Source organism: Streptomyces sp. NPDC091279, from assembly GCF_044757465.1.
GTDB lineage: Bacteria > Actinomycetota > Actinomycetes > Streptomycetales > Streptomycetaceae > Streptomyces.
Window position 1 is genome coordinate 259,994 of record NZ_JBIVVA010000010.1, and the last position, 85,666, is coordinate 345,659.

Sequence of the window (85,666 nt, forward strand, 5' to 3'; positions counted from 1 at the left end):
CTACCGGACGACGAGACGACCTACGAAGGACCCGAAGTGAATATCCGCTCCCTCACTAGAGGCGACGGCGTGGTGATCGGAGCAGCGGTATTGCTGTTCATCGCGTCGTTCCTCGACATTTACGCGATCGACGGGGCTCCCAGCAGCACCGCGCTCCCCAACGCCTGGGAGAGCGGGCCGGTCCTGATGGGTGTCGTCCTCGCGGGCATCATCGGCGCCGCACTCGTCGTCGCGTCCCACGGCCTGCCGCGGGTTCCCAAGGTGGCCGGCCTCGACCTCGGTCAGTTCGGCGTCGCGTTCACGGTCTTCGCGGCCTGGAGCGCGCTCGGGAACGTCTTCGACCCGATGGGCGGCACGGACAACGTCGGTTCCGCCTCGGACAACGGCGTCAGCCCCGGGATCGGTCTGATCCTCGCCCTCGTCGCCACCCTGGTCATGGCCGTCGCCGCCATCGCCACCCCGCTGGTCCCGGCGCTGCAAGCCGCCCTCGTCCCGGCGCCGAAGCCCCCGCAGCCGCAGCCCTACGGCGCCCAGCCGCCGAACGGCTACGGCTACCCCGGTGCCCAGCAGCAGCCCTACGGCGGCCAGCCGCAGCCGGGTCAGCCCTACGGCGCCCAGCCGCAGCCCGGCCCGCAGCCGCAGGGCCAACAGCCGCAGCCGGCCGGGGAGTTCTCGCCGTTCTGGTTCGCGGTGCCGGTGCCTCGACCGCTGTTCGGCGAGGACGGTTCGCCCGCGCCGATCGCCGAACTGGCGCCGGGTACCTGGTACTTGGCCGTCGAGCAGCGCGGCGCGAACCTGGTGGCGCAGACCCAGGACGGCCGCCGGGGCGTCCTCCAGGACACCTCGGGCATCCAACGCGGCTGACCCCACCACGGAACACGACAGCGGCCCCTCGCCTTTCCGGGCGGGGGGTCGCTGTCGTGCGGCGGCTGGAGCCGAACTCCTAGGAGCCGCTGAGTTGTCAGGAGCCGCTGAGTTGTGAGGCTGAGGGGACCTTGTCCTTGACGTCGGCGCCCGCGCTCTTCCCGGCGTCCTTCACCTTGTTGATGACGTCGTTGTAGTTGCCGACGACGTCATCGGTGGAGTCGCCCTTGCGGAGCTTGGAGGGGAGGTCCTTGAGCTTGTCGATCCCGGCGGTGAGCGGGGCCAGCGCCTTCGAGAGGGCGGGGTCGCCCTCGGCGTTGCGGTGCGCCGCCTTCAGCCGGTTGTAGGCGAACCCTCCGGCGAGGGCGGCCTTGACGAGGGCGAGCTTCCTGCCGTGCGCGCCCTTCTTGAACTTGCCGGCCTTCCAGGGCTTCACGATCCACTGGTAGGTCGCCCCGGCCGCGAGGCCCGCGTTGGCCACGAAGCGGGTCTTCGCCAGTTTCTGGCGCTCGACGGAGGCCGATGCGGTGGGGGTTGCCTTGGGGGCGGTGGTCATCGACTCGTTGCTGTTGCCGCCGCAGGCGGTGGCGCCCGCGATCAGGGCGCAACTGAGGGTGAGCGCCACGAGCAGGCGCCGTATCGGTATGGGCACGGGGTCCTCCGAAGACGGTCGGGGCAGATCTCTCCGTCACGGTCGCGCGGGTACGGCGGCTCCGCCACTCGGGGGACGCGGCGCGGGGTCTGTTCGGGTGACCGGCCCGATGCCACGCGGGTGCGGGGGCTGGTTTCAATCGGCCGCGCCGGGCCATTCGAACACCATGTCGTATCGAAGCCGAAGTGGTTCCCACTCCGCGGGGGCGGTCGTCGCGGTCGTCGCCGACGTCATGGCCGTCATCCTCGGACTGTGGATTCTGATGTACCTGCTGGACGCGAACCGGGGCAACGACCTGGTGCAGATCGTCCACAACGCGGCGGCGTGGCTGGCCGGTTGGTCCCGCGACCTGTTCACCTTCGACGAGGCATGGGCGCGGGTCGTCGCCGGCTACGGCTTGGCGGCGGTCGTCTACCTCTTCATAGGCCACGCCATCGCCAACCGCATGGGCCGACGGTAGCCATTCACTGGGCAGTGGGCGGGTGCGGCACCCGCCCCCCGGCTAGCAGCAGTCCGGGGCCAGTCCCCCAGGGAGGTGGGTGCCTGCGAAGACCGCGCAGGTCGGCTCGTGGCCGCCCAGCGCCGCCACCGCGAGCAGGACCGAACCCGCCGTCCACGTGGTGAGTTCGCGGGGCCAGATCGCGTCGTCCTCGAAGACATAGCCCGTCCAGTACAGGCCGCTCTCCGCGTCCCGCAGGTGCTGGATCGACTGGAGGATCTCCAGGGCCCGGTCGGACTCCCCCAACACCCACAGGGTCAGGGCGAGTTCGGCGGACTCGCCGCCGGTGACCCACGGGTTGGGGATGACGCACCGCACCCCGAGCCCGGGCACGACGAAGCGGTTCCAGCCCTCCTCCAGGCGGGACTTGGCCTCCGTGCCGCTCAACGCCCCGCCCAGGACCGGGTAGTACCAGTCCATCGAGTAGCGGTCCTTGTCGAGGAACCGTTCCGGATGCCGACGGATCGCGTGCCGCAGCGCCCCGACCGCCAACTCCCAGTCCGGCTGGGGCTCTTCACGCTGCTCGGCGATGGCGAGCGCGCAGCGCAACGCGTGATGGACGGACGACGAACCGGTCAGCAGCGCGTCGGCGGTGACCGCCCCGTCGTCCTCGCCCTTCCAGCCGATCTGGCCGCCCGGCTGCTGGAGCCGCAGCACGTACTCGATCGCCGCGTAGACGACCGGCCACATCCGGTCCAGGAACGTGTCGTCGCCGGTGGAGAGGTAGTGGTGCCAGACGCCGACGGCTATGTACGCGACGAAGTTGGTCTCCCGGGCCCGGTCGGTGACGTCCGCGAAGTCGCCGTCGGCGTAGGCCGCGTACCAGGAACCGTCGGTGTTCTGGTGCCGGGCGAGCCACTCGTAGGCACGCTCGGCGGCCTCGTGCTCGCCCGCCGCGTCCAGCGCCATCGCGGCCTCGGTGTGGTCCCACGGGTCGAGGTGGTGCCCCCGGAACCACGGGATCGCGCCGTCCTCGCGCTGCCCGGCGAGGATGGCGTGCACGGTCTGGGCGGCCTGCTCGGAGGTCAGGACCCCGGGCAGGACGAGGTGTTCTGTCCGGGGAGTGGTCACTTGGCGTCCACTCGGGGCAGGTGCGGCTTGGTCGCGTACGCCACGAAGCTCTTGCCGATCAGCGGGTTGAGCGCCTGCTCGGCGACCCGGGTGGCCAGCGGCTTCTTCATGATGTCCCAGACCAGCAGCTTGTGGTACGCGCGTACCGGCAGCGCCTGGTCGTTGTCGACGCCGAACGCGCACTTGAGCCACCAGTACGGGGAGTGCAGCCCGTGCGCGTGGTGCGTGCCGTACGGCTTGAGGCCGGCCTCGCGGATCTTCCCGAGGAGTTCGTCGGCCTTGTAGATGCGGATGTGGCCGCCCTCGACCTCGTGATAGGCGTCGGACAGCGTCCAGCAGACCTTCTCGGGGCCGTAGCGCGGCACGGTGATCGCGATGCGCCCGCCGGGCTTCAACACCCGGACCATCTCGGCGAGTACGCCCTTATCGTCGGGGATGTGCTCCATCACCTCGGAGATGATGACGACGTCGAACGACTCGTCGGGGAACGGCAGCGCCAGCGCGTCGCCCTCCATCGCGGTGGCGCTCGCGCCCTCCGGCGCCTCCCCGGCCTCCTTCATCGCCGCGAACCACTTGGCGACCTCGGCGATCTCCTCGGCGTTCTGGTCGAGCGCCACGACCTGGGCGCCCCGCCGGTAGCACTCGAACGCGTGCCGCCCGGCCCCACAGCCGAGGTCCAGCACGCGGTCGCCCGGCGCGAGCGGAAACCGGGAGAAGTCGACGGTCAGCACGAGGCCCTGCTTTCGGGATTGGCGTCAACGTCAACGTCAACGGAGGGTGCGGCGGGGGTGGAGACAGCGGCGGGGGCGGGGGTCGGCCGGGGGGCCGCCGCCGGTGACGCGGGGGCGGCGGAGCGGGCCAGGGCTTCCCGGTAGTGGTCGACCGTGCCCTCCGCCGCCTTGGTCCAGGTGAAGTGGGTCAGGACGCGCGCGCGGCCCGCGTGGCCGAGGCGCGCGCGCAGGTCCGGGTCGGACAGCAGGCGGTTGAGGCCCGCGGCCAGGGCGCCGGGGTCGGCGGGGGGCACCGCGAGGCAGGTCTCGCCGTCGCGTCCGGCGACCTCCGGGATGGCCCCGCCGGTGGTGGCGAGCAGCGGCGTCCCCGTCGCCATGGCCTCGGCGGCCGGCAGCGAGAAGCCCTCGTAGAGCGACGGCACGCAGGCGACCTCCGCCGAGCGCACCAGGTCGACGAGTTCGGCGTCGGTGATGCCCTTGACGAAGTCGACGGCGCCGTCGAGCCCGTACCGGTCCAGAGCCTGCGCGACCGGCCCGTCGGTGGGCCGCTTGCCGACGACGACGAGGTGCGCGTGCGGATGCTCGGCGCGGACCTTGGCGAGCGCCTCGACGAGGAAGACGAGGCCCTTGAGCGGGACGTCGGCGCTGGACGTCGTCACGATCCGGCCGGGTATGACGGGCACCGACGGGTCGGGGCGGAACAGGTCGGTGTCGGCGCCGATGTGGACGACGTGGACGCGGCCCGCGTCGACGCCGAGCTGGTCGACGATCTCCTGCCGGGAGGTGCCGGAGACGGTGAGCACGGACGGCAGCCGCCGGGCGACCCGTCGCTGCATGCGGGTGAAGGCGTACCAACGGCGTTTGGACAGCCGTTGCCGCCACCCCTCGGCGGCGTCCAGCTCCAACTGCCGGTCGACGGTGATGGGGTGGTGGATGGTGGTGACGAGCGGGGCGCCGAGGTCGCCCAACAGCCCGTATCCGAGCGTCTGGTTGTCGTGCACGACGTCGAACTCACCGAGGCGGGCGCGCAGTTGGCGCCGGGCGCGCAGGGAGAAGGTGAGCGGCTCGGGGAAGCCGCCGGTCCACATGGTCGCGACCTCGACGGCGTCGATCCAGTCCCGGTACTCGTCGCGCTTGGGGGTGCGGAACGGGTCGGGGGAACGGTAGAGGTCGAGGCTCGGCAGCTCGGTGAGGGTGAGTCCGGGCAGGCCCTCGTCGAGGACGGGGTAGGGCTGGGAGCCGATCACCTCGACGTGGTGGCCGAGGCGGGCCAACTCCCGGGAGAGGTGGCGCACATAGACGCCCTGGCCGCCGCAGAACGGGTTGCCCTTGTAGGTGAGGAGCGCGATGCGGAGCGGTCGTTCGCCTCGTGCGAGGTCTCGGCTCCGCCCGACCGGAGAGGTGCCCTCATCGGCGAGGTCCCCCTGGGGCCCCACCTGACTGGCCTCAGCGGTCACTCTGGGCCCCCTTCTGGCTGCACTGTCCCGCGAGATTACGCCGGACGCTGATCTAGAACAAGTTTCAGACTTGATCGTCCGGGCGCTCTGAATCTACCGGCAGGTAGAAGCGGAGTGAGCAGTGGATCAGGTGATTCGCGCCACGACCGCACCCGTGCCCACACCCGGGTATCCCTGCCATGATCGGCACGAACACCCGCCCTCACCGACGGTCACGGAACAACGGAACGGTGCCCATGCCTGCGCAAGCCAAGTCGGCCAAGGTGGCAGCCGGAACCGCACGGCCCGCCTCGTCGCCGCTCACCGAACGGCAGGCGGCGCGGCGGCGTCGCATCCTGCACGCGAGCGCGCAGTTGGCGAGCCGGGGCGGTTTCGACGCGGTGCAGATGCGGGAGGTGGCGGAGTCGTCGCAGGTCGCGCTCGGCACCCTGTACCGCTACTTCCCGTCGAAGGTGCATCTCCTGGTCGCCACGATGCAGGACCAGTTGGAGCACATGCACACCACGCTGCGCAAGAAGCCGCCGGTCGGGGAGACGGCGGCGGAGCGGGTCACGGAGACCTTGATGCGGGCGTTCCGCGCGTTGCAGCGGGAACCGCAGCTGGCCGATGCCATGGTCCGCGCCCTGACCTTCGCGGACCGGAGTGTCTGCGCCGAGGTGGACCAGGTCTCCCGCCGGACGACGGGGATCATCCTGGACGCGATGGAGATCGCGGAGCCGACGCCGGAGCAGGTGTCGGCGGTGCGGGTCATCGAGCACACCTGGCACTCGGCCCTGGTGACCTGGCTGTCGGGCCGCGCGTCGATCGCCCAGGTGAAGATCGACATCCAGATGGCCTGCCGCCTGATCGACCTGACGGCACCCGACGGCACGTGACGCGTCAACGGGACGCGGGTGCCCTGTGACCGGGGCCACGAATGCGGGCCCCAGGCGTGTGACCGGGGTCGCCCGCAGAGCCGTTGACCGGTGAACCACCCCACATGACCCACATCACCCACTAGGCGGCCTAGTAGGGCATTCCGCGTGTCATGTTCCTGCGGTAACCGGCCCTGACCTGCACTTTGAGAGCCACGTCACACGAGGCGCGTAACCCCCAGATGCGATCACAACTAGTAAAAGGGGTCATTGCGGACACTCTTCCGGGCTGCTTCATTGGAGTCGTCGCAAGGCGCCGATGTGGCCTCCGGGCCCCGGCGCCGACGTACGCCCCAGGTGTACGGGAGCGACTGTCCCGTCCCCGAAGAAAAGGTTCCTCGTGTTCGTCTCCCGCATCGCCAGCCGCATCTCCCCGAAGAAGGCCCTCACCTCCGCCGCCGTGGCCGCCGCCACCGCCGGACTGGTGCTGACCGCGGCTCCCGCCCACGCCGCGACCGCCGACTCCGCCACGAGTGCCCAGGCCGTCGCGCAGAAGATGATCTCGAACAAGGCCCAGTACCAGGCGTTCAGCAACATCGTCTCCCACGAGAGCGGCTGGAACGTCAAGGCGACCAACTCCTCGTCCGGCGCCTACGGCCTGGTCCAGGCCCTGCCCGGCTCGAAGATGGCCAGCGCCGGAGCGGACTGGAAGACCAACCCGAAGACCCAGATCAAGTGGGGCCTCGACTACATGAACTCCCGCTACGGCAGCCCGGCCGCCGCCTGGTCCTTCTGGCAGACCCACCACTGGTACTGAGCCGGCCCGCCGCACGAAACGTTCACCGCCCGCACCCCCGCCACCTCCGGCGGGGGTGCGGGCGTCTGTGGTGGACTTGCTCCTCATGAACGAGCGGAACAGCGGGTCGAACGACGGTCAGGGCGCCGCCGCCGGGACGGCACCGGCGCCCGACCGCGAGGAGCGTGGCCTGCGGCTGGTGGTCGTGCTGCTGGCGCTGACCGTCGTGAGCGGCCTCATCGACGCCGTCAGCTATCTGGGGCTCGGCCATGTCTTCACGGCGAACATGACCGGCAACGTGGTCGTGCTGGGGTTCGCCGCCGCCGGGGCACCCGGCTTCTCCGTGCCGCACACCGCGACCTCCCTCGGCTGTTTCCTGGTCGGCGCGCTGGTCGGCGGCCGGGTCGCGGTCACCCTCGGCTCCGGCTCCCGGCGCCGCTGGGCCCGCCGCACCCTGGGCGCCGAGGCCGTCCTCGTCGGCGTCTCGGCGCTGATCGCCCTGGTCCGGCCGGGGGCCGGCGGCACCGTCTACGCGCTGATCGGCGTGACCGCGTTCGCGATGGGCCTGCGCAACGCGACCGTCCGCAAGCTGGGCATCCCGGACCTGACGACGACGGTCCTGACCATGACGTTGACCGGTCTGGCCTCCGACTCCCGGGTCGGCGGCGGCTCGGGGCGCCGTTCCCCGCGCCGGGCGGCGTCCGTGGTCGCGATGGCCGTCGGGGCGTTCCTCGGTGCCTGGCTGGTGATCCACCACGACCTGGGCATCCCGCTGCTGATCGCGGCCGTCGCCTCGGGCGTGCTGGCACTGGTGGCATCGGGGCGGGAGTAGGCGGGCGGCGGGGTGCTCCCGGTGGGGGATCGAGCGGCTCCGACTGATTTCTGACGGTGCGTCAATTTCGTTGGCTGCCTGGGGTGTTGTGACGGGTTCGCCGCGCCGCAAGGGGCCCTGTGGCCGCAATTGCGCGCGTGTGCACCGCAGTTGACCGTGCGCGGGCCCTTGCGGGGATCGGGTGCTGTCAGCAGACTGCACCCGGGAACTAGAACGCGTACTAGTTCAGTGCGGCGGTGGCCGGGACGCCCGCGCCGTGCGGGTACCCCAGGAGAGGATGCGCCTTCCATGGCCGCCGAGCCCGTGATCGTCGAAGCCGTACGGACCCCCATCGGCCAGCGCGGCGGCGCGCTCGCCCAGCTGCATCCCGCCCGTCTCCTGGGCGAGACCTACCGCGAACTCCTCGGCCGCACCGGCATCCCCGCCGACGCGGTCGAGCAGATCGTCGGCGGCACGGTCACGCACGCCGGTGAGCAGTCCCTGAACCCGGCCCGCACCGCCTGGCTGGCCATGGGCCTGCCCTACGAGACGGCGGCGACCACCGTCGACTGCCAGTGCGGTTCCTCGCAGCAGGCGGCGCATCTGACCGCCAACATGATCGCGGCGGGCGTCATCGACATCGGCATCAGCTGCGGCGTCGAGGCGATGTCCCGGGTGCCGCTGGGGTCGGGCTGGAAACACGGGCCGGGCAAGCCGTTCCCGGACGAGTGGAACGTCGATCTGCCGAACCAGTTCGAGGCGGCCGAGCGCATCGCCCGGCACCGGGGCCTCACCCGGGAGGACGTCGATGCCCTCGGCCTGCGTTCGCAGGAGCGGGCGGCGGCGGCCTGGGCGGAGGAGCGGTTCAAGCGGGAGACGTTCGCCGTGCAGGTGCCGACCACGGAGGAGGAGCAGCACGCCGGGCAGGGCATGGGGCGCCTGGTCGACCGGGACGAGGGGCCCCGGGACACGTCGATGAAGGAGCTGGCGGGCCTGAAGCCGGTGATGCCGACGGCCGTGCACACCGCCGGGAACTCCGCGCCGGTCGGCGACGGGGCGGCGGCCCTGATGTGGGCGTCGAAGCGGATGGCGCGGGCCCTGAAGCTGCGGCCCCGGGCCCGGATCGTCGCCCAGGCCCTGGTCGGCGCCGACCCGCACTTCCACCTCGACGGCCCGATCGACGCGACGCACGCGGTGCTCGGCAGGGCGGGGATGACGCTCGCGGACATCGACCTGGTGGAGATCGACGAGGCGTTCGCGTCGGTGGTGTTGAGCTGGGCGCGGGTCTTCGGGCAGGACCTCGACAAGGTCAACGTCAACGGCGGCGGGATCGCGCTCGGCCATCCGGTGGGGGCGACCGGCGCCCGGCTGCTGACCACGGCCCTGCATGAACTGGAGCGTACGGACAAGGAGTTCGCGCTGATCACGATGTGCGCGGGCGGCGGCCTCGCCACCGGCACGATCATCCAACGCCTTTGATTCCAGGGCGACTTGCGGGACTCACGGCGCGGGAGGGGCGTACCGGTCGGCCAGCACCCGGCGCATCAGCGCGGCCGATTCCCTGAGCGGCAGGGCGGAGGCCTGGAGGTGGTCGAAGCGGAGTTCGCAGTCCCGGACGGTGTCCGGGTCGGCGGTGGGGTAGCCGGTGCCGTACCCCTCCGTGTAGACGATGTTGGGGTCGCTGTGGAAGCGGAAGATGTTGAACGCGCCGGTCATGCCCGCGTGCACGCCGCTGCTGAACGGCAGGATCTGGACGTTGACGCGCGGGTCGGTCTCCAGGGCCAGCAGTCGGCCGAGTTGGCCGCGCATGACCTCCCGGCCGCCGATCTCCTGGCACAGCGCGGCCTCGCCGAGGATCACCCAGACGACGGGCGGCGCCTCCCGCGCGAAGAGCCGCTGCCGGGCCAGCCGGGCGGCGGTGCGGTCCTCCAGGTTCTGCCGGTCCAGCGCGCCGAGCACGGCGCGGGCGTACTCCGGGGTCTGCAACAGGCCGTGGATCATATGGGTCTGGAAGATCGAGATCTCGTTGGCCCGCGCCTCCAGTTCCGCCGCTTCCCTGAACCAGGCCGGGAGTTGGCTGCGCATGACCAGCTCCAGGAGGCGGGAGAGGAGTCCGCCGGTGTCCAGGGCGGCGTCGACACGTTCGCTGAAGGCGACGGTCGGGAGTTTGCGGGCGGTCTCGATCTGACCGATCAAGGAGGCCGTGTAATTGACGAGTTCGCCTAACTGACGCTGTGTCAGACCGGCCTCTTCGCGGCATCGGCGCAGCTCGTAGCCGTAGTAGTCGAGCGGCGACGCACCCGGGTCGAGTGCGTGGACGTACGTCACAGGACGGTCCCCTTCTGATGCGACCTGGCACGCGAGACGGACGCGTCGTGTCCGTGCGATGGCCCAGAGTAGTCGCCGCCCCTCGCGCGCGTACCGCGAACGAACGCCTTTCCGGCGCCGCCGACCGCCCTGCCGCGTCAGGTGCTCGGGGCGGGCTCGCGGGCCGGTGCGCGCTCGTCGCCGGTCCGTGCCGTCGGCCGGACGAGCCGCGCCCGGGGTCCCTGGAAGAGGTACGCGAGGCCGAAGCCACCGGCGACGACGGCCGCGCCGCCGACCGCGTCGAGGACCCAGTGGTTGCCGGTCGCGACGATCGCGGAGACCGTGAACAGCGGGTGCAGCAGCCCCAGAACCCGCATCCACACCTTGGGCGCGAGGAGCGCGATGACCACCCCGCACCACAGCGACCAGCCGAAGTGCAGCGACGGCATCGCCGCGTACTGGTTGGTGAGCGCGGTCAGGGCGCCGTAGTCCGGCTTGGAGAAGTCCTGGACGCCGTGCACGGTGTCGATGATCCCGAGGCCGGGCAGCAGGCGCGGCGGGGCGAGCGGGAAGAACCAGAAGCCGATCAGCGCGAGCAGGGTGGTGAAGCCGAGGGTCGAGCGGGCCCAGCGGTAGTCGACCGGGCGGCGCCAGTACAGGACGGCCAGCACGGTCATCGGGACGACGAAGTGGAACGACTCGTAGTAGAAGTCGAAGAAGTTCCGCAGCCAGCCGACCTGGACGACCGCGTGGTTGACCCAGCGCTCGATGTCGAGGTGCAGGAACCGTTCGATGTCGAGGATCTCGTGGCCGTGCCGCTCGGCGCGGGCCCGCGCGGCCTCGTTGCTGCCGCCGGTCGCGGCGAGCCTGACCTGCTGATAGGCCGCGTAGGTCACCCGGATGAGGAGCAGTTCGAGCAGCAGGTTCGGCCGGGTGAGGACCCGGCGCAGGAACGGCAGCAGCGGAACGAACCCGACGCGGGCCGGGACCGGGTCGGCGTACTCCGTGGGCACCGGCGAGCGGTAGGACGGCGAGGTGCGCGGCAGGAACGGGATCACGGTCGCCGCGAGGAGGGCGGCGAGGAGGACGACGTCGTCCCGGAGTCCGTGCAGGGCGGCCACGTTGGGCAGCAGCATCGTCGCGGGCAGCGTCATGAGCAGGACGACGGCGACCGGCCAGACATAGCGGTCGGAGGCCCGCCTGCCGACCCGGCCGACCATCGCGAGCAGCACCCACAGCAGCTGGTGCTGCCAGGTCGTCGGGGAGACGGCGATCGCGGCGCAGCCGGTGACGGCGACCGCGAGCAGCAGTTGGCCGTCGCGCGCGTACCGCACGGCCCGGCGCACCCCGAGGACGGCGACGGCGGTGCCGAGCGCGAGGAACAGGCCGATCTCCAGCGGCCCGGTCAGGCCGAGGCGGAGCAGGGCGCCGTGCAGGGACTGGTTGGCGAGGTCGTCGGCGGGGCCGCCGAGGCCGGTGCCCGCCATGTGGTGCACCCAGTAGGTGTACGAGTCGTGCGGCAGCGCCGCCCAGGCCAGCAGCGTGCAGGCGAGGAAGGTGGCGCCGGAGGTGACGGCGGCCCGGCGTCGGCCGGTGAACCACAGCAGCGGCGCGAAGAGCAGCACCGTCGGCTGGAGGGCGGCGGCGAAGCCGATCAGCAGGCCGCCGGCGTACCGGCCGCGCACGACGAAGCAGGCGAGCAGGACGAGCAGCACCGGGATGACGCTGGTCTGGCCGAGCCAGAGCGTGTTGCGCACCGGCAGCGACAGCATGAGGAGGCTGATCGTGACGGGGGCGGCGAGCAGCGAGGTGCGGCGGCTGACGGGCTGCGGCAGGGCCCGGGCGACGACGAGGCCGAGGGCGACGACCAGCAGCAGGGTGCCGAAGGTCCAGCCCCAGCCGAGGGCCTGCTCGGCCGTGCGGGTGAACGGCTTGAGGACGAGCCCGGCGACCGGGGTGCCGGTGAACTGCGTGGACGCGTACAGCGACCCCTTCACGTGCAGGACGCCGTGCGGGCCGACCCAGGTCTCCAGGTCCGTCAGCCGGTCGCCCCTGGGGGTGCCGAGAACGGCGGCCAGCTGCCGTATCGCGAGGACGGCGGCGATCAGCCACAGCCCGAGCCGCGCCGCGCCGAGGCGTCCGCCGACCGCCCCGAAGACGTCCCCGGGCCGTCGCCCGCTGTGCTCCACGTTCGCCACGCCTCGTAGGCCTCCCGCCCCGTCGTCCCGCCGCTGCGCCAGCGCGGGAGATACCGCGAACCCCCCAAAGGCTCGCATCACCCCCCTGGAGGGACGCAGGCAACCCCCGCTTCACCTGACGTCCGCTCTTCTTTCGTCCGGATGACGATAGTGCTCCCGGGGTTCCATCGCCCCCACGGAAGGCGAGATGGATCACAGTGCACCGGGGCGGGCGCCGCGATCACCGCTCCCCAGGTCCCCGAGCAGCACTCCCCCGACGTCACCGTCACCGGCCCCGTGGCCGTCAGGCGGGCCGTCAAGGCCGCCGCGCTCGGCAACGCCATGGAGTGGTTCGACTTCGGTGTCGACAGCCACATCCCGTGACGCTGGGCAAGGTCTTCCTCCCGGCTCGGCACCCTCGGTGTCCCATCGGTAGCTGTCCGGAAACGCATCCGGAACCCCTGCCTCCCCCGTACCGTCAGAATCCTGTTCGACTGCGACCTGTCATGCCGACGCCGCCATGGCCGGTCGGCAGGTCGTGCCGACGGGTCATGCGACAGGGCATGACGACTCATGGTGGAGGCCTCCGGGATGAGTGGTTGGTTCCTGCGCGAACGGTCACGCACGCGTGCGTCAGCGGCGGCGACACGTGCACAAAAACGTCCCCGCGCGCATACGAACACGCCGCTGGCTCCGTCATGGGCGTCCGCCGGAAAAGCGCGCCTCCGCGCGCGCGTGGCGAGCATGCGCGGACAACGTCCCCCACGCGCGCGTACGACGGCAACAGCAGCGGCCGCAACGGCGGTGACGTCACCGGCGCCGCACCCGACCGCCCCCTTACGCGCGCGTCCAGTGGGCGCCCGCCGAAAACGTCACCTCCGCGCGCGTGCCGTCGCCGTCGCGCTCGCGCTGCTTCTCGTCCAGGTCGGCTCGCTGGTCGTACCGGCGTACGCGTGCGGGTGCGGGGCGTTGATCCCCGGGGGCGACCGGGTGGTCACCGTCGGGCGGGAGGAATCCGTCGTCCGCTGGGACGGGCGCGAGGAGCAGATCGTCATGAGCCTGACCGTCTCCGGGGACGCCGAGCGGGCCGCCTGGGTCTTGCCGGTGCCGCACCGCGCGACGGTCCGCCTCGGCGACCGGGACCTGTTCACGCAGCTCGCCGACCTCACCGCGCCCGTGCACCGGACCCGCTCGCACTTCTGGCCGCAGGACGACGACTGGCCGTTGCACACCGGCGACGGCTACGGCCAGGGCCCGCCTCCCTCGCGCGCGGCCCCCGGCGTCGGCGTGGTCGGACGTCAGCGCCTCGGCCCCTTCGACGTCGCCCGCCTCACCGCGACCGACCCGGCCGCCCTGGGCAGCTGGCTCGACACCCACGGCTTCGCCCTCCCGCCCCGTCTCCCCGAGGCCCTCCAGCCCTACGTGGACCGGCACTGGGAGTACGTGGCGGTCAAGCTGGCCCCGCGAGGCTCCGGTGCCGCGACCGCCCCCGGCGGCACCCCCACCCCCGACACCCTGGCCACCCCCCGCATCACCCCCACCCCCAGCGCCAGCAGCCCGTACGCCACCCCCACCCCCAGCGCCCCGTACGCCATGCCCACCCCCGACTCCCCGTACCTCACGCCCACCCCCGGTTTCACCTCCGTCCTGGACACCACCCCCGTCTCCGACACCGGCGCCGCCGCCGCGCCCGCCCTGAACGGCACCCTCGACCCCCTGCACGTCAGCTTCGCGTCCGACAGTCCCGTCTATCCGATGCGGCTGTCCCGGCTCTCGCGCACCCCGCAGTCGCTGGGGCTGTACGTCCTCGCCCCGCACCGCATGGAGACGACGTCGGCGATCGGCGGCGAACGGCCCCGCACCACGTTCGCGGGCCGGGTCACGGCGCGTTCGGGCCCGCTGGCCGAGTTGACGGCGGGCGGCACGCCGTACCTCACGGCGATCCGCCAGGAGTTCCCGTTCCCGTCGACGATCGACGACGACCACGTGCTGCGCCGGGCGCCCGCCGACATCCCGTTCCAGCAGGTGATCTACGAGGACCGGTTGCGCACGCTGGTGGGCGTCCCGGCGTGGCTGCTGACGCTGACGACCGGGCTGTTCCTGACCGTCGCGGCGGCGACGGCGACGCCCCTGTACCGCAGGTACCGGCGGACCACAGACGCCTCCATTAGCATCCCTAGTTAGAGCGCCTAACTAGAACAGTGGAGCACAGACAGATGAGCGACCCGCAGACCTGGACCGCAGTCGACGCCTACTTCACCACCCACCTCGCACCGGACGACGACGCCCTGGTGGCGGCCCTGCGGGACAGCGACGCCGGTGGCCTCCCCCCGATCGCGGTCACCGCGCCGCAGGCCAAGCTGCTGCATCTGCTCGCCCAGATCCAGGGCGCCCGGACGATCCTGGAGATCGGCACCCTGGGCGGCTACAGCACGATCTGGCTGGCCCGCGCGCTGCCCGCCGACGGCCGCCTGGTCTCCCTGGAGTACAGCCAGCGGCACGCCGAGGTCGCCACCCGCAACCTCGCCCGCGCGGGACTGGACAAGGTGGTCGAGGTGCGGGTGGGCCCGGCCCTGGAGTCGTTGCCCGTGCTCGCCGAGGAGAACCCGGCGCCGTTCGACCTGGTCTTCATCGACGCGGACAAGAGCAACAACCCGCACTACCTGGACTGGGCCCTGAAGTTGACGCGTCCGGGCAGCCTGGTGATCGTCGACAACGTGGTGCGCGGCGGCCGGGTCGCCGACGCCGACAGCACGGCGCCGGACGTCGTCGGCACCCGTACCGCGATCGAACTGATCGGCGCCCACCCGAGGCTGGACGGCACCGCGATCCAGACGGTGGGCGCCAAGGGGTACGACGGCTTCGCGCTGGCCCGCGTGGTGAACTGAACTCCGGCCGGAATTCAGCCCTCGTGATAGAAGCCGACGTTGACGCTGCGCGGGGCGGTGCGGTCCTGGACGACGATCTCGCCGGTGCCGCCCCGGGGCAGCGTGACGCAGCCGCCGTAGGCGAGCATCTGCGCGTACTCCCCCACGATCAACCGCACCTCGGACGAGGGATCGTCCTGCGAACCGCGCAGCCAGCTGACCTGCCAGACACCCTCGGGTCCGCAGAGAAACTCCAGGTGGACGCGGGAGACGAACAGCCAGTCCTCCGGCGTGAGCAGCCGGCACACGGACTGGTCGCGCCCCACCCGCAGCACGGCGCCGGGCTCACTGGGCGCGTCGGCCATGAGCATGCCGGCCGTGGCCCCCTCTTCCGCCCCGGACACGGTCGCCATGGTGAGTTCGAGCACGTGCGCTCCTCCTGAAGTGTGCCTACACAGCCGCCGCATGATAAATCGCCCGGGCAGGTCACGTCCGGCACAATGAAGTCATGACCGAGCGAAAGCCACCGGGCGTGCCGTTCGAATCGTGGGTCGACAAGCAGATCCGGGACGCGGAATCACGGGGTGATTTCGCGCATCTGGCGGGCGCGGGCAAACCGCTGCCGGCGGGCACGGACACCTCGTACGACGAACTGTGGTGGATCAGGCAGAAGATGGCCCGCGAGGGGCTCTCGGTCCTCCCGCCGACGCTGGCGCTGCGCAAGGAGGCCGAGGACACGCTCACGGCCGTCTGGGCGGCCCCGTCGGAGCGGATCGTGCGCAAGCTCGTCACCGACGTCAACGTCAAGATCAGCGACATGATGTTCAAACCGCCGCCCGGGCCCCCGCTGGGCATGAAGCCGTACGACGTCGAAGAGGTCGTACGCCAGTGGCGGGAGCGCCGGACGGCGGTGGAGGGGAACGGCGGCCGGTCAGCCGTGTAGCAGCCGGTCGGCCAGTTCCCGGTAGTCACGCAGGGCGAGCCGGAGTTGTTCGGTGTCGGCGGCGCCCGTGTCGTCGCCGCCGTCGTGCCAGGAGGTGCGCAGGGTGCGGCGGCGTTCGGTCACGGCCTCGGTGAAGCGCCCGGCGATCTCGGCGAGCAGCTGATCGGCCTCGGCGACGGAGGCGCGCGGTTCGTCGACGAACCCGGCGACCGCGTCCTGGAGTTGGCGCCCGAACGTGTCGCTCTCGGCCTGCGGAAAAAGCCCGGCCGCCCCGTTCAGATGCGCCGAACTCCCGGCGCCGGTCTTCAACTGCCCGTCGCTGTAGGGCCGTTCACCCCGCTCGCTCTTCTCGTCCCGCTCAACTCCCCCTTGCTTCGCGACCGTTCCCGCATGCTCGGCCTTCTCTGCTTTCTCGGCCTTCTCTGCCTTCTCGGCCAACGGCTTGGGGGTCGGCGTTGCCGAGGGGGTGGTGCTGGTGGGGGCCGGGGGCGGCGGCTGGGGCGGGTGAACGGGGGTGCGCGCGTCGTCGGTCGGGGTGGTGCGCGCCCGTGTGGTCAGGTCGTCGGCGCTCGGACGGCCCCGGTCGGCCCGGTCCGTCCGGTCGGTACGCCGATCCGCTGCCGGACCGGTGGTGTTCTTGTCGTCGTCGGTCATGGGTCCCTCAACCTCCCTTGGCTGTCGTGTGGTTGGCGTCGTGCCGGTCGATGTGCGGTCGGCGGCGCGGGGCGGCGCCCGCTCCCACCAGTTCCTCGAACAGGCCGCGGGCCTCGATCAGGGCCGCGCGCAGATCCTCGGTACCGGCGTCCGCGTGGCCGCCGTTGGAGGCGTGGTGGACCTGCCGGTAGCCGTGCAGATGGTCCGGGTGGTGGACGGAGAGCGCGGCGAGCTGCTCGTCGTGGCCCGCGTCCGGGAACCCGAGATCCGCGGCGACCTCGGCCAGCAGCCGGTCCGCCTCCGCGACGGCCTCCTGCGGCGCGTCGACGAAATGCTCCTGAACGGCCGTCCAGCGCGCGGTGAGTTCCTCGCGCCGCCGGGGGTCCAACTCCCGTTCGCGCAGGGCCCCGTGGCGCTCGACGCGCTCGGCCAGTTCCCGTTCGGCCGCCTGGGTGTCCCCGTCGTGCCCCTTCAGGACCCGGTCGTACTCGGGCCCGAAGCGGCGCTTCAGATCCCGGCCGCCGAGCCCGCCCCGGGCCCGAAGGGTGACGGCGACCGCGCCGACTGCCACGGCCGCCACAATCACGATCAGAACGATGATCACGCCTGTGGACATGGATGCCTTCCGCTGTGAACGTTCCTGTCGGCCCGACGGGCCTGTGCACGCTCCGAGTTGCCCCAACGGCGCCATCCAAACGGTCACCGCACCCCCGCACCCCGCACACGCGGCCTGCCGACCCCGGCTGCCCAACTCGCGCCCCACGAAAGGCTGCTGTTCAACTCGCCTTCAGGGTGGCCCCGTTGTGGGGTTGTTCGCCGTCGGAGCCGCACAACTCCTCGTTGAGGAGCTTCACCAGGTGGGTGAGGTCGGTGGGGCGGTCGGGGCCCCACCAGTCGCCGAGGAGTTCGGACAGGGACGCCTCCCGGGCGTCCGCGAGCCGTCCGGCGGCCTCCCTGCCCCGGTCGTTGAGGACCATGTCCAGGCCCTCCCGGACGGCGAGGCCCCGCTCCTCGACCTGCCGGGCGGCGGCGATGACGACGGCGAGCGGCACGGTGGTGCGTTCGGCGAGGACCGCCGGTTCGGCCCAGCCGTACTTCTTGATGCGCAGCAGCAGCCAACTCGCCGACGGCGTCAGGTCGTAGCCCGCCCGCGCGGTGATCTTCCGGTAGATCTCGTGCCGCCCCTCCCGGGTGCCGAGCGTGGACAGGGCGCGGCACACCTCGTCGTAGGAGGACCGTTCCACCGGGTTGCTGGCGAGCGTCTCGCTGACGTCCGGCGCGGTGACCGAGCCGCGCAACGGGTCCTCCTTCAGGAACCACGCCAGCACGAAGCCGACGAGGGCGACCGGCGCCGCGTAGAGGAACACGTCGGTGATGGAGGAGGCGTAGGCGTGCAGGGCGGGCGGGCGCAGCGCGGGCGGCAGCGCGGAGATGCCGCGCGGGTCGGCCTTGAGGGTGGCGGGCGAGACACCGGCGGGGAGCCGGAAGCCCAGGAACGCGTCCGTGAGCTTGGCGCCGAGGCGGCTCGCGAAGATCGTTCCGAAGATGGCGACGCCGAACGAGGCGCCGATCGAACGGAAGAACGTGGCGCCCGAGGTGGCGACGCCGAGGTCCTCGTAGGAGACGGCGTTCTGCACGATGAGCACCAACACCTGCATGACCAGGCCGAGTCCGAGGCCGAAGACGAAGAAGTACAGGCTCATCACGGCGGTCGAGGTGAACTCGGTCATCCGGTGCAGAAGCAGCAGGCCGAGGGTGGTGACGCCGGTTCCGGCGATCGGGAACACCTTCCAGCGGCCGGTGCGGCTGACGATCTGCCCGGACCCGGTCGACGACAGCAGCAGCCCCGCCACCATCGGCAGCATGTGCACACCGGACATGGTCGGCGTGACGCCCTGCACGACCTGGAGGAAGGTCGGCAGATAGGTCATCGCGCCGAACATCGCGAACCCGACGACGAAGCTGATCACGGCGGCCAGCGTGAAGGTGCGCACCCGGAACAGTTTCAGCGGCAACACCGGTTCGGCGGCCCGGCGTTCGACGACGACGAAGACTCCGGCCAGCAGCACGCCCAGCACCGCGAGCCCGATGATCTGCGGCGAGCCCCAGCCCCAGGTGGTGCCCCCGAGGGAGGCGACCAGCACGAGGCAGGTGGCGACCGCGGCGATCAGGAAGGTGCCGAGATAGTCGATGACATGCCGGGCCGTGCGGCGCGGGATGTGCAGCGCGGTGGCGATCACGGCCAACGCGACTATTCCCACCGGCACGTTGACGTAGAACACCCAACGCCAGCTCAGATGCTGGGTGAACACCCCGCCCAGCAACGGGCCGAGCACACTCGTCGCCCCGAACACCGCGCCGAACAGCCCCTGGTACCGGCCACGTTCACGGGGCGGGACGATGTCCCCGACGATCGCCATCGACAGCACGATCAGGCCACCGCCGCCGAGGCCCTGAAGCGCCCGGAAGCCGATCAGTTCGGGCATGTTCCGCGCCATGCCGCACAGCGCGGAGCCGATCAGGAAGATCACGATCGCCGTCTGGAACAGCCTCTTGCGCCCGTACTGGTCGCCGAGTTTGCCCCACAACGGGGTCGCGGCGGTCGACGCCAGCAGATACGCGGTGACGACCCAGGAGAGGTGGTCGAGGCCGCCGAGGTCGCTGACGATCGTCGGCAGCGCGGTCGACACGATCGTCTGGTCGAGGGCCGCGAGCAGCAGACCGAGCAGCAGGGCACCGATCGAGACGAGCACGTTGCCCGGCACATGGTCCGGCGCCGCACTGCCGCGTTCGGGCGGCTTGTCCGGCGGTTCCCCGTGCCACACCTCGCCCGTCGTGTCGCGCGCATCCCCGGCCATCCGTGCCTCCCGAGGCTCTTGTCACACATCCATGGTGATCGGTGTGCGCGGTTATGGCCTGTCGAGTCCGGTTCACCACCGGCCGGAACCAGTCGCTCCGGGGCTTCCGCGGGGCGGCGTGAAGGAGATCCGCATAACCTCTGGAGTTCGCGTGGGGGCACGAGGGGAGGGAACGACACGTGAGTGAACCGAGAGACCGCCGATGCCCGGAGTGCGCCGCACCCAAGGCCACCGACGGCTCCCCGTCCTGCGCCTGCAACCAACGCGCCTCCGACGCCTTACGCGACACCCGCGAGGCGGAAGCGGCAGCGGCGGAAGACTTCGACCCCTTACGCATCAGGCCATACGTGGAACTACTGGGCACCCCAGAAGCTCCGGAAGCTACAACGCCGGGCACAGCGGGGACGCCGGGGGCGGGGACGGCGGGGGCAGCGGGGACGCCGGGAGCGGATAGGCCGGGGGCGGGGACGGCGGAGACGCCGGGGGCAGCGGGGACGCCGGGGGCGGGAACCGCAGGAGCGGGGATGCCGGGGGCGGGAACGGCGGGAGCTGGGACACCGGGGACAGCGGAGACGCCGGGGACGGGAACGGCGGGAGCTGGGACACCGGGCACAGCGGAGATGCCTGGGGCGAAGGGGGCCGACAGGCCGGGGGCGGGAACAGCAGAGACGTCGAGGGCAGGGACGGCGGGAGCTGGGACGCCGGGCACAGCGGGGACGCCGGGAGCGGATAGGCCGGGGGCGGGGACAGCGGAGACCCCGGGGGCGGATAGGGCAGGGGCGGGAACAGGCGTAGGAGCAGGAGCAGGGGCAGGGGCACGAGCAGCAGGCTCGGGGTCGGCGACGGGGTCAGTGTCGGAAACGGCGGCGACGGCGGCGGCGAGGGACGTGGCCGAATCTCCGGCGCCGGGCGCCTACGGGACCCGCGCGGGAACGGCCGGGACTGCGGCGGGTGCGCCCGCTCCCCGGCGGACCGGGGTGGGTGCTCCGGGGACTGCGGGGACTGCGGGGACTGCGGCGGGCGCTGGCGGGACTGCGGCGGGCGCTGGCGAATCCCCTAGGGGACCTAGGGGCCATAGGGAATCTGGGGAAATAACCGGGGGTCCTAGGTCCCCTAGGGGTAGCAGGGCCGGCGCTGCCGAGGCCGTGCCGCCGGGCGCCCCCACGTCCCCTACGGGTCCTACGGGTCCTACGGGTCCTACGGGTCCTACGGGTCCTACGGGTCCTACGGGTCCTACGGGTCCTACGGGTCCTACGGGTCCTACGGGAAACCCTGCCTCCCTGGCAGGGGCAGCGCCAGGCACCGGAGCCTCCCCGGGCGGCCCGACATTCCCCGCCGACCCGGTCACGGTGCCCGTAGGGGTGGTGCCCGGCAGCACCGACCTCACCGCACCCATCCCGGTCATCCCCGCCACGCCAGCACCCACGCCGCCGCCTCCCCGGACCGAGGAGACCCTCGCGCTGGGCACGATCTCCCCGGCGGCCACCTCTTCGTCTCCGGCCCAGTCCGAACCGGAACGGCGACGACGGCGCCGTGCGCTGTTGCTCAGCGCGGGTGGGGCGGTGATCACGGTGGCGGTGGCGGCCGCTCTGGTGAGCGGGGTGCTGTCGTACGAGTCCCCGTCCCGGGACGGCGTTCGGGCGGACGACGTCCGTGCGCGCGTTCCGGACACGGCGACACACTCGCCGTCGACGTCACCGTCCGTCACCCCGACGACCCCGTCGGCGGAACCGTCGGCCACACCGGCACGACCGTCCCCCACGAGGTCGCCGTCCGCCTCCGCGTCCGCGCCTTCGGCGAGCCCGACGCCGAGCACGTCGAGGTCGGCGAGGCCGAGCGGGACCCCGTCGAGCAGCAGCACGCCGGGTGCCCCGAACCAGGGGACAGCATCCCCGGGCCAGTCCGCCGCGCCGGTCCTGGAACCCGGCGACGACGGCGACGAAGTCACCGAACTCCAGCTCCGGCTACGCCAGTTGAACCTCTACGACGACGACATCGACGGCGACTACGACACCCAGGTCGAGTCCTCGGTCCGCAACTACCAGTGGGCCCGAGGAATCACCACGGATGAGCTGGGCGTCTACGGGGCGACAACCCGGGCCCGCCTGGAATCAGAAACGTCCCAGCCGTAGACACCGCAGGCCCAGAGGCCCCGGGGCCCAACGACGCCCGGGGCTCCCGGGGCTCCCGGGGCTCCCAGGCCAGCCGGGGCAGTCCAGGCCTTCAGGCCTCCCAGGCCCCCAGGCCACCCGGGGCAGCCCAAGCCTTCAGGCCTCCCAGGCCTCCAGGCCACCCGGGGCAGTCCAGGCCACCCGGGGCAGTCCAGGCCGCCCGGGGCAGTCCAGGCCGCCCGGGGCACCCGGCGCTCCCGAGGGAGCCCAGGCCTCCTGCGACTCCCCGGGCTCCCATGCCTCCAGCGCCTCCAGGGGTCCCCGGGGCCCCCACGGCTTCCGGGCCAGCCCTGGCCTCCCGGCGCTCCCGGGGTTCCCGGGGCTCCCGGGGTTCCCAGGGCTCCCGGGGCTCCCGGGGCTCCCGGGGCTCCCGGGGCTCCCGGGGCTCCCACGCCTCCCAGGCCACCTGGCCTCCTGGGGCTCTCGTCGCTCCCGTCACTCCCGGGCCAGCCCAGGCCTCACAACGCTCCCAGGGCTCCCAGGCCAGCCCAGGCTTCCCGCGGCTCCCCGGGCTCCCCAGGCTCCCCGGGCTCCCCGGGCTCCCCGGGCTCCCATGCCTACAGCGCCTCCCGGGGCTCCAGCACCTCCAGGGCCCCCACGCCTCCCACGGCTCCCAGGCCAGCCCTGGCCTCCCGCGCCTCCTGGGGCTCCAGCACCTCCAGGGGTCCCCGGGGCTTCCACGCCTCCCACAGCTCCCGGGCCCAGCCCTGGCCTCCCGCGCCTCCTGGAGGCTCTCGGCACTCCCAGGCCTCCCAGGCCTCCCAGGCCTCCCAGGCCTCCGGGGGCTCCCTGGCCTCCTGGGGCTCTCGGCGCTCCCGGACCAGCCCAGGCCTCCCAACGCTCCCGGCACTCCCGGCACTCCCGGCACTCCCGGACCAGCCCAGGCCTCCCAACGCTCCCGGCACTCCCGGCACTCCCGGCACTCCCGGACCAGCCCAGGCCTCCCAACGCTCCCGGCACTCCCGGCACTCCCGGACCAGCCCAGGCCTCCCAACGCTCCCAGGGCTCCCGGCACTCCCGGACCAGCCCAGACCTCCTGGCGCTCCCGGCGCTCCCGGGGGCTCCCATGCCTCCAGCGCCTCCTGGGGCTCCAGCGCCTCCCGGGGTCCTCGGAGCTCCCCCGCCTCCCACGGCTCCCGGGCCTCCTGGGGCTCTCGGCGCTCCCGGACCAGCCCAGGCCTCCCAACGCTCCCAGGCCAGCCCAGACCTCCCGGCGCTCCCGGCGCTCCCGGCGCTCCCGGCGCTCCCGGCGCTCCCGGCGCTCCCGGCGCTCCCGCACGACTGATAGCACCCCGCCCTACCCGGAGGCCCCGCCGAATAGATCCGGAGCTCGGGACAGACTCTGAGCCCGGGACGGACCCTGAGCCCGAGACGAACCCCGAGCCGGGACAGACCCCCAGCCCGGGACAGCCCCAGAGCCGGGACAGACCGGAGCCCGAGACGGACCCGGAGCCCGAGACGGACCCGGAGCCCGGGGCCAGACCCGGAGCCCGGGGCCAGACCCCGAGCCCGGGGCCAGACCCCGAGCGGGGACACACCCCGAGCGGGGACACACCCCGAGCCCGGGACAGACCCCGAGCCGGGGACGGACCCGGAGCCCGGGGCCAGACCCCGAGCCGGGACAGACCCCCAGCCCGGGACAGACCCCGAGCCGAGACGAACCCCGAGCCCGGGACAGACCCGGAGCCGAGACGGACCCCGAGCCGAGACGGACCCGGAGCGGCCCACCAGCCCAGCCGCCCGGCCCCCCTCCCCCATCACCCCACGTAAAGCCGCAGACCCGCCCCGCCGTCGCCGTCGATCGCCTCCACCCGCACCTGTGTCAGGTCGCGCACGACCACGTCAGGGTCGTGGAAGTCGGCACGCGGGCCCACGCCCACGACCCGCATCCCCGCGGCGCGCCCCGCTGCGATGCCCGCCGCGGAGTCCTCGAAGACGATGCAGTCGGCGGGGTCGACGCCCAGTTCCGCCGCGCCCTTGAGGAAGCCCTCGGGGTCGGGCTTGCTGGCGCCGACGGACTCGGCGGTGACGCGGATGTCCGGCAGTGCCAGGCCCGCCGCGCGCATGCGGGCCGTGGCGAGGCCCAGGTCGGCCGAGGTCACCAGGGCGTGCGGGAGGCCCGCCAGGGAGGCGAGGAAGTCGGGGGCGCCGGGGACCGGGACGACGCCGTCCAGGTCGGCGGTCTCCTCGGCGAGCATGCGCGCGTTGTCCGCGTGGTTGTGCTCCATGGGCCGGTCGGGCAGCAACAGGGCCATCGACGCGTAGCCCTGCCTGCCGTGCACCACCTTCATGACCTCGTCCGCGTCGAGTCCGTGCCGGTCGGACCAGCGCCGCCAGCAGCGCTCGACGACGGCGTCGGAGTTCACGAGGGTGCCGTCCATGTCGAGCAGGAGGGCGCGGGCGGTGAGGACGGTGGGCACGGTGGTGGCCGTCATCGGCAGCTCCAAGACGCGGGGCAGGGGGCGTACGGGTCCGCCCCCAGAGAAACCCTGAGAGTCCCTGGCCTGAGTAACCCTGAGTGACCCCGAGTCACCCTGAGAAGAGCGACAAGCTTCCTCCCGGAGTGGAGCCCCAGAGGAGCCCCGGAAGAGCAGCCCCGGAAGAGCAGCCCCGGCGAAGTCCCCTAGGGAGAACCCCCCAGGCGGGCCCCGGCGGAGTCCCCTAGGGGGAATCCCCAGGCGAGCCCCGACACCGAGCCCCGACAAGAGCCCCTAGGGAGAAGCCCCTAGGTGAACCCGGCAACGAGAGCCCCTAGGGAAGCGCCCCCAGGGGCGAACCCCTCCGGGCTCCCACAGGGGCGAACCCCTCCGGGCAGCCTCTCCGAGGAACCCCGGAATCCCGGAGCCTCCAGAAAGAAACAAGGCGGCCCCGCCCGCCGGTCAGGGAAAACGGACGGGGACCACTTTGTTTCTCCACGGTACAAAAAGAACCCCTCTCTCGCCAAGGGGCCCCGGAAGAGTTCATCCGGCGTTCAGCTCGACCGGTCCGACGCACTCGACGGGCCCGACGCACTCGACCGGCCTGACGCACTCGACCGCCCCGACGCACCGGCGATCACGCGGCCACCGCCTCCCACAGGCTCCACACCCCGAGCCCGACCATCAGCAGCGCCGCGATCTTGGTGATGAGCGCCAGCGGAACCTTCTTCATCAGGGCCTTTCCGCCGAGGATGCCGAGTCCGCCGACCGCCCAGAGCCCGAGCACCGCACCGATCCCGACGGAGAGCGGGTCGTCGTAGCGGGCCGCGAGGTTGGCCGTCATGATCTGCGTGAGATCGCCGAACTCGGCGACGAGGATGAGCATGAACCCGGTCCCGGCGACCTTCCAGAAGGACTGGTCGGCGGGCTGCCGGATCTCCTCGTCCTCGTCGCTCTTCTTCAGGAGCAGCACGGCGGCGCCGCCGAGGAAGAGAACGCCGGTCACGGCGTGGACGATCTGCTGCGGGAGCAGGGTCAGCACGCTGCCGGCCGCGACGGCGAGCGCGACATGCACGGCGAAGGCGGCGGCGACGCCGACGAAGACGTACGAGGCGCGGTAGCGGGCGCCGAGGACGAGCCCGGCGAGGGCGGTCTTGTCGGGGAGTTCGGCGAGGAAGATGACGCCGAAGACGAGTGCGGTGACGGTGAAGCTGATCAAGGTTCCTCAATCGGTCGGGGCTGCCCCACCGAGAGGTTGCGATTCCTTCGCGCCCGGACCTCATGTCCGCGTCTCGCGTCCGGATCTCGCGTCCGAATCCTTCGTCACGGGGAAGGGCCCGGGGGGAGAACGCCTCGGCAGGACAGCACACGAGGTGCCCGGGTCGCGGGTGCGACACAGGCGGACGTGTACTGCTGGCCGAAGGTCTCGCTGACGCGTCCGGTCCGCCCGGTCCGCGACGGACTCCCGTCGCCTCCCTGACCGACCGCCCGCCGTCTCCCGGACGGAATCACCCGTCACGTCCACGACGGACCACGCCTCCGGGCGCCGGCTCAGACGAGCTGAGCAGTATGTCGACGGTCCCGGCGAAGAGCTACTCCCCTTCTGCGCCGCCGAGTGTACGCGAAGGGTCTGTAAGGGGGCGGATCGGAAAGTTCGACCGTACATCTTGCCCTGACATGGACAGGTCACTAGCTTCTTACCGGACGTACACCCCACGGCAATACGGCACCGCGAGCATTCCCTCGCCCGCGCTCCAACACCCCCACATTTCCTAGGAGTTCGTATGCCGAAGTTCTACGCGCGTAAACGCCTGAGCATCGTGGCGGCGCTCACCGGACTCATCGCCTCCGTCGCCCTGTTCAACGGCCCGACCGCGTCCGCCGCCCTCCCCACCCCGGTCAGCGGCGCCACCGCCCGCAGCTACCTCGCCCAGCTCACCGTGGCCACCGAGAACCGCACCGGCTACGAGCGGGACCTGTTCCCGACCTGGATCACCATCAGCGGCACCTGCAACACCCGTGAGTACATCCTCAAGCGGGACGGTACGAACGTCGTCACCGACGCCGCCTGCGCCTCCACCAGCGGCAGTTGGTTCTCCCCCTACGACGGGGCCACCTGGACCGCCGCGTCCGACGTCGACATCGACCACATGGTTCCGCTCGCCGAGGCCTGGGACTCCGGTGCCAGCGCGTGGACCACCGCCCAGCGCCAGGCCTTCGCCAACGACATCACCCGGCCCCAACTCCTCGCCGTCACGGACAACGTGAACCAGTCCAAGGGCGACAAGGACCCGGCCGAGTGGATGCCGTCGGTCACCTCGTACCGCTGCACCTACGTCCGCGCCTGGGTGCAGGTGAAGTACTACTACGACCTCTCGGTGGACTCCGCCGAGAAGACGGCCCTCACCAACTACCTGGCGAGCTGCTGACCCCACCCCGAACACCCCGAAACACCCCGAACGGCTCGTCCCCGCCCTCCCCCGGGCCGGGGACGAGCCGTTCGCGCGTGCACGGCACCCGGCAGGGGCGACGGGACAGGACCCGCGACGACGTCGAGCGCGTAAGGCACGTCGGCCGTGTCGGGCACGTCGGCCGTGTCGGGCGCGTCGGCCGCGTCGACAGAACACCCTTGTTACTCAAGGGACTTGACGGACCGTCACCATCCACCCCTCACCCTGTCGAGTGCTTGCCTCCTCCGCGAGCGCGGGGTGACACTGGGGCAGAGCCGACCATATTCGGAAGAATGGTGATCCGGTCCGGGCCGAACCGCCATGGCAACCACGGCGGTTCCGGCAGCCCCGGCGACCCCGGTCGGCCGGAGCGACCCGGAGAGGGACGGTGGCATGGCCGTTCAGGACACCGCTGCCGACGACCCTGCTCAGCGCGGCGACTTCGCGGAGCTGTACCGGCGCGTCTCGGACGCCGGTCTGCTGCGGAGACGTCCGCTGTACTACGCGTGCAGGGCAGCGGCGTTGCTGGTCGCGCTGGTGCTGTTCCTGGTGGGTTTCCTTGCGCTCGGGGCCAGTTGGTGGCAACTGTGTCTGGCACCGCCGGCCGCCCTGCTGCTGGGCCAGTTGGCGCTGCTCGGCCATGACGTCGCCCATCGCGCGGTGTTCACCGGTCGCCGGGCGGGCGACCTGACCGGCATCTTCCTCGGAAACCTGCTGGTCGGTATGAGCTACGGCTGGTGGGTGGCCGACCACAACCGACATCACGCCCACCCCAACCGCGAAGGGCACGACCCGGCCGCCGACTCCCTCCTCTTCGTCAGAACCGCCGAACAGGCCTCCCGCACCAGGGGGTTGAGGCGCTGGATCGCCAAGTACCAGGCGGAGCTGTTCTTCCCGCTGCTGTCCTTGCAGGCGTTGGGCCTCACGGTCGCCACCTGGCTTGCTCTGACCCGCGGTTCGGTCCGCCACCCGGTCCTGGAACGGACGCTCGCCGCGCTGCACTACCTCCTGTCGGCGGCCCTGCTGTTCGTCGTCCTGCCCCCTCTCCAGGCGCTGGCGTTCGCCGCGGTGTGCGGTGGCGTGCTCGGCGTGTACCTGGGGTGCGTCTTCGCGCCCAACCACAAGGGGATGCCGATGACGGGCCAGGACGCGGCGCGTGCGGACTTCCTGCGGCGGCAGGTGCTGCCCTCCCGCAATCTGCGGGCCGGCCGTTTCGTGCACGCCGTCTTCGGCGGCCTCGGCCACCAGATCGAGCACCACCTCTTCCCGGCCATGCCGGTGGTCGCGCTGCGCCCGGCCTCGCGCATCGTGCGCGCCTACTGCGCGGAGATCGGCGTGGAGTACTGCGAGGCGGGCCTCCTGGAGTCGTTCCGGGAGATCCTGCGGGATCTACGCGCCGTCGGCCGCACAGTCCGGACGGACCCGCCCCACTCGGCCGCCGCGAAACCCGGAGGCGCCTGGTGAGCCGGATGAGCCGAGTGCAGCACGGGTCGACGGCCCGCACCGCCGACGCCCGGGCGACCACCAACGTCCCGGCGACCACCAACGTCCCGGCGACCACCGATGTCCGGGCGACCGGCGACCTCCGGACGCCCACCGGCATCCAGACGCCCACCGGCATCCGGGCGCCCGGTGGCGACCGGCTCCGCGTTCTGATCGTCGCCGAGTCCTTCGCACCGCAGGTCAACGGCGTCGCCCACAGCGTGCTCAGAGTGGCCGAGCACCTCATCTCCCGTGGCCACACCCCGGTCGTGGTGGCGCCGAGGGCACGGGCCGCGCCGGGGAACGGGGGCGACGGTTTGGAGCAGGCGTACGGCTATGAGGTGGTCCGGGTCCCGTCGGTGCCGTTGCCCGGTTATCCGGAGGTGCGGATCGCGCTCCCGGGGCGGCAGTTGGCCCACGCCCTCGCACGGCACCGCCCCGATGTGGTCCACCTGGCCGGGCCGTTCGTGCTCGGGGCCGCCGGGCGGGCCGCCGCCGATCGGGCCGGGGTTGCGGTCGTGGCGGTGTTCCAGACGGACGTGGCCTCCTACGCCCGCACCTATCTGCCGGTGGCGGGGGCGGCCGGAGCCCGCCTCGCCTGGTGGCAGTTGCGGCGCGTCCACGCGGGCGCGCGGACACTGGCGCCGTCCCGGGCGTCGTTCCAGGCCCTGGTGGCGCACGGTGTTCCCCGGGTCCATCTGTGGCCGCGCGGCGTGGACTGTGTGCGGTTCCATCCCCGGCACCGGGACGAGTCCCTGCGGCGGCGCCTCGGTCCGCGCGGGGAGTTCCTGGTGGGGTACGTCGGACGGCTGGCGGCGGAGAAACAGGTCGACCGGCTGGCGGAGGTGTCGCGGCTGCCGGGGGTGCGGCTGGTGGTCGTCGGCGACGGCCCCTGTCGGCCCCAACTGGAGGCCGCGCTCCCGGACGCGGTCTTCCTGGGCCGCCGGACCGGGCCTCAACTCGCCCGGCTGTACGCCTCGTTCGACGCGTTCGTGCACGCGGGGCCGTTCGAGACCTTCGGCCAGACGATCCAGGAGGCCATGGCGAGCGGCCTGCCCGTGGTCGCCCCGGCGGCCGGTGGGCCGTTGGACCTCGTCCGACCGGGGCAGACCGGGTTCCTGGTGCCGCCCGGCGCGGGGGCGGGGTTCCGGGAGGCGGTGGAACGGCTGGTCCGGAGCGGGGAGTTGAGGTCGGCGCTCGGACGGGCGGGCCGCGCGGCGGTGACGGGACGCAGCTGGGAAGCGGTCGGTGACCAGCTCATCGAGCACTACCGGCTCGCCCTCGCGGAAACGACCCCGGGTGGCGACCACTCCCCCAGGAGCGGACCGTGACGCGGCAGACCCTCGCTGTCGAGTACGTCGGCAGTTCCGCCCCGGCCGCCGAGACCGCCGTTTTCCTGCACGGGCTGGGGGGTTGGACGCACAACTGGGCCGCTCTGATCGACCTGATGCGGACGTCGACGCACTGCCTGGCGATCGACCTGCCCGGCTTCGGGAGGTCGGCGCCGCCGCCCGACAGCAGACTCACCGTCGAAGGACTGGCCGCGGCCGTGGTCGCCCACCTCGAACGGACCGGACACCACCGCGTCCACCTCGTCGGCAACTCCCTCGGCAGCCTGGTCGCCCTCCGCATCGCCGCCCAACACCCGGACCTGGTCCGCACGTTGACGTTGATCGCGCCCGTCCTGCCGGCCCGCCCGTCGGCGCAGGCCCTGCGGGTCGCGCTGCTCGGCCTGCCCGGCGCCGCGCGCCTGTATGCCCGGCACCTGGCCAGCCGCGACCCCGACCGCCAACTCGACGACCTCTACCGCCTGATCTACGCCAACCCCGCCCTGGCCGGCCCCGAACAACGGGCGGTGGAAGCCCGCGAGCGTCAACGCCGTTCCGAACTGCCTTACGCGCCGCAGATGTTGGCCGAGGGCGTCCGCGCCCTGCTCCGCACGTACCTCCACCGGGGCCCGGAATCACCCTGGCACCAAGCACGCCGGGTCACCGCCCCCACCCTGCTCGTCTACGGCCGCTCCGACCGCCTGGCCCCTCTCCGCACGGCCGCCCACACCTACGCGGCCTTCCCCAACCCCCGCCTCCTCACCCTCCCCACCACAGCCCACGTCCCCATGCAAGAAACCCCCACCCCAGTAGCCCAGTCCCTAAAAACCCTGATCAAGGAAGCAACAACGACTCAACCCACCTAGCGCCACGAGGCCGCCCCACCGACCGCACGCCGACACCCAACCCCACCACCCCAGGGGCGCGAGGAACTGCGCGACAAACCCCCACCGACCGCACGCCGACACTCAACCCCACCACCCCAGGGGCGCGAGGAACTGCGCGACAAGCCCCCACCGACCGCACGCCGAGACCCAACCGCCTCCACCCCAGGGGCGCGGGGAACTGCGCGACAAGCCCCCACCGGCCGCACGCCAAAACGCAACCCTGACCACCCCCAGGGGCCCCGCACGCCAAATGCGAGCCTCACCCCCATCCACCCCCCACCGCCCGGTTGGACAGGATGGACGCGAGCAGGGCCGGACGCAGCCCGGGAACAACCTCATCGAACCGCTCCCCGAACGCCTTGAGCGTCTCCTTGTGGGCCCGCCGCTCCCGCCCGTCAAAGAGCACACTGGCCTCCCCTTCGGTACAGATCACAGCCGCAGCCAGCTCGAACAACGCAACGCCCGCACCATCGGCGTCCCCGAGCACCGCCCCCCGCACAGCCTCCCGCAGGGCGATCACCTCATCCGGCGAGGCAAGAACGACATGATGGTGGGCCAGCGGCCCGAGCCGCCGATGCTCGGGCTCCCGCACCACCCCCGCGGCCAGCAGCTGCGCCCGCACCGGCGCCTCAGCCGCGTGCGCCTGCCCATGGACGAGGTCGAGCCACCGATCAGGCCGCTCGGCGGAGACCTGCCCCCACACCTCGGCGAGGTACCTGTCGACCGGCGGCTCACTCCCCAGCCGCAGCGCCTTCCCGTCCTCGACCTCGATCCGCCCCGCCGCGACCAGCTCCGTCAGCGCCGCCGCCCGCAGCCGCTGCCCACGGAACTGCAACCCGACGTTGGTGAAGTCGTGTTTCTCCGGCGTGTAACTGATCAGGTAGATCCGCTGGGCCAGTGTCAGGTCCATCAGGCGCCCCGCTCCTTCGCTCGGTCCGTCATGAGCTGTCGACAACGATCATTGGGTACTCCCCCGAATCCCCCCGGTACCCGGCGCACCGACACACATGGCAGTCGAGGGAACGCGCCCGGAACGGCCGTTCGACCAACCCCCGCCCCCACGCGCCGCGTCCTTCCGTACCGTACGACCCGACGAAGGAGGTGGGACCGCGTGGCCGAACTGTGTCTGGGGCCGTTGCTGAGGTTCGTGGACGAGGTGTCCGCGACCGTGTGGGTCGAGGCGAGCCGCCCCTGCACCGCCGAGGTGCGGTGCGCGGACGGTACCCGGGCGGGCACCCGCACCTTCCAGATCGAGGGCCACCACTACGCGCTCGTCCAGGTCGAGGGCCTGACCCCGCGTGCGACGACGGCGTACGAGGTGTTCCTCGACGGGGCCCGCGTCTGGCCGCCGCCGGACTCCCGTTTCCCGCCGTCGGTGATCCGCACCAGCCCGGGGGCCGACGGCGACGAGGTCCGGGTCGCCTTCGGGTCGTGCCGTTGGGCCGCGCCGCCCTCCGACCAGCCCGACCCGCGTGGCCCGGACGCGTTGGACACCCTCGCCGCCCGGGTCGCCGCCGCGCCGGACGGTGAACGTCCGGACGTGCTCGTGCTGTTGGGCGATCAGGTGTACGCGGACGAGACGTCGGAGGCCACCCGGCGCTGGCTGGCGGCCCGCCGGGATCTGGCCGAGGCGCCGGGCACCGAGGTGGCCGACTACGAGGAGTACACCCGCCTCTACTACGAGTCCTGGCGCGACCCGGAGATCCGTTGGCTGCTGTCGACCGTGCCGAGCAGCATGATCTTCGACGACCACGATCTGGTCGACGACTGGAATACCTCGGCGGCCTGGCTCGCCGACATGCGGGCCACGCCCTGGTGGCGGGAGCGGCTGCTGAGCGGGCTGATGTCGTACTGGGTGTATCAGCACCTGGGCAACCTCACCCCCGCCGAACTGGCCACCGACCCGCTCTACGCCGCCGTTCGCGCCGATCCTGACGGGACCGACGTGCTGCGGGCGTTCGCGAGTGAGGCGGACGCCGATCCGGCCTGTGTGCGCTGGAGTTACCGGCGTGACTTCGGGCGGGTGCGGTTGCTGATGGTGGATTCGCGGGCGGCACGGGTGCTGGCGGAGGACCGGCGGGCGATGCTCGACCCGGGCGAGGCGGCGTGGGTGCGGGAGCAGGCGTTGGACGCGCCGGGGACGTTCGACCATCTGCTGGTGGGGACGTCGTTGCCGTGGCTGCTGCCGCATCTGGTGGATGCGGCGGAACGGTGGGACGCGGCCCTGTGCCGGGGCGAACGGGGGCCGCGCTGGGCGGAGTTCGGGGAGAAACTGCGAAGAAAAGCGGACCTGGAGCACTGGGCGGCGTTCCCGGACTCCTTCGACGAGCTGACCGCGCTGCTCGCCGAGGCCGGCACCGGCCCCGGGGCTCCGGCGACGGTCCTGGTGCTGTCCGGGGACGTGCACCACGCGTATGTGGCCGAGCCGAGCTGGCCGGACCGGGCGCCCGACGCCCGGGTGCTGCAACTGACCTGCTCCCCCGTCCACAACACCGTTCCGGCGTGGGTGCGGGTCGGGTTCCGGTTCGGGTGGAGCTCGGTGGCACGGGCGCTGGGCAGGCGGTTCGCCCGGCACGGCCGGTGCCGCGCGCACCCGGTGAACTGGCGCAGGACGGGCGGGCCGTGGTTCGGCAACCAGCTGATGACGCTCACCCTGCGGGGCCGTTCGGCGCGGCTGCGGCTCGAACAGGCCCGGGGCGACGGCACGTTGGCGACCGTCGAGGATTCCGCGCTGACGACGGGGTGACGGCGGGCTCCCGGACGGCCGTCGATCGTGACGGGGGCCGCGTTGGCATCTGCGGGGGCTGACGGCATGATGAGCGGACCGTTCGCCTCCGGCGGGCGCTTGGTCCTGTTGCGCCCGCACATGCCTGGGAGTCACCGTTTTGTCTGAAACGACCGCGGAACAGGCCCCCGTCTCCGTCGCCCTGGTCGGCGCCGGACCGCGCGGCACCGGCGTGCTGGAGCGCCTGTGTGCCTCCGTTCCCGAACTCCTGCCTGCCGGGCGGCGGTTGACGGTCCATGTGGTCGATCCGGCGTCGCCGGGGTCGGGCCGGGTGTGGCGCACGGGGCAGTCGGGCGAGCTGCTGATGAACACGGTGGCCTGCCAGGTCACGCTGTTCACCGACGAGAGCGTGGAGTGCGCGGGGCCGATCCGGCCGGGCCCGAGCCTGTTCGAGTGGGCGGCCGGTGAGCTGGGGCCCGACGAGTATCCGAGCCGGGCGCTGTACGGGCGGTATCTGGAGTGGGTGTTCGCGCGGGTGGTGCGGCAGGCCCCGGCGGCGGTGCGGGTGGCGGTGCACCGGGCGCGCGCGGTCGAACTGGCCGACGGCGCAAGGGGGTTGCAGACGCTCACCCTGGACGACGGCCGGGTGCTGGACGGGCTTGCGGCGGTGGTGCTGGCGCAGGGGCATCTGCCGGTCGTCGCCGACGCGGAGACGGTGCGGCTCGCCGGGTACGCGCGGCGGTACGGGCTGCGCCATCTGGCCCCGGCCAACCCGGCCGACCTCGACCTGTCCGTCATCGCGCCGGGCGAGCCGACCCTGTTGCGCGGTCTCGGGCTCAACTTCTTCGACCACACGGCCCTGTTGACGACCGGGCGCGGTGGCCGTTTCGTCGCCGGGGAGGGCGGGCTGCGGTACCTGCCGTCCGGCCGGGAGCCGCGGTTGTACGCCGGGTCGCGGCGCGGCGTCCCGTACCAGGCGCGCGGTGACAACGCGAAGGGCGCCTACGGGCGGCACGCCCCGCTGGTGCTGACGCCGGAGGTGATCGCGGGTTTCCGCAAGCGGGCCGACTCGGGTGAGGCGCCCGATTTCCTCGCGGAGATATGGCCGTTGGTGGCGAAGGAGGTCGAGACGGTCTACTACACGGCGCTGACCCGGCGCCCCGACCTCGCCGACCGTTTCCTCGCCGTCCCGCACGGCGACCCCCAAGAGGCCCTGATCCTCGACGAGTTGGGGGTGGCGCCGGAGGACCGCTGGAACTGGGACCGCCTCTCCCGCCCTTACGCGGAACGGGAGTTCACCGACCCGGAGCAGTGGCAGGCGTGGCTGCTGGCGCATCTGCGGAGCGACGCGGCGCAGGCAGCGCTCGGCAATGTCGCCGGTCCCCTGAAGGCGGCCCTGGACGTCCTGCGCGACCTGCGCAACGAGATACGGCTCGTCGTCGACCACGGCGGACTCACCGGCGTCTCACGCCGCGACCATCTGGACCGCTGGTACACCCCGTTGAACGCCTTCCTCTCCATCGGTCCGCCCCGGCGCCGCATCGAGGAGCTGGCCGCGCTGATGGAGGCGGGCGTGGTGCGGGTCCTCGGCCCTCGGCTGGAGGTCCGCGAGGAGGGCGGGGCGTGGCTGGCGCGCTCGCCCGACGTGCCCGGCTCGGAGGTGCGGGTGACCGCGCTGATCGAGGCGCGGCTCCCGGAACCGGGCCTGCGCCGCACCGCCGACCCGCTGCTCACCCGGCTGCTGCGGACGGGCGGCTGCCGACCCCACGTCGTCGACGGCTATGAGACCGGCGGGCTGGATGTGACCGGGCGTCCTTACCATCTGACGGACCGTCAAGGTCGGTCGCACGCACGGCGGTTCGCGTTCGGGGTGCCGACGGAGGGGGTGCACTGGGTGACGGCGGCGGGGGCCAGGCCCGGCGTGGATTCGGTCACACTTTCGGATGCCGACGCGGTGGCGAGAGCCGTTCTGCGTGCGACAACGAGCAGGACAGGGGCACATCCGGAGGTCGATCCATGGCCAAATGTTGAACTTGCAAGCATCGATTAGGCCAACCTAGTCTGGTTACTCGTCGGTTCGCCCCCAGACCGGTCCCCCCACGACCGGCCCGACCGAAGGAGGACCCCCCACATGTCCGCACGCCTCAACAGAACCCAGCCCTACGCGCTCGGCCTGTTCCGCATCGTCGTCGGCCTGCTCTTCGCCTGCCACGGCGCCGCTTCCCTGTTCGGTGTCCTCGGCGGCGCGGCCGGCACCCACGGCGGCACCGTCGGCGCCGGTGCCTGGCCCGGCTGGTACGCGGCCGTCATCCAGCTCGCCGGCGGCATCTTCGTCCTGCTCGGCCTGGGCACGCGCATCGCCGCGTTCATAGCCTCGGGCTCGATGGCCTACGCCTACTTCACCGTGCACCAGCCCGGCGCCCTGTGGCCGATGCAGAACGGCGGCGAGGCCTCGGCGATGTTCTGCTGGGCCCTGCTCCTGCTGGTCTTCACCGGCTCCGGCGCCTTCGGCGTGGACCGGCTGCTGAACCGCCGTTCGACGGACCACGTCGAGCGCACGCCGGTCTCCGTCTGATCCACGCACCGCACTGTGGGCCCTTCCCGGTTCGTCCGGGCGGGGCCCACAGCGCGTCCGGGGTCCGGCGCCGGGGTCCGACGTTCGGGGTCCGACGTTCGGGGTCCGACGTTCGGGGTCCGTCGGCGCCCGTTCAGGACGCCGGGGCCACCCAGCCGAACGGCACCGTGAAGCAGGCGACCCGCGCCCCGGTCGTCCCGGGCTTGTCGTGGATCACCACGGAGGACGCCTCGCCCTGCCGGAATCCCCAGTCGTGCCGCGCGCTCGCCTCGCCCGAGCCGTCGCGCCCGGGCGTGAAGTCGAGCCAGACCTCGTTGCGCGGGTTCGCCTGGCGGGGGTCGGTGGACACGACGTGCTGGTAGTGCCCGCCCGCCGCCGCGGGGTCGGCCGCGCACGGTTTCTGGTGCACATGGACGCCGTACGCGTGCCCGGGCACCACACCCGACACCCGCAGTTCGACGGTCGTGGCGCCGCTGTCCGCCGTCTGCTGGCGCACCTCGATCCCGGCACCGGCCGGGACCAGCTTGCGGTCGTAGGTGAGCGCCACCGCCGCCGGCGGGACATGCCCGCCCGGCGCCGCGAACCGCCCCTCCGTCTCCAGCGTGTAGCCGTGGGTACCACCGGTACCGGTCGCCAGCAGTGCCGCCGCGACGGCGCTCGCGCATATTCCTGCCACCATGATCAATCCCGTTCCTCACTGTCGACCAGGTCGACTGCTGCCATGTCCCCTCCTTCCGTTGCTACGGGACTCCCGGCCCCGCCGCCCCCGCTGGCGGGCACCCGGGTGAACATCCCGCACCGAACACCCGTGCCCCCGGTGAACCTCCGCTCGCATCCCAGGCGTACGCTGTATGGCTGCTGTCGGCCACCTCTGGCCACGGGGGAGTCACGGGGAGTTGCGGTGTTGGAGAGTGTGGGGGCGCTGACCGGCGGCCCATGGATCTACGTCATGGTGGCGCTGTCGGTGCTGCTGGACGTGTTCCTGCCGGTCCTGCCGAGCGGCGTGCTGGTGATCACGGCCGCGACGGCGGCGGCAGCGGGCTCGGCGGCCGGGCAGGTGCCGCCCGATGTCCCCGACATCCTCGGCCTGATCCTCTGCGCGTCCGCCGCCTCCCTCCTCGGCGACCTGGTCGCCTACCGGCTCGCCTGGCGGGGCGGGGCCCGCCTGGACCGCGCCATCGCCCGCTCCCGCCGCCTCACCAGCGCCCAGCAACGGCTCGGCCTGGCCCTGGCCCGGGGCGGCGGCGCGCTCGTCATCCTGGCCCGGTTCGCCCCGGCGGGCCGCTCGGTCGTCTCCCTGGGCGCGGGCGCCGCCCACCGCCGCGCCCGCGACTTCCTCCCCTGGTCAGCCCTGGCAGGCCTGACCTGGGCCGCCTACAGCGTCGCCCTCGGCTACGCCGGCGGCCACTGGCTGGGCGCAACCTGGCTGGCAACGGCAGTCTCAGCCCTGGCACTGTGCGGCGCGGGCGCGGGAGCGGTCCTGGTGGTACGACGCCAGCCGAAGACGACTTGAGGACTGCACGACGCCGACTGAAGAGACCCCCTCCTGACCGGCGGCGACCCTCCGGCGAAGCGGCGGTGACGGTCCGGCCCTCCGACAGGGCCGCCCTTTCGCCCGGCGGGGCCCGAAGCGGCCCGCGTCTCCAGGGCCCGGGCAGGCCCCCGACACGTCCCGCACCCCGGACACCGCACGCACCTCCGCCGCACGCACCCCTGCCGCACGCACCCCCGCCGCGCGCAGCCACCCCCCGTCCCCCGTGACGCGACGTCGCCGGACCTCACGCCACCCGGCCGGCGGCGGCCCTTTCCCTACCCCGCCGTAGGCGTTCGGCCCCGGATTTCCAGGTCCGCCAGGAGGGTGGCGGTGGCCTGGGCTATCTGGTCGACCGCGTGGTCGAAGGCCTCGCGGTTGTGGGCGGCGGGGGCCCGGAATCCGGACACCTTCCGCACGTACTGCAACGCGGCGGCCCGGATCTCCTCGTCGGTCGCCGCCTCGGGCAACGCGGGCGGGCGCAAAGTCTTGATACTCCGGCACATGCTCCCAGTGTCGCGCAGGGGTCTGACATCGGCCGTTCTCCCCGTCCCCCGCACCGGCGCGACTGTCTCGGGGCGTCCGGGGCAGTCTGCTATCGACACCGTTGTAGAAGAACTTGAGGAGAGGCAACCCGCATGGAGATCTCGGGCATCATCACCGCGATCGTGATCGGCATCGTGATCGGCTTCCTGGGGCGCCTGGTCCTGCCCGGCCGGCAGAGCATCGGGGTGCTGTGGACGATCCTGGTGGGCATCCTCGCCGCGCTCGTCGGCACCGGCGTCGCCGCCGCCCTCGGGGTCGCCGACACCAAGGGCATCGACTGGATCGAACTGGCCATCCAGGTCGCCCTGGCCGCCCTCGGCGTCGCGGGCGTCGAACGCCTCAAGGGCCGCAGCTGACACAGCCGTTCCCCCGACGGGGCGCCCCCGAAGCAGCCGAAGCAGCCGAAACGGAACGGCACTTACCGCTGCCGGGGGCGTCACGCGGGCCGGGCCCCGTGGCCGGAGGTCCGTGGCCGGAGGTCCGTGGCCGGAGGTCCGTGGCCGGAGGTCCGTAGCCGGAGGTCCGTGGCCGGAGGTCCGTAGCCGGAGGTCCGTCGGCATCGGCAGAGGGGCGGTCGTCACTCGCGGCTGTGCCGCCCCAGGTACCCCAAATACCCCCAGTACCCCAGATGCCCCAGGTACCCCAAGTGCCCCACCCGCTTTGGCCGGTTCCGGTAGGGCTTCCGGGGCCGTGGTGGGAGTACCGTCACGGGCCAACGGGACGCCCTCGGGGCCGACCTCGGTTCAGGGGGCGCTGCGACCGGTGGAGGAGGACGGCTATGTCGTGGGTGACCAACAGCCTTCGGGCGCTCAGCGGTGAGATGCGTGCGCGGTGGCACGGGTACTACGTCGGCTACGGGCAGCAGGACTGACGTTCCGCACCCGGAACAGGACACCCCCGCTCCCCCTGACGCGCAAGGAGGACAGCCGCCATGTCATGGATCATCAAGACCCTTCGGATGCTCAGCGGTGAGGGACGTACCCGCCGCAACGAATACGGCGACCGATACGGGCGCCCCTCCTGACGCCCTCCGGCAGAGGGGCGGACGACCGTGTTCCTGGACCGGAAGAGCCTGTGGCCGCATCTGCGACGGTGGGAGGAGCAGGCCGCGGGCCACGACGGTCCGTTCAGGCTCCGCTTCGGCACCCTCTTCGTGGCCGATGCCGACGCGGCCCGCAACGTCCTGGTCGACTCGGCCGACACCTACCTGTCCCAGTCCGGGTTCTACCGCCTCGGACCGGAATCCCTGCCTCCGGCGGTCCGGAACGAGGCCTCCCGCGAACTGCTCCGGGTGCTGGCCCGGCACGACCTCCCGTCGTCGTTCGACCTCGGCGCCGCGCTCGGTGAGGTGAGTGACCGCCAAGGCCGCCTGCGGCACCAACGCTGGGGCGTCGAACTGGTCCGGCGGTACTTCGCCCCCGTCATCGCCCACCGACGACACACCGAGATCAACGCCCTCGTCGACACCTACACGACGTCGAGTGTCGTCGCCGACGACATCGTCGGCCATGTGCTGAGGCGCGCGCACCGCACGGTGCCCGCCGTCCGGGCCGGGTTCGCCGAACGACTCGGCCGGCTGCGAGCGCCGGAAGACGGCGCCCGGGACCTGGTCGACCTGGTGCTCGGCCTGCCCGGCGAGCTGTCCCCGGGCGATCGCGCACAGCTGCTGCAACGCCTCGTCCTGTCCACGGTCGGTTTCACCGGGGTCACCCTCGAATGGGTGGTGATGCTCGGCATCCAGCACGGCTACGACACCCCGACCGTGCGGCCTGACCAGATCCACCACCTGGTCAGGGAGACGCTGCGTCTCTATCCGCCCGCGTGGCGTCTGATCAGGGTGGCCGCCGCCGACCACGACGTCTGCGGCGCCCGGGTCCACGAGGGCGAGCACGTCCTGATCGGCACGCACGCGATCCACCGGTCGGCGGCCGTGTGGGACGGGCCGCTGGACTTCCGCCCCGCACGCTGGGAGCAGCCGACCGCCGACCAACGGCGCTCCTACCTCCCCTTCGGCAAGGGCGACGGCATGTGCCCGGCGAACGGCTTCGCGGTCAAGGCCCTCGAACACCTCGGCCACCTCATCCTCGGCGGCCACCGGGGCCACGTACGGCTGCGCACCCGCAGGCCCCACGTCCGCACCCTCCTCGCCCCGCCCTCCGGCTGGACCCGCCTCACCCCCACCCCGGCGCCCGAACACTGAACCGACCGGCGGCGACTTCTCCCCGTAGGCGGACACGCGGGCAACGGAACACTCGTTCGCGTGAACCCCCTGAAGCGACTCGCATCTCAAAATCGAACAGGCGTACCATTGTCGAGTGGCAACGACCTATGACTTTCCGAGTGACCTCCGCGCCGGTCAGGAGGAGCTGCATCAGGTCCGGGCCGAACTGTCGGCCCTGCTCAAGCGGCTGCCCTGGTCGGTCGCGCCCCTGGACGGCTTCAGCGACACCGGCGGCTGGCGCAAGGTGGAGCGCCCCGCCTCCCCCGGCTGGAGCGACGACGAGCAGGCCGAGGTGGAGAAGCTCCGCCGCCGCGAACACGAACTCGCCGTCTTCATCAGCACCCACCGCTTCTGGTCGGAGGTCGCCGCCCAGCAACGGGTCGACGCCCGCAGCTCCCTGAAACACACCGCCCCCGGCGACGAGGACCATGCGGACTGACGCCGACCGGCCGCCACGGCCCCCTGCCCCGACCTCCCCTCCCGTCCCCTCCCCGGACGCGAAGAGGACCCCGACCGATCCCCGGTCGGGGTCCTCTTCGTGATTCCGGTCCGCGTCTCAGGGAGAACCGAAGCGAGAACTGGAACGTCCCCGCCTCAACCGCCCCCGCGTCAGCCGCCGTACCCGCCGCAGCGGTCTCAGCGGTCTCAGCCGCAGCACCCTCCGCCGCAGCAGCCGCCGCCTCCACCCCCGCCGGTCGCGCGCGGGGCCGGTGCCGAGGCGGACGCCGAACCCCCCACCGCCACCGTCGACAGCAACTTGACCGTGTCGGCGTGGCCCGCCGGACAGTCGGCGGGGTCGGCGGACTCGGCCATCGGACGGCTCAGTTCGAAGGTGTCGCCGCAGGTCCGGCAGCGGTACTCGTAGCGAGGCATGCGCACAGGTTAACGGCCCCCGCGCGACCGGCGCAGCGCGTCACCGTCACTGGCCGGTGCCCCGGTCCTCCCGGATCTGGCCGACCACCCGGGCCGCCGCCTCCCGGACCGCTTCCGTCTCCGTCAGGAAGTGCCAGTAGTCGGGGTGCCGACCCTCAAGGGAGCCGATCGCCCGCTCAAGGCGGGCCACCGCGTCGTCGAGGGGCCGGGCATGCCGTGGGTCCGGTGTGGTGCGGCCCGACATGGCGAGCCGCTGCGCGTCCCGGATCGCGAACCGGGTGCGGTCGATCTCCTGCTGCGGGTCCTTCTGGACGGCGTTCAGCCGGTTCAGCCGGTCACCGGCGGCCGACACCGACTCGTCGGTGGCGTTGAGCAGCGCCCACACGGTCGAGAGCAGGGCGGTGGCGTCCGGCCAGCGTTGCTCGTCCCGCGCGCTCTGCGCCTCCCGCAGCTTCCGCTCGGCCTGCTCGACGTTCTCGCCGGCCTGGTCAGGAACGTGCTGGAGGTCCTGCCAGCACGCGGCGGTGAACCGGCGGCGCAGCTCGCTCAGCACCGGGTCGACCTGCCCGGCGCGGGTGGTGAGGGCCTGGGCGCGGGTACGCAGCGAGACCAGCCGGTGGTCGATCCCGGCGGCCGTCTCCGGCAGCCCCGCGGCCTGCGCCCGGATCGCCTCGGCCTCCCGCGCGACCCGCTCGGCACGCTCCAGCGTCTGCGGGACACCGTGCTGCCCCGCGCCCTGGTTCAGCTTGGTCAGCTCGGGCGCGAGCGCGGCGAGGCGGGCGGCGAGGTCGTCGGCGCGCAGCCCGGCGCCGCGCACCGCGTCCAGCGCGTTCGACGCGGCGAGCAGGCTCTGTCTGGCCCGTTCGACCGCGGGGGCGAGGCGGGCCAGCTGGGTCTCCGCCTTGCCGAGCAGCGGCCCGAGCCCGTCCGCGAACCGGCCCAGGTCCCGCTTGACCCGCCCCAGCTCGTCCTTGGCGGCCGTCAGCTCGGTCCGCGCACGGGCGGCGGTGGACGCCTCCAGGTCGTCCCGGTCGAGATCGTGCGCGTCGACCGCCTCGATGTAACGGTGGCTGGCCTCGTCGATCCGCCGCCCCAGCGCCTCGAAGTCGGTGACGGCGCGGCGCGCGGCCGGGGAGCTGTCGACGGCCGTGATCGCCTCGATGGAGATCCGCAGATCGCGCTGGGCGGTGTCCAGTTCGTAGAACGCCGCCGCTGCCGCGTCCTTCGCGGCCTGCGCCTCGGCCCGTCGGCCCTCCGCCCCGCCGCCGAACCAGCGCCGGGTGCCGCCGCCCGCGAACGCGCCGGGCAGCGCGAGCGCCACCAGCAGCGGCAGCGTGAGCAGGGCCAGGGTGTCCCGCAGGGGGCGAGGTGCGCGCGGCTCCGACGCCGGGTCCGGCTGTCGTGGTGTCGCCGTCACATCCCACTCCCCGTGCATTCGTCCGTCCCGGCCGGTGTCCCGCCATTCTCCCACCGGTCGGGATCGAACACACGAGCCGGTCAGCCCACGGGCCGCACCGTGACGTTCCCGTCGCCCGTGGTCGCGGATATCCGGTGCGTGCTGCGGTCGTCGCGGGGCACGTCCACCCGGACCGAGCCGTGGTCGGTCTTCGTCGTCACGCGGTAGGTGGCGCGCGGCACCTCGACGGTCACGGAGCCGTCGTCGCTGCCGGAATCCACCGTGTCGGGAACGACGCCGAACGTCAGGGAGACCGAGCCGTCGGCGGTGTGGGCGCTGACGTGCCGGGAGCGGACGTCGGCGTGCACGGCACCGTCGTCGCTGCGCAGCTCCAGCGGGCCGGTGGAGTCGCTGACGCGCACGGGACCGTCGTTCGTGTGGATGCTCAGGGCGTGGGTGAAGCCGCTGGCCCGCACGCCTCCGTCGTCCCCCTCGACCTTCACGGCGATCCCGCGCGGTACCTCGACGCGGTGCCGGGTGGCGCAGTTCGCGACGAAGCCGGAGCACTGGGTGCGCAGCACGAGCCGGTCGCCGTCCTTCATCGACCAGGTCACCTTCGGGTCCTTGCCGATCAGGACCGACCCCTTGAACCAGCGGGTGACCTCGATCTTCCCGGCCGGGTGCGCGTCGGCGGCGACGATCTCCAGGTCCGAGTCGTCCGAGTCGATCGTGAGGGTGCCGCCCTTCACCGCGAACGACTTGTGGTCGGGGTCCTGGTCGTCGCTCGCGGAGGCGCACGCGGTGGCGGCCCCGACGAGAACGACGACGGCGCCGACGGCGAGGGCCGCGCGAGCGGTGACGGAACGGGCCATGACGATCTCCCCCTGGGAACTCCGAAGCCGCGACGACCACCCTGTGCCGCCGTCGAAGGCTTCTGTGACGCCTTCGACGCTACGGAACCGGCACCCGTCGGGGCATCCGGGATACTCCCGGATTCGGGGTGGGGGAAACCCCCGAACGACCCCTGGGACGAACCCTGATGCCACCCCTGGTACAGGCCCTGATACAGGTTTGCGGGACCCGGGCCCCGGCAGGGTAAGGTGTCGGTTCGACCTGGGCTTCGCCCGGGCCCGGGTGCGTAGCTCAGGGGTAGAGCGCCTGCCTTACAAGCAGGATGTCGGCGGTTCGAAACCGTCCGCGCCCACCCACGTCAAAGGCCCCCCGCATGATCATGCGGGGGGCCTTTGCAGATCATTTGGGCGATATCCGGGAGATCGGCTCCATCGGCTCCATCGAACCCACCGATCCCACGGACCCCACCGACCCCGCCGCCTACGGGGCCGCCCGGGTCGCCTTCAGGAACTCCCGCAGAATCCGCTCCCCCGCCAGCACCCCGCGTTCCGCGAGGGCCGTCACGCCCGGTGCCGACCATTCCGCTTCCGCCAGCTCGCCGTGGGCGGGGCGCCAGGCGCGGTCGGTGGCGAGGAGGAGGTCGGCGTCGAGGAGGGAGTCACCGGCGGACAGGGTCAGGTCGGCGCCGGTGCGGTCGGCGATCTCGCGCATCGCCGCGCTCTTGGTGAGCGGCTTCGGCACGGCGTAGATCTTGCGGCCCTGGAGCGACACCGTCCAGCCCCGGTTCTCCGCCCACGCCGCCAGCTCCTTCACCCAGGCCTCGTCGAGGAGTTCGCGCTCCACGACCAGGTAGGCGAACAGGTCCTCGGCGACCCGGTGCTTGCGCACCCACGCCGGGTCGGCGGTGGCCAGCAGATGGTCCGTCACCTCCGCGAGCGGCGCGCACTCGGCGGCCAGCCGGGCCATCACGCGCGCGTGCCAGTCGAGGTCGGTGACGCCGTCGACCAGCAGATGGCCGCCGTTGCCGCAGATCGCGTACTTCGGGACCGGGCCGGGCAGGTTGATGCGCTGGTACTGCTTGCGGGTGCGGGTCGTGGTCGGCACGAAGACCGCCGCGTCGCCGAGTTCGCCCAGCAGGGCCGCCGCCGTCTCCGTCATGAAGGACAACGGCCGGCTCTCGTGCACCTCGACGCAGAGCAGCCGGGGCGCCCGCGCGTCCGGCATGGTCAGCGCGAGGGCCGCCGCGGAGTAGATGAGCGTCCGGTCGAGGTCGCTCGTCACCAGGACCGGCATCAGACCGTCACCGCCCGGCCGTCGGCGCCGGTCGCACCCCGGGTGTACTTGGGGTGGATCAACCCGACGCAGCTGTACGGGAGTTCGGCGACCTCCTCGACCGGTACCCCGCGCTGCTCGGCGAGCAGGCGGACATGGTCGAGGTCGGCGCCCGCACCGGCCCGCGCCAGGATCTTCCACGGCACCCGGCGCAGCAGCACCCGCGTGGTCTCGCCGACGCCCGGCTTGACGAGGTTGACGTCGTGGATGCCGTACTCCTCGCTGATGCGTTCCACCGCCGCCCAGCCCTCCCAGGTCGGCGCGCGGTCGGCGCCGAGCAGCTCCTTCGCCTGCGCGTCGACGGCGTCGGAGACCTCCGGGAAGCGGGCCTCGACGGCGTCCAGGAAGTCCAACGAGACGTCGCCGTCGGCGAGTTCGCGGTAGAACTTCGCTCCGTGGAAGTCGTGAGGACCGACCAGGTCGGCCCGCAGCACGGTGCGTGAGATCAGGCCGGAGACCGTCGAGTTGAGGCACGCGGAGGGGATGAGGAAGTCCTCGCGGGTGCCGTAGGTGCGCACGCAGGAACCGGGGTCCGCGAGCACCGCGATCTCCGGGTCGAACCCGGTGATGCCTTCGGACTCCTCGAACTCCCGTACCGCGTCAGCGAGTTCGCGGGTGATCGCGCCCTTGCCGGTCCAGCCGTCGACGAACACGATGTCGGCGGGGTCGTGGTGGGCGGCCAGCCAGCGCAGCGCGACGGCGTCGATGCCCCGGCCGCGCACGATGGACACGGCGTAGTGCGGGAGTTCGAGGCCGTGCCGGAAGTGCGCCCAGCGGCGCATCAGCACGCCGACCGGGGTACCGGCGCGGGCCAGCGAGACCAGCACCGGGCGCGGCGAACGTTCCGCGAGGACGGTCTCGGTGACCGCGCCGACGGCCTGCGCGATCCGCGCGGCGGACGTCTGGAGGGCGGCGTGGAAGAGCTGCTGGTAGTGCTCGCTGGGCTGGTACTCGACCGGCAGCGACTCCGCGTAGTGCGCGCCGCCGTTCTGCACGGCCTCCTCGCGCTCCTCGACCGGCGCCTCCAGCGTGATGTCCGACAGGTCCTGGAGGAGCCAGCCGACCTCGTCGGGCGGATAGGAGGAGAAGGCGGGGCCGCGGAGGGGCTCGGGCAGCATGGCGGGTCTCTCTCCAGGGGGCGCGGTGGCGGCCGGCGGGACGTACGAGGGGACGACCGCGAGCAGCACTCGCGGGGTGTGCGCGGCCAGCTGCGCGAGGAGGCCGTTCGGGGCGTGCAGGTGAGGGGTGTCGGCGGTCGAGTCGACAACGGCGACAACGGCGTCGAAGCCGGCGCCGGCGACGTTGTAGGCGTAGCGGTCGCCGGGGCCGTCCGACGGGGTGTCGTGGGCCGGGAAGGTCAGGCGGGTGCGGATCGCGTAGCCCGGGTCGTCCACGGCCAGCACCGGGGAGCGGGTGGTGGTGGAGTAACGCACCTCGATGCTGGAGGTGCGTTCCAGCTCCTGGGCCAGCCGCAGGGGGGCGTACATCAGTTCCTCGAAGCCGAGGATCAGGACGCGGGTGGCGTCTTTTGGCAGCGCGGCTGCGAGGTGGGTGGCCATGGCCGGGGTCGCTGCGTTCAGGTGGGCGCGGTGGGCTGGGGTGAAGCCGTGTCGACCTCCGTCGGGGAGGCCGGTTGGCCAGCCCAGGTCGACTCTCACGACTCGGTCGGCGTGCGGGGTTGTGGACGGGTGCGGGTCCGTGGGGGCTGGTCGCGCAGTTCCCCGCGCCCCTGCCGGGGTGGCCCCTGCGTCGGCTGGATCGGGCCGTTGGCCACGAGGGGTGTCGGTCGGGTGCTGGTCCGTGGGGGCTTCTCGCGCAGTTCCCCGCGCCCCTGCCGGGGTGGGCGCTGGGGCCGGTCGTTGGTCGCGGGGAGTGTCGGTCGGGTGCGGGGTCGTCGTGGCTGGGCTCGGCGTTTCCCTTGTCTCTGGGGGCTCGTACTGGGCTACCAGGTGTTGGCCCTTTTGCAGGACTCCCTCGGGGAGGTGGATGGTGCCTGCTGCGGCGGTGATCAGGTCCACCCTCGCGTTGATCTCCTGGGCGAAGGTGTGCAGGCGGGACGCGTCCGAGGGGGAGCGCATGTCCACGAGGGCCACGACCACGTAGCGGGAGCGGGGGTAGCGGGCGTGCAGGGAGCGGATCGTGTTCAGGACCGTGTTGCCGGTGGAGAACTCGTCGTCGACGAGGACCAGGGGGCCGGTGCCGGAGAGCAGGGCCGGGTCCTCGGGGAGCAGGAGGTGGGACGTGGCGTGCGAGTGGGTCTCCTCGAAGCCGCCCGCCGAGGCCACGCCGGGGACCGGGCGGCGGGTGGAGTGGAGGTAGGGGGCGACGGCGAGGCCGTCGGCGACCGAGTGGCCGAGGCCGGTCGCGGTCTCCGCGTAGCCGAGGACAACGGCGGTGTCGGCCTCGTCGCCGAGCAGCTCCCGCACCCGGCGGCCCAGCTCGAACCCGTAGCCGTGGACCACGGCCGGTGACTGCGGGACGTGCTTGCCCAGCACGTTCGACACGAGGAGGTGCGCGCGCTTGGGGTTGCGGCGCAGGGCGAGGCCCAGCAGCTCGCTCAGTCGGTCGTCGCCGATGAGTTCGACGCCGAGCCGCTCGGCGACCCAACTGCCGGACCAGACCTGGTTGTTCCCTGCGTTGTTCATGCGTCCCTTGGAGGTGGAAGGCCCTAGCCGGGTATGCCGGCGGCGAGCAGGTCGACGAAGCTGACGTCCTCGCGGGCCACGCCGAAGACCTCGGCGCGCAGCATGGTCCGCTCCGCCCACGCCCGGTGCGGCTTCACCTCGTTCATCTTGTTCGTGTAGGCCGACCTGAGCACGCCCCCGCCGCCGCTCTCGGGGCGCAGGATGTCCGCCGCGTCGCCGAACTCCTCGTGGCTGACCACGGAGAGCGCGTGCACGGGCAGGACGTGGGAGGGGTGGATGCAGGTCTTGCCCATCAGGCCGTTGGCCTGGTCGAGGGAGATCTCCCGCAGCAGCCCGTCCATGGCGTGCTCGATCAGTTTCTCGCGCAGTTCGACGGCCTGTCCCTCCAGGAAGGGGCTGTTGCGCAACATCGGCTTGAACATGCGCTCGGGGACCCGGAAGTACTCCCAGACCGGGCCGGTGACGGTGAAGCCGGTGCCGTCGGCGCGGCCCAGCATGTTCACCACGTCGGAGATGACGGAGGCGACGATCTGGACGTCGTAGGCCGTCATGTCGGGGGCGCGGCGCAGGCCGTAGGAGGAGCAGAAGTCGGTGACGCCGAGGCGCAGGGCGAGGACGCGGTCGCGGTACTTGTCGACGGCGCGGGCGATGCCCTCCAGGGTCTCCACCCGGGACTCGCGGTAGAGCAGCTCGGGCGACTCCAGGACGGGCATGCCGAAGAGCCGGTGCCCGGAGGTGGTCTCGGCGTGCGCGAGGGCCTCCAGGAAGGGGATGCCGCTCTCCTCGGTGAACTTCGGGAACACGAACCCGGACAGCAGCCGGATGTCCGCGCCGAGGCGGGCCACCAGGTCGGTGATCTGCTCGGGGGTGCGGATGCGGATGAACAGCAACGGCAGCGGGGTGCCGGGGCGGGCGGCGAGGTCGGCGAACTGGCGGACGAGGTTCTCCTCGCCCGCGGGCACGTCCGCGTCGTCGATCGAGTCCTCCAGGCACAGCACCATCGAGACGACGCCGAGGGTCGCCTGCTTGACGATGTCGTCGGCGAGCCGGGGCCGGGTCGCGGGGCTGTAGAGGGTGGCACCCAGGGCCGCGGAGAGCAGCCGGGCCGAGGAACCGGTGTCGAACTCGCACGGCTCCTGGTGGAAAAGGCGCTCTCGCACCCCAGGGGCGATGTGCCCGAAATGACGCATAAGGCTCCCCTGTGGTCCATGGTCGGTCTGTGGATGGGCTGATAGGTGGCCGGTAATAGTACGTAGGAGACCGTGTCGGTAGTTCCCGTGGGGCATGAATTTCTGGTAACTCGGCCATGTCGACGGCGATCCGACCGGCCGTCGCCAGGCCTGCGGCAGCCGCACCCCGCGTTGTCGTGACCAGCACCGAGAAGGCAGGATGACGGCATGACGCACGCGATGCTGAAGGGGTCGAACGTCCCGGTCGAAGCCACCACGGTCCGGGCCGTACTGCGCTGGACACCCGGGCCCGGGGTGCCGGACGTCGACGCCTCCGCGCTGCTCCTCGGCGCCGACGGCCGGGTGCGTTCCGACGAGGACTTCGTCTTCTACAACCAGCCCCGGCATCCGTCCGGGAAGGTCTGGCGGCTCGGCAAGAAGCGGGTCGCGGAGGGTCCGACCGACACGATCCAGACAGATCTGGCCGGCGTCGAGCCCGGCGTGAGCCACATCCTGGTCGTCGCCTCCGCGGAGGACGTCACCTTCGACCACGTTCCCGGGCTGCGCGTCCTGCTGTACGACGCGACGGCCGAGGGCGCCGAACCGCTGGCGTACTTCGATGTCACCCCGCAGACCGGCCAGGAGACGGCGCTGATCTGCGGTGAGCTGTACCGGCGCGGCGAGGGCTGGAAGTTCCGGGCGCTCGGCGAGGGCTACCAGAACGGCTTGCAGGGCCTGGCGACGGACTACGGCATCACGGTGGACGAGTCGGAGGCGGCCGCCGAGATCTCCCAGCCGCTGCCCCCGGAGCAGCCGACGACGACGGTCCCGGCCCACGCGACGACGGTCCCGGCCCAGCCCGTCCCCGCCCAGCCCGTTCCGGCCCAGCCTGTTCCGGCCCAGCCTGTTCCGGCGCAGCCCGCCTACGGCTACCCGCAGCCGGCCGCCGCGCCGACCTACGGATATCCGCAGCAGCAGTCGGGGTACGGCTATCCGCCGCCGGTGGCGCCGCCCCTGGACCCGGACTTCCAGCTCCCGCCCCAGGGGCCTCAATTCATCCGCTCCTGAACGGGGCGCGGCTGACCGGCGGCTACGCCTTCTCCGCCTTGGTCTTGTAACCCCGCCCCCACTGCAACCCCCAGCCGTAGAGCCGGTCCAGCTCGGCCTGGAAGCCGTAGACGAACTTCACCTCGCGGCGGACGACGAGTTCGCCCTTGACGTTCTCGATCATCACCACGGCGCAGGAGCGGGCCTGCGGGTGGCGTTCGTCGAGGCCTATCTCGATGCGCGGTCCGTTGCTGGGGTACAGGGTGACGATCGCGTGCGTCCGGTCGAAGGCCGGCGTCTGGTCGTAGATGTAGACGAACACGAGCAGCCGTTTGATGGCGTCCCGCTGATCGAGGTTGACGTACATGGTCTCGCCGGACGCCGATCCGAACCGGTCGTCGCCGCTGAGTTTCACGTACGGCGCTTCGTTCAGGTCGCCGAGGTAGCCGCCGAGGGGCTGGACGACGCCACGGGTGCCGTCCTGGAGTTCGTAGAGGCAGCCGAGGTCGAGGTCGACGTTGACCATGCTCTGGCTGTGTCCGACGATCTCGGGCGGCTTGAGCGCCTTGAGCGGGTGGCGCAGCAGGCTCTCGCGGTGTTCGCCGCCGAAGTCGGAGGTGCGCATCCGCCAGGTCAGGTTCACCCGGAGGTTGCCGGTGGCCGCGCCCTGCTTGTTCAGGGACACCGAGTGGTGCCGCTTGGTCAGTTCGATCGCGTTGCTGGCGGCGCTGCCCGAGTCGAACTCGGTCTCGCGGCCCTGCCAGAGTCCGTCGAAGAAGCCCATTCCCGCCCCCACAGTCAACCGGTCAAGAACGTGCGGGGCGGCCGGAGGTCCGGCCGCCCCGCTCAGAGCGTTCCGCAAGCGGAGGCGTGTCACACCCCGGACGAGACCTCAGTCTTCTCGTCCGAGCCCGATGCTTTTCCCTCCGCTGCCGCCAGCTTGCGGTTGCGAAGGACGGAGGACCAGAAGGACCAGCCGATCAGGATGACGCCGACGAGGCCGGTGATGACCTCGTTGATCTGGTACTGGATGGTGATCATGAGGATCGCGGCCAGGGCGCCGATCGCGTAGTGGGCGCCGTGCTCCAGGTAGACGTAGTCGTCGAGGGTGCCCTGGCGGACCAGGTAGACCGTGAGCGACCGGACGTACATGGCGCCGATGCCGAGGCCGAGCGCCATCAGGACGATGTCGTTGGTGATCGCGAACGCGCCGATGACGCCGTCGAAGGAGAACGACGCGTCCAGGACCTCCAGGTAGAGGAACATGAAGAACGCGGCCTTGCCGGCGATGGCGACGGCCGAGCGCTTCTTGCCGGTGCGCCGGGCCTCCTCTTCCTCCTCCTGCTCGCGTTCCTCGTCCTCTTCGAGGCGGTCCTCGAAGTAGCCGGAGAGGCCGCCGACGATCAGGTAGGTGATCAGTCCCGCGATCCCGGAGATCAGGACCGTCTCCGTCTTGTCGACGTGGGTGCCGCCGTGCTGGTGGGCCTGGGTCGCGACCGTGAACGCGGAGATCAGCAGGACGACCAGGGCGATGCAGACCGACAGCATGTCGACCTTGCCGAGCTTGGCGAGCGGCCGCTCGATCCAGCGCAGCCACTGGATGTCGCGCTCCTCGAAGAGGAAGTCGAGGAAGATCATCAGCAGGAACATGCCACCGAACGCGGCGATCGCCGGGTGGGCGTCGGTGACCAGCTGCTGGTAGTGGTCCTTGTTGTTGAGGGCGAGGTCGACGGCCTCGATCGGCCCGATCTTCGCGGTGACGGCGACGATCACGACCGGGAAGACCAGCCGCATGCCGAAGACGGCGATGAGGACACCGACGGTGAGGAAGATCTTCTGCCAGAAGGCACTCATCTTCTTCAGGACACCGGCGTTGACCACCGCGTTGTCGAACGACAGCGAGATCTCCAGGATGGAAAGGATCGCCACGAGGCCGAACGCCTGCCACCCCCCGTAGAAGACGGCGGCGACCAGGCCGAGCGCGGTCACCGCGAACGACCAGCCGAAGGTTTTCAGAAGCACTGGCTACCCAATCCTGTAGGTACGGGTCTCCCCCGCGCCGTACTCGGCTTTACTCACTATTGACCACGGAAGTCTAGGGCTTGCCCCTCGGACCGGACCAGTAGGGGCTTGAAGGCCGAGAAAGCGCAGGTCGAAGACGGTGGCGCAGCCAGTCGCGGGGGTGCTACGAGACGTTGACGCCGAAGTCGAGCGCGATGCCCCGCAGGCCCGAGGCGTAGCCCTGGCCGACCGCGCGGAACTTCCACTCGCCCTGGTGCCGGTAGACCTCGCCGAAGATCATCGCGGTCTCCGTGGAGGCGTCCTCGCTCAGGTCGTAGCGGGCGAGCTCCTGGCCGTCGGCCTGGTTGACGACCCGGATGAAGGCGTTGCTGACCTGGCCGAAGGTCTGGCCTCTGTTGTCGGCGTCATGGATGGAGACGGGGAAGACGATCTTGTCGCACTGGGCGGGCACCTTGGAGAGGTCGACGAGGATGGACTCGTCGTCGCCGTCGCCCTCACCGGTGAGGTTGTCGCCGGTGTGCTCGACCGAGCCGTCCGGGCTCTTGAGCTGGTTGTAGAAGACGAACCATTCGTCGCCCATGACCCGCCCGCCGGTGCACAGCAGGGCGCTGGCGTCGAGGTCGAACGGGGCTCCGGTGGTGGAGCGCGCGTCCCAGCCGAGCCCGACCATGACCTGTGTGAGGTTGGGTGCGGCCTTGGACAGGGAGACGTTTCCCCCCTTGGCGAGCGTGACGCCCATGATCTTTCCCTCCCCGATGAGGTGCTTCTCTGGTTGTCCTGCGCGTCCGGCGCCGCACGCAAACGGTGCGGCGCCGGAAACATCCCGCGACGGCGGGTCGCGGGGGCGTCTCAGACGTTGACGCCGAAGTCCTGGGCGATGCCGCGCAGACCGGAGGCGTAGCCCTGGCCGATGGCGCGGAACTTCCACTCCGCGCCGTTGCGGTACAGCTCGCCGAAGACCATCGCGGTCTCCGTGGAGGCGTCCTCGCTGAGGTCGTAGCGGGCGATCTCGGCGCCACCGGCCTGGTTCACCACGCGGATGAACGCGTTGCGGACCTGGCCGAAGGACTGCTGGCGGTTCTCGGCGTCGTAGATCGACACCGGGAAGACGATCTTGTCGACGTCGGCCGGGACGGTGGCGAGGTTCACCTTGATCGCCTCGTCGTCGCCCTCGCCCTCACCGGTGGTGTTGTCGCCGGTGTGTTCGACCGAGCCGTCGGGGCTCTTCAGGTTGTTGAAGAACACGAAGTTCGCGTCGTTCGTGACCTTGCCCGCGCTGTCCAGGAGCAGGGCGCTGGCGTCGAGGTCGAAGTCCGTGCCGGTCGTGGTGCGGACGTCCCACCCCAGACCGACGATGACCGCGGTCAGGCCAGGGGCCTCCTTGGTCAGCGATACGTTGCCGCCCTTGCTGAGGCTGACTCCCACAGGTCCTCCATTGGTGTCCGGGGGTGATGTGCCCCGCAGTGCGTCTGACATCGGATCAACGATCCGATCCTAGTGACGGGTTCCCGCCGTTCGCATGCCCGGGAACCGAAGAATCACAGGGTGTCGAGCGCCTTCACGTACTCGTCGAGGTCGCGGGCGTCGGGCAGGGCGTTGACGACGGTCCAGCGCACGACGCCCTCCTTGTCGATGACGAAGGTGCCGCGCACCGCGCAGCCCTTGTCCTCGGCGAAGACACCGTAGGCACGGGACACCTCGCCGTGCGGCCAGAAGTCGCTGAGCAGCGGATACTCCAGGCCCTCCTGCTCGGCGAAGACACGCAGGGTGTGGATGGAGTCGTTGGAGACGGCGAGCAGCTGGGTGTCCCGGTCGTCGAACTTCGGGAGGTTGTCGCGCAGCTCGCACAGCTCGCCCGTGCACACGCCGGTGAAGGCGAACGGGTAGAAGAGCACGACGACGTTCTTGCTGCCGCGGAAGTCGGACAGCTTCACGGTGGCGCCGTGGTTGTCCTTGAGCTCGAAGTCGGGGGCCTTGTCGCCGACCTGGATCGCCATCGTCGTCCCTTTCGGTGGGGCTGCTGGGGTGGTGGGACCACCCTACGCAGCACGCACCGAGGCCGTCGGACGGGCCGGACGCACCGGCCCGTCCGAGGGAACTGGGATCAGCGCTTGGACTTGGCCGCCTTCGGCGTGGCCAGCCTGCTGCCGCTCCAGTCCTTGCCCACGCTGACGCTCTTGGCTGCCGACAGGCCGGCCGTCGTCGCGGCTTCGGAGATGTCGCTCGGCTCCACGTAGCCGTCCCGGCCGGTCTTCGGGGTGAGCAGCAGGATGGAGCCGCCCTCCTCGATGTAGCCAATGGTGTCCACCAGCGTGTCGGTCAGATCGCCGTCGTCGTCGCGGAACCACAGCACCACGGCATCGGCGACGTCCTCATAGTCCTCGTCCACGAGGTCACTGCCGATGACTTCCTCAACGGCTTCGCGGAGTTCCTGGTCTACGTCGTCGTCGTAGCCGATCTCCTGGACCACCTGCCCGGGCTGGAACCCCAGCCTGACGGCAGGGTTCGTCCGCTCCTCCGCGTGGTCCGCGGTCGCGCTCACGGTTTGCCTCCTGATCATGTTTTTTGAATGTGGGGTCCTCCGGTCTCCAGCGGAGTCCGGGGGAGTCTCAGCCTCGCGCGGGCGCGAAGCATTGGCCGTAGTCCACACGGGCGGGGCGGATCGCGCAAGTACCCGGCCGTTCAGACCGCCGAAACGGTGACTTTCCGGGCCGTGTCGCCGCAACTTACGGCACCCGATCCGAGCCCTGAGTGACACGCACCACATCGTTCTGCCCGCTATGTACTTTTGGGAACCCTGGGGCACTGTCACAGGCCTTGGTTACCTTTAGGCAGAGATGACGTTTGCCTCCCCCAGGTACACGATGGGGAGCGGCGCAGGCACCACGGAACACAGCTCACAGCAGACCTCTGACAGGTAAGGATCAGCGTGGCTTCCGGATCAGATCGCAACCCGATCATCATTGGCGGCCTTCCGAGTCAGGTCCCTGACTTCGACCCCGAGGAAACGCAGGAGTGGCTCGACTCCCTCGACGCCGCCGTCGACGAACGGGGCCGGGAGCGGGCCCGTTATCTGATGCTGCGGCTGATCGAGCGGGCCCGCGAGAAGCGCGTGGCCGTGCCCGAGATGCGCAGCACGGACTACGTGAACACGATCGCCACCCGGGACGAGCCGTTCTTCCCCGGCAACGAGGAGATCGAACGCAAGGTCCTCAACGCGACCCGGTGGAACGCGGCGGTGATGGTCTCGCGCGCGCAGCGCCCGGGCGTCGGCGTCGGCGGCCACATCGCGACCTTCGCGTCGTCCGCGTCCCTCTACGACGTCGGCTTCAACCACTTCTTCCGCGGCAAGGACGAGGGCCACGGCGGCGACCAGATCTTCTTCCAAGGCCACGCCTCCCCCGGCATCTACGCGCGCGCGTACCTGCTCGACCGGCTCTCCGAGGCGCAGCTCGACGGATTCCGGCAGGAGAAGTCGAAGTACCCCGAGGGCCTCTCCAGCTATCCGCACCCGCGCTCGATGCCGGACTTCTGGGAGTTCCCGACCGTCTCGATGGGCCTCGGGCCGCTCGGCGCGATCTACCAGGCGCGGATGAACCGCTACATGCAGGCGCGCGAGATCGCGGACACCTCGAAGTCGCACGTGTGGGCGTTCCTCGGCGACGGCGAGATGGACGAGCCGGAGTCCCTGGGCCAGCTGTCCATCGCCGCCCGCGAGGGCCTGGACAACCTCACCTTCGTCGTCAACTGCAACCTCCAGCGCCTCGACGGCCCGGTGCGCGGCAACGGAAAGATCATCCAGGAGCTGGAGTCGGTCTTCCGGGGCGCCGGGTGGAACGTCATCAAGCTGGTCTGGGACCGGTCCTGGGACCCGCTGCTCGCCCAGGACCGCGACGGCCTGTTGGTCAACCGGATGAACACGACGCCGGACGGCCAGTTCCAGACGTACGCGACGGAGTCCGGCGGGTACATCCGCGACCACTTCTTCGGCGACGACCAGCGGTTGCGCGCGATGGTCGAGAACATGACCGACGACCAGCTTCTGCACCTGGGGCGCGGCGGCCACGACCACCGGAAGATCTTCGCGGCGTTCAAGGCGGCCACCGAGCACAAGGGCCAGCCGACGGTGATCCTGGCCAAGACGGTCAAGGGCTGGACGCTCGGCCCGAACTTCGAGGGCCGCAACGCCACGCACCAGATGAAGAAGCTGACGGTCGACGACCTGAAGCGGTTCCGGGACCGGCTGCACCTGCCGATCGCGGACAAGGAACTGGAGTCCGGGCTGCCGCCCTACTACCACCCCGGGCGGAACTCCGAGGAGATCCAGTACATGCACGACCGGCGCAAGTCGCTGGGCGGGTATGTGCCGACCCGGGTGGTGCGGTCCAAGGCGCTCGCGCTGCCGGACGACAAGACGTACGCGAGCGTGAAGAAGGGCTCGGGCCAGCAGTCCATCGCGACGACCATGGCCTTTGTCCGGCTCCTCAAGGACCTCATGCGGGACAAGGAGATCGGCCGACGGTTCGTGCTGATCGCGCCGGACGAGTACCGGACGTTCGGCATGGACTCGTTCTTCCCGAGCGCGAAGATCTACAACCCGCTCGGGCAGCAGTACGAGTCCGTCGACCGGGAGCTGTTGCTCGCGTACAAGGAGTCGCCGACCGGGCAGATGCTGCACGACGGCATCTCCGAGGCGGGCTGCACGGCCTCGCTGATCGCGGCGGGCTCGGCGTACGCCACGCACGGCGAGCCGCTCATCCCGGTCTACGTCTTCTACTCGATGTTCGGTTTCCAGCGCACCGGCGACCAGTTCTGGCAGATGGCCGACCAGCTCTCGCGCGGATTCGTGCTGGGGGCGACCGCCGGGCGCACGACGCTGACCGGTGAGGGGCTCCAGCACGCGGACGGGCACTCCCAGTTGCTCGCCTCGACCAACCCGGCGTGCGTCGCCTACGACCCGGCGTACGGGTACGAGATCGCGCACATCGTGCAGGACGGGCTGCGGCGGATGTACGGCTCGGACGCCGAGCACCCGCACGGCGAGGACGTCTTCTACTACCTCACCGTCTACAACGAGCCGATCCAGCACCCCGCCGAACCGGCCGACGTCGACGTGGAGGGCATCCTCAAGGGCGTCCACCGGCTGCGCGCGGGGTCCGCGGGGTCGATCCCGGCGCAGATCATGGCGTCCGGGGTGGCCGTGCCGTGGGCGCTGGAGGCGCAGCGGCTGCTCGCCGAGGACTGGGACGTGCGGGCCGATGTCTGGTCGGCGACCTCCTGGAACGAGCTGCGGCGCGAGGCTGTGGAGTGTGAGCGGCACAATCTCCTGCATCCGGAGGAGGAGCAGCGGGTTCCCTGGGTCACGCGGAAACTCAGCGGGGCCGAGGGGCCGTTCGTGGCGGTGTCCGACTGGATGCGGGCGGTTCCGGACCAGATCTCGCGGTGGGTGCCGGGGACTTACCAGTCGCTCGGGGCGGACGGGTTCGGGTTCGCGGATACGCGGGGGGCTGCTCGGCGGTTCTTCCACATCGACGCGGAGTCGGTTGTCGTGGGCGTGCTGAGTGAGTTGGCCCGTGAGGGGAAGGTGGCGCGGTCGGTGCTGAAGCAGGCGGTGGATCGTTACCGCCTGCTCGACGTGACCGCGGCGGACCCCGGCGCGGCGGGGGGCGACGCGTAGACGCCCCTTCCCCACGCCGGGGACGACACCTACGGCCCGGTGGGGGCCCGCCGCGCAGTTCCCCGCGCCCCCTAAACGGCACGTCGTCAGCTGCGGGCCGGTGGGGGCTCGTCGCGCAGTTCCCCGCGCCCCTTAAAAGCACCGGCGTGGCTGCGACGCGTGCCGATAGGAGCCCCGCGCCCCAAAACACCGGCGCGGCCGAGACGCGTCTTGAACAGCCCCGGCGAGCCTTCAAGGGACGTCGCCACCAACGCCGCTGTCTTTTAGGGGCGCGGGGAACTGCGCGACCAACCCCCACGGACCCGCACCCGACAACGCACCCCACAAGGGGCGCGGGGAACTGCGCGGTCAGCTGCTGCGGGCCCGCACCCGACAGTGCGGTGGCGTGGGGGGCGGTGCGCTGTCCCCCTCCGGCAGCGCACCGCCACACCCGTCGCCCTCCCCCACGGAGTGGCACGTGCCGATGGAACATGCCACCAAGAGGACGCGGCCCACTCTGGCCTGCACCGCAGCCCACGTGCGAGAAATCTTTAGCGGATTCACCTGGACGGGTGAACGACCCGGCACGCGTCAGATGTGCCCGATCCCCGCCCCCGCCTCCGCGTTCTCCCCGGTCTTGGTGAGGAGCGCGACGAAGACCGCCACCACGGCAACCCCGCAGGCGACCAGCGAGGCAAGGCTCATGCCGGAGATGAACGTGTCGTGCGTGACCTCCGTGATCTTCGCGACGATCGTTTCGGGCATCCCCTTGGCGACCGGCGGAATGCCGACCTGGACGGCCTCGGCGGCCTGGGCCGTCTGCGCGGGCGTGAGCTGCGGAAGCCCGGCGTCCTTCCAGTTGCCGGCCAGGTCGCTGTCCACCTTGGACGCCATCACCGCGCCGAGGACGGCGGTGCCGAGGCTGCCGCCGATCTGCATCGCGGCCTGCTGGAGTCCACCGGCCACGCCGGACAGCTCCATCGGCGCGTTGCCCACGATGACCTCGGTCGCGCCGACCATGACGGGCGCGAGGCCGAGGCCGAGAAGGGCGAACCAGATCGACATGACGCCGCTGCCGGTGTCGGTCCGGAGCGTGGACATGCCGTACATGGCGAGCGCGGTGACGGCCATGCCGCCGGCCAGCGGGATACGCGGGCCGAGCTTGGTGATCATGAAGCCGGCCAGCGGGGAGCCGACGATCATCATGCCGGTGAGCGGCAGCAGGTGCAGGCCCGCGTCGATCGGGCTCATGCCATGCACGTTCTGGAGGTAGAACGTCACGAAGAACAGGCCGCCCATGAAGGCGATGGCCATCAGGACCATCAGCACGACACCGGCGGACAGCGGGACCGAGCGGAACAGCGCCAGCGGGATCAGCGGTTCCCTGACCTTCGTCTCCCAGAACGCGAAGAGCGCGAAGCAGACCACGGACGCGGCGACGAAGCCCCAGGTCCGGCCATCGCCCCAGCCCCACGCGGGCGCCTTGATGAGGGCCCAGACCAGGCAGAACATCGCGACGGAGAGCAGCGCGATGCCGAGCACGTCGAAGGAGCGCGGAGCGTTCTGCGCCCGGTGGTCGAGGAGGATGAAGACGCCGAGGAGAACGGCGATCAGGCCGACCGGCACGTTGATGAAGAACACCGACTGCCAGTTGACGTGCTCGACGAGGACGCCGCCGAGGATCGGGCCGCCCGCGGTGGAGGCGCCGATGACCATGCCCCAGATGCCGATGGCCATGTTCAGCTTCTCGGCGGGGAAGGTGGCCCGCAGCAGGCCGAGCGCGGCCGGCATCAGCAGCGCGCCGAACAGGCCTTGCAGCACGCGGAAGGTGACGACCAGCGGGATGCTGTCGGAGAGCCCGATGGCGCCGGAGGCGGCGGCGAAGCCGATCACGCCGATCAGGAAGGTCTGGCGGTGCCCGAAGCGGTCGCCGAGCTTGCCCGCGGTGATGAGGGCGACGGCGAGGGCCAGGAAGTAGCCGTTGGTGATCCACTGAACGTCGGCGAAGCTCGCGTTCAGGTCCTTCTGGATGGCCGGGTTGGCAATGGCCACGATGGTCCCGTCGAGGGCCACCATCATGACGCCGACGGCGACCGTGATGAGGGTGAACCAGGGGTGGCCGCGCAGCCCGGAGGCGGGTGAGCCGTCCGACGGGACCGCCGGTATCTCGTCCCCCGACCCAGTCTTCTCGATAGTGGTCTGACTAGTCATCCCACGAGGCTAGTGACAGCCACTGACAATTGACAAACGTGTTCACAAGTCAGTAACTGACTCCCATGGAAACGCTGCGCGAACGCAAGAAACAGCGCACCCGGGACGCCCTGCTGCGGACAGCCGTCGAGATGTTCACCGAACGGGGATACGACAGCACGACCGTGGACGACATCGCCGCGGCCGTCGACGTCTCACCGCGCACCTTCTTCCGGTACTTCGCCGGCAAGGAGGAGGCCGCACTCGCGCTCGGCGAACTGATGGTCGCGCGGTATCTGCACGCGGTGCGCGAGCGACCGGCGTCGGAGGCGCCGATGCGGGCGCTGCGCTCGGCCGTGCTGGAGAGCTGGGACACCCTGCACGAGGCGGTCGAGAACATCGTTCCGGTCACCTCCTATCTGCGCATGTACCGGGTGATCGAGTCGACGCCGGTGCTGCTCGCCGCGCATCTGCGGCGCAACGCGGAGATCGAGGAGTCCATCGCGCGCGTGCTGGCCGACCGTGAGGGGCTCGACCCGCGCGCGGACCCGCGTCCGCGGCTGGCCGTGGCCGTCTTCGGCGGGGTGATGCGGGTGGTGGAACGGGAGTGGAGCGAGCGGGAGGATTTCAGCGTCGAGGCGATGCGCGCGTTGACGATCGCGTACCTCGAACAGGTGGGACCGGCACTCACCGGGAACTGGCGGACACACTGACCCACCTGGGGACACGCTGAGGTCAATGCCACAGTTATCGAAACGTGATCCCCGTCACTCGGCTCGTGCGAGACCCTCTCGTTCTCCTAGTGTGTCCTCCCAGTGACTTCCTTCGACACCTCCCCGCAATTGAACGTCTGGCGCGCGCTGCTCGCACTGGCCGTGGTGTTCGTGATGCTGGCGACCACCGGCTGGACGGCGCTGCGCTCCCACGAGGCCGAGACCCCGTTGCGGGCCTCGCTCTCCTCCTGGGAGCACGGCAGAGCGCACGGCCACCGGCTGCCCGACCCGGCCTCCTCCGCCGCCCGGCTGACCCGCTTCTTCGCCTCGCTCACCGCCCGGGAACGGGCCGAGCTGGCCCGCCGTTATCCGCTCGCGGTCGGCAACATGAACGGCGCCCCCGTCGCCCTGCGCTACAAGGCGAACCGGATCGCGCTCACCGAGCAGCGTGACGTCGAGCGCTCGCGCATGCACGACAGTCGGCTCACGTCCGCCGGGCAGCAGCTCGCGGGGCGCCGGATGCACCGGTACGAGGCGTTGCTGAGCCCCGGTCGGCACATTCTCGCCTTCGACCCGGAGGGCTCGGGGCGGGTGGCCGAGGTGTTCGGCAACCTGACGAAGGCCCGGCGCGTCTCGGTGGTCGTGCCCGGCGTCGACACGGACCTCCTCACCTTCCAGAAGACCAACCGCCCCTACACGGCGCCGGTCGGCATGGCCAAGTCGCTGTACAAGGCGGAGAAGGCGGCGAACCCGACGACGCGGACGGCCGTGATCGCCTGGGCCGACTACACCGCCCCGGCGGGCCTCGGCATCGACTCGGCGACGGCGATGCGGGCGCAGGACGGCGCGGTGCGGCTGAACGCGCTGGTACGGGCGTTGCCTGGCAGGGCGCCGGTCTCGCTGTTCTGCCACAGCTACGGCTCCGTGGTGTGCGGGGTCGCCGCGCACACGCTGCCCGGCCGGGTGGCCGACATAGCGGTGGCCGCGAGCCCCGGCATGCGGGTGGAGAACGCCTCCCACCTGCACACCTCGGCCCGGGTATGGGCGATGCGGGACGCCGACGACTGGATTCAGGACGTTCCGTACCTGGAGGTCGGCGGGCTCGGGCACGGGGCGGACCCGGTGTCCGGGGCGTTCGGGGCGCGGGTGCTGTCGGCGCGGGGTGCGGAGGGGCACAGCGGCTATTTCCAGCCGGGGACCGAGAGCCTGCGGAACTTCGCCGAGATCGGCGTCGGCGCGTACCGGTCGGTGCACTGCGCACAGCAGGATCTGACGTGTGATGCGGGTCTGTCCGGCACGACGGCTTCGGGACGCGCGTAGAAAACGCAGGAAGTGCGGGCCTACAGGGTGGCGACGAAGGAGCGCGGCATGCATACGATGAGCCGCATGGGTGACGTGCTGGCCGGATTTCATGCCGCCTGGGAGTTCCAGTCCGACTCCGTGCTCATCCGTTATGAACGGGGGATTCGAACACCCAAGCTGTTCCAGGCGCTCGGGGAACGCCGGGTGCCGCTGGCCGCGCTGTCCGGTGTGACGGTGACGCCGGGCCGGCGCGGCACGGTCGTGCTGCGGGCCGAGCCACGGCCCGGTGCCGATCCGCTGATGGAGGCGGCGGCCGGGCAGTTGGCGGAGGGGTCCGATCCGTATCGGCTGGTGCTGCCGGCCGACCGGGGGGAGTCGGCCGAGCGGTACGCCGACGCGTTGCGGGCCGGGTTGGTCCCGGATGCCGACGAGCCGGTCGAGCGGTTCCTCGTCGATGCTCCCGAGGCTCCTCGGCAGTTCAAGGCGTACGACGCGAAGGCGTCCTTCGACGGGCGGACGGTGACCTTCCGGTGGTTCTGGACGGGGGCGTCGTCGGCGAAGTGGAAGGCCGGGGACCAGACGTTCTCCGTGGCCGAACTGGCCGGGGTGGAGTGGCGGTCGCCGGAGGGGCTTGAGGGGCATCTGCGGTTGCTGCGGCGCGAGCCGGTCGCCGGGGGCGGGGCGGGGGGAACGGCGGATCAGGACCCGGCGGCTGTCGTGTTCGGGGTGGGGTACGGACCCGTGCACGAGTCTCTGCCGTTCGCTGCGGGGGTGTTGGCGGCGATTCGGTCGGCCGGGGTGGCTGTTCCGGTGCCGGCCGGGTCTGCGCGGCGGGACCCCGCGGATATCGCCGAGCGGATTCGGCATCTCGGGGAGTTGCATCAGGCGGGGCTGGTCACCGACGAGGAGTTCTCCGCGAAGAAGGCGGAGCTGTTGGCCGAGCTGTGACGTGCGTCGCTGGGGCGGATGGGTGCGTTGTCGCGCCCGCGCGGCGGAGTCGCAGGTCGGTGCAGCCCCGCGCCCCTGCTGGGGGCGGATGGGTGCGTTGTCGGGTGCGGGCCCGGTGGGGGCTTGTCGCGCAGTTCCCCGCGCCCCTTAAAGGTGGGACCAGTGCCCGGCATTGAGCGGGCGGGTGCCTTGCCCCCCCCGGTCGCGCCTGCGCGGCGGAGCCGCAGATCGATACAGCCCCGCGCCCCTGCTGGGGGCGGATGGGTGCGTTGTCGGGTGCGGGCCCGGTGGGGGCTTGTCGCGCCCGCGCGGCGGAGCCGCAGATCGATACAGCCCCGCGCCCCTTAAAGGTGGGACCAGTGCCCGGCATTGAGCGTGCGGGTGCCTTTAGGTGGGACCAGTGCCCGGCATTGAGCGTGCGGGTGCCCTTTAGGTGATACCGGCCCCGGCATTGAGCGTGTGGGGGGTTTAGGTGGGGGTGGTTGTTGGGGGGTTGGCTTGGGCGTAGATGGTGATTTTTTTGTCCAGGACGGCCAGGGTGTCCTGGAGTTCGGTGATGCGGGTCTGGACGTCTCGGCGGGTTGATTCGAGGAGTTCGAAGCGGGCGGCGAACGTGTCGTCGCCCTCGCGGACCAGCTCGGCGTAGCGGACCATGTCGGCGACCGGCATGCCGGTGAGGCGGAGTTTGCCGACGAAGTCGAGCCAGTCGAGGTCGCGGTTGCTGTACCGGCGTTGGCCGGTGTGGGAGCGGTCGATGTGCGGCATCAGACCGATCCGCTCGTACCAGCGCAGGGTGTGCGCGGTCAGGCCGGTGAAGGTGACCACCTCGCTGATCGTGTAGCTGTCCTGGCCTTCGGGGCGCCGGTGCGCGAGGGGCGGGGCGCCGCAGCGGTCGACCTTGGTCCGAGTGGTCTCCATCACCGTCATATCGTCCACGCTATGGCCTTCGAGTGCACTCCAGGCAAGCGGAACCGCCAAGAAATCGGCAGGACAGGCGACCTGCCCGCTCATCAACGTGCCGCCATGAATCGACGCGCTGCCGGGGAGTTCGGCGGCGGTCGGGTGGCACGAGGAGTCGTTGCCCACCCTGCGGGCCAGGCTCGGCGGGTGCAGCTGACCGCGTCCCCCGACGCCGAGGCGCTGTATGTGTCGTTGGGCTTCCGGACCAAGCCCGACCCCTTGCTGGAGCTGACCTGGTGAGCGCATAGGCTCGGCGGTATGTCGTTGAAGAGTCTTGCGCTGGTTGAGGGCTGGCCGGTTCCCCGTGTCGCGGCGGGTGTGGTCCGGGGGGACGGCAGTGTTCTCGGGGTGCATGGGCCGGGTGGGCGGCGGTTCGCGTTGGCCTCGGTCACCAAGCCGCTCGCCGCGTATGCCGCTCTCGTCGCGTACGAGGAGGGGGCGATCGAGCTGGACGAGCCGGCCGGGCCGCCCGGTGCGACCGTGCGCCATCTCCTCGCCCACACCTCGGGCCTGGCCTTCGACGAGCACCGGGTGACCGCCCCGCCCGGCGAACGGCGGCTGTACTCCAACGCCGGTTTCGAGCAGCTCGGCGCGCACATCGCGGCGGCGACGGAGATCCCGTTCGGCGAGTATCTGCGCCAGGCGGTCCTGGAGCCGCTCGGCATGACGGCGACCGTGCTGGACGGCTCGCCCGCGAAGGACGGCGTGTCCACGGTCGAGGACCTGCTGCGATTCGCCGCCGAGGTGCAGGCGCCCCGGCTGCTCGACCCGCGCACCGTCGCCGAGGCGATGACCGTGCAGTACCCGGGCACCAAGGGTGTGCTGCCGGGCTACGGCCACCAGAACCCCAACGACTGGGGCCTCGGCTTCGAGATCCGGGACGCCAAGTCCCCGCACTGGACGGGGAGTTCGTCCTCGCCGCGTACGTTCGGGCACTTCGGCCAGTCCGGAACGTTCCTGTGGATCGACCCCGTCGCCCAGCTCGCCTGCGTCGCGCTCACCGACCGTGCCTTCGGGCCCTGGGCGGTCGAGGCGTGGCCGCCGTTCACCGACGCGATCCTCACCGAGGCGCGCTAGCAGGTCAGTTGGGGCGGCTCAGCTCCCACAGCAGCAGCTCCGCCGGTGTCACCGCGACCGCCTCCAGGCCCTCCGCGTCCGTGATGCGGGCCGCGTCCCCCGGGCCCAACTCGGCCGAGTCGAGGCGGAGTTCGCCGCGCACGACATGGGCGTACACGTACGGCGCGTCGGGCACCGCGGTCCGCTCCCCCGGGGCCAGCCGGCGGACGTGGAGGATCGCGCCGGCCTCCGGGACGGCGTACGGGGTGGCGTCCGCGATGCCGTGGACGATCTCGTAGGCGGGATCGCCGCCCGGGGCGACGGGAGCCAGCCACATCTGCACGAAGACGAGGGGCTCGGGACCGTCGTTGCGCTCGGTGTGGCGGACCCCCGAGGCGGCGCTGAGGCGCTGGACGTCGCCGGGGCGGACCGTCGCCTCGTGCCCCGAGGAGTCCCGGTGGGTCAGCTCCCCCGCCACCACCCACGTCACGATCTCGGTGTGGCTGTGCGGATGCTCGTCGAACCCGGCGCCGGGTTCGAGCCGCTCCTCGTTGCAGGCCAGCAGGGCGCCGAAGCGGAGGTTGTCGGGGTCGTAGTGCGGGCCGAAGGAGAAGGCGTGCCGCGACCGGACGCCCGCCGACCCGTCCCCGCCCGGATAGCGCTCACCTGCGCGTCGTACGTCCATCACGCACCCCACGGTAGACCCGGCGGCGCACGGCCCCGTCCGGATAGGGCAGTCTTGTCCACGTGCCCGAACCCGTATCCCGTGATCCCGATGACGTCAGGCCCGCCCCCCACCCGCACCCCGCGACCCTGAAGCGGCTGGAGAGGTCCTCCGGGAGTCTCGCGGCGCAGGCGATCACGCGGATGGACGAGACGCTGCCCTGGTACCGGGCGATGCCGCCGGAGAACCGGTCCTGGATCGGGCTGGTCGCGCAGGCGGGCATCGCCGCGTTCACCGAGTGGTTCCGCCGCCCCGACGCCCCGCAGGCCATCTCCACCGACGTCTTCGGGACCGCCCCGCGCGAACTGACCCGGGCCATCACGCTGCGCCAGACCGTCGAGATGGTGCGCACCACCATCGAGGTGATGGAGAGCGCCATCGACGAGGTGGCCGCCCCCGGCGACGAGAACGTGCTGCGCGAGGCGCTGCTCGTCTACGCCCGGGAGATCGCCTTCGCCACCGCCCAGGTGTACGCCCAGGCCGCCGAGGCACGCGGTGCCTGGGATGCCCGGCTGGAGTCCCTGGTCGTCAACGCCGTCCTCAGCGGGGAGGCCGACGAGGGCGCCGTGAGCCGGGCCGCCGCCCTCGGCTGGCACGCGCCCGAGCATGTCTGCGTGCTGCTGGGCACCGCCCCCGAGGGGGACGCCGAGCTGACCGTGGAGGCCATCCGCCGGGCCGCCCGGCACGCCAAGCTCCAGGTCCTCACCGGCGTTCTCGGCGACCGTCTGGTGGTCATCGCCGGGGGCAGCGACAACCCCCTCGCCGTCGCGAAGTCGCTGATCGGCCCGTACGCCGCCGGTGCGGTGGTCGCCGGGCCCGTCGTTCCCGACCTGCTCGCGGCGACCCGGTCCGCGCAGGCCGCCGCCGCCGGGCTCAAGGCGTGTTTCGCCTGGCAGGACGCCCCGCGCCCGGTGCTGGCGGACGATCTGCTGCCGGAGCGCGCGATCGCCGGTGACCCCAGCGCGCGCGAGCAGCTGGTGGAGGAGATCTACAGACCACTGGAGGAGGCCGGTTCCGCGCTCCTGGAGACCCTCGCCGTCTATCTGGAACAGGCGAGCAGTCTGGAGGGCGCGGCCCGGATGCTGTTCGTCCATCCCAACACCGTGCGCTACCGGCTCCGACGGGTGACGGACGTCACCGGCTGGTCGCCGTCGGATGTACGGTCGGCGTTCACGCTGCGGATCGCGCTGATCCTGGGGCGTCTGGCCGATGGGGATCTCTCGACCTAGGGTTTTGTCGGAGGTCCACAAAACCCCCTCGCGTTCTTCGTCCCTGTCCCCACGGGCGGCCGTGCCCGTACCCAAGAGAGAGTGTGAGAGTGCTCGTACTCGTCGCTCCCGGCCAAGGCGCTCAGGCGCCCGGCTTCCTGACCCCCTGGCTCGACCTCCCCGGTGTCGAGGCCCGTCTGCGTACCTGGTCCGACGCCATCGGCCTCGACCTGGTGCACTACGGCACGCTCGCCGACGCCGACGAGATCCGGGACACCGCCGTCGCCCAGCCGCTGCTGGTGGCCGCCGGTCTCGTGTCCGCCGCGGCACTGGGTGACGTCGTCCCGGGCGCGGTCGCGGGCCACAGCGTCGGCGAGATCACCGCCGCCGCCTACGCCGGTGTCCTCGACGACACCGCCGCGCTGACCCTCGTCCGCAAGCGGGGCCTGGCCATGGCCGACGCCGCCGCGGCCACCGCGACCGGCATGTCCGCGCTGCTCGGCGGCGACCCCGAGGTCACCGTCCCGCACCTGGAGAAGCTGGGCCTGACCCCGGCCAACGTGAACGGCGCGGGCCAGATCGTCGCCGCCGGCACGCTGGAGCAGCTCGCCGCGCTGGAGGCCGACAAGCCCGAGGGCGTGCGCCGGGTCGTCGCGCTGAAGGTGGCCGGTGCCTTCCACACCGTCCACATGGCGCCGGCCGTCGCCGCGCTGGAGCAGGCCGCGAAGGAACTGACGCCCGCCGACCCGTCGTTCACCTATGTGTCGAACCGGGACGGGCAGACCGTCGCGACCGGCGCCGAGGTGCTGGAGCGGCTGGTCGGGCAGGTCGCCAACCCGGTCCGCTGGGACCTGTGCATGGAGACCTTCAAGCAGCTCGGGGTGAGCGCGCTGATCGAGGTGTGCCCCGGCGGCACCCTCACCGGGCTCGCCAAGCGCGCGCTGCCCGGTGTCCCCACGCTGGCGCTGAAGACCCCGGCCGACCTCGAAGCGGCTCGCGCGCTCATCGCCGAGCACGGCGGCGGGCGGGAGCTCTGATGGCGAAGATCAAGCCCAGCAAGGGCGCCCCGTACGCGCGCATCCTCGGGGTCGGCGGCTACCGGCCCCTGCGGGTCGTGCCGAACGACGTCATCCTGGAGACCATCGACTCGTCCGACGAGTGGATTCGCTCCCGCTCCGGCATCGAGTCCCGGCACTGGGCCTCCGACGAGGAGACCGTGGCCGCGATGTCGATCGAGGCGTCCGGCAAGGCGATCGCCGACGCCGGGATCTCCGCCGAGCAGATCGGTGGCGTGATCGTCGCGACGGTCTCGCACTTCAAGCAGACGCCGGCCGTGGCGACGGAGATCGCCGACAAGCTGGGCACGGCCAAGGCCGCCGCGTTCGACATCTCGGCGGGCTGCGCGGGCTTCGGCTACGGCCTGACCCTCGCCAAGAGCCTGGTCGTCGAGGGCTCGGCGGAGTACGTCCTGGTCATCGGCGTGGAACGGCTGTCCGACCTGACCGATCTGACGGACCGGGCCACCGCCTTCCTGTTCGGTGACGGCGCGGGCGCGGTCGTGGTGGGCCCCTCCGACGAGCCGCACATCGGCCCGACGGTGTGGGGTTCGGAGGGCGACAAGTCCGACACCATCAAGCAGACCGTGCCGTGGACCGACTTCCGGGTCGGCGATGTGTCGCGGTTGCCGCTCGACAGCAAGGGCGACATCAAGTTCCCTGCGATCACGCAGGAGGGCCAGGCGGTGTTCCGCTGGGCCGTGTTCGAGATGGCGAAGGTCGCCAAGGAGGCGCTGGACGCCGCCGGACTTTCGCCGGACGATCTGGACGTCTTCATTCCGCACCAGGCCAACGAGCGGATCATCGACTCGATGGTGAAGACGCTGAAGCTGCCGGAGCACGTCACGGTCGCGCGTGACGTACGCACCACCGGCAACACCTCGGCCGCCTCGATCCCGCTCGCGATGGAGCGGCTTCTGGCGACCGGCGAGGCCAAGAGCGGCGATACCGCGCTCGTCATCGGCTTCGGGGCGGGTCTCGTGTACGCCGCGACGGTCGTTACCCTCCCCTAGGCACTCCGTGCCGGATGATCGTGTCGTCCGGTGCGGAACGTACCACCTGCCACACCCTCTGGAATCACTAAGAAGGAGCGCCTGACATGGCCGCCACCCAGGAAGAGATCGTCGCCGGTCTCGCCGACATCGTGAACGAGATCGCCGGCATCCCGGTCGAGGACGTCCAGCTGGACAAGTCCTTCACCGACGACCTGGACGTCGACTCGCTGTCCATGGTCGAGGTCGTCGTCGCCGCCGAGGAGCGCTTCGACGTCAAGATCCCCGACGAGGACGTCAAGAACCTCAAGACGGTCGGCGACGCGACCGAGTACATCCTCAAGAACCAGGCCTGAGCCACCTCTTAGGCCCTGCAAGGCCCCGCCACCCGGCGGTGGCGCCGTTCCCCGTGGAAACGCGGGGATGGTCCTCCTCGTAACCGTTGGAGAAAGATTTCCCGTGAGCCCGACCAATCGCACCGTGGTCGTCACCGGTATCGGCGCAACCACACCGCTGGGTGGCGACGCAGCCTCTACTTGGGAGGGTTTGATCGCCGGTCGTTCCGGAGTCAAGCCCCTGGAGCAGGAATGGGCCGCCGAACAGGCGGTCCGCATCGCGGCGCCGGTCGCCGTGGAACCGTCCGAGGTCATCCCCCGGCCGCAGGCCAGGCGCCTGGACCGGTCGGCGCAGTTCGCGCTGATCGCGGCCAAGGAGGCCTGGGCCGACGCCGGGTTCACCGGCCGTGCCGATGAGGGGACGGAGGTCGACCCGGACCGGCTCGGCGCCGTTGTCGCCTCCGGCATCGGTGGTGTGACGACCCTCCTCGACCAGTACGACGTGCTCAAGGAGAAGGGCGTCCGCCGCGTCTCCCCGCACACCGTCCCCATGCTCATGCCGAACGGCCCCGCCGCCAACGTGGGGCTGCTCGTGGGCGCCCGCGCCGGCGTCCACACGCCGGTCTCCGCGTGCGCCTCGGGTGCCGAGGCGATCGGCTACGGCATCGAGATGATCCGCACCGGCCGTGCCGATGTCGTCATCGCGGGCGGTACGGAGGCGGCCATCCATCCGCTGCCGATCGCCGCGTTCGGCAACATGATGGCGATGTCCAAGAACAACGACGACCCGCAGGGTGCCTCGCGGCCCTACGACACCGGCCGGGACGGGTTCGTCCTCGGTGAGGGGTCCGGGGTGGTCGTGCTGGAGTCCGCCGAGCACGCGGCGAAGCGTGGGGCGCGGGTGTATGCCGAGGCCGTCGGGCAGGGGATCTCCGCCGACGCGCACGACATGGTGCAGCCCGAGCCCGGGGGGCTGGGGATCTCGCACGCCCTCCAGAACCTGATGGAGCGGACGGATCTCGACGCGGCGGAGATCGTGCATGTGAACGCGCACGCCACGTCGACTCCGGCGGGTGACATCGCCGAGCTGAAGGCTCTGCGCAAGGTCTTCGGTGACGATGCCGATCACATGGCCGTCTCGGCCACCAAGTCCATGACCGGGCATCTGCTCGGTGGCGCGGGTGGGGTCGAGACGGTCGCGACCGTGCTGGCGCTCTACCACCGGGTGGCGCCGCCGACGATCAACGTCGAGAACCTCGACCCCGAGGCGGAGGCTGCGGCCGATGTCGTTCGGGGTGAGGCGCGGAAGTTGCCCGTGGACGGGCGGATCGCCGCGTTGAACGACTCGTTCGGGTTCGGTGGGCACAACGTGGTGTTGGCGTTCCGTACGGTGTGAGCCGCGGGGCGTTGTCGTCTTGAACGGTGATGGGTCCGTCTCCTTGCGTGGAGGCGGGCCGATCGCCGTTTGGGGCGGGGTGCAGCGGGTGCGTTGTCGGGTGCGGCGCCGTCGTGGCTGGTCGCGCAGTTCCCCGCGCCCCTTAAGGGCGTGACCTGAGCGCCGCTCGAACGGGACCCAGCACTTTCCCGGTCGTGGGCGGGTGCGTTGTCGGGTGCGGCGCCGTCGTGGCTGGTCGCGTCCGCGCGGCGGAGCCGCATATCGATACAGCCCCGCGCCCCTAAAGAAGCTGGGCTGGGCCCCCTCTTGAGCAGGGCCCGGGGTTAGACCACCTGGTGGAGCCAGCGGACTGGGGCTCCTTCTCCTGCGTGGCGGAAGGGTTCCAGTTCGTCGTCCCAGGGCTTGCCGAGGAGTTTGGCGATGTCCGCTTCGAGGTCGGTCTCGTCGCGCTGGGAGCGCAGCAGGGCCGCTCGGAGGCGGTCCTCGGGGATGAGGATGTCGCCGTGGATGCCCGTGACGGCGTGGAAGATGCCGAGGTCGGGGGTGCAGCTGTAGCGCTCGCCCTCGGCGGTGGCGCAGGGCTCGGCGGTGACCTCGAAGCGCAGCAGGTGCCAGCCGCGCAGCGCGGAGGCGAGTTTGGACGCCGTGCCGACCTCGCCGCGCCAGGAGAACTCCGAGCGCCAGGTGCCGGGCGCGGCGGGCTGGCGAATCCAGTCGAGGCTGACGCGCGTGCCGAGGACGCCGGCGACGGCCCATTCGACGTGCGGGCACAACGCGCGCGGCGCGGAGTGCACGTACAGAACTCCACGTGTCGTCACCGGGACCTCCGGGCTGTGCGGGACATCTTGCGATCTGGCGGGCCTGCCGCGGCCGGGCGGCCACGTTGAGGGCGAGGCTACCGTGCGGCGGCGCAAGGAGTGTGACGTACCGTCGGTCCCGCTGCCGCCGAACCTTCGCCATTCACCCGGCAGGACGCTTGTACGGTGGCGGGCGTTGCGTGGTCCGGCGTCCGGGAACCCCCGCGCGTTGTGATGGGGGGAATGGGTTGTGCACGTCGACCGAGGGGATCACCAGCCGATGCGGAAGCGTGGCCTGCGTTCACGGACCGTTCTCGTCGCCGTCGCGGCCGCCGTGCTGGGCGCCGGGGGGTGTGACGCGGGCAGTGGCGCGGGCGCGTCCGCGCGGGGGGCCGAGCCGTCGCCGACGCCCGCGTGGGACGTGAGCCCGGGGTCGGTGGCGGCGGTCGGGGACTCGATCACGCGGGGGTTCGACGCGTGCACGGTGCTGTCGGACTGTCCCGAGGTGTCGTGGGCGACGGGCAGCAGTCCCGAGGTGGACAGTCTCGCGGTGCGGCTGCTGGGCCGGGCGGGCGCGGCCAAGCGCAGCTGGAACTACGCGGTGACCGGGGCGCGGATGGCGGATCTGCCGGGGCAGATGGACGCGGTGGTGGGCCAACGGCCCCGGCTGGTGACGGTGATGATCGGGGCGAACGACGCCTGCCGTTCCTCGACGTCCGCCATGACGCCCGTGGCCGACTTCCGTGCCGACTTCGAGGATGCCCTCGCCCTGCTGCGCGAGGCGTTGCCGAAGACGCAGGTGTATGTGGCGAGCGTGCCGGATCTGAAGCGGCTGTGGTCCCAGGGCCGCACCAATCCGCTCGGCAAGGAGGTGTGGAAGCTGGGCATCTGCCCGTCCATGCTGGGCGACGCGGACGCGGTGGACGCGGCGGCGGTGCGGCGCCGGGAGACCGTGGAGCAGCGGGTCGAGGAGTACAACGAGGTGCTGGCCGAGGTCTGCGCCAAGGACCGGCGGTGCCGCAGCGACGGGGGCGCGGTGCACGCCTACCGGTTCGGCACCGGGTCGCTCAGTCACTGGGACTGGTTCCACCCGAGTGTGAGCGGGCAGGCGCGGCTGGCCGAGATCGCGTACCGGACGGTCACGTCCGAACAGCCGTGACTTACAGTTCCGCTCATGAGTGAACTTTTCGGCACACTTTCCGACGGCACTCCGGTCCACCGCTGGACCCTGGAGCGGGCCGGCGTGCGGGTCGGGGTCCTGTCGTACGGCGGCATCGTGCAGTCGCTGGAGGTGCCGGACCGGCACGGGGTGGCCGGGAACGTGGTGCTGGGGTTCGCTGATCTGGACGGCTATCTGCGGCACCCGGAGCCGTATCTGGGCGCGTTGGTGGGCCGGTACGCCAACCGGATCGCGGGCGGCCGGTTCCCGCTGGACGGGGAGGTCTACGCGCTGGAGCCGAACAACGGGCCGAACTCCCTGCACGGCGGCGTGCGCGGCTTCGACAAGCGGGTGTGGGAGGTGACGCCGGTCGCGCACGGGCTGCGGCTGTCCCGGGTCAGTCCGCACGGCGAGGAGGGCTTCCCCGGCCGTCTGGAGGTCACCGCGACGTACACGCTGGACGCGTCGGGGGCGCTGCGGCTCGGGTACGAGGCGGTGACGGACGCGCCGACCGTGGTGAACCTGACCAACCACAGCTACTTCGACCTGGGCGGGTCGGGCGACGCGGGCGGGCACACGCTGCGGCTCGCCGCCTCGCGGTACACGCCGGTGGACACGGACCTGATCCCGACCGGGGAGCTGGCCGAGGTGAGCGGCACGCGTTTCGACTTCCGTGCGGCGCGCACGGTGGGCGCCGGGTACGACCACAACGTCGTGCTGGACGGCGGGGTGACCCACGAGGCCCGTGCGGTGGCCGAGTTGTACGACCCGGCGTCGGGGCGGCTGCTGACGGTGTCGACCACCGAGCCGGGCCTTCAGGTGTACACCGCGGATCATCTGACCGACCCGTTCGCGCCCGGCGCCGGGATCGCGCTGGAGACGCAGCACTTCCCCGACTCCCCCAACCGGCCGGAGTTCCCCGGCACGGTGCTGCGGCCGGGCGAGGTGTACCGGTCGGAGACGGTGTACGGGTTCACGACGCGCTGAACGGCCGTGCGGTGCGCGGGAGTTGAACGAGTGAGCCCCGGCCCGGGGGTCAGGTCCCGGGCCGGAGCCGGTCTTTCGGGGAGGCGTGGCTCCCGGGTCAGACGCTAATCGTCGCGGTGATCCTGCGGTCGGCGATCGAGCGGCCGACCTGGATCTCGTACGAACCCTTCACACACGCCCATCGGTTGTCCGTCTCGTCCCAGATCTCGAAGGCCCGGTGCGGGAGTTCGACGACGGCCTCGACGGTTTCCCCGGGTGCCGCCTCGACGGCCGCGAACCCGGCGAGCCAGCGGGCCGGGCGGTCTCCGGCCGGGGTGTCGGGCTCGGCGGGGGCCAGATAGACCTGGACGACCTCGCGGCCCGCGCGGGCGCCGGAGTTGCGGACGCGGACGCGGACGGTGGTGGTGTCGGCGTCGACGGCCTCGTAGGTCCACTCGGTGTAGCCGAGGCCGTGGCCGAACGGGTAGGAGGGGGTGCGGCCCTGCCGCTCCCAGGCCCGGTAGCCGATGAACACGCCTTCGGTGTAGGGGAGTTCGCCGTTCTCGGGGGTGACCCGGGTGACCGGGGCGTCGGTCAACGAGCCCCAGGTGGTGGGGAGTCGGCCGCCGGGCTCGTGGGCGCCGGTGAGGACGTCGGCGAGGGCGTCGCCCGCCTCCTGGCCCGGGAACCAGCTGAGCAGCACGGCGGCGACCTCCTCGCGCCACGGAAGTTCCACGGGGGAACCGGAGTTGACGACGACCACGGTGTTCGGGTTGGCGGCGGCGACCGCGCGGACCAGGTCGTCCTGGCGGCCGGGGAGGGCGAGGTCGGTGCGGTCGAAGCCCTCGGACTCGACGCGTTCGGTGGTGGCGACCACGACCACGGCGGTGTCGGCGGCGCGGGCCGCTTCGACGGCCTCGGCGATCAACTCGTCGGCGTCGCGCTGGGGTTCCTGGTGGGCCAGGGCGAAGGCGATGACCTGCATCGGGATGCCCGCGGGCAGTGCGACGACGAAGGTGAGGGAGACGTCGACCGGTCGGCCCGCGACGAGTTCGGGGTGGGCGCGGGGCACCGGGGCGCCGAAGAAGGCCTCGAAGGGGTCGGCGTCGTCGGCGGGGCGCTGGACGTCGTCGAAGCGGGTGATGCCGTCGACGGTGAGGGTGAAGGCTCCGGCGCCCTTGATGCCGAAGGTGTGCGGGCCGCTGCCGCGCGGGGTGAAGCTGCCGGTCAACTCGACGGTGTGCAGGGCCTCGTGGGTGACACCGGCGGGCAGGTCCGAGCCCATCCACTGGATCTGCCCGCTGGCCAGCGGCGTGGTGCCGATGGTCTCCCCGGCCGCGTTCCTGCACACGGCGCGCAGGGCGAACTCCTTGCCGGTGACGGCGAGTTCGGTGGCCGGGTCGGCGCCGACGGCGTAGCTGAGGGTGCCGTCGGGGAGGGCCGCGGTGAGGCCGTCGAGCGGGGAGACGACGTGGTCGGGGAAGACGGTGGCGGAGCCGCCGCCGAGGACCCGGGCGTCGCGGGCGGCGGCGCCGAGGAGGGCGACCGTGCCGGGCTTCAGGGGCAGGGCGGCGCGTTCGTTGCGGACCAGGACGAAGGAGCGGCGGGCGATCTCGCGGGCCAGGGCCGGGCCGTCGACGGGGGCGGGCAGGTCGGTGACGGCGGGTTCGGCGCCGTCCAGGATGCCGACGCGGGCGGCGAGCCGCAGGACGTTGCGGACGGCGTCGTCGACGACGGACTCGTCGATCTCGCCGTCGCGGACGGCCTGGGCGAGCGGGGCGCCGAACACGGTGTCGGGGCCCGGCATGGCGGCGTCCAGGCCGCCTTCGACGGCGTTCTTGGTGTGGCGGGCGGCCGTCCAGTCGGAGACGTTGCAGCCGTCGAAGCCCCATTCGCCGCGCAGCACTTCGTTCACCAGGTAGCGGTGTTCGGTCATGGTCGTGCCGTTGACGGAGTTGTAGGCGGTCATGACGCCCCAGGGGTGGGCGTTCTCGACGATGTGCTCGAAGGGCGCCAAGTACAGCTCGCGCAGGGCGCGTGGCGAGACGAGGTTGTTCACGGTGAAGCGGTCGGTCTCGGCGTCGTTGGCGACGAAGTGCTTGACGGTGGTGCCGACGCCGCCGGACTGGACGCCGTTCACATAGCCGGAGCCGATCACCCCGGTGAGGTGGGGGTCCTCGCTGTAGGCCTCGAAGTGGCGGCCGCCGAGCGGGGAGCGGTGCAGGTTGACGGTGGGGGCGAGCAGCACGTGGACGCCCTTGCGGCGGGCCTCCTGGGCGAGCAGGACACCGGCCCGGCGGGCGAGTTCCGGGTCCCAGGCGGCGGCGAGGGCGGTCGGGGAGGGCAGCGCGATCGACGGGTCGTCGGCGCTCCAGTGCACGCCGCGTACGCCGATCGGGCCGTCGGACATGACGAGGGAGCGCAGGCCGATCTCGGGCAGCGCGGGCAGGGTCCAGGTGTCCTGGCCGGAGAGCAGCCGGGCCTTGGCGTCCAGGTCCAGCGTGCCGAGTGCCGCCTCCACGACGGCCTCACGTACCCGGTCTTCGAAGCGGTGTCCAGGGGTTCCCGCCATCAGGCGCCTCCTCGTCGAGTCCGATGCAGTGACCCCATCCTGCCCGGGTCACCTGTAGAGCGGTAGGTTTCGTGATGTCCCCGTGACGCTTTCCGGACGATGGTCTCGTAGGGTGACGCCATGAACGGCAGGGTCAGGAGCGAGGCGCGGCGCGCGGAGATCGTGCGGGCGGCGCTGGAGGTGATCGCCGAGCGCGGTTACCGGGGGGCGAGCATGGCGTCGGTCGCGGAGCGGGTCGGGCTGACCCAGCAGGGGTTGCTGCACCATTTCCCCACCAAGGAGGCCCTGTTGGTGGCGGTCCTGGAGGAACGGGACCAGTGGGACGCGGTGCCGGACAGCGCGTGGCGGGCCGATCTGCTGGCCGCGCTGGTCGAGTACAACGCGATGCGGCCGGCGATCGTCCAGACCTTCGCCGCGCTGCTCGGCGAGAGCGTCACGGAGGGGCATCCGGCGCGCGGCTACTTCACGGAGCGCTACGACCGGGTCCGGGCGAGCATGACGGCGGTCCTGCGCACCGAGTACGGCGACCGTCTGCCGGGCGGCCTGACGCCGGAACGGGCGGCCCCGCTGCTGGTCGCGGTGATGGACGGCCTCCAGTACCAGTGGCTCCTGAACCCGGACACGGTGGACATGCCGGGCGCGTTCCGCGACTTCCTGCGGCTGCTGGGCGAGGAGCCCGCGTAACTCACCGGCCGAGGCGGGTGGCGGTCGCCTTGGTCACTCCGGCGAGCGCGGCGAGCAGGACCGCGCCGCCGGTGTCCCCGACACCGGCCAGCGCGAGGACCCCGGCCCCGAACCAGGCGATCTCGAAAGCGGTCCGACTGCCGCCCCGGAGGCGGTACTTGGCGCGCCGTGCGCCGAACAGCACCCACAGGCCGATGAGCAGCGCGGGCGCGGCGGCCGCGAGCAGCCGGGCGAACGGCGTCGGCACGTCCCGCGCGAACCCCCAACGGGCCGCCCCCGCAAGGCAGCCGACCTCGGCGAGCAGCAACAGGCCCCCGTTCAGGGCCTTCACGGACTTGGTCGGCTTGGCCGTTCGCACCGTCTCCACACCGGAAGTATCACCGTACGTGTGAGCAGGGGCAGTTGAGGGGCGTCCGGTGCGCGTGTGCCGTGGCGTGGAGTGGGGTGGGTGGGTGGGTGATACTGCGGCCGTTCCGTGTCGCGCGGATGCTTCCCCCACGGTGACGGAAGGGTCAATTGTCTTGAGGACTCTGGGTGTTCGGATCGGTGTGCTGGGGCTGGTGATGGCGGCGGGGCTCGGTGGGTCGGTGGGTTCCGCCGGTGCCGTCGGTGCCCCCTCCCCCACGGTCGAGGAGCGGCGGCTCGATCAGGGGGTGCCCCGGGAGATCCTGGCGCGGTCCGGGTTCGACGACGTCGCGCCGCGCTTCGCACGGGAGTTGGCGGACGCGCGCTCGTTCGGCGCGGCGCGGCGGGCCGCCGTTCGGGAGGGGGCGGCGTTGTGGCGGCGGGCGGTGGACCGGGCGCAGGGGCGCGGGTCCGCCGGTGGGGATCTGAGCCGGGACGACGACCGGCCGTTGTACTGGGCGCGGCTCGGGATGACGCGCCAGGCGCGCACCTGGGAGCCCCGGTTCGGGCTCGGGACGGGTCAACGGGCGGCGCTCATCGCGTCGTTGGAGCGGGCCTCGCGGGGGCAGGGCGATGTGCGGCTGCCCGGTGGCACGGGGATGCGGCGGGTGCTGGTCACCGGGTTCGACCCGTTCACGTTGGACCGGGACATCCGGATCTCGAATCCGTCGGGGGCGAGCGCGCTCGCGTTGGACGGCACGGTGATCCGGACGCCCGAGGGGCCCGCGCGGGTGGAGACGGTGGTGTTCCCGGTGCGCTGGCGGGACTTCACGGACCAGACCGTGGAGCGGGCGCTGCGGCCGTATCTGCGGAGGGTGGACCTGTTCACGACCGTGAGTCAGGGGCGGGTCGGGCGGTTCGACGTGGAGCGGACCAACGGGGCCTGGCGGGGCGGTTTCGGCGACAACGACAACGTCGGCGTGACCGGGACCGTGCCGGTCACCGACCCGGGCTCGCAGCCGCAGTGGACGACCACAACGCTGCCGTACCGGGCGATCGTGGCCGCCGACACGGGACGTTTCCCGGTGTACGACAACACCTCGGTGACCGAGATCCCGGCGGGCGGCACCGAGCCGGTGGTGCGGGCGGACGGGCCGACGCCGGGGTCGGCCGCGCGGGCCGGGGGCGGCGGCGACTATCTGTCCAACGAGATCGCCTACCGGGCCACGCTGTTGCGGGACCGGCTCGGCCTTCACGACACGCTGCCGGGCGGGCATGTGCACACGCCGGTGCTGGAGTTCGGGGCGGGCAACACGGACCCGGCGACGGGGGCGGTGACCGACCCGGAGTTCGTGAGGAACCGGGTCGACATCATCGGGCAGGTGCGGGCGATCCTCGCGGTGGCGCTGCGCAACTGACGTCGGCGTGACGTCAGTTGGGCCGGGCGGCGCTCGTCTCGTGCGGGCCGGCGTTCTCGTCGTCGTCGCCCTCGGGGTCGTTCGCGCCGTCTCCGGCGGGTTCGCCCAGCAGGTCGCGGGCCATGAGGGTGGCGCCCGCGACCGCGCCGGGCATCAGGAACACGGCGACGAACGGCACCAGGAAGGCGAGGCCGAGCGGGGTGCCGAAGCCCCAGACCAGGGTCTTGCGGGAGCGCAGCAGGGTGAGGCGGGCGCGCAGGTCGACGCCCCGGCGCTGGAGGGCGACGGCGGTGAGTTCCTCGGTGAGGAAGAACCCGGTGACGAAGAACCCGAGCACCGGAACGACGGTCTGCCCGACGAACGGGACGAAGCCGAGGGCGAAGAGCAGCACCGCCCAGATCAGGGCGCGGACCAGGATGCGCAGGCTGTCGCGGGCCGAGATCCACAGGTCGCGCCAGAGCGGCAGTTCCGACTCGGGGGCGGTGCCGTCCGGGGAGACGTCCCGGTCGACCTTCTCGGAGAGGCTCTCGTAGAAGGGTTGGCCGATCAGGAGGGTGACGGCGGTGAAGGTGAGGACGGCGAGCAGGAGGCAGAGCGCGAACAGGACGGCGGTCAGGAAGCCGCGGAAGAGACCGAGCCAGGGGCTCGACCAGTCGTCGGCGAACGGCGTGGCCCACGCGACGAAGTCCGCACCCCAGGTCGCGAGTGCGATCAGCGCGGCGAGGTACAGCACGAGGGTGATCAGTCCGGGCAGCAGTCCGAACCCGTACTGCTTGCCGTGCCGGGCCACCCACCGCTGGCCCTTCAGGAGATAACCGAATCCCGCCCCTAGATCGCGCATGGGAAGACCCTAGGGGAGACCGGCGGGCCGGGTCACACCGGGCCGCGGGTGGGTCCGTTGAGTGGAACGGGTCCGTCCCGCCGTACCGATCGCAGGAGGCCCCCGGTGGGGAGTTCTCTCAGGTCGGGCGGGCGTTGTTCGCCGCGGCTCACGAGGAGCGGCGGCTTGGGTGAGGAGAGCGGATGACACGGGAGATCCACGGCACCGTCGCCGACGGCTTCGAGGCGGTGCGCGAGGAGTTCGCCGCCTTCGTGGCGGGTGAACGCGCCGACTACGAAGGGCAGTTGTGTGCCTACGTGAACGGTCGCAGGGTCGTCGACCTGTGGGCGGGCGACGGCACCGAGGCGACGTCGCTGTACGCGGCCTACTCGGCGACCAAGGGCGCCGCGCATCTGGTGGTCGCGCTGCTGGTGCAGGACGGCACGCTGGAGCTGGACCGCAAAGTCACCTACTACTGGCCGGAGTTCGCCGCCGAGAGCAAGGCCGGGGTGACGTTGCGGGAGCTGCTCGCGCACCGGGCGGGACTGATCGGCACGGACACCGGGTTCAGCCCTGCGGAACTGCTCGACGACCGCCTGATCGCCGAACGCCTCGCGGATCAGCGGCCGTTCTGGCGTCCGGGCGCCACCTTCGGGTATCACGCGACGACCATCGGGGCGCTCTCCGGCGAGGTGGTCAGGCGCGCGACCGGCCGCACCCTTCAGGAGGTGTACGAGGAACGCGTGCGCGCGCCCTACGCGTTGGACTTCCACATGGGGCTCCCGGCCGTCCACGACCCCCGGTTCCGCAGCACGCTGCCGATGGCGCCGACGCCCGAACAGCGCTCGCTGCTCGGGGAGTTGCCGAGCGGCACGCACTCCGTCTCCGGCATCGCCTTCAACCGGCACGCGGCCGTGCCGACCGATCTGGAGAGCCTGCCCAACGACCGGCTGCTGCGGGCGAAGGGTCCGGCGTCGGTGGGCGGGGTGGCCTCGGCGCGCGGGCTCGCGGGGCTGTACGCGGCGGCGATCAGCGAGGTGGGTGAGCGGGCGCCGTTGCTGAAGCCGGACACGGTGGCGGAGGTCGGGCAGTTCCACTCCGTGGGGTACGACGTGGTGGCGCGGGCGCACCGGGCGTTCGGTCTCGGGTTCCAGCTGCCGGCGGACACGCTGTACCCGTTCCTGGGCGCGGGCACGTTCGGGCACTCCGGGGTGGCCGGGTGCCAGGCCTTCGCCGATCCGCGCGCGGGTCTCGCCTACGGCTACACCCGGCGCCGTTTCGCCTTCCCGGGCGGCGCGGCCCCCGAGAACGAGCGGCTGGTACTGGCGGTGCACCGGGCGGCGTCGGAACGGGGCTGAGGGCTGGGGCTGGGGCTGGGGGGGCTTCCCCTAGGGGGAGCGAGTTCCGTAGGGGGGCGACTTCCGGGGGAGGGCGGTTCCCCTAGGGAGAGCGGAAAGGGGGCGGTCGGGCCGCCCCCTCCCCTGCGTGCGGAGATCCGCTGCGATCAGGGCGTGCCGACCGTCAGAGCTTGACGATCATCTTGCCGGTGTTCTCGCCGCGCAGGACCCCGAGGAACGCCTCCAGGTTGTGTTCGATGCCCTCGACGACCGTCTCGCGGTACTTGAGCTGCCCGGACGCCACCCACGGGCCGACCTCGGAGACGAACTGCGGTTGCAGGTCGTAGTGGTCGCCGACGAGGAAGCCCTCGATGCGGCCACGGGTCTGGATCAGACGGGTGAGGTTGCGCGGGCCGGGGGCGGGCTCGGTGTTGTTGTAGACCGAGATCATGCCGCAGACGGCGATCCGGCCGCCCTGGTTGAGGCTGCTGATCGCGGCCTCCAGGTGGTCGCCGCCGACGTTGTCGAAGTAGACGTCGACGCCGTCCGGGGCGGCCTCGCGCAGCTGCGTGCTGACCTTGCCGGTCTTGTAGTTGAAGGCGGCGTCGAAGCCGTACTCCTCAAGCAGCAGCTTGACCTTCTCGTCGGAACCGGCCGAGCCGATCACCCGGGAAGCGCCCTTGAGCTTGGCGATCTGGCCGACCTGGCTGCCGACGGCACCGGCGGCGCCGGAGACGAAGACGCTGTCGCCCTCCTTGAACGCGGCAGTGCGCAGCAGGCCCGCGTACGCGGTGAGGCCGGTCATGCCGAGGACCCCGAGGTACGTCGACAACGGCGCGGCGTCCGGGTCGACCTTCACGGCGTGCTCGGCGCCGACGGCCGCGTACTCGCGCCAGCCCAGGAAGTGCAGGACGTGGTCGCCGACGGCGAAGCCCTCCGCGTTCGACTCGATCACCTCGCCGACCGCGCCGCCCTGCATGACCTTGTCCAGCTCGAACGGGGGCAGGTAGGACTTGGCCGAACTCATCCGGCCGCGCATGTAGGGGTCGACGGAGAGGTACTTGTTCCGCACCAGCACCTGGCCCTCGCGGGGCGTCGGGACCTCGGCCTCGACCAGGGCGAAGTCCTCGGGCTTCGGCCAGCCGACGGGACGGCTGAGGAGGTGCCATTCGCGGTTGATCATGAGACTCGCCCTTCCAGAACTGCGCCGGTCTTGTGGGGGTTCCGCAGATTTACTTCAGTACCTGAAACAACCATGCCTCTGAATATTTCATGTTGTCAAATAAGAGGGTAGGCTGAAAGGCATGTCCACTGAACACACGACTCGCCGCCCCGACGCCCTGACCATGGAGGTCGTCGAACTGATCGGGGATGTCGTGGCCCGGTTCTACGAGGACTACGAGGACGCGGCGGGTGAACACGCGTTGACCGGGGCGCAGGCTCGGCTGCTCAGTCTGCTGTCGCTGGAGCCGTTGCCGATGCGGAAGCTGGCGCTGAAGTTGAAGTGTGAGCCGTCCAATGTGACCGGGATCGTGGATCGGCTGGAGGCTCGGGGGCTCGTGGAGCGGCGGCTTGATCCTGCGGATCGGCGGGTGAAGCTGGCTGCCGCTACGGAGGACGGGCGGCGGGTGGCTCGCGAGCTGCGGGAAGGGTTGCGGTTTGCTCGGGCGCCGTTGGCCGGGTTGTCTGTGGAGGAGCGGCTTTCTTTGCGGGATTTGCTGCGGCGCATGCTTGACGCTTCGCTGGAGGGGCGGGCGTAGGGGGTGGGGGGTCAGGTCGTGGGGTGAGTGCGGCGCCGTCGTGGCTGGTCGCGCCGTTCCCCGCGCCCCTTATCGGCGTTGCCGGGCCGTGGGCTTCCTGCTCGGGCCTCTTGATGGACTTCGAGTGCTGCGCCGTTGTGGCTTGTCGCGCCCGCGCGGCGGAGCCGCAAATCGATGCAGCCCCGCGCCCCTTTAGCCGCGTTGCCGGGCCGTGGGCTTCCCGCTCGGGACGCTTGGTGGACTTCGAGTGCGGCGCCATCGTGGCTGGTCGCGCCGTTCCCCGCGCCCCTTTGGCGGCGTTGCTCGGCCGTGGATTACCCGCTCGGGCGTGCCCTGTGCCCAACGCTTCGCGGCAGGTGCTGCGCCGTCGTGGCTGGTCGCGCCCGCGCGGCGGAGCCGCAAATCGATGCAGCCCCGCGCCCCTTTAGCGGCGTTGCCGGGCCGTGGGCTTCTGGCTCGGGACGCTTGGTGGACTTCGGGTGCGGCGCCGTTGTGGCATCCCGGTTAGGTGCACCACCAGAGGAACTGGTTGCAGGTTTCTGTGGGGGTGGGGGTTGGGGTGGTGGGTGTTGTGGTGGAGGTGGGGGTGGGGGTTGTGGCGGGGGTGGTGTCTTCCTCTGTGGGGGTGGTGGATTCTGAGGTCGTGTCCGACGTGGTCGGGGCTGTGGGGGTGTCGGATTCCTTCCCTTCCTTCTCCTTCTCCTTCTCCTTGGCGGAAGCCGACGCGGAGGGGGACTCCGAGGAGGTCGGGGAGGTCGAGGGCGACGTCGCGTTCGGGTCGTCGTTCGACGGGGTTGCCGTGGTGGAGGCCTCGGTCGAGATGCTGTCGGCCTGCTGGTCGCCCGCCGTTGCCGGTCTCGGGGTGGAGAAGGGGGCGTCGACTCCCAGTTCCGCGAGGCTCAGGCCCGCGGCTGCCAGGACGAAGCCCGTGGTGATGAGCAGGACGCGGCGACGGCGTCTGCGATGCACGGCGGCTTTGCGATCGCGGCGGGTCGCGTCACCGTCGGGCGGGCTCGCGAGGTGGCCGTCGGCCACACCGCCGCGCTTCCGGCCGCGTCGCCGTGACTGCGCCCGGCGTTCGGCCCGGCCGATGGGCTCGCCGACCGCCTCGTAGCCGCCGGCGCCTTCATAACCGTCGTCGTCGCCGTCGTTCTCGTACGCGCGCGTGCCGGTGTGCTCCGGCGACGCGGGGAGTCCGTGGGCGGGTGCGCCGCAGCCCGGGCAGGTGAGGGCGCCGTTGAGGTGCCGTCGGCACGGGTGGCAGTAGTCCATGACGCGGGAAGACTAGGTTCCGCACGGGGCACGTTCCGGGGCAAGCCTGTGAAGGTTGTGTGGGAAGCTCTGGCGAACCTCGGGGCAATTACGGCAAGTCACGCTTTTCCGTTGAGAACACCCTCGAAAACGTCACCGAAATCAACACCGAAAGCGTTGTCGAAACCGTTATGTGTTCGACCCATTGACACTCCCGCCGCCCCATCCTTAGTGTCACGCCAGCATTTCGAACGTGTGACGAAATTTCGAACACATCCAGAACCGGGCCGTCGAAGCAGCAAGGGGCAACTGCCGTGCGCATCACCGGAATCAGCACACACGTGGTCGGGACGCCGTGGCGCAACCTGACCTACGTCCAGGTGCACACCGACGAGGGGATCACCGGAGTCGGCGAGACCCGGATGCTGGGCCACACCGACGCGCTGATCGGCTACCTGCGAGAGGCCGAGGCCAACCACATTCTGGGCTCCGACCCGTTCGCCGTGGAAGACCTCGTGCGCCGGATGAAGTACGGCGACTACGGGCGGGCCGGCGAGATCGTGATGTCCGGCATCGCGGTCATCGAGATGGCCTGCTGGGACATCAAGGGCAAGGCCCTCGGGGTGCCCGTCTGGCAGCTGCTCGGCGGCAAGGTGACGGACAAGGTCAAGGCGTACGCCAACGGCTGGTACACGACGGAACGGACGCCCGAGGCCTACCACAAGGCCGCCCAGGGGGTCGTCGAGCGCGGCTACAAGGCCCTGAAGATCGACCCGTTCGGCACCGGGCACTTCGAACTCGACCATGAGCAGACCCTCTACGCCGTCTCCCTGATCGAGGCCGTGCGGGACGCCATCGGGCCCGACGCGGAACTGATGCTGGAGATGCACGGCCGGTTCTCGCCGTCGACGGCGGTCCGGCTCGCGCGTGAACTCGCGCCGTTCAAGCCCGCGTGGCTGGAGGAGCCGGTCCCGCCGGAGAACCTCAAGGCGCTGGAGAAGGTCGCCGCGAAGGTCGACATCCCGGTCGCCACCGGCGAACGCATCCACGACCGCGTCGAGTTCCGCGAGCTGTTCGAGAGCCAGGCCGTGGACATCATCCAGCCCGACGTCGGCCACATCGGCGGCATCTGGGAGACGCGGAAGCTCGCCGCGACCGCCGAGGCGCACTACGTACTGGTCGCCCCGCACAACGTGGGTGGCCCGGTGCTGACCGCCGCCTCGCTCCAAGTCGGCTTCTCCTCCCCGAACTTCAAGATCCTGGAACACTTCAACGACTTCGCCGACGCGGAGATCAAGAAGGTCGTCAAGGGAGCGCCGGAGGTCGTGGACGGCTACTTCCACCTCTCCGACGCGCCCGGGCTCGGCGTCGAGCTGGACACCGACGCGGCGGCCGAATTCCCGCAGCAGCAGGCCCGGTTCGACCTCTGGGCCGAGGGCTGGGAGCAGCGCAAGCCGAAGGGCGGCAAGTGAGTTCCGGGGCGCCGACGGGGTTTTCCGGCTCCGACGGCACAACTCCGGGCAACGGTGGTGCAGTTGCCGTCGTCGTCGAGAAGCCGGGCGTGCATCGGCTGGCCCCGCACGAGCCTCGGCAGCCCGACGCCGGTGAGGCGCTGGTGCGCGTCCACGCGGTCGGCATCTGCGGCAGCGACCGCGAGGTCTACCAGGGCAACAGGCCCGAGGGGTACGTCCGTTACCCGCTCACGCCGGGCCACGAGTGGTCCGGGACCGTGCAGGCGGTCGGCGTGGGAGTGCCCTCGGCTCTGGTCGGCCGCAAGGTCGTCGGCGAGGGGTTCCGCAACTGCCAGGTGTGCGACCGGTGTCACGCGGGCGAGACGACGCTGTGCACCGCCGGGTACGAGGAGACCGGGTTCACCCAGCCGGGTGCGATGGCGCCGACGCTCACCCTGCCGGCCCGGCTGCTGCACGCCCTGCCGGACGGGGCCGATCTGACGGCGGCGGCCCTGCTGGAGCCGGCCGCGTGTATCGCGGCGGCGGCGATCAAGGCCGCCGCCCGGCCCGGTGAGCGGGTCGCGGTGGTCGGCACCGGCACGCTCGGGATGTTCGCGGTGCAGTTCCTGAAGGCGGCGTCCCCGGCCGCGCTGCTCGTCGTCGGCACCCGGCCCGACCGGGCGAAGCTGTCGAAGACGTTCGGCGCGACCGAATTCCGCACCCGGGACGAGGAGTTGCCGGACGACATCGACGTCGTCATCGAGACCGCCGGGTCCGCGTCGGCCGCCCGCACCGCCGCCGCACTGCTCCGGCGCGGCGGACGGCTGGTCCTGACCGGCATCCCGGCACCGGGCGCCGACGGGCTCGACCCGACGGACCTGGTGGTGCGGCAACTGGAGGTGCACACCGTCTTCGGGGCGGCGCCGGACGCCTGGGCCCACACGGTGCGGGTCTTCGGGGCCGGGCTGCTCGACCCGCTGCCGCTGGTCACCCACGAGCTGCCGCTCGACGAGTTCCCGTGTGCCATCGAGTTGGTCGGGTCCGGTGACCCGAAGGTCGGCAAGGTGCTGCTGCGCCCCTAGGCCGACCCTCATCCGTACGCCGGTACGGGGACGCCCTGACGACCCCCGCACCGGCGTACCACCACCATCGCCGGGGGCGCGAGGGGGGGGCCGGGGGCCCGGGGCCCGGGAGTTCGGGGCCCGGGAGTTCGGTGGGGGTGACGCCGTTGGGGGGGCAGGACCCGTAAGGGACCAACCCGTAGGGGGCAGGACCCGTAAGGGACCAACCCGTAGGGGGCAGGACCCGTAAGGGACCAACCCGTAGGGGGCAGGACCCGTAAGGGACCAACCCGTAGGGCG

The 85,666-nt window shown here is 71.6% G+C and carries 76 protein-coding genes, 1 tRNA gene and 2 pseudogenes; 43 read left to right on the plus strand and 36 right to left on the minus strand.

From position 1 onward, the window contains the following. The first annotated feature begins 36 nt into the window (after positions 1–36). Complete coding sequence (locus ACIQOU_RS25810; RefSeq protein ID WP_401539408.1) at positions 37–864, plus strand: DUF5336 domain-containing protein; 828 nt, start codon at positions 37–39, stop codon at positions 862–864. A gap of 97 nt (positions 865–961) precedes the next feature. Here ACIQOU_RS25810 and ACIQOU_RS25815 read toward each other — a convergent pair whose 3' ends face one another. After that, positions 962–1,516, minus strand: a complete 555-nt coding sequence (locus ACIQOU_RS25815) for a hypothetical protein (protein ID WP_401539411.1) — start codon at positions 1,514–1,516, stop codon at positions 962–964. 166 nt (positions 1,517–1,682) lie between these two features. On the opposite strand from ACIQOU_RS25815, the gene ACIQOU_RS25820 reads away from it, so the two are divergent. Beyond that, a complete protein-coding gene (locus ACIQOU_RS25820) occupies positions 1,683–1,976 on the plus strand; it encodes a hypothetical protein (protein ID WP_401539413.1) in 294 nt (97 codons plus the stop codon). Positions 1,977–2,018: 42 nt separating this feature from the next. On the opposite strand, the gene ACIQOU_RS25825 is transcribed toward ACIQOU_RS25820, so the two are convergent. From ACIQOU_RS25825 to ACIQOU_RS25835, 3 genes are read right to left on the minus strand one after another with little or no spacing between them, the layout of a single operon-like run. Beyond that, entirely contained in the window at positions 2,019–3,086 is a 1,068-nt protein-coding gene (locus ACIQOU_RS25825; protein WP_401539415.1) for a prenyltransferase/squalene oxidase repeat-containing protein, read from the minus strand. Continuing rightward, positions 3,083–3,817, minus strand: a complete 735-nt coding sequence (locus ACIQOU_RS25830; RefSeq protein ID WP_401539418.1) for a class I SAM-dependent methyltransferase — start codon at positions 3,815–3,817, stop codon at positions 3,083–3,085. Before ACIQOU_RS25830 ends, ACIQOU_RS25825 begins: the two co-directional genes overlap by 4 nt. Continuing rightward, a complete protein-coding gene (locus ACIQOU_RS25835) occupies positions 3,811–5,274 on the minus strand; it encodes a glycosyltransferase family 4 protein (protein ID WP_401539420.1) in 1,464 nt (487 codons plus the stop codon). Before ACIQOU_RS25835 ends, ACIQOU_RS25830 begins: the two co-directional genes overlap by 7 nt. A gap of 236 nt (positions 5,275–5,510) precedes the next feature. Between ACIQOU_RS25835 and ACIQOU_RS25840 the strand changes: the two genes are divergently transcribed. The 4 genes from ACIQOU_RS25840 (at position 5,511) to ACIQOU_RS25855 (ending at position 9,214) form a co-directional block, all read left to right on the plus strand. Beyond that, the gene (locus ACIQOU_RS25840; protein WP_401539422.1) at positions 5,511–6,149 is read left to right on the plus strand and encodes a TetR family transcriptional regulator; all 639 of its coding nucleotides are present in this window, start codon (positions 5,511–5,513) and stop codon (positions 6,147–6,149) included. A 379-nt stretch (positions 6,150–6,528) separates the two neighbouring features. Continuing rightward, entirely contained in the window at positions 6,529–6,945 is a 417-nt protein-coding gene (locus tag ACIQOU_RS25845) for a transglycosylase SLT domain-containing protein (RefSeq protein ID WP_401539425.1), read from the plus strand. Positions 6,946–7,030: 85 nt separating this feature from the next. Then, positions 7,031–7,756: a YoaK family protein gene (locus ACIQOU_RS25850; RefSeq protein ID WP_401539428.1), complete on the plus strand. Its 726-nt coding sequence runs from the start codon at positions 7,031–7,033 to the stop codon at positions 7,754–7,756. A 288-nt stretch (positions 7,757–8,044) separates the two neighbouring features. Further along, positions 8,045–9,214: a steroid 3-ketoacyl-CoA thiolase gene (locus ACIQOU_RS25855; protein ID WP_401539430.1), complete on the plus strand. Its 1,170-nt coding sequence runs from the start codon at positions 8,045–8,047 to the stop codon at positions 9,212–9,214. A gap of 21 nt (positions 9,215–9,235) precedes the next feature. Here the strand turns inward: ACIQOU_RS25855 and ACIQOU_RS25860 are convergent, their stop codons facing one another. Then, entirely contained in the window at positions 9,236–10,063 is an 828-nt protein-coding gene (locus ACIQOU_RS25860) for a Scr1 family TA system antitoxin-like transcriptional regulator (RefSeq protein WP_401539433.1), read from the minus strand. A 137-nt stretch (positions 10,064–10,200) separates the two neighbouring features. Continuing rightward, positions 10,201–12,240 (minus strand): bifunctional glycosyltransferase 87/phosphatase PAP2 family protein, encoded by a 2,040-nt coding sequence (locus ACIQOU_RS25865; protein WP_401539436.1) that lies wholly within the window; start codon positions 12,238–12,240, stop codon positions 10,201–10,203. Between the two features lie 141 nt (positions 12,241–12,381). On the opposite strand from ACIQOU_RS25865, the pseudogene ACIQOU_RS25870 reads away from it, so the two are divergent. From ACIQOU_RS25870 to ACIQOU_RS25880, 3 genes and pseudogenes are all read left to right on the plus strand, one after another. Then, positions 12,382–12,638, plus strand: a pseudogene (locus ACIQOU_RS25870) (hypothetical protein); the annotation flags it as partial. A gap of 433 nt (positions 12,639–13,071) precedes the next feature. Then, positions 13,072–14,403 carry a DUF2330 domain-containing protein gene (locus ACIQOU_RS25875; protein WP_401539439.1) on the plus strand — a complete coding sequence of 444 codons (1,332 nt, stop codon included), beginning with the start codon at positions 13,072–13,074 and terminating at the stop codon, positions 14,401–14,403. 32 nt (positions 14,404–14,435) lie between these two features. Next, positions 14,436–15,107: an O-methyltransferase gene (locus ACIQOU_RS25880; protein ID WP_401539441.1), complete on the plus strand. Its 672-nt coding sequence runs from the start codon at positions 14,436–14,438 to the stop codon at positions 15,105–15,107. A gap of 14 nt (positions 15,108–15,121) precedes the next feature. Here ACIQOU_RS25880 and ACIQOU_RS25885 read toward each other — a convergent pair whose 3' ends face one another. Further along, entirely contained in the window at positions 15,122–15,514 is a 393-nt protein-coding gene (locus tag ACIQOU_RS25885; RefSeq protein WP_401539443.1) for a hypothetical protein, read from the minus strand. A gap of 80 nt (positions 15,515–15,594) precedes the next feature. On the opposite strand from ACIQOU_RS25885, the gene ACIQOU_RS25890 reads away from it, so the two are divergent. Then, the gene (locus ACIQOU_RS25890; protein WP_401539446.1) at positions 15,595–16,029 is read left to right on the plus strand and encodes a DUF1992 domain-containing protein; all 435 of its coding nucleotides are present in this window, start codon (positions 15,595–15,597) and stop codon (positions 16,027–16,029) included. Here ACIQOU_RS25890 and ACIQOU_RS25895 read toward each other — a convergent pair. The 3 genes from ACIQOU_RS25895 to ACIQOU_RS25905 all read right to left on the minus strand — a co-directional run bounded on the left by ACIQOU_RS25895 (position 16,018) and on the right by ACIQOU_RS25905 (position 19,541). After that, a complete protein-coding gene (locus ACIQOU_RS25895; protein WP_401539449.1) occupies positions 16,018–16,683 on the minus strand; it encodes a hypothetical protein in 666 nt (221 codons plus the stop codon). The two genes, ACIQOU_RS25890 and ACIQOU_RS25895, sit on opposite strands and share 12 nt — an antisense overlap. Positions 16,684–16,690: 7 nt before the next feature. Then, positions 16,691–17,299: a hypothetical protein gene (locus ACIQOU_RS25900; RefSeq protein WP_401539452.1), complete on the minus strand. Its 609-nt coding sequence runs from the start codon at positions 17,297–17,299 to the stop codon at positions 16,691–16,693. Positions 17,300–17,459: 160 nt separating this feature from the next. Beyond that, positions 17,460–19,541 carry a DHA2 family efflux MFS transporter permease subunit gene (locus tag ACIQOU_RS25905; protein WP_401539454.1) on the minus strand — a complete coding sequence of 694 codons (2,082 nt, stop codon included), beginning with the start codon at positions 19,539–19,541 and terminating at the stop codon, positions 17,460–17,462. Positions 19,542–20,890: 1,349 nt separating this feature from the next. Here ACIQOU_RS25905 and ACIQOU_RS25910 point away from each other — a divergent pair. Next, a complete protein-coding gene (locus ACIQOU_RS25910; protein ID WP_401539457.1) occupies positions 20,891–21,673 on the plus strand; it encodes a peptidoglycan-binding protein in 783 nt (260 codons plus the stop codon). Positions 21,674–23,469: 1,796 nt separating this feature from the next. Here ACIQOU_RS25910 and ACIQOU_RS25915 read toward each other — a convergent pair. Further along, on the minus strand, positions 23,470–24,147 hold the full coding sequence (locus tag ACIQOU_RS25915; protein ID WP_401539459.1) for an HAD-IA family hydrolase: 678 nt from the start codon (positions 24,145–24,147) through the stop codon (positions 23,470–23,472). A 619-nt stretch (positions 24,148–24,766) separates the two neighbouring features. Then, entirely contained in the window at positions 24,767–25,348 is a 582-nt protein-coding gene (locus ACIQOU_RS25920; RefSeq protein ID WP_401539461.1) for a TMEM165/GDT1 family protein, read from the minus strand. A gap of 565 nt (positions 25,349–25,913) precedes the next feature. Between ACIQOU_RS25920 and ACIQOU_RS25925 the strand changes: the two genes are divergently transcribed. From ACIQOU_RS25925 to ACIQOU_RS25940, 4 genes are all read left to right on the plus strand, one after another. Beyond that, entirely contained in the window at positions 25,914–26,558 is a 645-nt protein-coding gene (locus tag ACIQOU_RS25925; RefSeq protein WP_401539463.1) for an HNH endonuclease family protein, read from the plus strand. 414 nt (positions 26,559–26,972) lie between these two features. Beyond that, positions 26,973–28,043: a fatty acid desaturase family protein gene (locus ACIQOU_RS25930; protein ID WP_401539465.1), complete on the plus strand. Its 1,071-nt coding sequence runs from the start codon at positions 26,973–26,975 to the stop codon at positions 28,041–28,043. 5 nt (positions 28,044–28,048) lie between these two features. Continuing rightward, positions 28,049–29,392, plus strand: coding sequence for a glycosyltransferase family 4 protein (locus ACIQOU_RS25935; RefSeq protein WP_401539468.1), 1,344 nt, complete (start codon positions 28,049–28,051; stop codon positions 29,390–29,392). Beyond that, positions 29,389–30,255 carry an alpha/beta fold hydrolase gene (locus tag ACIQOU_RS25940; RefSeq protein ID WP_401539470.1) on the plus strand — a complete coding sequence of 289 codons (867 nt, stop codon included), beginning with the start codon at positions 29,389–29,391 and terminating at the stop codon, positions 30,253–30,255. Before ACIQOU_RS25935 ends, ACIQOU_RS25940 begins: the two co-directional genes overlap by 4 nt. A 280-nt stretch (positions 30,256–30,535) precedes the next feature. On the opposite strand, the gene ACIQOU_RS25945 is transcribed toward ACIQOU_RS25940, so the two are convergent. Beyond that, positions 30,536–31,186, minus strand: coding sequence for a GPP34 family phosphoprotein (locus tag ACIQOU_RS25945; RefSeq protein WP_401539472.1), 651 nt, complete (start codon positions 31,184–31,186; stop codon positions 30,536–30,538). A gap of 201 nt (positions 31,187–31,387) precedes the next feature. Here ACIQOU_RS25945 and ACIQOU_RS25950 point away from each other — a divergent pair, with 201 nt between their 5' ends. The 3 genes from ACIQOU_RS25950 (at position 31,388) to ACIQOU_RS25960 (ending at position 35,576) form a co-directional block, all read left to right on the plus strand. Next, positions 31,388–33,022, plus strand: a complete 1,635-nt coding sequence (locus tag ACIQOU_RS25950; RefSeq protein ID WP_401539475.1) for an alkaline phosphatase D family protein — start codon at positions 31,388–31,390, stop codon at positions 33,020–33,022. A 139-nt stretch (positions 33,023–33,161) separates the two neighbouring features. Beyond that, positions 33,162–35,051 carry an FAD/NAD(P)-binding protein gene (locus ACIQOU_RS25955; protein ID WP_401539477.1) on the plus strand — a complete coding sequence of 630 codons (1,890 nt, stop codon included), beginning with the start codon at positions 33,162–33,164 and terminating at the stop codon, positions 35,049–35,051. Positions 35,052–35,132: 81 nt separating this feature from the next. Continuing rightward, positions 35,133–35,576 (plus strand): DoxX family protein, encoded by a 444-nt coding sequence (locus tag ACIQOU_RS25960; RefSeq protein ID WP_401539479.1) that lies wholly within the window; start codon positions 35,133–35,135, stop codon positions 35,574–35,576. A gap of 133 nt (positions 35,577–35,709) precedes the next feature. On the opposite strand, the gene ACIQOU_RS25965 is transcribed toward ACIQOU_RS25960, so the two are convergent. Continuing rightward, complete coding sequence (locus tag ACIQOU_RS25965) at positions 35,710–36,255, minus strand: superoxide dismutase family protein (RefSeq protein ID WP_401539481.1); 546 nt, start codon at positions 36,253–36,255, stop codon at positions 35,710–35,712. Between the two features lie 222 nt (positions 36,256–36,477). Between ACIQOU_RS25965 and ACIQOU_RS25970 the strand changes: the two genes are divergently transcribed. Beyond that, positions 36,478–37,089 (plus strand): DedA family protein, encoded by a 612-nt coding sequence (locus ACIQOU_RS25970; protein WP_401539484.1) that lies wholly within the window; start codon positions 36,478–36,480, stop codon positions 37,087–37,089. A gap of 296 nt (positions 37,090–37,385) precedes the next feature. Here ACIQOU_RS25970 and ACIQOU_RS25975 read toward each other — a convergent pair whose 3' ends face one another. After that, complete coding sequence (locus ACIQOU_RS25975) at positions 37,386–37,613, minus strand: DUF2277 domain-containing protein (RefSeq protein ID WP_401539487.1); 228 nt, start codon at positions 37,611–37,613, stop codon at positions 37,386–37,388. A 132-nt stretch (positions 37,614–37,745) separates the two neighbouring features. Between ACIQOU_RS25975 and ACIQOU_RS25980 the strand changes: the two genes are divergently transcribed. From ACIQOU_RS25980 to ACIQOU_RS25990, 3 genes are all read left to right on the plus strand, one after another. Then, complete coding sequence (locus ACIQOU_RS25980; protein WP_401539489.1) at positions 37,746–38,009, plus strand: GlsB/YeaQ/YmgE family stress response membrane protein; 264 nt, start codon at positions 37,746–37,748, stop codon at positions 38,007–38,009. A gap of 695 nt (positions 38,010–38,704) precedes the next feature. Beyond that, complete coding sequence (locus tag ACIQOU_RS25985; RefSeq protein WP_401539492.1) at positions 38,705–39,853, plus strand: cytochrome P450; 1,149 nt, start codon at positions 38,705–38,707, stop codon at positions 39,851–39,853. A gap of 115 nt (positions 39,854–39,968) precedes the next feature. After that, positions 39,969–40,313, plus strand: coding sequence for a hypothetical protein (locus ACIQOU_RS25990; protein WP_401539494.1), 345 nt, complete (start codon positions 39,969–39,971; stop codon positions 40,311–40,313). Between the two features lie 206 nt (positions 40,314–40,519). Here ACIQOU_RS25990 and ACIQOU_RS25995 read toward each other — a convergent pair whose 3' ends face one another. From ACIQOU_RS25995 to ACIQOU_RS26005, 3 genes are all read right to left on the minus strand, one after another. Then, entirely contained in the window at positions 40,520–40,747 is a 228-nt protein-coding gene (locus tag ACIQOU_RS25995) for a zinc ribbon domain-containing protein (protein WP_401539497.1), read from the minus strand. 46 nt (positions 40,748–40,793) lie between these two features. Beyond that, the gene (locus ACIQOU_RS26000) at positions 40,794–42,164 is read right to left on the minus strand and encodes a hypothetical protein (protein ID WP_401539499.1); all 1,371 of its coding nucleotides are present in this window, start codon (positions 42,162–42,164) and stop codon (positions 40,794–40,796) included. Between the two features lie 80 nt (positions 42,165–42,244). Continuing rightward, positions 42,245–43,015, minus strand: a complete 771-nt coding sequence (locus ACIQOU_RS26005) for a DUF4097 family beta strand repeat-containing protein (protein ID WP_401539502.1) — start codon at positions 43,013–43,015, stop codon at positions 42,245–42,247. Positions 43,016–43,275: 260 nt separating this feature from the next. Here ACIQOU_RS26005 and ACIQOU_RS26010 point away from each other — a divergent pair. Beyond that, positions 43,276–43,347: transfer RNA gene (locus tag ACIQOU_RS26010), tRNA-Val, on the plus strand. A 128-nt stretch (positions 43,348–43,475) separates the two neighbouring features. Here the strand turns inward: ACIQOU_RS26010 and ACIQOU_RS26015 are convergent. Genes ACIQOU_RS26015 through ACIQOU_RS26025 form a run of 3 tightly spaced genes read right to left on the minus strand, consistent with a single transcriptional unit; the run spans position 43,476 to position 48,162 of the window. After that, complete coding sequence (locus ACIQOU_RS26015) at positions 43,476–44,288, minus strand: HAD family hydrolase (RefSeq protein WP_401539504.1); 813 nt, start codon at positions 44,286–44,288, stop codon at positions 43,476–43,478. Beyond that, positions 44,288–46,972 (minus strand): phosphoribosyltransferase, encoded by a 2,685-nt coding sequence (locus ACIQOU_RS26020; protein WP_401539506.1) that lies wholly within the window; start codon positions 46,970–46,972, stop codon positions 44,288–44,290. The genes ACIQOU_RS26015 and ACIQOU_RS26020 overlap by 1 nt, the downstream gene beginning before the upstream one ends. Before the next feature lie 23 nt (positions 46,973–46,995). After that, the gene (locus ACIQOU_RS26025) at positions 46,996–48,162 is read right to left on the minus strand and encodes an HpcH/HpaI aldolase/citrate lyase family protein (RefSeq protein ID WP_401539508.1); all 1,167 of its coding nucleotides are present in this window, start codon (positions 48,160–48,162) and stop codon (positions 46,996–46,998) included. Positions 48,163–48,369: 207 nt separating this feature from the next. On the opposite strand from ACIQOU_RS26025, the gene ACIQOU_RS26030 reads away from it, so the two are divergent. Further along, positions 48,370–49,209 carry a TerD family protein gene (locus ACIQOU_RS26030; protein ID WP_401539511.1) on the plus strand — a complete coding sequence of 280 codons (840 nt, stop codon included), beginning with the start codon at positions 48,370–48,372 and terminating at the stop codon, positions 49,207–49,209. Between the two features lie 22 nt (positions 49,210–49,231). On the opposite strand, the gene ACIQOU_RS26035 is transcribed toward ACIQOU_RS26030, so the two are convergent. From ACIQOU_RS26035 to ACIQOU_RS26060, 6 genes are all read right to left on the minus strand, one after another. Then, a complete protein-coding gene (locus ACIQOU_RS26035) occupies positions 49,232–49,972 on the minus strand; it encodes a Tellurium resistance (protein WP_401539514.1) in 741 nt (246 codons plus the stop codon). 89 nt (positions 49,973–50,061) lie between these two features. Next, positions 50,062–51,210 carry a DUF475 domain-containing protein gene (locus ACIQOU_RS26040; protein ID WP_401539517.1) on the minus strand — a complete coding sequence of 383 codons (1,149 nt, stop codon included), beginning with the start codon at positions 51,208–51,210 and terminating at the stop codon, positions 50,062–50,064. A 163-nt stretch (positions 51,211–51,373) separates the two neighbouring features. After that, entirely contained in the window at positions 51,374–51,949 is a 576-nt protein-coding gene (locus ACIQOU_RS26045; RefSeq protein WP_401539520.1) for a TerD family protein, read from the minus strand. Positions 51,950–52,059: 110 nt separating this feature from the next. Continuing rightward, positions 52,060–52,635, minus strand: a complete 576-nt coding sequence (locus tag ACIQOU_RS26050; protein WP_401539522.1) for a TerD family protein — start codon at positions 52,633–52,635, stop codon at positions 52,060–52,062. Between the two features lie 113 nt (positions 52,636–52,748). Further along, on the minus strand, positions 52,749–53,207 hold the full coding sequence (locus ACIQOU_RS26055) for a peroxiredoxin (RefSeq protein ID WP_401539525.1): 459 nt from the start codon (positions 53,205–53,207) through the stop codon (positions 52,749–52,751). Between the two features lie 107 nt (positions 53,208–53,314). Continuing rightward, entirely contained in the window at positions 53,315–53,752 is a 438-nt protein-coding gene (locus ACIQOU_RS26060) for a DUF3052 domain-containing protein (RefSeq protein ID WP_401539527.1), read from the minus strand. Between the two features lie 387 nt (positions 53,753–54,139). On the opposite strand from ACIQOU_RS26060, the gene aceE reads away from it, so the two are divergent. Continuing rightward, entirely contained in the window at positions 54,140–56,887 is a 2,748-nt protein-coding gene (gene aceE, locus ACIQOU_RS26065) for a pyruvate dehydrogenase (acetyl-transferring), homodimeric type (protein ID WP_401539529.1), read from the plus strand. 570 nt (positions 56,888–57,457) lie between these two features. Here the strand turns inward: aceE and ACIQOU_RS26070 are convergent. Next, the gene (locus ACIQOU_RS26070; protein ID WP_401539532.1) at positions 57,458–59,077 is read right to left on the minus strand and encodes an MFS transporter; all 1,620 of its coding nucleotides are present in this window, start codon (positions 59,075–59,077) and stop codon (positions 57,458–57,460) included. 65 nt (positions 59,078–59,142) lie between these two features. Between ACIQOU_RS26070 and ACIQOU_RS26075 the strand changes: the two genes are divergently transcribed. From ACIQOU_RS26075 to ACIQOU_RS26085, 3 genes are all read left to right on the plus strand, one after another. Further along, complete coding sequence (locus ACIQOU_RS26075; protein ID WP_401539535.1) at positions 59,143–59,769, plus strand: TetR family transcriptional regulator; 627 nt, start codon at positions 59,143–59,145, stop codon at positions 59,767–59,769. A gap of 102 nt (positions 59,770–59,871) precedes the next feature. Beyond that, complete coding sequence (locus tag ACIQOU_RS26080; protein ID WP_401539538.1) at positions 59,872–61,089, plus strand: alpha/beta hydrolase; 1,218 nt, start codon at positions 59,872–59,874, stop codon at positions 61,087–61,089. A 57-nt stretch (positions 61,090–61,146) separates the two neighbouring features. Then, entirely contained in the window at positions 61,147–62,019 is an 873-nt protein-coding gene (locus ACIQOU_RS26085) for a DUF4429 domain-containing protein (RefSeq protein WP_401539695.1), read from the plus strand. Positions 62,020–62,487: 468 nt separating this feature from the next. On the opposite strand, the gene ACIQOU_RS26090 is transcribed toward ACIQOU_RS26085, so the two are convergent. Then, positions 62,488–62,946 carry a MerR family transcriptional regulator gene (locus ACIQOU_RS26090; protein ID WP_401539541.1) on the minus strand — a complete coding sequence of 153 codons (459 nt, stop codon included), beginning with the start codon at positions 62,944–62,946 and terminating at the stop codon, positions 62,488–62,490. Between the two features lie 171 nt (positions 62,947–63,117). Here ACIQOU_RS26090 and ACIQOU_RS26095 point away from each other — a divergent pair. Further along, a pseudogene (locus ACIQOU_RS26095) lies at positions 63,118–63,219 on the plus strand (GNAT family N-acetyltransferase); the annotation flags it as partial. Between the two features lie 18 nt (positions 63,220–63,237). Next, the gene (locus ACIQOU_RS26100; protein WP_401539544.1) at positions 63,238–64,056 is read left to right on the plus strand and encodes a serine hydrolase domain-containing protein; all 819 of its coding nucleotides are present in this window, start codon (positions 63,238–63,240) and stop codon (positions 64,054–64,056) included. 4 nt (positions 64,057–64,060) lie between these two features. Here the strand turns inward: ACIQOU_RS26100 and ACIQOU_RS26105 are convergent, their stop codons facing one another. Then, positions 64,061–64,720, minus strand: a complete 660-nt coding sequence (locus ACIQOU_RS26105; RefSeq protein WP_401539698.1) for a pirin family protein — start codon at positions 64,718–64,720, stop codon at positions 64,061–64,063. A gap of 62 nt (positions 64,721–64,782) precedes the next feature. Here ACIQOU_RS26105 and ACIQOU_RS26110 point away from each other — a divergent pair, with 62 nt between their 5' ends. The 5 genes from ACIQOU_RS26110 to ACIQOU_RS26130 all read left to right on the plus strand — a co-directional run bounded on the left by ACIQOU_RS26110 (position 64,783) and on the right by ACIQOU_RS26130 (position 69,745). After that, positions 64,783–65,988, plus strand: a complete 1,206-nt coding sequence (locus ACIQOU_RS26110) for a PucR family transcriptional regulator (protein WP_401539546.1) — start codon at positions 64,783–64,785, stop codon at positions 65,986–65,988. Positions 65,989–66,077: 89 nt separating this feature from the next. Then, the gene (locus tag ACIQOU_RS26115; RefSeq protein WP_401539549.1) at positions 66,078–67,004 is read left to right on the plus strand and encodes an ACP S-malonyltransferase; all 927 of its coding nucleotides are present in this window, start codon (positions 66,078–66,080) and stop codon (positions 67,002–67,004) included. Then, positions 67,004–68,035 carry a ketoacyl-ACP synthase III gene (locus ACIQOU_RS26120; RefSeq protein ID WP_401539552.1) on the plus strand — a complete coding sequence of 344 codons (1,032 nt, stop codon included), beginning with the start codon at positions 67,004–67,006 and terminating at the stop codon, positions 68,033–68,035. The genes ACIQOU_RS26115 and ACIQOU_RS26120 overlap by 1 nt, the downstream gene beginning before the upstream one ends. An 86-nt stretch (positions 68,036–68,121) precedes the next feature. After that, a complete protein-coding gene (locus ACIQOU_RS26125; RefSeq protein ID WP_055525601.1) occupies positions 68,122–68,370 on the plus strand; it encodes an acyl carrier protein in 249 nt (82 codons plus the stop codon). A 103-nt stretch (positions 68,371–68,473) separates the two neighbouring features. Continuing rightward, positions 68,474–69,745 (plus strand): beta-ketoacyl-[acyl-carrier-protein] synthase family protein, encoded by a 1,272-nt coding sequence (locus ACIQOU_RS26130; protein WP_401539554.1) that lies wholly within the window; start codon positions 68,474–68,476, stop codon positions 69,743–69,745. A 323-nt stretch (positions 69,746–70,068) separates the two neighbouring features. Here ACIQOU_RS26130 and ACIQOU_RS26135 read toward each other — a convergent pair whose 3' ends face one another. Further along, the gene (locus ACIQOU_RS26135; RefSeq protein WP_401539557.1) at positions 70,069–70,563 is read right to left on the minus strand and encodes a DUF3145 domain-containing protein; all 495 of its coding nucleotides are present in this window, start codon (positions 70,561–70,563) and stop codon (positions 70,069–70,071) included. A gap of 259 nt (positions 70,564–70,822) precedes the next feature. Here ACIQOU_RS26135 and ACIQOU_RS26140 point away from each other — a divergent pair, with 259 nt between their 5' ends. Together ACIQOU_RS26140 and ACIQOU_RS26145 are read left to right on the plus strand one after the other, a co-directional pair. After that, positions 70,823–71,701 (plus strand): SGNH/GDSL hydrolase family protein, encoded by an 879-nt coding sequence (locus ACIQOU_RS26140; protein WP_401539559.1) that lies wholly within the window; start codon positions 70,823–70,825, stop codon positions 71,699–71,701. A gap of 15 nt (positions 71,702–71,716) precedes the next feature. Beyond that, positions 71,717–72,688, plus strand: a complete 972-nt coding sequence (locus ACIQOU_RS26145; protein WP_401539562.1) for an aldose epimerase family protein — start codon at positions 71,717–71,719, stop codon at positions 72,686–72,688. Between the two features lie 97 nt (positions 72,689–72,785). On the opposite strand, the gene ACIQOU_RS26150 is transcribed toward ACIQOU_RS26145, so the two are convergent. Next, positions 72,786–75,239 (minus strand): beta-glucosidase, encoded by a 2,454-nt coding sequence (locus ACIQOU_RS26150; RefSeq protein WP_401539564.1) that lies wholly within the window; start codon positions 75,237–75,239, stop codon positions 72,786–72,788. Between the two features lie 120 nt (positions 75,240–75,359). Between ACIQOU_RS26150 and ACIQOU_RS26155 the strand changes: the two genes are divergently transcribed. Next, complete coding sequence (locus tag ACIQOU_RS26155; protein ID WP_401539567.1) at positions 75,360–75,923, plus strand: TetR/AcrR family transcriptional regulator; 564 nt, start codon at positions 75,360–75,362, stop codon at positions 75,921–75,923. A gap of 1 nt (position 75,924) precedes the next feature. Here ACIQOU_RS26155 and ACIQOU_RS26160 read toward each other — a convergent pair whose 3' ends face one another. Beyond that, entirely contained in the window at positions 75,925–76,290 is a 366-nt protein-coding gene (locus ACIQOU_RS26160; protein ID WP_401539569.1) for a DUF2568 domain-containing protein, read from the minus strand. Between the two features lie 154 nt (positions 76,291–76,444). On the opposite strand from ACIQOU_RS26160, the gene ACIQOU_RS26165 reads away from it, so the two are divergent. Beyond that, on the plus strand, positions 76,445–77,686 hold the full coding sequence (locus tag ACIQOU_RS26165; RefSeq protein WP_401539571.1) for a pyroglutamyl peptidase: 1,242 nt from the start codon (positions 76,445–76,447) through the stop codon (positions 77,684–77,686). Positions 77,687–77,699: 13 nt separating this feature from the next. Here the strand turns inward: ACIQOU_RS26165 and ACIQOU_RS26170 are convergent, their stop codons facing one another. Further along, the gene (locus tag ACIQOU_RS26170; protein WP_401539574.1) at positions 77,700–78,527 is read right to left on the minus strand and encodes an EI24 domain-containing protein; all 828 of its coding nucleotides are present in this window, start codon (positions 78,525–78,527) and stop codon (positions 77,700–77,702) included. 182 nt (positions 78,528–78,709) lie between these two features. On the opposite strand from ACIQOU_RS26170, the gene ACIQOU_RS26175 reads away from it, so the two are divergent. Then, positions 78,710–79,864, plus strand: a complete 1,155-nt coding sequence (locus tag ACIQOU_RS26175; protein WP_401539577.1) for a serine hydrolase domain-containing protein — start codon at positions 78,710–78,712, stop codon at positions 79,862–79,864. Positions 79,865–80,027: 163 nt separating this feature from the next. Here ACIQOU_RS26175 and ACIQOU_RS26180 read toward each other — a convergent pair whose 3' ends face one another. After that, on the minus strand, positions 80,028–81,026 hold the full coding sequence (locus ACIQOU_RS26180; protein WP_401539580.1) for an NADP-dependent oxidoreductase: 999 nt from the start codon (positions 81,024–81,026) through the stop codon (positions 80,028–80,030). Between the two features lie 121 nt (positions 81,027–81,147). On the opposite strand from ACIQOU_RS26180, the gene ACIQOU_RS26185 reads away from it, so the two are divergent. After that, positions 81,148–81,603: a MarR family winged helix-turn-helix transcriptional regulator gene (locus ACIQOU_RS26185; RefSeq protein ID WP_401539582.1), complete on the plus strand. Its 456-nt coding sequence runs from the start codon at positions 81,148–81,150 to the stop codon at positions 81,601–81,603. Between the two features lie 504 nt (positions 81,604–82,107). Here the strand turns inward: ACIQOU_RS26185 and ACIQOU_RS26190 are convergent. Next, positions 82,108–82,875: a hypothetical protein gene (locus ACIQOU_RS26190; protein WP_401539585.1), complete on the minus strand. Its 768-nt coding sequence runs from the start codon at positions 82,873–82,875 to the stop codon at positions 82,108–82,110. Between the two features lie 293 nt (positions 82,876–83,168). Between ACIQOU_RS26190 and ACIQOU_RS26195 the strand changes: the two genes are divergently transcribed. Both ACIQOU_RS26195 and ACIQOU_RS26200 read left to right on the plus strand, forming a co-directional pair. Next, positions 83,169–84,326, plus strand: a complete 1,158-nt coding sequence (locus tag ACIQOU_RS26195; protein ID WP_401539587.1) for a mandelate racemase/muconate lactonizing enzyme family protein — start codon at positions 83,169–83,171, stop codon at positions 84,324–84,326. 89 nt (positions 84,327–84,415) lie between these two features. Continuing rightward, positions 84,416–85,387 (plus strand): zinc-binding dehydrogenase, encoded by a 972-nt coding sequence (locus tag ACIQOU_RS26200; protein WP_401539590.1) that lies wholly within the window; start codon positions 84,416–84,418, stop codon positions 85,385–85,387. Positions 85,388–85,666: the final 279 nt, after the last annotated feature.

Excerpts from the sequence above, each read along its gene's own strand:
- ACIQOU_RS25820 (WP_401539413.1), top strand. The coding sequence starts at position 1,683 with ATGTCGTATCGAAGCCGAAGTGGTTCCCACTCCGCGGGGGCGGTCGTC.
- ACIQOU_RS25840 (WP_401539422.1), top strand. The coding sequence starts at position 5,511 with ATGCCTGCGCAAGCCAAGTCGGCCAAGGTGGCAGCCGGAACCGCACGG.
- ACIQOU_RS25850 (WP_401539428.1), top strand. The coding sequence starts at position 7,031 with ATGAACGAGCGGAACAGCGGGTCGAACGACGGTCAGGGCGCCGCCGCC.
- ACIQOU_RS25855 (WP_401539430.1), top strand. The coding sequence starts at position 8,045 with ATGGCCGCCGAGCCCGTGATCGTCGAAGCCGTACGGACCCCCATCGGC.
- ACIQOU_RS25880 (WP_401539441.1), top strand. The coding sequence starts at position 14,436 with ATGAGCGACCCGCAGACCTGGACCGCAGTCGACGCCTACTTCACCACC.
- ACIQOU_RS25890 (WP_401539446.1), top strand. The coding sequence starts at position 15,595 with ATGACCGAGCGAAAGCCACCGGGCGTGCCGTTCGAATCGTGGGTCGAC.
- ACIQOU_RS25895 (WP_401539449.1), bottom strand. The coding sequence starts at position 16,683 with ATGACCGACGACGACAAGAACACCACCGGTCCGGCAGCGGATCGGCGT.
- ACIQOU_RS25900 (WP_401539452.1), bottom strand. The coding sequence starts at position 17,299 with ATGTCCACAGGCGTGATCATCGTTCTGATCGTGATTGTGGCGGCCGTG.
- ACIQOU_RS25905 (WP_401539454.1), bottom strand. The coding sequence starts at position 19,541 with ATGGCCGGGGATGCGCGCGACACGACGGGCGAGGTGTGGCACGGGGAA.
- ACIQOU_RS25915 (WP_401539459.1), bottom strand. The coding sequence starts at position 24,147 with ATGACGGCCACCACCGTGCCCACCGTCCTCACCGCCCGCGCCCTCCTG.
- ACIQOU_RS25925 (WP_401539463.1), top strand. The coding sequence starts at position 25,914 with ATGCCGAAGTTCTACGCGCGTAAACGCCTGAGCATCGTGGCGGCGCTC.
- ACIQOU_RS25930 (WP_401539465.1), top strand. The coding sequence starts at position 26,973 with ATGGCCGTTCAGGACACCGCTGCCGACGACCCTGCTCAGCGCGGCGAC.
- ACIQOU_RS25935 (WP_401539468.1), top strand. The coding sequence starts at position 28,049 with ATGAGCCGAGTGCAGCACGGGTCGACGGCCCGCACCGCCGACGCCCGG.
- ACIQOU_RS25945 (WP_401539472.1), bottom strand. The coding sequence starts at position 31,186 with ATGGACCTGACACTGGCCCAGCGGATCTACCTGATCAGTTACACGCCG.
- ACIQOU_RS25960 (WP_401539479.1), top strand. The coding sequence starts at position 35,133 with ATGTCCGCACGCCTCAACAGAACCCAGCCCTACGCGCTCGGCCTGTTC.
- ACIQOU_RS25965 (WP_401539481.1), bottom strand. The coding sequence starts at position 36,255 with ATGGTGGCAGGAATATGCGCGAGCGCCGTCGCGGCGGCACTGCTGGCG.
- ACIQOU_RS25975 (WP_401539487.1), bottom strand. The coding sequence starts at position 37,613 with ATGTGCCGGAGTATCAAGACTTTGCGCCCGCCCGCGTTGCCCGAGGCG.
- ACIQOU_RS25980 (WP_401539489.1), top strand. The coding sequence starts at position 37,746 with ATGGAGATCTCGGGCATCATCACCGCGATCGTGATCGGCATCGTGATC.
- ACIQOU_RS25995 (WP_401539497.1), bottom strand. The coding sequence starts at position 40,747 with ATGCCTCGCTACGAGTACCGCTGCCGGACCTGCGGCGACACCTTCGAA.
- ACIQOU_RS26005 (WP_401539502.1), bottom strand. The coding sequence starts at position 43,015 with ATGGCCCGTTCCGTCACCGCTCGCGCGGCCCTCGCCGTCGGCGCCGTC.
- ACIQOU_RS26015 (WP_401539504.1), bottom strand. The coding sequence starts at position 44,288 with ATGCCGGTCCTGGTGACGAGCGACCTCGACCGGACGCTCATCTACTCC.
- ACIQOU_RS26020 (WP_401539506.1), bottom strand. The coding sequence starts at position 46,972 with ATGAACAACGCAGGGAACAACCAGGTCTGGTCCGGCAGTTGGGTCGCC.
- ACIQOU_RS26025 (WP_401539508.1), bottom strand. The coding sequence starts at position 48,162 with ATGCGTCATTTCGGGCACATCGCCCCTGGGGTGCGAGAGCGCCTTTTC.
- ACIQOU_RS26030 (WP_401539511.1), top strand. The coding sequence starts at position 48,370 with ATGACGCACGCGATGCTGAAGGGGTCGAACGTCCCGGTCGAAGCCACC.
- ACIQOU_RS26035 (WP_401539514.1), bottom strand. The coding sequence starts at position 49,972 with ATGGGCTTCTTCGACGGACTCTGGCAGGGCCGCGAGACCGAGTTCGAC.
- ACIQOU_RS26045 (WP_401539520.1), bottom strand. The coding sequence starts at position 51,949 with ATGGGCGTCACGCTCGCCAAGGGGGGAAACGTCTCCCTGTCCAAGGCC.
- ACIQOU_RS26055 (WP_401539525.1), bottom strand. The coding sequence starts at position 53,207 with ATGGCGATCCAGGTCGGCGACAAGGCCCCCGACTTCGAGCTCAAGGAC.
- ACIQOU_RS26070 (WP_401539532.1), bottom strand. The coding sequence starts at position 59,077 with ATGACTAGTCAGACCACTATCGAGAAGACTGGGTCGGGGGACGAGATA.
- ACIQOU_RS26075 (WP_401539535.1), top strand. The coding sequence starts at position 59,143 with ATGGAAACGCTGCGCGAACGCAAGAAACAGCGCACCCGGGACGCCCTG.
- ACIQOU_RS26085 (WP_401539695.1), top strand. The coding sequence starts at position 61,147 with ATGAGCCGCATGGGTGACGTGCTGGCCGGATTTCATGCCGCCTGGGAG.
- ACIQOU_RS26090 (WP_401539541.1), bottom strand. The coding sequence starts at position 62,946 with ATGACGGTGATGGAGACCACTCGGACCAAGGTCGACCGCTGCGGCGCC.
- ACIQOU_RS26100 (WP_401539544.1), top strand. The coding sequence starts at position 63,238 with ATGTCGTTGAAGAGTCTTGCGCTGGTTGAGGGCTGGCCGGTTCCCCGT.
- ACIQOU_RS26105 (WP_401539698.1), bottom strand. The coding sequence starts at position 64,720 with ATGGACGTACGACGCGCAGGTGAGCGCTATCCGGGCGGGGACGGGTCG.
- ACIQOU_RS26120 (WP_401539552.1), top strand. The coding sequence starts at position 67,004 with ATGGCGAAGATCAAGCCCAGCAAGGGCGCCCCGTACGCGCGCATCCTC.
- ACIQOU_RS26125 (WP_055525601.1), top strand. The coding sequence starts at position 68,122 with ATGGCCGCCACCCAGGAAGAGATCGTCGCCGGTCTCGCCGACATCGTG.
- ACIQOU_RS26140 (WP_401539559.1), top strand. The coding sequence starts at position 70,823 with ATGCGGAAGCGTGGCCTGCGTTCACGGACCGTTCTCGTCGCCGTCGCG.
- ACIQOU_RS26145 (WP_401539562.1), top strand. The coding sequence starts at position 71,717 with ATGAGTGAACTTTTCGGCACACTTTCCGACGGCACTCCGGTCCACCGC.
- ACIQOU_RS26150 (WP_401539564.1), bottom strand. The coding sequence starts at position 75,239 with ATGGCGGGAACCCCTGGACACCGCTTCGAAGACCGGGTACGTGAGGCC.
- ACIQOU_RS26155 (WP_401539567.1), top strand. The coding sequence starts at position 75,360 with ATGAACGGCAGGGTCAGGAGCGAGGCGCGGCGCGCGGAGATCGTGCGG.
- ACIQOU_RS26170 (WP_401539574.1), bottom strand. The coding sequence starts at position 78,527 with ATGCGCGATCTAGGGGCGGGATTCGGTTATCTCCTGAAGGGCCAGCGG.
- ACIQOU_RS26175 (WP_401539577.1), top strand. The coding sequence starts at position 78,710 with ATGACACGGGAGATCCACGGCACCGTCGCCGACGGCTTCGAGGCGGTG.
- ACIQOU_RS26180 (WP_401539580.1), bottom strand. The coding sequence starts at position 81,026 with ATGATCAACCGCGAATGGCACCTCCTCAGCCGTCCCGTCGGCTGGCCG.
- ACIQOU_RS26185 (WP_401539582.1), top strand. The coding sequence starts at position 81,148 with ATGTCCACTGAACACACGACTCGCCGCCCCGACGCCCTGACCATGGAG.
- ACIQOU_RS26190 (WP_401539585.1), bottom strand. The coding sequence starts at position 82,875 with ATGGACTACTGCCACCCGTGCCGACGGCACCTCAACGGCGCCCTCACC.